This is a genomic window from Kosakonia arachidis (genome assembly GCF_900116535.1).
GTDB classification, from domain to species: domain Bacteria; phylum Pseudomonadota; class Gammaproteobacteria; order Enterobacterales; family Enterobacteriaceae; genus Kosakonia; species Kosakonia arachidis.
On record NZ_FPAU01000010.1, the window covers coordinates 1 to 92,353 of the forward strand.

Below are 92,353 nucleotides of genomic sequence, written 5' to 3' on the forward strand. Positions count from 1 at the left end.
AACCTGACCTGGTCGATGGATTTTGTCATGGATGCACTCGCCAGTGGCCGCCGGATTAAGTGCCTGACCTGGGTGGATGATTTCACGAAGGAGTGCCTGACGATCACCGCCGCATTCGGGATTTCAGGCGTTCAGGTCACGCGTATTCTGGACAGCATTGCCCTATTTCGTGGCTATCCGGCGAGGATAAGAACCGATCAGGACCCGGAATTTACCTGTCGCGCGCTTGATCAATGGGCCTTTGAGCATGGTGTCGAGTTGCGCTTAATCCAGCCGGGCAAGCCAACGCAGAACATATTTATTGAGAGTTTTAACGGTCGCTTTCGCGATGAATGTCTGAATGAGCACTGGTTCAGCGATATTGTTCACACCAGGAAAATCATTAATGACTGGCGGCAGGATTATAACGAGTGTCGTCCACATTCGGCACTGAATTATCAGACGCCATCAGAGTTTGCAGCACGGTGGCGAAATGGAAAATGTGAAGGTAAACAAACCGACATAACTAACTGACGGTTGTATCTAATACTGGGGGCAGGTCACCGACAGCGTGAACCAGTTAATCCAGCGGCCGACAGATGAACGGGCGCAACAGAGTGTTCTGGCTACGTCACTGACACGATCGCCCCGGTCCAACATCAGCAGAGCAGTGAGTCTGCGTGCATGATTTTTGTCACGCGTTTTATGGATAGTTTTCTGCATCAGGCGTCGTTCAGCGCGGGGGATAGGCGCTATGATCGGAATCGCTCAGTCCGGTTGGTGGTTTGTTCCTTTTTGGCGATTGATCAGATCGCACAATCCGGGCTGAGTTCCCCTAAAGTGATCTACTATTTGGAACGCTTATTTAGTTTTTAATTTACGTTAAATATTGGTAACTTTTTTCTATTTCTGATTTATTAAAAGCGGCGATTTTTTTATTTATATACAAATCAATAAACATAGCCTCTCCCATCATAAACAAAAATAACAAGGATAAATAAACAATAGGTATTAGGGTCATTAGACCTAGTGAGTTTTTATTGGCTGCTTTGGATAGCTCGTCTTTTTTCTTGGGGTCTAGCATATATCCGCAAATGAATTCTTTGGTTTCAGGTTTTATTGATGTGATTTTATCTAATGCGCTTTTATTGATGCAAGTATCTGGCGAGATACTCCAGGTCGGAGCGTTTGGCTGATTCCTTGCTTCTTCCTGCTTTATCCAAAATGAGTCTTTAGTTTCTTTATGTGTGTAATCAATCCACTGTATAGGGCCACGAATAACGATATCGGTAAAATGATAAAAACCAATTAGGAATGTGAATATTATGGTAGAGCCAAAGATAGTGAGAAATGCTTTATTAAATTTAGTGTGTGGTTTGGTGCTTAACTTGTATCTGCAAAAGCTAAGCCTGATTAAGGGTTTTGTAATTCCTATATTAGATACCAAAAAATCTTCTTCTGAGTGACTTTTATTTAACCATGACCAAAATGAGGATACTCCACCTGCAAGCCATTTAAATATTAGGCCTCCAATCGCGGTGGCTAAGAAAGCGTTTATTTTATCAAATTCCATCTGGGCATCCCTCTTTGTTAACTATCAGTGAGTATATGTATCAGAGACCAGACAATGAAGCACCGTTCTTTAAATATGAAATCACGGGCAATCTGACACCATGAACGCACAACTGACAGAAATCATGCGCCTTATCACCAGCCTGATCCGCACCGGCACTGTGACCGAAGTGGGCCGGGAAAACTGGCTGTGCCGGGTGAAGGTGGGCGAGCTTGAAACCAACTGGATTAACTGGCTGACGCTGCGTGCCGGTGGTGCCCGTACATGGTGGTGTCCGTCGCTGGATGAGCAGGTGGTGGTGCTGAGCATGGGCGGCAATCTGGAAACTGCTTTTGTGCTGCCCGCCATCTACTCCAATCAGTTTGCGCCGCCGTCGGATTCCATGGACGGCGGCGTGACGGAGTACGCGGACGGGGTCTGGTTTGATGAGTATGAACCCGCCACCGGGCGGTGGCATGTCCGGGGTATCAAATCCATGGTGATCGAGGCGGCGGACAATATCACCTTCAAAACTTCGGAGTTAATCGTGGAGGCCGACACTACGTGCATTAACAGCGAAGTGGTCATTAATGGCGGCGTTATCGATCCCGGTGCACCCGCTAATGGTTACGTATCTGTATTCGCGGGAAATAAGTGGGAGCCAAAAGAAGACCATCGCGGCAAAACGGTCTGGTCAACATCAGACCATACAGATTTAGAAATTGATTATATTGGCGTGATTAAGGATGGTTTTGTCACTGCGGCACCGGCTACACAATACGACAAATGGGATGGCAGCAAGTGGGTGACAGATACTGCTGCCAACATACGGCAGAGATTGCCGCTGCTGAACTCTACGCGCAGCGGCTCGTTGATGCGGCAATAAAGTCGATCAGTATCATTCAGCTAAAATTGCAGGTAGGCAGAACACTGACGGATGCGGAAACGACAGAACTGAATGCTGTGCTGGATTATATCGACGCTGTGAATGCTGTTGATACAACCACCGCACCAGACATTAACTGGCCTGATTTGGCGATGTAGGCCATTCGATACCGGTAGCTGTTGACGTATCACCCACCTCTGTCTGTGTGATGAGACTGGACTAAAACTATCAATGAACATATATGTTGAGACTGCGGCAAAAGTTCACAATGTAATCATAATATGGTTAAGTTGTTTGCAGCGTCGTATCAGGCTGAAACCAGAATGGATAAGAAGAAATGGATATATATCTGAACCAGTACAGGTTTACTAATTACTATCTTGCTATGGCACAGATAGAAGCAAATTCTTTGTGGAATGTAGCAACGCAGGTTGCCGGCGCACACTTTAAAGATGGGCTGACCCGTATCAGGTTCCTTGATGAAATCAAAGGATTCATGAATGTGCAGCGTAACGGTATCCGTCAGGCCAAGAATGATGATGTATGCAAAGAGTGCATTGCGAATTTAAAAGCCGAACGCGATAACCTTAAGGTTCAGGACAGAATGTTGCGCACGGGTGAGGCTTATCTGGCTGCTGCCGTAAAACTTTATGAAGAAAATGGGAAAATAGTAGGGTACGCAATTAGCGTCGTTGGAATTGTCCTTGGTGCCATTCAGATTGTGGGCGGTGCAACTATGGCGGTTGGTTCAGCTAGCACCGGGAATGTCCTCGGGGTAATTGCTGGAGCAACGCTGATCTTTCATGGAACCAGCAACCTAATGGAAAATGTTGATAAGCTAACGGGAGTGCCAAATCCAAGGAATATTGCTCAGGATGCGTATATGGGCGCTGCAGAGTTTCTGGGATTTGAGCGTAAGACAGGCATGTTAGCCTATCAAGGGATGAACATGGTTACGTCAATGTACGGAATATTTCGCCCAATGCTCAAGCCGGAAAGCTGGCGGCTGTACGACTGGTTATCTACTGACTTTTACCGCAAAGTTTCAACGATGACACGTCCGGCGCTGGCTATTGAAGTTGGAAAATCAGCCCATAAACTTTATACGATGGGCAAAACGTATAATACCGATGAAAAAGAGTTTGCTCGCTAGGCAGAAAGGAGGGTTATCCCTCCTTGCGTAAAAACTTCACCGCCTTCCATGAAACAGACAGCGGTGCCATTCCCAATATAAAAAGACATAAAACGAAAATTATTGCGAAATAAATCAAACCATTACCATAATCTCTTGTGAGAGTGGCATAGGTGGCAAAAAGCAGTAAACCAATGACAATGATCCAGGACGTGTAGAAACGTCTTTTTAGCTCAACTAAAAGTGAATGCAGAGTCCGATCTTTACGTTTCGGGTCTTCAAGTACGACACGCAAAGCTGTAATGTTTTTATCAGTAAACCCGTATGACCGAAGTTTCGTTTCCTGTTGTGCGTCTATCACTCTTCACTCCTGAACTTTGAATGCTCCTACCTGAATTATATAAAACAATAACAGTTATGGATGGTCAAAAACAGATTCACCAATCACTGAAGTCATGAACCACTCTATTGTGCCAGTAGTCAGACAAAGCCCGCCACGTGCGCTGCACGCCTAACAGCCAGAACATAAGCATACCCCTCAACCCGGAGAGATTGCTTTATGGCTCAGGACTACCACCACGGCGTGCGCGTTGTTGAAGTCAACGACGGCACCCGCCCCATTACCCCGGTGAGCACCGCCATCGTGGGCATGGTCTGTACCGACGATGATGCTGATGCGTCGATGTTTCCCCTCAATAAGCCGGTCCTGCTGACCGATGTGCTGACTGCCAGCGGTAAAGCTGGCGAGTCCGGCACGCTGGCCCGTTCGCTGGATGCGACTCCCTCCCTGCGCTGAATTGTTCCACTGTGGCGGCGCATCCGTGAGTGTACGGGTTGGGGCAGCAAACCGGTAACGGCACGCATCTCAGTCCCGCCCCGGCGTTTACGCATATCAGCCGCCTGGCGCGTTCGGCTGCGTCGCTGGCCACGGTAAAAATGCAGAACTCGTTAATGATGCGCTGGGGTAAGCATGAAACCGATTAAACGCCTGTACCTCTCCGGGGATGAGGTGCATCTGGCCGATGTGAATATGGTACTGGAGCTGAACGCCTGCGGGCGCGGTTTCATCACCGCTGAAACCGGGCAGGATTACACCGGCAAAATGGTGCGTCTCGATATTGGCTACAGCGACGCGCTGTATCGCTGGTTTACGGGGTATGTTGAGCGCTCGCAGCCTGCGGAAAACGGGTTTGTTCGCCTTTTTGTGCGCGAGCTGGCGGGCGTGTTTGAAAAACTGTGGCCATGCTCTTTCCAGCATCCCACCTTGCGGGAGGTCGCCGCCTGGCTGACGGAAAACAGCGGGCTGACCGTGGCCGTGCCGGAGGCCGGTTATACTGACAAACCGATCCCGCATTTCACCCATTCCGGGACGGGGTTCCAGCTGCTTAACAACCTCGGCAAAGCCTTTGGTGTGGTCGATTATGTCTGGTATCAGCTGCCGGACGGTTCCCTGTACGTGGGCGGCGCGGATATGTCGCTCTTTGCCGGGCGTCCGGTCGATATCCCGCATGAATTCAGCCAGGGCGCGGCAGGGGGCAACACCATGACACTGCCGGTGATCCAGACCATGCGCCCCGGCGTGGAGATGAACGGGGAGCGGGTGACAAAGGTTACTCTGACCAATGACACCATGGCGATCACCTGGACACCGCGCAACAAATCCACCGGCGCATCCCTGCAAAAAACACCGGCACAACGGCAGATTGAACGCCATTTCCCGGAGCTGGCCAGCGGCCTGCACCTGCCGAAGTTTGCCCGCGTGATGGCGGCAAGCGAACCGGCCAGCAGCGGGAATTTTGCCGATCCGTTCCGCCCCCGCTATGCGGTGGATGTGCAGCTGCTTGACGCGGACGGAAACCCGGACAGCAGCACGCCGGTTTATTCTGCGGTTCCGCTGCCGGTGCCGATGGCTGGTAATGATTCCGGCCTGTTTCAGTTTCCGCCCGAAGGGACACTGGTCGAAGTCGGATTTACAGGCGGCAGGCCGGATAAACCCTTTGTGCGCCAGACCATGCCGGAGGGCACCAGTCTGCCGGATGTGAAGCCGGGGGAGCAGCTGCAACAGCAACGCGCGGAAGTGTCGCAGCGCGTGACGCAGGGCGGTGACTGGGAGCGCCAGACCGATCAGACTATCCGTGAAACGTCCATGTCACGTAATGTCAGGGCGGATACGGAAACCCGCGAAATGGTGACGCGCGAAACCACGATCAAGGCCACGGATAAAACCACGGTGCTGGGAACGGCCACGCTGATGGCCGGGCATATCCAGCATGTGACAACCGGTGATTTTGCGATGGCCTGCGGGGGCAACGCTCTGGCCAGCGTGAAGGGTGACGCGCAGACGGATATCACCGGCAAACAGGCCACCACTGTGGCCGGGAATATCAGCGTTGAAACGCAAGGGGCACTGACCGAGAAAATTGCCGCGCTGCGTAAATCCGTGGCCGCTGGCGGGCAGCAGGTGATTGGCGCGACTGTCCATATCGGCAGCGAAAGCGTGAACACGCTGGCCATGATGCTGGACACCATTGATTTGCTGGCAGAACTGGCGCAGCAGTGCGCGAGCCACACCCACCCCGACACCGGCACGCCGACCAACGCCAGCGCCTTTACGCAAACGGCTGGCAGGGCAGGACAGACCCGCAGCAAGTACCAGGGCATCATCGCCTGATCCCCTCCCGACAGCCCGCGCCCTGCGGGTTTTTTTGTGCCTATCACCAGACGCGCTACGGCGCGTTCTGAGCGCGTCACGCCCCGCATCATCGCCCCGCATCCCATCAACACGATCGCACCCGTCCCGCTTCGCTGGCGCAGCCACGCGCCGACAAAATAAAGTCGTCGCAGACAAAAACGGCACTACACCGCACCCGCCTGCGGGTTTTGGATCGGGGAAATTTTTCAGTTTGATTTTTCTACAAACCAGCCCGCCAGACCGCGCCACTGCTGGCGAGTTGCGGGTAAACCCGAACTGAAAAGATTGAGAAGAATTTCAGTGATTTTCAGTTTCAAGGATCAAGAAAGGAACGGGTGAAAATTGTAATTTATAGATATAAAAGGATATTTTTAATTTTACGTGAGTTTGATACGATCAGAATTGCAGTGCGGGTGCAGCCAGCTTAAACCAGTAAAGCCAGTGCTGGCGAGGTCTGAGGAGATTTTTTGCATTTTTTTAAACTGAAAAGTACACCCCTAAATTTTGAAGTAGCCGTTGCTTTTTTTTTTATTGTTTTTATACACTGCATACTGTTATCAATACATTTATTTTTTGTTTTTTTATAACCTTAAACAAGGTCAAGGATTTAATATGAAGTTTGAAAGGTTTGATTTTTTTGAAAGTTATTCTTTTTTGGTTTCATTTTCAATTAAAGAAATTAAATGTATAGGTAAGCTAATTGTAGGAGTTAATGGTTTGCCACTGCTTCAAATTGAAAGCTCGCCGAATAATATAGAATATAGTGAGCGTGTTGATTTGGAAAGTGAAATTACATGTTGCGAAATTGGCGGTACAAATACATTTATACTTAATGAGTGTGAGTATGTTAGTGGAGTGATTTATCCTAAGTGGATTGCTAAAGGGAAGGTGTTTTTTAATTCTAACAAATTAGAGATTCACCTTACTGGAGTGTCTGAATGGTTAGAAAGGGAGCGTGGTTTTTATTACGAGGGTGAGAAACTAATTAGGGATGGTTATACAGAAAGATTCAAGGTTAACTTTTCGTATAAAGAGAAGAGATATATAATAGAGAATGTAAATGACTTAGACCTAAAAGCTAACACGCCCACGAATCACACAATAAATGTTGAACATTCAATCTTTATAACCAAAGAAGATGGTTTTTTTCTATTAGATGATATTAAGGAGATTGTTAGAGAGGTGAGAAGTCTTTTTTCTATTTTGCTCGGCGTTCCTCTGACAGTCAGATTTTTATATTTGGTGTCAAAGGAGTCAAATGCGAAATATAATTCAATATACATTCCTCAGTTTAATTTTTCTGAGCGCCCATTGAGTTATTCTCACGAAGCTTTCTGTTCTTTTAACTTCATTGTCAGTGAGGGGTTATTTCCTGTAATTATTAAAAACTTTTTTTCAAAAAAAACATTCAGAACAATTTGGAGTCGATTGATAACCATCCTTAATGGGAATAAAAGCTGGGAAATGGATATTCTCACTCATGTAGTAACTCTAGAAAAATATTGCTCTATGAAATCAAAAGGCAAAGGACATAAACTTAATATTGATGTGTTTAATAATTTTAGAAATACATTGATTAAATCAATAGATGGGTTCGTTTCTGATACGGAATTAAGTCCAGAAGATGTGGATTTAATTACTGGTATCAGAGGTGAAGTGAGTAGACTCAAGAATACTACACATGCGATCCTGAAGGATAAGTATGATTATGTAATGTCTGGTGTAACCAATGAAATCAAAGATGCGATTTCATTTAGTGATGATGATTTTGATATAATAAGGAATATAAGGAATAGTGTCGCTCATGGGAATGAATATAAAACCTTTGAGGCTGGAGATATTACAAGGGAAATGGATGTTAAATCCCGCCTTTTACTTCTCCTGATGTATTTAGCATTTAGGGATTTGGGATTTAATGACGAGCAATTTGCGCTGTGTGTTAGTCGAACGCATAGCCCGATATTAAGAAGAGCTTCTATAAATGAGAGGGCGATCGATTTTTTATCGAAAGAGGCCGAGTTTATAACTTTAAGTCAATCTTATAAAGAAGGGTATAAATCATATAAACCGATAGTGATTAAATATGATTCAATCAATAATAGTTATATTGTAGATGACGAAATCTCAACTTTAATAAAAAATAATTGGCCTAATAAATCACATCCAGATATTCGCGACTTCGTACGCTTGATGCTGCCAGTAGAAGCACAAATAAAATATTTAAATAAAGTGTATGTAAGTTATGGAGGGAAGGAGGTTCTTTATTTTGGTGCTATATTGGTAAGGTGATTTTTACTATTTCCCTACAGGTTTGCAGTGCCCATTTACAAATAAGTTTGTACTTGGGATATTTATAGCAGCATGATTCGTGCCGCCAAAGACTACGCATATGCTGCATAAACAGGTGAGTTATAAAGTTAACAACAACAGGTAACAAAAAAACTATTTACGTTGAAGTCGATGGGTTTAGCGAAGATTAGAAATCTTCGATGTTTCCAGGTTTCACATGAGGTCGTCTTCCAGCAAGCGCCTCAACACTTGCGAAGAGTGCGTCTTCCGCTCCACCTCTTTCTCTAATCGTATCTTCCTTTACGAATAGTTTTTCTTGATGCATCTGCAAAATCGCTTCGTCAACGAATGTGTAGAGGTCTTGGCCTGTGCGATGCAGTTCAGTGAGCAACGCTTTTAGAGCCAGTTCGGTTTGGTATTTTGTGGCCATCTGCATTTCATCCTTTAGCTGAGTGGACGTAAAGTGGACATGGACAACAAAAAGGGGCTACGTTTTCACGTAACCCCTTGTTTTATTTGGTGGGCTGGCGGAGTCTGAATTGGTTGTGTAATTAATTGAATTAATTTGAATAAATTCTGGTTCAACTTTTCGTGGGTGCCTATTTGGGTGCCTAAAAATTTTTTCACTCCCTTTGATAAGAAAAAGAAGATGAGGTAGAGACTGTGCATGGTGATATCAAGTTGAGTAGCCACTCTGAAAAACAGAATTGGCCTGCTCCCCATTGAGTAACACACCGCAATTTAATCAGTTGTGAGGACAACTGTGATTGCCGCTTCTCGCTCAGAGCGGAGCAGCCTATCCCAATTCTGGCCGCTATGTGCTGTGAGTTCAACCTATGGGTGCTAGTCACAGAAGCTTTGTGGAAAAATTGTAAGTACTAGATTGCATCTTGGTTTGTTAAGCTTTTCTGTATCAGACATCGTTCTTCAGCAGGGCATAATGTTAAGATGGGCATTACTCAATTAAAGTGTTATTTCATCTTGCAGAGTGAATTTTGAACATCTCGTTGTTATGTCGTAGTTGATTGAATCAAAAGTTTAACTTTAAATTGCTTCGACAACCGAAAATAAGTGTTTAAAAAGCGTTCAAATCCCAGTTCTGCTTGGATGGGATTGTCATGGAGATGTGAGAGATATGCAAAGTTCTGAGAAAGAAACTCGGATTGCTGTTATCGATAGTCAATTGTGCATTGCTGGGTGGGATGTACAAGATCCAACCAAAGTTGTGCAAGAATTTGATATCCTCACGAATCAATCAGAAGGTGTAGCTGAACCTCACCAGGAGTATGGTGGGCACCAGTACAGTGACTATGTTCTCTTAGGGAAAGATGGCAAACCACTTGCTGTAGTCGAAGCTAAGCGCACTAGTAAAGATGCAGCTCTGGGCCGTGAGCAAGCGAAGCAGTATTGCTACAACCTCCAGAAGCAATTGGGTGGTGAGCTACCCTTCTGCTTTTATACCAATGGGCACGAACTTTATTTCTGGGATCTAGAAAACGCACCGCCGCGTCAGGTCTTAGGTTTCCCCACGCGAGACGATTTGGAACGCTTTGCATACATCCGTCGCAATCGAAAGCCGTTGACGCAGGAATTCATTAACACCTCAATTGCTGGTCGCGACTACCAGATCCGTGCTATTCGTTCGGTGCTTGAAGGTATTGAACAAAAAAGGCGTGACTTTCTTCTGGTTATGGCCACTGGCACAGGCAAAACGCGCACTTGCATTGCCATGGTTGATGCTTTGATGCGTGCCGGACATGCTGAAAGGGTTCTATTTCTTGTGGATCGCATCGCTTTGCGCGAGCAAGCATTGGCAGCTTTCAAAGAGCACTTGCCGAATGAACCGCGCTGGCCAAATATGGGTGAAAAGCTGATTGCTACGGACCGTCGCATATACGTCGCGACCTACCCGACAATGCTCAACATCATCCGAGATGATGTGCAGCACCTGTCGCCGCACTTCTTCGATTTCATCGTCGTTGATGAGAGTCATCGCTCGATCTATAACACATTCGGCGAAGTACTCGATTATTTTAAAGCCATCACATTGGGGTTGACCGCCACGCCAACTGATATTATCGACCACAATACCTTCCAGTTATTTCACTGCGAAGATGGTCTTCCCACATTCGCTTATACCTATGAAGAGGCTGTAAACCACGTGCCGCCTTATCTCTGCAATTTTCAGGTTATGAAGATTCAGACCAAATTCCAGATAGAAGGCATCAGCAAACGCACGATTTCGTTGGAAGACCAGAAAAAGCTGATCCTGCAAGGCAAGGATGTTGAAGACATCAACTTTGAGGGGACCGAGCTTGAAAAGCAGGTGATTAACAAGGGGACCAATACCCTGATCGTCCGCGAGTTCATGGAAGAGGCAATTAAAGATGCCAACGGAGTTCTGCCCGGTAAAACCATCTTTTTTTGCGCCACTAAGGCCCATGCCCGGCGTATGGAAGATATTTTCGATAAGCTCTATCCGCAATACCACGGAGAACTGGCTAAGGTGCTGGTATCGGAAGACCCACGTGTCTATGGCAAGGGCGGCCTTCTCGATCAGTTCACTAACAATGATATGCCGCGCATTGCCATCAGCGTGGATATGCTAGACACTGGTATTGATGTACGTGAAATCGTCAACCTTGTGTTCGCCAAGCCAGTCTATTCCTACACCAAGTTTTGGCAGATGGTCGGGCGCGGCACGCGCCTGCTGGAAACCAGCAAACTCAAGCCTTGGTGCCTTGAAAAGGATATGTTCCTGATCCTCGACTGCTGGGACAATTTCGAATACTTCAAGCTCAACCCAAAAGGCAAAGAACTCAAACAGCAATTGCCATTGCCATTGCGTTTGTTCGGCCTGCGGCTTGACAAGATCGAGAAGGCTTATGATCGTGGTCATGCCGATATTGCCAGTCGTGAAATTGCCAAGGTTCGTGTGCAGATTGCAGCGTTGCCCAAAGAGTCGGTCGTAATCAAGGAGGCTGTCGCAGCTCTGGCGCGGCTGGAGGATGACAACTTCTGGATTAATCTCAGCCACGACCGACTGGAATTCTTACGTGCTGAAATCAAACCTCTGTTCCGTACTGTTTCTGAGGTCGACTTCAAGGCCATGCGCTTTGAGCGCGACCTACTCGAATTTTCGCTGGCTGTGCTCGATGAAAACAAAGAGCAAGCCGAAACGCTCAAAGAAGGCATCGTCGAGCAGATCAGTGAATTACCGCTGTCAGTTAGCTTCGTACAACAAGAAGAGGCCCTGATCCGCACGGCACAAACTAATCATTACTGGGCCAAAGCCGATGAGGATGCGTTCGATGTTATAGTCGCCAGGCTCGGCCCTTTGATGAAGTTCCGTGAAAAATCCAGAGGCGAGGAGCAAACTCAGCTTGATTTGGCCGATGAGCTTTATAAGAAAGAATGGGTGGAGTTCGGGCCGCAGCACGAAGCCGTCAGCATTACCCGTTACCGTGAAATGGTCGAAACTTTGATTGCCGAGCTGACCGAGCACAATCCGGTGCTACAGAAAATCAAGAACGGTGATGCGGTTAGTAGTCAGGAAGCCAATGAACTGGCTGAGCTGCTGCATGAAGAGCATCCGCACATTACTGAAGACCTGCTGCGTCAAGTCTATAAAAACCGCAAGGCACGTTTCGTTCAGTTCATCCGCCATATCCTCGGCATCGAAGTGCTCAAAAGCTTTCCTGATGAGGTTAGTGCAGCCTTCGACCAGTTTATCCGTGTCCACACTACGCTCAGCAGCCGACAGATGGAGTTCCTTGAACTATTGAAGAACTTCATTGTTGATCGCGAAAGGGTGGAGAAGAAAGACTTGATTAACGCCCCCTTCACGGTAATTCACCCTCAAGGTATTCGTGGCGTGTTCAGCCCATCTGAAATTAACGAGATTCTGCAACTGACCGAACGGTTGGTTGCCTAAAAACAGGCCATACCATGTTACAGAACAACCCCGAACTAAAATCTAAAATCGACCTGCTTTGGAACAAATTCTGGAGCGGTGGCATCAGCAATCCGCTTACTGCCATAGAGCAAATTACCTACCTGCTGTTTATGAAACGGCTTGATGAGTTGGATCAAAAGCGCCAGGCCGATGCTGAATGGACAAATGAAGAATACACCTCCAGGTTTGAAGGTACCTGGATTCCGCCTGAGGAGCGCAATTGGCCTGTGGCGGAACAGCGTCCCATTGACAAACGTACGCTGCGTTGGAGCGAATTCAAGCGTATGCAGGCAGAGGAGATGCTGCAGCACGTACAGGGCAAGGTATTTCCCTTCCTGAAAGATCTGAACGGTGCGGAGTCCAATTTCACTCACCACATGAAAAACGCCGTGTTCATCATACCTAAACCGGCGCTGTTGGTAGAGGCAGTGAAAACCATCGACGACATCTTTGCGGTGATGGAAAAGGACTCGCAAGAACATGGGCAGGCCTTCCAGGACATCCAGGGCGATGTTTATGAAATGCTGCTTTCGGAAATCGCTACCGCAGGTAAGAACGGTCAGTTTCGCACCCCTCGTCACATTATCAAGCTGATGGCCGAGCTGGTACAGCCGCAACTGGGCCACCGTATTGCTGACCCGGCCTGCGGGACTGGCGGATTTCTGTTGGGTGCCTATCAGTACATCGTTACTCAACTGGCTATCAACGCCGGTGCCAGGAACCTTGTACCCGATGAAGATGGTTTTATCCGCACCTCAGTTGCTGCAACATTTGATGAAAAGCGCCAATTCGTTCTGCAAGAAAGCCTGTACGGCTACGATATTGACGCAACTATGGTGCGCTTAGGGTTGATGAACCTGATGATGCACGGTATCGATGAGCCCAATATCGACTATCAGGACACTCTGAGCAAAAGCTACAACGAAGAGTCCGCCTACGACATCGTGTTAGCCAACCCGCCTTTTACCGGCAGCATCGACAAGGGCGATATCAACGAAGCCTTACAACTGGGCACTACTAAGACTGAGTTGCTGTTTGTCGAAAACATCTATCGCTTGCTAAAAAAAGGCGGTACCGCCTGTGTGATCGTGCCGCAGGGAGTGTTGTTCGGCTCCGGCAAAGCGTTCAGGGATTTGCGTCAAACCTTAGTGGAGCGTTGCGATCTCAAAGCCGTCATTACCCTGCCTGGCGGCGTGTTCAAACCCTACGCTGGAGTCAGCACCGCCATTTTACTGTTCACCAAGGTCTGGGGAACAAAAGACAAGATTACAAAACCAGCTACCGAAAATGTCTGGTTTTACGAAATGACCGCTGACGGCTATTCGTTGGACGATAAGCGAACTAAGCAGGAAGGTTATGGCGACCTGCAAGACATCATCACTAAGTTCCACACTCGCAATGTGGGGACCGACACAGACCGAACCGGCAGGTACTTCATGGTACCGCGCAGCGAGATTGTGGGCGAGAAAAACAACTTCGACCTCTCCATTTCGCGCTACAAGGAAGAGATATTTGAAGAGGTGAACTACGATGCGCCAAGTATGATTTTAGGTCGGCTAATTCAGGCGGAAGTAGGTGATGTGGATGAGGCGGAACTGGTCAAAGTGCAAAACGGTATTGTGCGCGAGTTGCTAACGTTAAAGGGGATGGTGGGATGATATTTAAGCCACTGGCCTCGATCGCAAAAATAGTTGCGGGTCAATCACCGGAGTCATCCACCTACAACTCTACTGGTGAGGGATTGCCATTTTTTCAAGGTAAGGCTGATTTTCAAGACATGCACCCTACAGTTCGTATGTGGTGTACAAGTGAGAAGCGAAAAGAGGCCGAATCCGGCGATATCCTCATTTCGGTTCGTGCGCCTGTTGGCGCGGTCAATATCTGCAATCAGAAATCAATAATCGGCCGCGGTCTTGCGGCAATCCGTCCTTTATCTGAACTTGATGGAAAATTTCTCTATTATTGGCTCAAGGCTAACGAGAAGAAAATTGATGCTCTCGGAACGGGATCAACTTTCAAGGCGATTACACAGGACACACTAAAGAAAATAGAGGTTCCTATTCTTCCGCTTGATGACCAAATACGCATTGCCCATCTGCTCGGCAAAGTGGAAGAACTGATCGTCCTGCGCAGACAGCACTTGCGCCAACTCGACGATCTGCTCAAAAGCGTGTTTTTGGAAATTTTCGGCGATCCGGTACGGAATGAGATGGGGTGGGATAAACCCGGACTGAAAACATTTGGGAAAATTTCTACGGGCAATACGCCACCCAGAAATGATCCTGCCAATTACGATGGCGATTTCATCGAGTGGATCAAGACGGACAACATTACGAGAGATGCTGTTTTCGTCACCTCAGCCACCGAGTATCTTTCTGAAGTTGGTGCGAGAAAAGCAAGAACGGTAACGAACGGAGCCTTGCTTGTTGCTTGTATAGCGGGCAGCATAGAGTCAATCGGGCGTGCAGCACTAACAGATAGGACAGTGTCATTCAATCAGCAGATCAATGCTATCCAGCCCGGAAAGGATGTGAACCCGCTGTATTTGTATGCATTGTTTAAGTTGTCTCAGGCCTACATACAGAGTCACGCCGCTAAGGGGATGAAGAAGATTCTAACAAAGGGGGATTTTGAAAAGATCACGATGATCAAACCGCCTGTTGAAACTCAAAACGAATTCGCTGCAATCGCCGAAAAGATCGAAGTTCTCAAATCCCACTACCAGCAAAGTCTTGCCGACTTGGAAAGCCTTTATGGTGTTCTGAGCCAACAGGCTTTTAAAGGCAACCTAGACCTCTCTCGGGTTTGCATGCCTGACTCACCTGCTCAATATGCCTCCTCCGTTTCCCAAGGAGACCAATCCGCTGTGCCTGAACTAGTTTTGCAAACTTTACCAGCCATTCAACTGCCTGAAACCGACGATTCGCTGGCTGCCTTGGAAAATGCTGAGGCTCGCAAGGCATTGATTACAGGATGGCTGGAAGCCTATCGTGCACAACTTGCTGAAACACCATTTTCGTTACAACAATTTATGGAACTGGCACAAAACCGACTGGCGGAGCTCCACCTGGACAACGACTTAGTGATGGGTGCTAGTGACTACGAATATATCAAGACATGGGTGTTCGAGGCCCTGGCTGCTGGCACATTGACACAGGTATTTGACGATGCTGGCAATTGCATCAAGCTCCAAGCCGCTATTGAGCAAAGTCCAGCATGAAACTACTACGCCTCAAGATCACCGACCCTGCAGGCTTCCGCAGCTTGCCCTGCGGTTTTGAGCACCATTTTCGCACCGAATGGAACTTGCAGGATGAACTCGCAAAAGCTGACCACTTTGCCCCCTTCGTCTGCGCCGGACCGAATGGCAGCGGCAAATCCAACTTGCTTGAAGCCCTAGCTGCAATCTTCTTTCAGCTAGAAATTCTGCGTGTGCGCCGGAGTTTTCTTCCTGAAGCATTGCAAGATGAGACTCTGGATCTTTCACCCATTTCCTTTGAGCTAGATTATTTGATTCGAGTCCTTCCTGAATACCGTAGCTCTAACAGTCCCGAATGGGCAAAAGTGCATATATGGAAAAATGCTGGTGAATCGGTGCGCTTTCTTTGGGAAAACCAAAGTGACTTTGGTACGGATATAAATGAACCATTCACTAGTAGCCATATAGACATGCTGTTACCCCAGTACGTGCTTGGTTACTCTTCAGGCGAGAACGAAATCCTTAGTCTTCCTTTTTTTAAGATGCGTTTTGTTCAGTTTGACGAGTACTACAACGCACTTACCCAGCAACTTCCATATCCTGGTCACCCAGAAACCAGACTTGCATATCTTGATAACGGATTCAGCCAAGCCATTCTGCTGTGCAACCTGCTATTTCTCGATGAGGATAATTTGCGTCCTTTCCGCGAGGACGTGGGGATTGATGCACTGCAGGAATTCCGCATTATCGTTCGTCGTAGTGTTGGACTGCGGCCAGAACAACTTGCTGCTTTTGCCAGTGAAGATGAAAATCAATACCAGTTACCTGAAGACATAGTCAATAGTAATCCTGCTCTACAGTTCCATATCGACGAACAGGGATCACTCCATTATCGCCTGAATATTCTCCATTTACTGGAAGGCGACGAAAGATCTTCATTAATGATTAATGCCTTACAGCGATGCGCTACCTTGAGTTACGTCGATGATGTTACCGATACGCTAATCTTAGATTACCGGATTAATGAGGCAACTAAGCAAGCCTTCCGCGAAAATTTCGACGGTTCACCATTGGCTCTATTCCAGGCGTTTCAGGTGTTGTTAGCTCTTAACCTATATGTTGTAAGTGATACGCTTAAGTCGGATTTATACACTTCAACCAGTCACTATGTTAGTGAAACAGTACCGACGCTAGCATCTGATGAGCGAATCATGCGCTTTAAACATTTCTATTTCAGGAAGATAGGGGTCGAGAAGCCGATGCTTCTCAAAGAACTATCGGATGGCGAACACCAGTTATTGCATAGCCTTGGTTTGTGTGTGCTATTCCGTGACACTAACTGCTTGCTTCTGCTCGATGAGCCTGAAACTCACTTTAACCCAAATTGGCGAGCCAGTTTTATAACCCGCTTGCGTCAGTGCTTACCAGATAAAAGGGATGTGGGACAAGAAATGTTGATCACCACTCACACTCCGTTTCTGATTTCAGATAGTAAACCGGACAAAGTTTTAGTATTCAGCAAAGACGAAACAAGTGGAGTTGTCAGCATTAGCCATCCGGACTACAACACGCTTGGCGCCTCTATCAACAAAATCACTATGAACACCTTTGGGAAACATGAAACTATTGGTGGTTATGCACAGTCCCTGCTAGAAGATTTACGACGACGCTTTGAGATAGGTGGAGAGGATAGGGAGGCTCTGATTACCGAAATTCACCAGCAATTAGGTGACTCGGTGGAAAAACTGTTATTGATCAATGCCATTCTTAATCAGAACGTACAAGACAGCGAGAGAGAGCAGAGCTAATGCTTTTTACTTACATCTATGTGCCGCATCAAATGGAGAGGATGCAGCGGTTTGTAAATTTCATTTTCTATCAAGTGTGGTGCAGAGCGAGAAAATTAGGTCCATATGACTTGACTCTATTTGATGCTAATCCGCCCCTCAAAGAGATAATGACATCTTTTGCCTATGGCGACACTCAGGCAGGAGATCGTTTTTCAAGTCAAGTTCAAGCTATTTATCAAAGTTTCGCCCTGCTCTCGCGAGATCAAATAGCTCAGTTTAAACGGTGGTACCAAGGCAATAATAATCTAGAGAAAATATGTGCCAATGTGCCTAATACACGCCTAGCTCGTTACGCTGATATCGCGGTGAACCATAGAAAACTGTCAGAACAACTTGGTACGTTTTTCAAAGGATTATATACGCAGTCATTGCTGGATCTTGCTGCTCTACGCGCCAAGATTGGTGACATTAACGATCACTACAAGAACTTTGTGCAAATAAATAAAACTGGAAAATGCCCGTTCTGTGGTATCAGCGACTTACTTGGCGAATACCATACTAAACGCGAAGCTTACGACCACTACTTGCCTAAGGCACTATATCCTTTTAATTCAATAAACTTTCGTAATCTTGTGCCAGCCTGTCATTATTGCAATAGCAGCTATAAGACAACTAATGACCCCGCTTACACACCAAAAGATCCTGTAAGGGCCGTTCATCGTCGTGCTGCTTTCTATCCTTACAAACTTGGGGCTCATTCAATTGAGCTACAAGTAACACTGCAATCTTCAGATATAGCCAACCTGACACCTGCTGATATCACCCTGCAATTCGGACCTGCTGCTGTTACCGAAGAAATTGATACATGGAAGGATGTTTATGGCATTGAGGAACGTTACAAAGCTAAATTTTGCGATGAAAGTGCTGGCAAGTATTGGCTGACACAAGTGCTTGACGAATGGAGAGAGGATGGGCGAGATCCTTATGATTTTCTGGCAACTTTGGCGCGGCAGACTCGGAGTCGACCATATGCCGATTGCAATTTTCTTAGAAAACCTTTCCTTGATGCATGTGAGGCTCGAGGTCTTTTTCAGAATTTGTAGAGCCCGTGGCTGATTGAAAAATGACTAGTTGATGAATCTGGTATCACTGATGGCGAAAGCACGCTACGCTCAATTATCTTAACCGTGCTTTCGTAGCTATTTTCATGCACTGACTTTCGCTCCGAGCAGCTGTTCAGAATGCTTCGCATTGTCGGGTTTGAATCTGTAGTCCCCCCGTAAAGCTGTAGGGGAGAGAGGGAAACCAATTAGTGCTAAACAGAATGTCGGATGCCCAGTCTGATGCAAGAATGACGTAACTGGTTAGCTTTGCCACCAATTAATGCGACTTTACTAATACATTGATGCTGTGTTGCGCAAGCAATTTTTCAGTTGGCCGCGCAGCCACTGTTTTCGTAATCCCAACAATAAACAAAATAAGCTTTGTGTTTGACCTATAGGGAATTCAAGTATAGATCAGAAAAAAGCCGCATTTGCGGCTTTCATTGAAAAGCGTCAATCAGTGAATGACAATATTATCTGCTCCAGATGATGAGCTCACTGTTGTTTCTTCAAAATTACCTTCAGGGTATTCAGTTTCATTGAGCGTTATAGTAATCGAATTGCCACATGCGTCTTTATCACATTGAGTTTCGATTTCTGTCCAATACTCGGTTTTCGTGCCCATTCCTTCTTCAAATTTTTCTTCTTGGGTTTCGTAATCATTTGAATCGACTTCGCCAGCGGCCTTGCACTTGCTGCAAGTATAAGTGATTTTGCTCATTTTTCTTACTTTAAGGCATGTTAATAGGAAGTAAGAGTATACTTTGACAAATTGAACACTTCCAGATGTCTTGATTGTTAAATGAATTGGACATAATGACTGAAGGGGCCAAATGATGGGGATTGACGTTACCAAGCTGATTGGCCAGAAGTTCTCCGAACGGCAGGCAGTCGCCGGACAGGTGATATCCTTGGAAACAACTAGCATTCAGTATAAACAAGCAAGATAGAGACGATGAACTTACCAATGACTGTTTTTAATATCTTTATCATTGTGGTGGTCACATTTATCGCTTTAGATCAGCGCGGAAAATTGATCAAAACGCGAAAAGAATTACAGCAATATGCTGACCGAATGGAGGCCGCTGAATTGGATTTGCATGCCATTCGAAGTGTAGCTGCAAATCTATTGCATAACACCGGGCAAGAGTTAAAAAAACTGGAAAAACCAGACCAGTATTTTCTTGAAAGGCTCGCCGATAACCTAATTGAAGTGCAACATATCGTTGAGACCCGAGGCCCAGCCACTATTGGCGGGCAACCCTACTGGTGCGTTGAGCCACAAGAAAATAGCTACAAGTACAGTGCGCAATATCCGATGTTTCCCGACTGAGACTGTTTTAATTATCATAGATTAATGCAGTAACGTAACTGGTACTGACTTGAAAAAGCGGAATTACTGGACAGTAATTGATGACCAGTCCAATGGAGACTGGCTATGTCCTCATCCATACCTGCTCTGAATGTCTCTTGTGTACCGGGGCGGACATCGCTGGGAGTTGTATGTGCTCCGCAAAGAGGTGTAGGTCAGTGAACAATTTCAAACTTGGCTGCCTGTGAAAAGAACATAAATTGACAGCCAGTTTTGTCTCATTTAGGTATTTAGGCTAGTCACTATCTCGAACTTTTTGATCACTAATTATCCGTTCAGCTTCGCGGTCATAGCCATCCACTAAAACTCTTAATGTACCGGCGAATCGCTGAAAGCCAGCGTTTTCCACTTCCTCAGCTTTTGCCCGGAACTGGTCCGCCAGTTCTCTCTCAGGTTTTCCAGTTGGGTCAACCCAATGTGCACCACGTGAATTGTAAGTTGCTATTCTATAGCCTTCGCGCATCCTTTCCGCATCACGATCATTCAGAGCAGTTGCGACTTCGCGATTTATCCACAAACCGTCTGGATCTGAGGGAGTAGAAACCAAAACTTCACCAACTTTGCTGAGTGCAACGTCCAAGTGACCTGATTCTGTAGCTACCTCCTTAACTTTCTGAAGCCATCCATTAAAATGTTCTCCACTAAACGTTCCATTAGGTTGGCTTCCTGGTGGTGTCTCCCAGTTATACAAAAGCCTCCAAGCATTGCTTGCGATGGCTTTTAATTCCTCTGTGGGTTCACTTGCCGTCTGCTCTTCTTTATCAGAACGGTAAATAAGTCGGATTACTTCGCAGAAAAATTCAGGATCACTAGCCATCCTGTTTTCAAGGAGCTTGGGCGCAGCGCCTTGATGACCATCGAGCAATGGAAGGTATGCCCACTCGACCTTAAATAGATCATCCTGATCCACTTTAGGTTCAGTCTGAAGAAATTGGATAAGGGCCGTTATATTATAACCATCCATATTGGAGCTAGATTCATTAGATGAAAGGGCTGCAAGTAAAGCACGGACACACTGATCAGTATCGATTGGCTGGTTCTCTTGATGCATCCTGTACAGGCAGTTGATTGCCGCATGTGGTCTGCCATGTTCAATCAGTTTATCGATGGCATTAGTAAGCTTGCCTTCATTCTGGTAAGGGTTTGCATCGGTACGGGTCCAATATTCGCTCTCGGAATCTTGAAGGTATTGAGCGACTCGGGCCCATGTTTCCTTGTTAAAAGGCAGATAGGCCAAGAACTGACCCAGCTGTCCTGGTGCCCAGTTAGATTTATCGAGATTGTCGCACCACTCCCAACCTTTGAGATATAAACGTTTCCAAATAAAAGCACTCACCAATGCCTTGCGCCTATTGTCTGTTGCATTCAGGAAATCGGGCAAAAGAATAGTTTCGAACACATCATCGTCGATAGTGCCGAGTACGCTTCCTATCTGATGGGTTGCGGAAACGTGTTCAGAAAACCGCATAACGCCTTCTGCACCATCTTGCTGAAGAATTTCCGAAATTGCTGATTCGCGTCTTGCTTCAAGTTTCTTTCTCTGTACTTCCCAATCATCATTTCCTTCGTAGAGATCAAAATCCCGATTTGAAAAAAGGTGCTGATATAAGTTGAATGGATTGGCAGGAGCCAGTTTTTCGGCAACGTTTTCTATACGCGTTAGCAACTCATCAGGCAAAGCCCAATTGGCATCAGAGAATCGCCGATGTTTGTTTGAGAATCGATTAAGATGCTCCCATATCAAAACTCGTTTTTCTTCATGAAGTTCAGTAATTGTTTTAGAGGAGAGAACCTCAAGAAGCTGTTCGAAAGCAGGAGAAGGTAAGCTATCAAAATGATCAATCAGTAAGGTAAGTCGCTCGGTATCTTCTCCGACGCTCGCGACGGCGAGCTCCGCATAAAAAGTTGTCTGCAGCCAGTAATCCTGATCAGTCACGCCTTTTTCCCAGTCATCGGGTATGATTCGGCGCCAAGAAGGTTTGTGTGACCCAGAAGATGTTTGATTGTGACCGGGGAGAAGCTGAACGAGCAAATTCCAAGCAATATTAGGCCATTCATTAAAAATGACTTTGACTGCAGCTTGTCGCTTTTCTATGGATGCCAGTGTTTGCGGCAACCACGGTAACAATATAGTGGCAAGCGAATTAGATGGCCGATTAGCCCACTTACCCCCTGGGTCGTGGCTGGCAAGTTCAGCCAGTACAACACATACACGTACCAAGTATTGCTCATCCCAGGCTAGTCCTTCCAAGGCCCATAGCAGTCCAGTCAGATAATTGCCACCAGTGATGCCATTTCCTTCCTGAGAAAATAACTCATCAAATGCACAGGGCGTATGATTCATTGCCTTCTCAACTGCATCAAGAAATTTTGCGGGGGCGGCTTCAGCCAGAGTTGGTAGTAAACCATTCAGGCTACCCCATAAAACCCAGTTTGCATCAGTTAACACCGTGTGTATTGCGACGTTAATGATAGCTTCGGCATTCCCTTGAGAACAGTTAACGCAAGCCTCTGGTTGGCTTCCGATTATGGCTAATCCTTCTGCTATGCCTTGTCGCAGCACGGGTGAAAAATTCAGCACCTTGCCATATATACTAGCGGCGTAACGCTCCCCCGCAGATAATTCGAAAGCGGGGTCCGGTTCTTTAAGTACAGAAATTGCGAGAGATTTAAACAATTCTAGATTCTGATCAAGAACACGGGACCCCAAAAGACTCCATAGCTCCGTTCGATTAGTTACTTTCCAGACGCCGTTTTTGAGAGACAAAGGGCTGTCTGGGCTATGTAAAATCTCTCGTGCCTTCCTTAGCCATTCGTCATAACTGATACCAAGTAATTGGGCTAGTACATTTCGGTCACATTCATTTTTTTCATTCCATCTCCCGATCAACACCGCAAGGGATAAATAGGTGGCATCTGGATGGTGAGTCCAGTCGGTTTTGACAATCTGTTGTACTACCTTTAACTTCTCAGGAATCTCAGCGATAACCCTTGGTTTGAAAACTTCTAAAATATCTTCTGGAAACTTACTTGGGGTGATAGTGCCAGCATCTTTGTTCCAGGTTTGTACGATATCGACTATCCGCGACCAGACCCATTGAGGATACTGTCGATGGAACTGTGCTATGTGGGAATGCAGCAGAGAAAGGACGACGCCAGTTTCATTACCCAAGTCGTACCCTAGTAAATGGAAATGGTTCAAAAAGTCATAAAGCTCATCGTTTGTTAAATCGCTCCCACTATTTGCCGCCTTCAGATGATACTGGATGACCTCCAGTTTCTCGGTACTTTTAGCTGGGCTGAACTTGGCCTGTCGCACGTTTATCAAAAATTCATCAACATTTTTTGTATGTCTCGCCTGGTTCAGTAACCATTGAACATTGTGTGTATCGGTCGAACTGAGCGGACCAGTAATTAGTGCAATAACATCCTTTTTCTTGGTGAACACGTCAGGATTATTGAAATCATTCCAGGCAGCCTGTATCACTTCCCCAAATATCGCATTACCTTGCGTAAATGACATGGAATGCTTTATTTGCCCCAGAAGTTTCCGCTTTTCATTGTCGGTGACATTTTCAACAACAACTATAAGGTCGTCGGTGTCAAAACCATCAATTTTACCTTGGAGTTTGATTTCAACAATTGGCCAACAAGGAAGGCATGGCGCATTACCGCCAGTTAACATTAGTGCGACAAAAGACGCCTGGACATGCGCTTCAAAATGAACACCGCCACCACCTGTAGAAAAAGGATTGCTCAGTTTTTTTTTATTTGCCATTAAAATCATATCCTTTAAAGACACGGTTATCCCTTACGCCTACATAGAGTGGCTACCTAAGGTAAATAGTGGCGATCGCAAAAATGAGTAATAAAGTTATATCCAGTATTTTATGTTGGCGCAAGATAGTTGCCGGGTATGTCAAACTTTCGCAAAACGAAGCCGGCTCATTGCTAGTATTCAGACATACAATAGTGCGATGAATCTACCCCTAAAGTTAGTAATATTCGTAGACCCCAGACGCAATGCCACGTAACCATTTAACCTATATTTTCTACTACATATCTTCAACCTTCTGTCTGCTCTGGTGCTGGGCATAAAGTGCCCATAAATAATGAATGGGACTAGAAGTATATTGAGTCTAACTTCCGCTTTTCGCTCATAGCTTCCTTTCTGGATCAACAAACTGTCGCGCCCATAAGGTGTGCAGGAACACGTATGGCGTATAACGTAGAGTGAAAAAGATGATCGATTAAACCGATCGATTGGTAAAAATTGATCTGCAAAATGAATTATCCGGCCCGGTAGTACCTGTGATAAATTCCCAAAAAATCATTTAACGTATTGTTTATTAATTTATTTCCTGTCTTCTGGCGGGCGACTTTCTTTTGTCCTGCAAGCATGGCATCGGAATGCAACAGCAGGTGTTGGAATGAAAAGATGTGCCCGATGTAACAAGAAAAGAGGCGTTCTGGACCGGATTTTCGGGCTGAATAAAGAATTCTGCGATGACTGTCTGATGGTGGTTAACCAGGAAATCAGAGAAAAACGAGTGGTGTCCACATCAGCACGAAAATCACCGGAACGCTCTTCCTGATAATGTTTCTTACCCGGCAGGTTATTGCCCCTGATGGGGTGACAGCTCTGAAGTTTCCCTCTGCTTACATTCCCTTTGTTCAATGAAAATCAACATCGATATCAGCGTCATTATTCCCGCCTTCAATGCGGCTGACAGCATCGGGGTTCTGGTCCATACACTGCTTGGCGAAACAGCGCTCAGTACTGAAATCATTGTTGTGGATGATGGCTCCTCCGACGCAACATGGACGGTACTCAGGGCCATTACAGATGAGCGGCTTATTCTCATTCGTCAGGAAAATCAGGGTGTGTATGCTGCCCGTAATGCTGCACTGGCGATTCACCGTGGCGAATGGGTGGTGTTCCTGGATGCGGATGACCGGGTTGCGGCAGATTTTCTGCAGGAACGGCTGCGCACAGCCCGCGAAGCACAGGCCGATGTCGTCCTTTTCAATGCCCGGCATACAGACAGCGCCGGACATCTGCGGCATCCCGTTCACCGCAGACAGCCTTACGGTCAGACGCTGACGGGTCAGCAGTGGATACGCCATTGCGTCAGGCAGAGGGAGTGGCCGCATTACCTGTGGCTGCAGATAATCCGTTCAGCGTATATCCGCGAGCATGACCTGCGATTCCAGGAAGGGAAAAGCCACAAGGACATTCTCTGGACGATACAGCTTGCCGCCGCAGATGGCCGGTTTTATTTCTCCGACAGGCAGGATTACCTGTGGGTGAATAACCCGGCGTCAATTACCCACCGCCCGGATTATTACGATATCCGCGCGTTCAGCTATAGCGACGTGATTGCAGATATTCTGGCACTCAGTACACAGACACAGTACCGGGCAGTCAGACGAGCACTGGTCAGGCATGCGCTGGTGGAAAGCCGTCACTTTCTGGGCCTGTACCGGCGCAGGGTGAATGACCGGCAGGCGGTCCGGGCGCGTTTTCGTGCGCGGATAGCCTTTCGCCATCTGGTACCCGGCGTGAGCAACCTGAGCGATGTCTTTTTCCTCCTGAAACTGGTTCGCAAAATTTATCTGCCTGGTGTCCGCAATACTCCCGCAGCCGTTTCGCAGGTGCGGCGTTAATCGATGGATATCGCAACGCTTCTGGCACGGTCGTGGCAAACTGCGACAACGGGTGATGACTCCATTCGCTCTGCCAGGGATATCGTCGAACGCTGGTATGACAAAGGCGGTGACCTCACCCGACGGACCCGACGTTTTATGCTGCGGGAATGCCTGTGGATAGCCGCACATTACCGGGACACCGAAGCGGTACTCACCCGGCAGTTTCGCCTGCTGGCCGTGTTACTGTATCTGGGCGGTTATTTTCCGAAAGGGAATACCGATGGTATGCTCCCGGAGAAATGTTTCATTTTACTGAACGCCCCGGAATTAAGCTCTCGCCTGACAGACGATACGGCCCCTGATGTTCTGGTGGCGTCCTGCCGCACTCTCTTCTACTGCAGACAGATATCTCCGCTAAGGTGTTACCGCCATACCCGCTGTCTGAGCGAACATCTGTATCAACTGATAGAGATCTGATAAAAGCACCAGTCGTTGTGCTGGTGCCTGAGGGGCTGATCGCTGACGGTGTCGGCGTCAACGATCAGGGCTAACGTCATTATTTCCCTCCGCTGGATCTGCCACTGGTGATGTCAGTAACGGTTTGATAGCCATTGAGTGTCATCAGCCCGGTAGCCTTTCGGGCGCGGAGCATATCGATGCTGCCGATAAACGGAGACTGCTCTTTCACGCTGAAGCCGTGACGGTCAGTACGCACCAGGTCGTACTTTTCCACGATAAAATTCACCGCGTCACACAGTGAGATTCCCGCATCAATGTGTTTCTGGATCACACTGTCGTTGCCAAACGGTGTGTCGTTGAGGGTAAGGCCGTAGTGTTGCTCCAGCAGATACTCTAGTAATTTTTGCCAGATTTCGACTGATGACAGACGTGACGATGCCGCCCTTTGAGGGGGCATGGATTGTATTTGCATGGTTTGCGCTCTTTGTTGGCTGGTTTGACGAAGGAAAAGCGTCCGGGGTTTATGCGGTTGTTGCAGATGTCGGATAAATTACGATGTACAGATAGCCACAGGAGCCGAGCGTATCGGCCTCACATATCAGCCCTTTTGCGTGGAGCGTGATGCAGCGCTGAATGTGGGGCGTGAGTTCGTTGCTGGTCAGCATAAGCTCCATCTGCTTCATCAGTACCGGAAATGCCTGGTCCAGATGGCGTAAATCTGCGTCATTAAATGTCCCGGCAATGCTGGCGCGGTCAGCAAGGTAATGCAGGCAGTTACCCTCCTGTACCAGCCGGGCACCCAAACACGGCGTGATGTTGCGTCTGAGGCCCCACCAGGGTTCCGCGATGTTATGGTTGATTACACGGGTTGCTTTCTTCATGTAAGTACTCCTTAACGGTGAGTCAGTTCAGGGTGACGCTACGCAGGATCACATACGGACCGTTGCGGTCCTGTCGGCGTTCAGCAAACACGGCCAGCACACCCCGGATATCCTGCACTTCCCTGCCGTGGTAATGGCAGATACTGCCGGACCATTTATATTTCCCGGTACAGAAGCGAAACAGCCGGGACTCAGAATGCTGGCGGTATATCGCCATTGCCTGACGTTTGCTGATGATTTTCATCGTTATTCCCTCCCTAAAGCCAGCCACGTTCGGCAAACGAGACAATATCCATGCCACCCACGACCAGGTGGTCCAGCAGGCAGATATCCACGAGTTTAAGTGTCTGCTTCAGATGGTCAGTGAGCAGTCGGTCAGCATGGCCGGGTTCCGCATAACCTGACGGATGATTGTGTGAAAGCACGATGGCAGCCGCATTGTGCTTCAGTGCTGCCTTTATCACTTCACGGGGATGTACCTGTGTATGGTTGATGGTGCCGGTAAAGAGCGTTTCATGAGCAATAAGACGATGCTGGTTATCGAGGAAGAGCGCCATGAAGACTTCGCGCTCCAGCGTGGCGAGCTGCAGACGAAGCCAGTCGCGGACCGCCTGGCTGGAGGTAAATGCAACGCCGGGCTCGCGTAACTGGCGTTCCAGTAAGGTCAGTGCACGTCTGATGGTGCGCTGTGTAGTGGGAGATATTTCCCCGCTGCCGGGAGGACACGTGGTGGTATTCATTTGCTTTTCCTGTCGGTTGACGCGTCGGGAGGGGATGTGTTGTACAGTTTCACAGCAACGACGAACCCGTCGTGCAGGGATTCGAACCATGCCCATATATGGAAGAGAGGGGTACCTGCCGGGAAATGCAGGAAGGGTTCGTCGGTCACAACCTCTCCGTCCTCATCCCTTACCGTTGTTTTCCCAAGTGCATCCCACAGGACATTAAGGCGAGACAGTTCATACGGCATGGCGGGACACTCAGTCGATAATGCGCATGATGGCGCTGCATTCTGCGTGGTTCAGCGCATAGTCACGCAGACGCCAGTAATGTTCCGTCATGGTGTCGCATTCCGTGCGGCATGCGTGATGACTGTAAGCGACAAGACAGACTGCAATCCCTGCAGCTTCCGCGCTCATGTCTGCGGCGTTGCCATTCATGGCGTTGAACAGCGACCAGAAGGCATCGTTGTCCGTTTCCGGAACCATGAAGGCCCCACCGTTGCTGAGAGTATAAAAATTCCAGATACCACCGCTGTAGTCAGCGCAGAACCGGTCCATCCACGCAAAGATCTGCGGTTCAAGGGTTATCCACTGCGGGATGTTGCCAAAGTGCTGCGGCCAGAATTCCACTCGTTGTTCGTCCGGTACGGGCGTGGCTGTCAGTGCCGGTTCAGAGCCATCTTCGCCAGCCTGCAGAGGTCGCTGATTGTCATCGTTAATATTAATAATGTCGGTCATGTTAATTTTCCTTATGCATGGAGATGTCGAATGGAGGTCTCGGGCCGGGGATTGATTTCGGTGGTGGGGCACGTGTGATTACCTGCCCAACAGATTCAGCATGTTCTCCGCCATCACCCAGAGCGCGCGGTTTAACTTAACGTCGCCATCAATCCCGTTTACTGCGCGGGTGTGGGTACGTTTACCCTGCGCGGTACGGCCACTTAGCCCGCCTTTCAGCAGGTTTTCCTGAATGCGCTGGTAAGTGGTCCACAGGTCATCGCTCTCGTCCTGCCAGCGGCGGGGTGCAAGGATTTGCGATTCAGTCACTGGCTGGAACTCTTCCCCAAAACGGTATGTCAGCGCCGCTGTAGCCAGTGGATGTTGTGCGGGTGACGGGAGTTGCAGGGCCTGCATGGCGTCACGTTTCTCTTCCACCCGGTCAAAGACGCTGAGAACCTCATAGGCCCCCTCAATCACCTTCCCGATAACATCGCCCCTGTGTGGCACGCGGATCTCGCCAAACGACTGTCCGCAGACGAGCGAATTGGTGCAGACACTCCGGAATATCCCCGGCAGCAACTGAAAACTCGATGCGCCATCGTGAGAATTCAGAATGATGATTTCCGGCACCTGCTGGCCGTTTATCTGACCGGCACGACGCAGGCGCAGCATATGCTTTGTATGTTCCCGTCGGCTCTGGTCGCGCACTCGTGACTGACAGGCAAAGAATGGCTGGAACCCTTCGCGTTTAAGGTTCTCCAGCAGGGTGATTGTGGGTATGTAGGTGTACTTTTCGCTTCTGGAGTCGTGCTTGTCTTCCCCGAAGACGCTGGGGACATGCTGCATCAGTTCTTCGCGGGTTAAGGGACGGTCACGGCGAACCTGGTTCACCCGACCAAAACGGCTGGCTAATCGCATGGTTGATTCCTCATCTGATTACTCTGATGGCATAAAAGCAAAAGCCCCTGCTCCGTGAGTAGGCAGGGGCAGATATGATGTTCTCAATGGGACGGACAGGGCGGGCGGGACTACAGCGTATCCAGAATCTTCAGTATCTGCGCCATCAGGGCGGTGATAAGTGCAGTGACCAGTAACGTGACCGCTTCCCGGGCTGTATCAATACTGCTCTCATCGTAGCCTGCCTGACGCAGGTGAATTTCAATATACTGCCGGGCCTGATGCCCGCCGCACCAGGTCAGAGCCTGGCTCAGGGCCGTCACCAGCATTTTCAGAAAGGTCATAGGGTTTGCTCCGGACTGCCAGGTGGCAGCCCTCTGGTGGAGTGAAGATTTATTTGAGGAAGCTGATACAGGAAGGTGGCTCAGTGGTAGGTGTAACGCCATCCCCCCTTATCCGTGGTGACGACGACTTCAGAAGCCACGCAGTTATTATAAAAACTCACTCTGACGGACTGCCCGTAGTGCAGGGTGGCAGGCAGAATGGTTTCCTTATTTTTTGAAGACAGGTACTTCTGGTTATCAATACGACAGTTACCCCGGTTCACGTCTATGTTTTCAACGTTGATACTGTCATCCAGGGAGGTGACTACAACAGTGACGTAGCGTGTTCCGGCAGGGTGGACCTGGTTACTGGTCTCCACTTTGATGGGCGGCGTTGGCTCTGCCAGCACCCGGGCTGACAGTACAAGCAGTGCGGGTACCAGTATGTGTTTAAATTTCATAATCTGTTCCTTTTAAAAATAACGTAATCAACAGGCGTTAAATTCAGATGCAGGCTAGAGTGCATCTTTACCCACGCAGCCGTGGGTCCCGAATACCGGCAATACCTTGGCCGCCCCGGCCAGCGTAAATGTGGCATCCTTAACACCATCTCCGGTTACTGAGACCTGTTTGCCATTACGTAACTGAGCCCAGGCCAGCGCCAGGTTATTACCGCCCACGCGACTGCCAGATTCGCTGATATCGATAAGTGCTCCACCGTCGATACTGACCTGAAGGCTTTTATCTTCATCCATACTGACCTGATGTCCGCTGGCGTCAGTAAATATGACCGTGGCCGGTTGCGAACCATAATCCTCACAGCTCAGAGACAGTTGTGACTGACCTTTCCCTTTGATGACAAACTCTGATACTCCCTGTCCCCAACCCCGGGTCCAGGTATCCTGACTACCAGATGCCTGCGCCATAACCGGCAGCAGACTGCCAGCCAGTACCAGGATGCTGAGTGATACATTTTTCAAGATGAACTCCTTCTGTTAGTAAAACTGCGGTGCTGACGAATGAACATGCGGGTTCATTCCCGGATGAGCCTGCTGATGTACTGAAAATGCGGCAGGGCCTGAATAAATCGCGGGTCTTCAAAAATCCGCCGGATATGACTGCTTCTGGTGAAGCCCCCGATGGTCATGACCACATCGGTGATAGCTGAAAGGGTAAATACCTGAATCCGCTCGCCAGTTACTGCCGTCAGGTACCACTCGCCTTCCAGACAGATAAGCCGGTAAGGGGCAACGGCGGACTGATGGTGTCCGTGGTGCAGAAAATGAATGCGGCGATTGCTGATGATGGCCTGGATAATGACCTGAAAACCGCCAAACAACGCCGGAGCCTGACGGGGTGGCGCATTCCAGATAATGCAGGGGGAGTCCTGACCGTTGTCGAGCAGGACAGACAACAACTTAGGGTCAAGTGCCGGAAAGTAATGTGCCACCCTGGTTATCTGGGCAAAACGGATAATGTCGCTGTTGGTACGAAAGGGGCCCCGAGCATCCCGGAGACTGACGTGACCGTCGATATATTCCGTGTCGATATAACGCAGTCGTTCACGCAGGTCACGCTGAACGGTACGCTCAGAGACGCCAAACTCCTGAGCAAGTTGCCTGACACTGAGCGTTTCTCCCATAAAGAGGCGGCTGACCAGTATGGCGAGACGGCTTGCCAGGCGGTCATAGCGTTGTTCCTGTTCAGACATGAGGGATGCTTCCTGCGCAAATAGCAGCCTGTCGGGGCTGAAGGTTAAAGTAAAAAAGTTGTTAGCGGGAAAGGTGCTGCTGCCTCAGCCAGGACACAATGATGCAGGCGGGTATCGTGACCCGATAAGCCGGACCAGTGATACCGGAAATCATCCACGCTGAACTCAGTGCGATGGCAAGAGGACCAGCCAGAACGGAAAGAGCACGTGAAGCGACCACAACAGTTCCCCTGGTGGCAATACCGCCCAGGGAGGTGATGACACTGGCAGACAACATCGTTGCCAGCTCGAGCGCAGCCAGTGAGGAAGTCCGGATGGCAGACTGAACGGCGATAAGAATGAGTTGCGGCGTGGGGTTTGTCAGATCCAGATGCATATTGCGGGAAAAAGCAGCCAGCTCTTCCGGTGCCATCTGATCCAGGCTCTTTTCCAGTACCTTCATCAGCAGAGCAAGCTCAATAGTTTCGGTAGTACTTTTCTGGTTGTAATTCACATCAAGCTTGTCACAGACATCAACGAGAATTTCCCTATAGGCCACGCCTTGCCCCAGCCGGACCAGACTCGCTAGGGTATTCGCGCCGTAACGCTGAAGCTCAGCGGCTATCAGTTGCCAGTAGCGGCGATGGTCTGGTGCCAGCAGATGAAACTCCGGGGTTCCGGTAAGACTCTCTGTCCAGCGAGTGTCACCGTCGCGTGGGTCGGTGGTCAGGATGGAAACCAGCAATTGCAGTTCTTCATTGCTGCACTGGCCCAGCAGATTCAAATCAGGGTCATTACGGTAGACAGCCATTATCCGTCCTCAGTCAGTGTGATGTGAGGTCACACTGTAAAAGGGGCTGTTGCACGGATGTGTCATCGAAAATGGTTAATATATGCTTTATAGAAATATATACGGACAGGGTGTGTCTGGAAATATAGGGGAGGAGCCAAACAGCCATAATGATTTTTATCGTATCTGAGTATTATCAATACAATGATAATGGCTAGTGAATTTGGTTTTTTTCTTTTTTGTACTGCTTCATGGTAATTATATATTTCTCAAATATTAATGAACTTCCATTTAGTTCTTTTGCTGTGTGTTGTTTCGTGGTGTTTGGTAATCCATGTCTTCCACTTTGATGGCTAACGCCAATTTTAATTTTAGTACTATAGTTTATTTGTGGAGGAGTGGTTGAAATATAAAAGAGAGATCTTGCTGAGTAAGGCTTCAGGCAGGTGCCCGTTTGGAACGGAATAGGAAAGGTGGCAAAGCGCATGATGATGCCACCTCTCGAATATGTTAAATCTGACCTCTTTGCGTTAACAATAGGTCGGTTTTGTCCATTTTTCAGTTGAAAGAAAGCCGGATTTAGCTGACTTTAGCTGTCCTTGGTAAGGTGCTAGATGCTAGTACGCAACTTAGCATTAGAAGTGATGAGGCATGATTAAAACCCCATGTTTGTCCAGTGGCGGCACTGTGAAAAATGTGTTGTAAAATAAAATGCATGCTTCCTGATTGTGCAGGCCTATTTGGAAATAACGGGATACATACCGTTCCAGAATGTTTTGATAATAATCATAGTTTAATGCTTCTTTATTCCTTGCCCGTTCCATTACGTCTTCGTGCAGACTGGAAAATACCTCAAGTAAGTTATCTGCATCCCCATTTAAAATGGCATGAAAAGCAGCGACAGCAAATAACTCATTTGCAGGACCAGCAGACAGCCAGTGACTGCTTTCAATAGAATTAATGGACTCCCTCAAACGCCAGAGTCCCAGGCGCATTGTCTCCTCTTTTAAAAGTTTCAGTAATGGTGGACGAGCATAAATGTCCGTACCAAACAGCCTGCGTGGTACACTCAGATCCGCAAAGGTCACATGTTTGACAGAGGCTAGCGCTTCCTGTATTTCATCCTGACCATATTGCATCGTGAGCGCCTTTAATAACGTCGATTTTATAGGCAGGGGAGAGCCTGCCGCTTTTATGCCGCTGAATGTTCCTGGAGTTTTGCTCACGGGAATAGTGTCCTTCATCATCCTGTTAATCAACGCAGGGGCAATAATGATGTTATCCACTGTATTAGCTCCCCCTTTGGAATTAGGGTATATGTGACATAACTCCAACTCCAGCCAGGGTATCAGGCGTTTTAAAGCCCGCCCCTGTGAATCAGTAACCCTTTGCCCATTTAGAGTATTGTAAGCTTTCTGATGGCCTGCTTTGCGCTGGTACAACCGGATGAGAGCAACAATGTCATCAGGGCTGGTGATACTCCCCAACCCGAGGGGATTATTCTTTAGCTTGGACTCCACGTTGATCCAGTAAGAATGTTTTACCAGACTGACAATGGCATCGTCATCTATGAGCCTTCTGTCTTTATTACGATGTTCAATACAGCAATACCGTCGATTGCGAGTACCAGACAGACTAATACCACAGGGCGGGTACTGACACGTCAGACCCCACCTTTGGGCTCTTTTAGCTGCATTAGATAGCTTACCCTGATAATGTTTTGGGCATAAGCGCAGGTTACGCTCATCAGGTAATTCACCAATTGAGAGAGTACAGTTATTTCTTTTACAAATAGCCATAATAAGACTCTTATCACAGGTAATCTTGTTTTATGATGAATAAAGAGCTGCTCACTAATCATGATCATAATAGGTAGTATTTATCTTAATCTATTGTTAGTAATTAAGATGTGCATATCTCAAATGAAGCTGAAATACACTAGTGATTTAATAATTAATTTATTATTAGTGCTCTTATTTACCACTTGTTATTGCTAAGCGGACAGCAGATAACGCTGTATTTATGGATGTGCGGCAATAGTAGTTGATGATGCCAGATTGCGTTTCAGCAACCACTCATCCAGTTCAGACTCAAGCCAGCCGACAGATTGCATGCCCAGGCGACGTTGTTTAGGGAATGTGGCATCGTAGCGCGGTGACTTCGGGTTTATCCAGTCGTAAATGGTCGAACGGGCAATCCCCAGTTTGTTAACCACCTCGCGAATACGAAGTATTTTTACAGTTTGCGTTGTCATATCCGTTGTATCCTGTTAGTTCAGTGTGGATGTGGGGAAGATTACACAGTGAAAAACAGAAAAAACATACGCCAAGTAAAGTAAAAAAAAACAGCGACAAAATTTAACGGTAACTATATGAATAATATGGGAATAGATGCATTTTTTACTATGGCGAAACATGAGGCGGAGAGACTTCTTTTCCAGTGCAGTGATGATAAAAGCAGCGGTGGCTATCAACATTTGCGCAATAAACTGGAAAAAGCGGCGGTCAGAAAAGTTAGGGTGCTTGCCCGGGGAGAGTTAAAATTAGGTGAAGTCGTAAATGAATGGGATTTCGTTGAGTCTGAGGCTAATTTTTCCGCTCTATTTAAAGGGGATTACAACCCGTATCTGTATGCTTCTTTTTTTCTCTACCATTGGGGAATATACATTTATTCAACAGGGGAATACTTGAGTAGTTTGCGATTTATGATTCAGGCATCAATATATGCCGGATATTGGAAAGGGGCAAGAGAACGTGATGAGTGGCTGCAGGCACAGGAGGTTGCCAAACAAGCTAAAATAGATAATGGTAAAAAAGTAGGAGAGGGGAGAGCAGCCTACTTCCAGCCCGTAAGAGAGGAGCTTATCCGCTTGTTAATGGCAGAATGTCCATCTGAAGGGTGGAGATTCAAAACAAAAGCTGCAGAAGCTATTTCAGGTAAGTTGCAAATTTTCATTGACACGCACGAGTTAGAATTAAAAGCGGATAATCTGGAGAGCACAATTCTGAGATGGTCATCAAAATATCCTGATATTGAGGCGGCTTTTGCTAAGGTAGTACGGAAGAATGATTAATTTAGATTTACATTTACGTTAGCAATGGTACGAATCTTTATGAAATGCCTAAGATGTAATCTTACTCTGATATTGCTAATAATGACTATAGTGGGGCAGTAAAATGACGCACCAGAATTTCAGGTTTTGAAACCCAACCTTTTGCTGTTTAGTGTGATTGGCCATGTTGATACCACTTTTCCTAGGTATATCACCTGGGATGCGTTGCTCACACACGATCATGTGTCTGAGTCGCGAGTAAGGTGATGGAGTCAAGAAAGACGGCTGGACATGGCAACGCCCCCCCATGTGTGTCAAACCGCACGCAAACGCGAAGGTTCAAATGTGAAAACTGGGACGGGGGCCAGGGATGTGGAAAAATGGCGACTGCCATCCCTTAAGGAGTAAACTGAGAGCGAACTAGGAACATTGCGATTCGAGGGCGTGATCATTGTATTTTGCTTGTCAACTTTTTACGTTAATAATTTTTTGTCCAAAATCAGTTGTTTAATATATCTCTTCAGTTAACCGCTTGAGAATGGATTGATGTCATCCAATTCTTTCAGATTGACGACTGCAGAGATGGAACCCGAAATTTCGCTATTTAATAACGATGAGTTATTGATTCTCATGCAGAAAAAGTTACGCCTGAAGCAGGCAGATGATTATGACTATCGTGTTGCAACTCTGTACGCTGTTAAAGCTGTTATTGCCTATATGGACGGTATGGAGCAATGCCAGCGTATTGGCAACGAACAGGGTGACATCGATGAGTGGGATGACATTGTTTTGCATGGAGCTGCAAATGCAACGATCCATTGTCAAGTGAAGCGTCAAATGGGTAATTTTTCAAACGATGAACCAATTCGTGGTTTGAAAACGACTGGCGAAAATAAGGGAGAATTAAAGAATCTTACGGCCCTCGACTCCGCGTTCGAAAAGTTGTCTAAACATTTCGCGAAGCCTGTTTCTGAGCGTGACGGTTCGAAGAAATTCCGCTTGGCAATTCCGAATGCAAATATTCAGATCAAGAAAAATCTAACAATAGTGCAACTTCGTGCCGTCTGCACAGAGTGGAGCAAGGCTGGGGCTAACGTAGAGGGATTTTCAAAGGCGGGGAACCCAACCGAAACAGTTCGAAATTGGTTATCTTCTTGGTGTGATTTCTCAACTAACGAGGCAATGTTTGAATGTTTGCGCGCTTTGGAAATATGCGAGCATGGGGATGAGGATCGCATTGATGGGGATTGCTGCAGTAGTCTCATGGATTGGTATTCATCTACTGATGCTGTGAGGCGTGAAGTTCGGGATTTTCTGGTAATGAATGCTTCCTCTGAGCAATCAATCACTCCCCGCATGATTGCTTGTAAGATTGAGCAGTACGTCCGGCAGCATAAACGCGCTTGGGCGCGCTATAACATGGTAAATCCACTTGAGTGGGAGGTTTCTGGCACGTTATCTGGACACGGTACTGATATCGAGTTTCCGGAAAGAGTGGTTGATCGGTTATGGGAGCCCTCAGAAGACCGTAGCTATGAGCTACAATTCGGACACAAATGTAATGGTGAGCCTAGTTGTTCCTTGCAGTTGTCGCTTATGAGGCTCGCATTACATGTTGCTCCGGGCGTTTCTGTATCTGCCTCTGGTGTTGATGGTTGGCATGCAATGGTAGCCCAAACTGTGCGTAAGACGCTTGGGCATTCTGAGGACGAGCTCTCTGCACTGAGATGGACTAACTGGGGGTCAACCCCTACTCCTGCTGACCATAGAAAACTACGGATGACCTCGCTTGTGGATGGAGAAGCCTCGCAGTTGAGCATGCGAATGACCGCTTTGACTTGGAAAAATGTGAAGAATCGGGTGAGTGTAAAAATTTCCCAAGGCCAATCAAGCGAAGTTCGTGATGCTATAGAAGCCCTCTGGCTCGAATGGCAAGATGAAATAAATGCTGACATTATGCTTCAGCAAGAACTTCTAACAGATATGCTCTATGCCAAGAGTGAAGGCAGTCTCATTATTGGCGTGCTACGTTCGGGACTTCGTACTGTTTTCTTGATTGCAGACGCCCTCGTCATGCTTCTACATCTTGCGATTGCATCAGACGCGACGGATCGAAACTGGCGAAATTTTGGCAATGGCTTGTCTGTAAGGGCGGTAGCGCTACTATATTGGGCCGGTTCAAATCAGCAAGCCGAGGACTTACGGAGATTTTTCGACGATGATGACAGATCTCAGAGAGCTGAGTTCCTAGGTAAAGAGACAGCTCGCGTTCTGGTGTTGCCGCAAGCTCGTTCGTCGGTATCTGCTATCTACGGTAAGACGCTGGCTGATGGTCGTGATGGGGGAGACAGCATCGCAGAGCCGCGCACGCCAACTATGATTGTAACGCATTCACAGGAGTATAAAGATGCTCTTGGACAGAAGACCATTGCGAGCTTAAAAGATTTTCTTGCTAAAGCGCTGCAAGGGCGCGAAGCACAACGCGCACTGCATATTGACATGCTTACGATGGAGAATCCTAATGCAGATTGAACATTGGATTGCTAGCTGGCGGGATTTCGCCAATCCCCGATTTAAATTTTGCGAGCCAACGAAACAGTCTATCGATTTGGAAAAACTTGCGGGCGAAGAATTTTTAGCCCGTGTCTTGTTGGTCCGTCGTACTGGCATGGAACAAGGAGGCTTTCGCACCATTCTGGTAGCCCATGCGGAAACACTGCATGCCTCTGGCTCTGCGCTACGTTGGGCGGCAGATGTACGCGATGTTTTAGCTGAGCCCGCCACCGCAGATATCTATCTCTTTTTAGAGATCGCATCGGCATCTTTAGATGATTGTCTTAGGCTCGAGGCCGACGATCAATATTGCAGAAAGTATGTCAAGAGACCGAACGAAAGCGGAGAGGTGTTTTTGAAGCGTACTTTCCTTGCTGCACCAGTCGACCCTAGGAGAGTGGGTGATATGGCGGACCCACTGTCAGCCTCACTTTTGCAAGCAGCCAAGCTACACAGTTGGTTTTCGCCCGAGGACCAGGCGCATTGGCGTCAGGCTTTAATGTCTGGTGTCACAGGCCAGGAACTTGCTGCACAAATCCTTGAGAATGTTTCCGGGGAAGGCGAATGACGCTTTTGAAGAATATTACACTTAGCAACATCAGAAGATTCGCAGCGGACGTTAAGGTCCCCATATCTTCACAAGCGACGATATTTTTAGCGCCGAATGGTACTGGAAAGACAGCGTTGTTTGAGGCGATTGAATTAGCATTGACTGGCACTGTAGCCCGTCTTAATGAGGATATGTTTGCACTTGTGCGGGAAGGTGCGCAGCGAGCAGAAGTTCACCTGGATTTCGGCGATTTTGAACACAGAGCTATCGTTACCACAGATGCGACGCCAGTATATTGGAGTGGGCGCTCTCAATTGCATGGGAACGTAAATCAGGAAGACCTTGGGTACTTACTACGACTGACTCATTTGCTCGATCAACGCGATAAGCACTGGTTCATCCAAGAAGAATCATCAAGCGCTGGTGATCAGCTGACTAGGCTGCCGATCGGAAAGGATGCCCAATATGCTAGTGCTTTAATAACAGGCCTTAAGCAGGCCGTGACTAAAGTACGGACGGAGCAGGAACGGAACACTCTCGATGCTCAGAACAAAGTTCAGATTTGGAATAACCTCTTGCAACAGCGTAACGAGGCGAAAGAGCGGATCAGTGGAGAATTGCCCACATTCGAGCAAATTGCTATCGCACTGCAATTATATTCTTCAGACCAGATAAGCGCAGATAATCTGGATAGTCTAGAAGCTGCTCAGGCTGTTTGCACGAGTAACATTCAGACAGAATTGCAGGGGCTGAGAGAAAAGTATGTTGCGCTGCAACAGATGAATGAGGTCTGTAGTGCATTTACATTAGCGGTGGATGCCTCAAACCGCCTGGTAGAATTGAAGTCTACGCGTCAACAAGCCCATGAAGAAGCGCAGCGAATGCGTGATGCGTCTGCGGTTAGAGTTACACAAGCTGCTGCTGCGCACATTGAAGCGGATCTTGACCTGAGGCGCGTCAGGGACGAGCTTATTAAGGTAGAGGAGTGGGAACGGCTGCATCAAACTCTTAAAATCGAAAACGAAGCATTGGAAAGAGAGCGGCAAGCATACGTTCAGTGCGTCTCAGTCCGCGCATCGACTGCTAGTACACTGAAAGAGGCGGAAGATGTTGAAGACGCCTATATACAGTGGACTGCCACACGAGCCGATTGGCAAACTAAGGCAGCCGAGCTCGAAGTGGCTTCTCGCATGTGGTTTGAATGGAGTGCCGATGCCGAGCAAATTCGAGTCATAGACGAGCACGTTAAAAGCTTTAACCAATCAATAGAAGATCAACTGCGATTGCTTGGCGAAAAAGTGGCTGAGCATGAAATAGCTATTAAGCGTGCGACTGAAGCAAGAGGGCGTCTGCACACCTTGCAACAATCCAGCGATAGTATCAGGGCCGCAGTGGCAGCAATCGCCGCAGATCTATCGGACACTCGAGGAGACTGTCCTGTTTGTGGGATCGAGCACGGAGTGACTGAGCTTAGGCTCCGAATTGACAACCAATTGCAGGCGGTCGACCCAGTTTTGCGTAGCCTTGCAGAATATGAGCGCGAATGTCGGAATGCGGTTGCGCAGTCTGTGCGGAATAAGGATGAAGCCACACAATTGTACGATCAAAGCGTCGCCTTACGCGATCGCGCGATCAGTGAGCGAGATTCTCTTCTGGGGCGAGTCGATTTAGTGCGCAAGCTTCAAATCTTCGAGGAAGCGAATCTTGAGATCGCAAGCGAACGGCTGGCTGCACGGCGTAAGGAACTCGACTTGGCTAAGGTAGCACTTGATGAGTTTTCACAGCAGCTAGCTCCACGGCACTCAGTTGAGGCGATTACGCAATATCGCCAACACGCTCATCGTGCGGTTGAAAGCGAAAACCAAGCAGCGCAAGCCTTACGCCGTCGCGAAACGACAGTTTCAATGCTCCAGCAACAGTGTGAGGAGTTCTCATCGCTAATAACACCGCCTCGCTCCCTAAAATTGATTAAAGAAGATTTGGCTCGGTTGGGGGAGCTCGCAGATACTAAGCTATTTGAACGGCGACAAGCCGAAGCACTCGCCGATGCTGGGGAAGCGAATCTGCGCCAATCTAAATCGCTTTTTGATGGCACGCATGCAGAGTGGCAATCCTACTTTGACCGGGTGGTTGAATGCCGCGAACGTTGGACATTGCAACATCTTACCGGTGAACCTGATCAGTCTATTTTGACTGCAACTTTGGCTGATTGTGAGTCGGCAACGTCGCGATTGGTCGATTCACTCGCCGAGCTTGGTGAGATTAGACAGGATATCGCGCGATTGCGCGGTGCAGTTGACTATCGGAAGTCGCAGGAGATCATCGACACTCAGCGGGGAGAACGTAGTGAGTTGGATCACGGTATCTATCTCATACAAAATCTTGACGCAGCATCAAATGAATTGAAGCGTGTTGATGAAAGAAGATTGACGCTTGATACATTCTCAACAGCTTTAACGAATGAAGTTGAGCAGATCCATACTCGGTTGCTCGATATCGAACCATTATGGCAATCGCTCCTTAGTCGAATTGTTCGCGAGCCAAGATTTAGTCAGACTGGCCTTCAATACCTTCGCCGCCGTAATAAAGCTCATGCTCATGTACAGGTGCCTGTTGGGGAGCGTGAGGCACCGGCTTACAAAGTGGCCAGCGAAGCGCAGAAAGCGGACTTACAGCTTTCATTCCTATTGTCAATGGCACAGGTTCATCGTTGGTCGCCTTGGAAAGCTTTACTGCTGGATGATCCAACGCAGCATCATGACTTGGTACATGCCTCAGCCGTGTTTGATGTGCTTCGCGACTACATTGTTGACTATGGGTTTCAAACGATTGTAACGACCCATGACCCTGTGCAAGCCCGATTCTTTGCTCGCAAGCTTGCAAATGATGGCGTTCAAGCACAAATAGTAACACTGGCTCCGGTTGCCGGAGGTATTGGAGTGCATTCACTCGTTTAAATTGTATTAGCTCAGACTTGAGCTGACAGTTTTCACCGGCAGCACACAATCAAATCTGACAGTCTCGGACGTTGACTTAGCCGGATTGGAGGGGACTTCTAAAGTTACTGGCATGGATTTCTGGGATACTTACGCCATCACTTGGACGCTTGTGCTCTTCAAAATAGATAGTTAATAATAAATAAGTTGTTAATTTTTATCATAATAACATAGGGGGCACCTTGAGAGATAAACCTTCAGATTTAGAGAGACTTATTCATGAATCTCTGGAGCAGCTAGGTTGGGCGGCTGACGCTACAGCTATCGCTGAACGAGTAAATAGACTTAATATAGGCCTTCCGTTAGAAGACGAGTTTTCTATTATCTGTGGCTGGCTCGGTCAATGTAACTTAGTTCATAAATTAGATCAGCAGCAGTATCCGACTAGTTCTAACGAGACTTTTCAGGTTCCTGATTTACTAGCAAACTTTAACGTGCGTGGTGCAAGTAATACTACTGTTTTAATTGAAGTTAAGTCTTGCATGGGAAATGTTTTGTCTTTTCGGCCTGATTACGTATCTAGATTAAGGGCTTATGGGAAAATGTTAGGACTACCCGTTTTAATTGCTTGGAGAAGATATGGAATTTGGAGTTTGGTAGATTTAGACGTATTTACGAAGGCCAAGAAGAATTTCAATCTTAATTTCAATGATGCAATGCGAAATAGCTTGATGAGTAAAGTTCTCGGCGATTTCTCTTACACTCCACAAGTTAATTCGGGTGTCCATATTAGCTTTAAGAAAGAAAAGCTTATTGAAGTCTTAAAAACAGATGAAGGGATACAAGAAAACTGGCATATGGTCATAGATGACGTGTATTTCACTAACGGGGACAATGAGCAGTTAAGATATCTGTCGCCAATTGCTCAGCAACTATTCCATTCTTGGGATCTTACTACAACAGAATCACACTCTGATTCTCACGTGATTATGCATAATATAATTGATGAAGAATCGGGAATGTTTGCGCATATGGCTTTAACTAGATTGCTTTCTTTTCACGGTCGAGAAGATGAGGTTCATTGGAGACATCATTTGCAACATGATGCAACAATCTCAAGTATCTCAGATTTCAGAAGGGGGATTGAAGAGAACCTGAAAGCAGGTATTATTAAATACATTTTTGACATTGAACCAGTAAATACACCGGCTTTTATCAATGAAATATAATACGTATATGTTGTCGATTGGCTTTCCACTTTTGGCACGGAGCGGAAGTGCCTGCAACAGAGGGGCTGGTGTGAGCGAAGAAAAGACATTCAGAATGTGTTTGTATACAAAAGATGGAGGCGTCGCCTGACATCAGGGCGTAGTTGTCAATCGGGAGCAGGCCAATGTTAATTGACATAATTCATCGTTAATTTAACTCCTGTAAGATTGAACGATACTATGAAAACCCTCATCAATACTTATTGATATGCTACAACGTAAATGGCATACATCACCCAACAAGTTGGCATTAAAATTATTATCTTTTATCTTTTATCTTTTATCTTTTATCTTTTATCTTTTATCTTTTATCTTTTATCTTTTATCTTTTCCAAGTATTCTAGGGATGATTTTAACAAAATTTCTAGTCAGTTCAGAATCAGATTTCGCTCTTTCAAGTTCGACCGTTGTTTGCCCTTTTTCAAGGACAAAGTTGCGCTCTGTTTTTGACAATGCTTCAATTGAAACTTTCAAACCTTCTTGGTTGTTTGTTATATATGAAAACTCAACTGCTGCTAACTTTGATTCAATATTCGTTAATTCGTTTTGAAAGTACTTTATTTCAGCGAGACCATTCCTATAAAGGCGCAAGAAGAAATACGAGAAAATTTCAATGAAAATGACTAAGAATATTCTTGGAATTATTGGGAGAATTAGATTTTTAATAAATTTCGCGTTTGCTTCATTTCCTTCCGATGCTAATTGCTTTAATAATTGTGACGCATCAACCATTGAAACTGTAGACCACAATAAATAGAGCCCCCCTGCAGTGATGGACATTCCAATGAGAAGGTTTATATTTGAGCGAAGCCGTAAATCTGTTATCTCACGACTCAATCTAATAACAATATTTTTTGAGGCATCAGTCAATCTATCAAAGCCGAGTTTTTCCTTGATACTATCTTTTAGTTCAATTGCTTCATCTCTAAAAATAGTTTTTATAGAGTCTTCACTAATTTGTGCTACAGCATTACTTATAACTACTTTTTTTTCTTCTTCACTGAGTCCTTTCTCTGATTCAAATGATTCAATTTTGTTTTTCAGGCTTGTGACTTGCGCCTCAGTCCATTCTCTTTGACTTGATAATTCCTTTAAAAACTTATCTAAGGCTAAGGTGTTTGCAACCTTTCTTTCAGGTTCTTCTTTAGCCCCTGATTGAAGATATAAGAATGAAAAAACAACAACTGAAATAAATAATAAGACTAGAGGTGCAGCATTTTTATTTAGATTGAATAGGAAACTAAAATACTCTAGAAATGTGTACGAAAAAAAACTAAGTAAAGAAAACAAACCACTTACGACAGCAACCAATATCAAAATCTTTTTAGTTACTATTCTTCTTGCAGAGAAAACCAGTGCGGATAAAAATTCAGACATGAGTTACCTTTGATTTATGATTTCTATTGATAAACACGCGAAATTTACTTTCAACCTAAAAATACCAACACCTGAGTAACGTTTCTTTTTATGTGTGTACGATGAATCTAATCCTTTCCCTAAGATAGTTCAATGTTTTTTAGGTGTGTGTACTTTAAAAATAACGCTAGTTGCTCAAAATACGTTCAGTGGAAACGGTTCCGATTCGGAAATGTTTTCCGCAAAACTAACTTTAGAAAAATAAATGTAACAAGTGTTTCAAACGGTAATGGCAATGTCCGCTCCTGGCACGAAACTGCTGTGGGTAGGGCCATGGGGCAGCTTTGAGCAAGGTACGGAAGTTCGCAACGCCAACAACTGCATGACTAATAATAAGCTGTCTTAATCAACAAGGATCAGGTCAAAGAGATATGTCATTTATTTAATTCCTTCAGAACCTTACATTTAGCGGTAGTCCCATATATGTTATTTGTATATGCTGTAGTCTCTTGAACAATGAAGTCATTTGCATCTTTGTATAATTTATCGTTAACAGAATAATAATCAGGATTATCGGAAGAATTTAAGTGCTTTCCCGCTACTAGAACAAAAGTAACATCACCGTTATTGTAAACTTCTGAAACTATATCCCCTGAATCATCTCCATAAGTGATAAGGCATGTTGCATAACCTTTACTCTCAAGTTTCTGATCACAACCAATTAACCCCATAGATGCAACAACAAATACTGAAAGTGCTGGAATTTTCATTTAAATTACTCTCCAGAAATAAAACATTTCTATAGCATAGTTATAGAAAGTAAGGGATTGCTTTTACGGAAGGTTACCTATGATAAATACTATAGAGTTACTCCGCTAAAGGTAAAGGCCTAGTCAGCAGGGCTTCCTTATATTGCTATATAGCTGGCGGGTAAGAACACTAATGCTCCTGTGTGACAGGAAACGATTTTCTGATTGATAGCGGCGCAACGACACCTTTTCAATATGGTGAATTACGTGTTCAATAATCAATACGTGCTGAAAATAGCTACTTCCGCTTCACGCCCTGAGACATTCGACAAGCTTTCTACGGCATTAGTAAGGGCGATTTTCGCGCTTCCAGTGCCAGCAAATATTTCGCTTCGTCATAACGGGTTCTGGTCTTCCAGCAGCGGTAAATAATCCTTATCCATTTGAATGCCAGAGCCCGGATTGCAGACTGATGAGATTTTCCTTTTTCTCGCATCCCCTGATAATACAGCTTGGCCCAGTATGATGAGTTAACCGTCTTGGCAGCCCATTCGATAAAGGTTTGCCTGACGAACCTGGCACACTGCCATCGCCAGTGAACCCAGGATTTTTGACCGCTTCGCTCGGTTACTGGCGCGATGCCAACATAGTTTTGAATTTCTTCGGCGCTGTTAAAGCGGTCGCGGTTATCACCGAGTGCGGCAAGCATACGCGGTCCCATACACGGCCCCATGCCTGGAAGTGATTTGAACAGTTCAGCATCTGGCAATGGGTCAAATAGCGTTTCAATGCGTTCGTCATAGGTTTTGATGATTTCACTCACGACTTTAATTTGTGTCGCCAGTGCTGTTGCCATCAAAGCATTAGCTTCTATAACACTCGGGTCTGCAGTCAATGGGATCGCGTTATTAATACTTGCAACACGTTGCTCGGTGAGGGCTGTTGCGCGGCCACCTTTGGCATTCAGAAAGTGGCGAACGGTGTCGCGTCTGGCTCGTTTCAGTTTTTGCAGACTGGGCCACCGTATAATCAGTTCACACAACAGCAAACTACCCCGATGTGAGAACCATTCAAGGGGTTGAGGATAATACTGCTTAAGCGTGTTAATGAGCCGATTAACAAAGCGGCGTTTGTCTTCTACCAGCAGTCTACGCTGCTCCACTAGTTGTAGAAGTAAACGGATATCAGCATTGTCGGGTTCGATGGCTTTTATCTTTTGGGGATAGCGAAGCATCAGATCTAACGCTAACTCGGCATCCTGCGGATCATCCTTCGCACCACTTGGCCAGAAGGTCTGCCGATAGCGGGCCAATGATAACGCGTGTACAGGAAAGACAGTAACAAAGGGGTACTTCTGGAGAGCATACACTACCGGTCCTTTCTTGAGTTCAAGGGCGATAGCGATCCTGCCTTTGACCTTCTGGTGCAACTCATTGAGCCAGGTATCAAGCGCTTCCGGGGTATGTTTAATCACATGGAATGTGCGCTCACCGTTTTTAAACTGAACGCAGACATCGTGCTTTCTATCCGCCCAGTCCAGACCAACATGAGCAGCAAACTGATCTATAGCAGTCATCACCAACTCCTTTTAACCGGGGATTGGTATGCATTCCACGCTCTTCGAAAGAAATATAGCCAGCAGTTTATCTGCATGCCCTGAGTATTCGTTAGCGAACGTGGAGCACTTACTGGCTCGAAAGCAAAGCGGCAATCATCAAATCACATGATTCTGGCACAATATTCGTAACCAGTAAGCGCATACCCTGAATCACTTAAAAGTGTAACCCTCAGGGTTCGAATGACTATATCTGGCACAGAGCTGCCTGTCAGATTAGGTTTGGCTCTGTGCTATAGCTGTGTCAGGTCAAATCTAATCTAATACATTTAAATTGAATGTAGACGTCGTGTTTTTTATCTGACCAGCTCAATCCAAAACCTTGAGCTGGTCTTAATTCACTTGAGTCATCCGACCAACCGCATTCCTTTTATCCCGCCCTCAATCATGCTTCCATTATCTGATGTTTTCACAAAGTCAGCCCACCATTGCATCATTGGGCGACGTTGTTCGAGATAGTCGCTTCGGTTGTATGCGCGACGGACCTCATTTTTATCGACATGGGCTAGTGCTGCCTCAATAACATCAGGCGGAAAGCCTTGTTCATTAAGAGCTGTACTGGCGATAGATCGCAGACCGTGTGAAACGAGCACCCCACCAAAACCTGCGCGTTTTAGCGATGCGTTTACAGTCTGACTGTTCATCGGCTGGTTTGGTTTGATCCGGCTGGGAAAGATAAATTCTCGATTTCCACTTAACGGCTTCATCATCTCCAGTATCGCAATTGCTTCATCTGACAGTGGAACAGTGTGGTCGCGGTTCATTTTCATGCGTGATGCAGGAATCTTCCATTCTCGCGCCTCCATGTCTATCTCTTCCCAACGAGCCTCAGCCGCTTCAGCAGGGCGGGTGATGGTAAGAAGTTGCCACATGAACAGGCATCGTGTTGAAAGGCTAATGCTGGCCGTACGCATCGTCTGCATCAGTTGAGGTAGCTGATCCGGCCGAATACTGGGCATATTTTTCTTCTGTGGTTTCTCAAATGCCTTGCCAATGTTGACACTGGGCACCGCATCAATCAGGCCTGTGTTCTGGGCATAGATCATGACCTCATTAATGCGCTGGCACAGGCGACGAACGGTTTCCAGTGCTCCTCTGGCCTGAACCGGTTGGACGGCTTTAACCAGTGTATGAGCTTTAATATCTGTAACGCTGACGTCGCCAATCGCGGGAAAGACATCTCTCTCAAGAGAGCGCCAGATATCTTCAGCATAGTCCTCTGTCACACTGGCTTTCTTCACATTCCACCAACGTTCTGCCACGAGCTGGAAAGTATTGGTTTTGGCTTCCAGCGAACTGCGAAGTTGTTCTTGCTGATGCACCTGTGGATCGATTTGTTTCGCGAGGAGAGAGCGAGACTCTGTACGGTAGTTTCTGGCATCGGCAAGGGTAACTGACGGGTAGGGGCCGATGCTCTTCTTCGCGCGCTTCTTGGTGACAGGGCGAATGTAGCGAAACTGCCAAATTTTACTTCCGCTGGATTTGATGAGTAGCTCAAGGCCATCACCATCATAGAGAACGTAGTCCGTTTCTTTAGGTTTGGCGGATTCGATTTCTTTAACGGATAGAGGTTTGGTTTGTCTTGCCATTGCCGGGTTTCCATAGTTTTAGGCACCTCAAAAACAATAAAGCTTTACGAGGTGCCTAACAAGGTGCCTAAAAGGTTCGGATTTAATTAGTTCTCTTCGGACTTCGCGGGACAAATTGAGGGCACAAAAAAAGCCCGCAGGGCTTGCGCCGTGCGGGCTCTTAGGACTTCATCGGATGACTCTGGTAATCACCGATGGAGAATTTTGGTGGAGCTGGCGGGAGTTGAACCCGCGTCCGAAATTCCTACATCCTCGGTACTACATGCTTAGTCCAGTCTTTACATTCGCTTGCCAGCTGCGGACGGACACGCCACTAACAAACTAGCCTGATTAGATTTAACGCTTCAACCCCAGGCAGGGCATCCACGCGATCTCTTTTGGGTTTGACCTCTCTTGATCCCCGTCCTAAGAGCGGAGGCTAGGGAGAGAGGGCTCGAAGCAGGTTATTAAGCTGCTAAAGCGTAGTTTTCGTCGTTTGCGACTATTTTTTGCGGCTTTTTACGAGGCCAACCGCCCCTCGGCATGCACCTTGGGTTTCGCAAATCCCGTCGAATCCAGAATCAGCCCCAAAAGTGTTCACTGAGTATAACAGATTTATGACGCGGCATACCAGTCCATATCGCGGCAAACGGCCTGATAATGCGAGGTGATGATATTTTCAGCGGCCATTTTTCTGTCGAAGCATTATTCACGAATAAAATCCGTGAACAAAATTTTAGTGAAGCGAAGAAGGGAAGTCGGAAAGCGCGTTGCCCTCTCCAGGTGTGAGAGGGCGGAGTGGGTTAGCGCCCGGCGTTTTTCATTATGCGGGCTTTATCCAGTTGCCATTCGCGCTCTTTCAGATCGGAGCGTTTATCGTGCTGTTTTTTACCCTTCGCTACGCCAATTTTCACTTTGCACCAGGCGTTTTTCCAGTACAGCGACAGCGCGACGACAGTGTAGCCTTCGCGGTTGATGCGGCCGTAGAGGGAATCCAGCTCGCGCTGATTCAGCAATAATTTACGGGTACGCGTGGGGTCGCAAACATAGTGACTGGAGGCAACGGTTAATGGCGTAAAGTTCGCGCCAAACAGAAACGCCTCGCCGTCTTTCAGAATAACGTAGCTGTCGCCAATGTTCGCTTTACCTGCGCGTAAGGATTTTACTTCCCAGCCTTGCAGTGACAGCCCGGCCTCAAATTCTTCTTCGATAAAGTATTCATGGCGGGCGCGCTTATTCAGCGCAATGGTGGCTGAACCTGGTTTATGTGCTTTTTTCTTCGTCATAATGTCGTGAAGCCATCCGGTAATCTGATATCTGAAACTGACCTCATTGCGTCCTGTGAGGTTTAACGCGTTATCTTAGCATGAGTTCCGGCGTAGCGTTTTCCTTTCATCCGGCGGAAATGGTATTATTTGACGATTGTGTGAACGCGGAAAACCTTATGCCTCAGATTAACCGTACTGCGCTGGTGCCTTATAGCGCGGAACAAATGTATCAGTTAGTGAACGATGTTAAGTCCTATCCTCAGTTTTTGCCTGGCTGCACCGGTAGCCGGGTGCTGGAAGCCGGGCCGACGCAGATGACAGCGGCGGTGGATGTTTCCAAAGCCGGGATCAGCAAAACGTTTACCACGCGCAATACGCTGGCTGCTAACCAAAGCATTTTGATGCATCTGGTCGATGGACCTTTTAAATCATTGATGGGCGGCTGGAAATTTACGCCGCTTAGCGCCGATGCCTGTCGCATTGAGTTTCAGCTTGATTTTGAATTTACCAACAAGCTGATTGAGCTGGCATTTGGCCACATTTTTAAAGAGCTGGCAGTCAATATGGTGCAGGCGTTTACACTTCGTGCGAAAGAGGTTTACCGTGTCGGGTAAAATCGCCGTTGAAGTGGCTTATGCACTGCCGGAAAAGCAGTATCTGCAACGGGTGACGCTGGAAGAGGGCGCGACCGTTGAGCAGGCGATTCGCCGGTCGGGTCTGCTGGAGTTACGCAGCGATATTGATTTGAGCGTCAACAAAGTTGGGATCTACAGCCGCCCGGTGAAGTTGCACGATGTCGTGCATGAAGGCGACCGGGTGGAGATTTACCGCCCGCTGATTGCCGATCCGAAAGAACTGCGTCGCCAGCGTGCGGAAAAAGCAGCGAAGAAATCGTAATGCCCTAACGATAAAAACAACAAAAGGTGCTCATGGAGCACCTTTTTGCATTTTGTATTTCTGTGATCTTATGCTTTGGTCAGCGCAGGCTTGTTATCGATATTGGTCAACACACCGCTACCATTAAAGGTCAGCGTCAGCGTTTGCTGCGTAACATCTTCGTGACCCGGCTGCTGACGGAACACATAGAACCAGGTGTTAGTGCCAAACGGATCTTTCATCATTGGCGTACCCAGTGCATAAGCAACCTGCTGTTGCGTCATACCCACGCGGATTTTAGAAACATCGTTTGCTGTCAGGTAGTTCCCCTGATTGATATCAGGGCGGTAAACCACGCGTTCTAAGGTAGAGCAACCTGCGGTCAACATCAGGAGAACCGCTGCGGCAGCAGTCAGCATTTTACAGCGCATAGTGATTTGATTCCTTTTCGGGCCCGAACAATACGTGGCTCATATGTAATATGCCGATGATAATAGACCTTTAGCCAGTTTAAAACCTCTGCGGCTGGTCTGTTGTCGATTTTATCGAGAACTGAGACCGTCATATTACAGAAAAGTTTACGCTGCCAGCAGCTCTTTGGCATTCGCCAGCGCATTGCGCGTCACCTCGCTGCCGCCGAGCAGGCGCGCCAGCTCCTGTAAACGCGCACGTTTATCCAGCGGCTGCATGTGGGTTTCAGTCATCGCGCCATCGGTCTCTTTGCTGACAAAGAAGTGATGATGACCGCAACCGGCGACCTGCGGCAGGTGTGTGACGCACATAACCTGAGTGGATTCGCCCAACTGACGCAGCAGCTTGCCGACCACCGCCGCCGTTGGACCGCTAATGCCGACATCAACTTCATCAAAAATCAGCGCCGGCGTTTCCATCTTCCGCGCGGTGATCACCTGAATCGCCAGCGCAATGCGTGACAGCTCGCCGCCGGAGGCAACTTTAGCGATCGGTTGCAGCGGCTGGCCGGGGTTAGTGGTGACGCGAAATTCAATACGATCTGCGCCTTCTGCCGTCAGCGAACGTTCGTCAAAATCGACATCAATAACGAACACGCCGTGCGGCATAGAAAGTGCATGTATGCTCTCGGTGATCAGTTCGCTCAGTTCCTGCGCATATTTCACGCGCTGGGTATGCAGCGCCTGCGCACTGGAGAGCGCCAGTCGATGGTGCTGCGTTACTGCCAGCACCAGCGTCTCCTGTGAGTCGGCCTGATCGTCCAGTAACCGCTGTTCATCCAGCAGAGACTGATGGAACTGCGGCAGCTCTTCGGGAGAGATATGGTGCTTGCGCGCCAGAGAAATCTGCCGGGAGATACGCTGTTCAAGTTCATACAGACGATTGGGGTCGAGATCTAAGCGGTCGCAGTAGTGGCGCAGCTCGTCGCTGGCTTCACTGATTTGAATGGCTGCTTCTTCCAACATATCCAGCACGCCAGAAAGGCGCGGATCCATACCTGCCAGCTCCGTTAAAAGCTGGCGGGCGGTATAAAGCTGACTTTGCAGGTTGACCTCTTCGCCATCGGCCAGCACGTTTAGCGCATGCTGACTGGTGGAAAGCAACTGGCCACTATTGGCGAGACGTTTGTACTCTTCGTCGATCTGCTCAAATTCGCCCGGCTGCGGGTGAAATTCATTCAGCTCTTTCAATTGATAGTGCAGCAACTCGGCGCGGGCGGCGCGTTCCTGACTCTGTTGCTGATGCTGAGCCAGTTCACGGCAGCTCTGGTGCCAGGCGCGGTAGTGTTCGGCCATTTGCTGAGTGAGCGCATACTCACCGGCATAGCCATCAAGCAGGTTTTTCTGGTGTTCTGATTTGGTTAACAGCTGGTGTGCGTGTTGACCGTGAATCTGTATCAGCAGTTGGCCAAGTTCGCGGAGTTGAGAAAGCGGCACTGCCGTTCCGTTGATAAAACCACGGGAGCGACCGTCACTGCTGATGACGCGGCGTAGTAAACACTCACGTCCATCTTCCAGTTGATTCTCTTCCAGCCAGCGCTGTGCGGCGGGCGTGTCTTTCAGCACAAAGCGCGCGCACAGGTCGGCACGCGGCGCGCCTGCACGCACCATGTCGGCTTCAGCACGGCCGCCGAGGCACAGCCCGAGTGCGTCAATGGCAATCGATTTACCCGCCCCGGTTTCGCCGGTAATAGCCGTCATCCCGCTGTGAAAATCGATCTCAAGCTCACGAACGATAGCAAAATTACTGATGGTCAGTTGTGCCAACATGGTTGCTTTCCTGTATGAAAAACCAGAACTGTGTTTTCATACAGTATAAACTGGTTTTATATACAGTAAAGCCCTTGCGGCGAATTTCAGAACAATTTTTTCGACCAGCCAAGTTTTGAGCTTAATGTATTGAAATAACTGTAGTCTTTAGGGTGAACCAGATTCAGATAATAGTCGCTACGGCGGATCAGAACATCTTCGCCATCCTGGATCGGCAACGCAATTTGGCTGTCACAACTGATCTCCAGGTCGCTGCGCCGGTTGGAAAAGCGCAAGCGGATGGTACTGCTGCTGTTTATCACCAGTGGGCGGGCCGACAAGGTATGCGGGAACATGGGGACCAGCGTAATTGCATCCAGCGATGGCGTCAGAATGGGCCCGCCGGCAGAGAGCGAATAAGCGGTCGAGCCGGTGGGTGTGGAGATGATCAGCCCATCAGAACGCTGAGAGAACGCGAAGACTTCATCAATGTACACTTCGAATTCAATCATATGTGCCACTTTCCCCGGATGCAGTACCACTTCGTTGATAGCGGTGCTGATCCGTTTTTGGCACTCTGGTAAGGAACTCTGCTGGCAGACCTGAACTTCCAGCAAAAAGCGTTTTTCGGCGATATAATGTCCTTCCAGTACATCGGCCAACTGCTGTTGGGCATTGTCCGGATCGAGATCGGTAAGAAAGCCGAGATTGCCGCGGTTGATGCCGATCACTTGAATATCATAGCGCGCCAGCGTACGCGCTGCGCCCAGCATATTGCCGTCGCCGCCGACCACCACCGCCAGGTCGGCCTGCTGACCAATGTCCGCCAGTGTGCCGGTTCTCACATTCGTGAGCTGCAATTCCTGGGCAATCTGTTGTTCGACAATGACGTCATAACCTTTCTCGTGAAGCCAGCGGTAGAGCATTTCATGTGTGGTCAGCGCGGTAGGGTGCCGTGGATGCCCGACAATACCAATACACTTGAAATGGAGGGTCATGTTCTGGTGGTCCTTGTGGCGAATGAATGATGACAATCTGTCACGTTCCCTTGAATCCCGGAAACGGATCCCCATAATAAGCCAGGTTAGCGAGATGAATGCAAAAAAACGCGGAGAAATTCATGAGTAGTAAAGAACAGAAAACGCCTGACGGGCAAGCCCCGGAAGAAATTATCATGGAACAGCACGACGAAGTTGAGGCAGTTGTTGAGTCTGACGATTCTGCTGAGCAGGTGGATCCGCGCGATGAGAAAATTGCGAACCTTGAAGCGCAGTTAGCCGAAGCGGAAAACCGCGAGCGTGAAACTGTCCTGCGCGTGAAAGCGGAAATGGAAAACCTGCGTCGCCGTACCGAACAGGACGTTGAAAAAGCGCATAAGTTCGCGCTGGAAAAATTCATCAACGAACTACTGCCGGTGATGGATAGCCTGGATCGCGCACTCGAAGTTGCAGACAAAAACAACGCCGAAATGGCACCGATGGTTGAAGGTATCGAACTGACGCTGAAATCCATGTTGGATGTGGTGAAGAAATTCGGCGTTGAAGTGGTTGCTGATACCGATGTTCCGCTGGATCCGAACGTCCATCAGGCGATTGCGATGGTGGAATCTGATGAAATTGCGGCCGGTAAAGTTCTGGGCGTGATGCAGAAAGGTTACACCCTCAATGGCCGTACCATTCGCGCAGCGATGGTCACTGTCGCCAAAGCGAAGGCTTAAGTGTGTTGTTAGAACCCTCTCCGTCCGGAGAGGGTTCTTTGTTTATTCGGTCACGCTTTCCCGCAGCGCTGTTACCGGGATCACTCTGACCTGCTTAATCATATTGTCCTGCACATCAAGGATATCGATGTCGTACTGCTCAATGCGTACGCGTGTGCCGATAGCCGGGATCTCTTCCAGTGCCTCCAGCAACATACCGTTAATAGTGCGGGCTTCTTCTTCCGGCAATCGCCAGTTAAATGCTTTGTTCAGCTCGCGCACGCTGGCGCTGCCGTCAATGATCACCGAACCGTCGTTTTGCGGCGTGGCTTCATCGGCCAGCGCCGGGGACATGGAGGTCGTGAAATCGCCGACGATTTCTTCAAGAATGTCCTCGACCGTCACCAGTCCCTGAATATCGCCATACTCGTCAACGACCAGCCCGACTTTCTTTTTATTACGCTGAAATTTGACCAACTGTGTGCTGAGTGGCGTGCCTTCGGGCACATAGTAAATTTCGTCGGCGGCGCGCAGCATCACCTCTTTGGTGAACTCATTCTTTTCGGTCATCAAGCGGTAGGCTTCACGTACGCGCAGCATGCTGATGGCGTCATCCAGTGAATCGCGATACAGCACAATACGCCCGTGCGGTGAGTGCGTCAGCTGGCGAACGATGGCTTTCCAGTCATCATTGATATCAATCCCGACTATCTCATTACGTGGCACCATAATGTCGTCGACGCTCACTTTTTCCAGATCCAGAATCGACAGCAGCATATCCTGATTACGGCGTGAGATTTTCGCCCGGGATTCGTTAACGATGGTACGCAGTTCATCTTTGCTGAGTGCGCCGCTGACCACGACATCGGCTTTGATGCCCACCATGCGCATCAGCACACGGGTGACGCCGTTAAGCAACCACACCAGTGGCATCATAATCACTTGCAAGGGTGCCAGCAGGAAGCTGCTGGGGAAGGCGACTTTTTCCGGGTAGAGCGCGGCGATGGTTTTGGGCAGCACTTCGGCGAATACCAGCACGACAAATGTCAACACGCCGGTGGCAATCGCCACACCGGCATTGCCGTACAGGCGCATGCCGACGATCGTCCCTATCGCCGAAGCCAGAATATTAACGAGGTTGTTGCCAATCAGCACCAGGCTAATCAGGCGATCGGGCTTGCGCAGGAGTTTTTCGACACGTCTGGCCGCGCGGTTACCCTGCTTCGCCAGGTGGCGTAAACGATAGCGGTTCAGCGTCATCATTCCGGTTTCAGAGCCGGAGAAATAGGCCGAGACCACGACCATGATGACCAGGGTAATGATCAGTGTCGTGGTGGAGATGTGTTCCAGGGGGAACTCCTTTGTGTTTTAGCTCGCAAACTGTTGCAGGACGCGGCTGCCAAAGTAGGCCAGCGTTAAAATACCCGCACCCGCGACGTTAAACCAGACGACCCGGCGACCGCGCCAGCCTTCATGGTAATGGCCCCACAGCAGTACGATATAGACAAACCAGGCGATAATAGAGAGCACTGCTTTGTCGATATTTTCCATGCTGAACAGGTTCTTTATATAGAACAGGCCGGTGCAAAGCGTCAGCGTCAGCAGCACCACGCCCACCTGGGTGATGTGAAACATTTTCCGTTCGATCACCATCAGCGGTGGCATTTCACTGCTGAACGCCAGCCGTTTGTTTTTCAGTTGATAGTCAATCCAGGCCAGTTGCAGAGCGTACATTGCCGCAATAATCAGTGTGGCATAAGAGAAGAGCGACAGGCCAATATGCACCAGCATGCCAGGTGTCGCTTCCAGGTGAATGATGTACTCATTCGGCACGAAAATGGCAAAGGCGAGGTTGATCAGCGCGAAGGTATAGACAATGGGCAGCAGTAGCCAGCCGCGGTTTTTCGAGGCGACAATGGTCATCACCGTACAGATCATCAGACTGACCAGCGAACCGACATTCAGCAGGCTGAGGTTTTGCCCGCCGTCGTCCGGGAACAGGCGCTCTTTCAGCCCAAAACCGTGAAAGATAAGCGCGATCACCGCCGAAAGAATAGCCATTCTGCGCCATCCGCTGTTTTTTTGCAGCAGGCCGGGGACGATCAGCGCGATGCTGATTGAGTAGGCAACAAGAGCGATCAGAGCAAAAACGGGCATAGGGTGTCGGCAGTTGACTGAAGAAGAAAGAAAAGCAGTATAACGTCACGTGACGTTGGCTCCAACAGTTGCATCACATACAGGAGTAATGTCTTCATGTTATACTTCGGCAAATTTCTGTAATGCGTCGCTCTGGCGGCCAACCGTATCACCTCAGGCGAGAGACAATGTTTGATAATTTAACCGATCGTTTGTCGCGCACACTGCGCAATATCAGTGGCCGTGGACGCCTCACTGAAGACAACATCAAAGATACCCTGCGCGAAGTGCGCATGGCATTGCTGGAAGCGGACGTTGCGCTGCCGGTAGTGCGTGATTTTATCAACCGTGTAAAAGAGAAAGCGGTTGGTCATGAAGTCAATAAGAGCCTGACGCCGGGTCAGGAGTTCGTCAAAATCGTGCGTAATGAACTGGTTGCGGCGATGGGCGAAGAAAACCAGAGCCTGAACCTCGCCGCGCAACCGCCGGCGGTGGTGCTGATGGCGGGTTTACAGGGGGCCGGTAAAACAACCAGCGTCGGTAAGCTTGGTAAATTCCTGCGCGAAAAGCACAAGAAAAAAGTCATGGTCGTTTCGGCGGACGTTTATCGCCCGGCGGCGATCAAACAGCTGGAAACCCTGGCGCAGCAGGTCGAGGTGGATTTCTTCCCCTCTGACGCCGCGCAAAAGCCGGTCGATATCGTTAACGCGGCGCTGAAAGAAGCGAAGCTGAAGTTTTACGACGTGTTGCTGGTGGATACCGCCGGTCGTCTGCACGTTGATGAAGCGATGATGGACGAAATCAAACAGGTTCATGCCGCGATTAACCCGGTGGAAACGCTGTTTGTTGTCGATGCCATGACCGGTCAGGATGCGGCGAACACGGCGAAAGCCTTTAATGAAGCGCTGCCGCTTACCGGTGTCGTGCTGACCAAAGTGGACGGCGACGCCCGCGGCGGTGCGGCGCTGTCGATTCGTCATATCACCGGCAAACCGATCAAGTTCCTTGGCGTCGGCGAGAAAACCGAAGCGCTGGAGCCGTTCCATCCGGATCGTATCGCCTCGCGTATTCTTGGTATGGGCGATGTGTTGTCGCTTATCGAAGATATCGAGAGCAAGGTTGACCGCGCACAGGCTGAGAAGCTGGCGAATAAACTGAAAAAAGGCGACGGTTTCGATCTGACCGATTTCCTTGAGCAGTTGCGCCAGATGAAAAACATGGGCGGCATGGCAAGCCTGATGGGCAAGCTGCCGGGCATGGGTCAGATCCCGGATAACGTGAAAGCGCAGATGGATGACAAAGTGCTGGTGCGTATGGAGGCGATTATCAACTCGATGACGCTGAAAGAGCGCGCCAACCCGGACATTATCAAAGGTTCCCGTAAACGCCGCATTGCCGCCGGTTGCGGTATGCAGGTGCAGGATGTAAACCGTCTGCTCAAACAGTTCGACGACATGCAACGCATGATGAAGAAGATGAAGAAGGGCGGGATGGCGAAGATGATGCGCGGCATGAAGGGTATGATGCCGCCTGGTTTCCCTGGGCGCTAATAAACGGCCTGGCTTTTTTGCCATTTTGATGCCGGGGTGTGCTCAAAATGCTCACGTACTGCGTGTACGCTCCGTTGACTATGCGCACGTCGGCACCAAACTGACGACAATGCCGACGGCCTCACACCTCACAGATTCGCACGTGTCGATTGCTTTTTAGCAAAAAATGAGTAAAATTTTCGGGCTTTTAATATGACACCGGGCTCCGTTCCTCGATGGGGCCTGGTGTTTTATTCACACAAGAGGATGTTATGGTAACTATTCGTTTAGCACGTCACGGCGCTAAAAAGCGTCCGTTCTACCAGGTTGTTGTTACTGACAGCCGCAATGCACGCAACGGCCGCTTCATTGAGCGCGTTGGTTTCTTCAACCCGATTGCTTCCGATAAAGAAGAAATCACCCGCCTGGATCTGGATCGTATTCAGCACTGGGTTGGCCAGGGCGCTACTGTTTCCGATCGCGTTTCCGCGCTGATCAAAGAAGCACAGAAAGCAGCTTAATCTGTCACGGTGGTCATGATGAGCAAGCAACAAGCCGCAGTGGTCCCTGTCGAGCCAATTGTTGTCGGCAAGCTGGGATCTTCTTACGGAATTCGTGGTTGGCTCAGAGTGTTTTCTTCCACTGAAGACGCCGAAAGCATTTTTGACTATCAGCCCTGGTTTATCCAGAAGGCGGGTCAGTGGCAGAGCATTGAGCTGGAAAGCTGGCGCTACCACAATCAGGACATCGTCATCAAACTGAAAGGTATTGATGACAGAGATGCAGCGAATCTGATGACGAATTGCGAAATCGTCGTGGATTCCTCGCAGTTGCCGGAACTGGAAGAGGGTGACTACTACTGGAAAGACCTGATGGGTTGCCAGGTAGTGACTACTGAAGGTTACAGCCTTGGTAAAGTCGTCGATATGATGGAAACCGGGTCTAATGACGTTCTCGTCATCAAGGCAAACCTGAAAGATGCATTTGGTATCAAGGAGCGGTTGGTTCCGTTCCTCAATGGGCAGGTTATCAAGAAAGTCGATCTCGCTACTCAAACCATTGAAGTAGATTGGGATCCTGGTTTTTAAACCTCCGGATATACGGTAAAAGACGGCGCTATGTGGATTGGCATAATTAGCCTGTTTCCTGAAATGTTCCGCGCGATTACCGACTACGGGGTAACTGGCCGGGCAGTAAAAAATGGCCTGCTGAGCATCCAGAGCTGGAGTCCGCGTGATTTCGCTCATGACCGGCACCGTACCGTGGACGATCGTCCTTACGGCGGCGGACCGGGGATGTTAATGATGGTGAACCCGTTGCGGGACGCCATTCATACAGCAAAAGCCGCGGCGGGCGAAGGCGCCAAAGTGATTTATCTGTCGCCTCAGGGACGCAAGCTTGATCAAGCAGGCGTTAGCGAGTTGGCTACCAATCAGAAGTTGATTCTGGTGTGTGGTCGCTACGAAGGGATAGATGAGCGCGTAATTCAAACCGAGATTGACGAAGAATGGTCTATCGGCGATTACGTTCTCAGCGGTGGTGAGTTACCAGCAATGACGCTGATTGACTCGGTTTCCCGGTTTATTCCGGGGGTACTGGGGCACGAAGCATCGGCAACGGAAGATTCCTTTGCTGACGGGTTGCTGGATTGTCCTCACTACACCCGACCTGAAGTGTTAGAAGGAATGGAAGTACCGGCGGTTTTACTGTCGGGAAACCATGCTGAGATACGTCGCTGGCGTTTGAAGCAGTCGCTGGGCCGAACCTGGCTTAGAAGACCTGAACTTCTGGAAAACCTGGCTCTGACTGAAGAGCAAGCAAGGTTGCTGGCGGAGTTCCGACGAGAACACGCGCAACAGCAACACAAACATGATGGGCAGGTGTAATACACCCCCGAATATCAGTTTACCCAGGATAAGAGATTAAATTATGAGCAACATTATTAAGCAACTTGAACAAGAGCAGATGAAGCAGGACGTACCTTCCTTCCGTCCGGGTGATACCGTGGAAGTGAAAGTATGGGTTGTTGAAGGTTCCAAAAAACGTCTGCAGGCATTCGAGGGCGTGGTTATCGCTATTCGTAACCGCGGTCTGCACTCTGCATTCACTGTTCGTAAAATTTCCAACGGCGAAGGCGTTGAGCGTGTCTTCCAGACTCACTCTCCGGTAGTTGACAGCATTGCTGTTAAACGTCGTGGTGCTGTACGTAAAGCTAAACTGTACTACCTGCGTGAGCGTACCGGTAAGTCTGCTCGTATTAAAGAGCGTCTTAACTGATAAAACGCACGCGCTACATCCAAAGCGTGTTATAGAACAAGGGGTTAGCGTAATGCTAACCCCTTTTTTATTGGCGATGGCGGCAGAATGGCGGCAGCGAATCGCCACGGCGACAGGCGAAAAAAAAGCCTGCTGGCGCAGGCTGAGGGAAAGCAATTATCGTGTTGAATGGGGAGAGGCTTCTGTCGCCGGTGGCCGGACAATGTAACGCGCCAGCGACTCGTGGGTGACAAATGTGCAGCCACACTGGATGTTCTGACACTGATGGTAGCGCTCTTTGGTTTCGGAACTCAGGTAGCGGCTTGAGCGCGCATGCGCCGCTTGCTGGCATACCGGGCAATGCATCATGGTGGGTTCTCCCTCGTTAACATGCTGCAATAATAAACCATTAACTTGCAAATGCAAGTTAATGGTTGCATTTGACGTTTCAGACGCTGGATTCCTCCATTTCATACTCCACGTTTCGGATGTCGGCTTCCAGATCCAGTTTTGTAATAAAGCCTTTTTGATCAATGCCATGAGTTAATTTCTTGATCACCCAGGGCGTTTTATTGATCACATCCTTAAAGCCTGATAACCGGATGGGCGTTTCCGGCGCGATGTCGGCCCGTCCTTGTGCGAGAGTCAGGCTAAATATTGCGGCATTTCTCTGACGTTGTAGCCATTCCGCTTCTGCTGCGCGGATGGCTTCATCTTTGGAGGCGAACATGTTTTGCAGGATGCTGACATTCTCTATTGAACCGGCGAGGTAATCCGTTGACGCTTGCTGTGTGCCGGCACTTTTGCGCGTCAGTTTTACCTGTTTAACCTGCTTCTGAGGCGTTTTAGTATCCTGCCAGCGCGCAATGATACTGCCGTACGTCGTACGATCGGTTAAATCAAACGTGTGAGAATCGCCATCGCTACGGCTGATAGTCACGGTGGATACGGCCTTACCGCCCCGTACGCATTTACCCGGCACAAGAAAAATCAGTACGCCCGATTTTACGGCGATTTCAGCGCCGTTGCGGATAGCCAGCCGAGTGAGAAACGCGATGTCGCTCTCTTTGGACTGGTCGATATGTGCAATCTTAATACCGGCCAGTTCCGGCGAGACGCTGGCGCTCAGCGAATTGCGCCAGGCAATATCTTTCACGATCTCACCAAGCGTTGTGTCATGCCATGACCGCTCTTTTGGGGTGTTCATATCATTGCGAAAATCGACGCTGCGCCCGGTAATCACTAGCTGATCCGGTGTGCCCCGGTGTGTGACCTGGTCGATAAAGAAACTTCCCATGTTGGTGAGCACCGAGCCTTGTCGACCAATCGAGACGTTAACCAGCGCGTTCCGTTCTGGCATTTCGATTTTGCCGTCGCTGTCATCCAGCGTCAGTATCAGCGTGTCGGCTTCAAAACCGCGGTTATCCGTGACCGTGAGCGCGACTAATCGCGGAGCGAGCCTGGCGGTAATGTCTTTTTTTTCGTCTTTGCTGTTGCCGTTTTTTACCGCAGAGGCGCTGCTGTTGCCACTGGCGGGTTTTTGGTTCAGCTCCAGCTTAAACGCCGGGGCGTCTCCCCGCGTCAGATCGTTATCGAGAGCGTCAATCATCCGAGACTCCCCAGCATTTTGGTGGCATCGTTGAGCAGTTTGCTGCCTTTCGTATACATATCTTCTGCTATGGAGAGCAGCGACTCGTCGACCCGGGTCAAATTCAGTGTGAAACTGATCTTACGCGGCGAGCCGTCGCTATAAAATTCGGAGCCGTTCTCTTTGACGCCGCTTATAACATACACACCGTAAATCATTCCCGTGCCGTCGATAAGCGGCCATTTTCCGCCCTGTTCAGCCATCAGGCGCAAGGCTGCCAGCGACAGCACGCCGCCAGTCAGCTCCGGGTAGAGCGCGCCGGTTATTTCGAGGGTATCTTCGCCTGGACCGATATACTGATACGCCGCGCGTTTACCAACACGCGCGTTGCTGCTCCAGGTAAATGTAGAGGTGCGGCTCAGGTTCTGGAATGGCAGCGTTTGCCGCATAAAGACAAAAAGTCCCAGCGCCAGCATCATAATTAAAACCCTCCTGATGGATTGAATTGCGAAAGGGTACTGTTGCGTTTATTTGCCGCGTCCTGACGGAACAGATCCTGCAGGTAGCGCTCGTTGTTGCTACCGGGGGCGATATCGCCTTGTAACGTGACGTTATATTCCGTTTTGCTCTGGTCGACATACGAATTACCGCCAGCGGGTTTGGCTGCCTGGTAATTGTTAAAACCCGGCATTGTGCTGGTTGGCTGAATGTAGCTCTGGCTAGCGCTGGCGTCTGTCGGTGGTTTCGGTACCTCAAGCACCGGTTTTTTGTCGATAATCCCGAGCTTTTCCAGTACCCAGCTCAGGCTGCTGCCCAATATTTTTACGCCCTCAATCACCAGCGCGATGGAGCCAGAGAGCATCTGGCCGAAATAGAAACCCGCTTTTGCGCACTGGTTCAGCGTTTCCTGGCTGGCCTGCACCGGCGTAATCAGATCGCTGAACAGCTGTTTGATGTTCTGCAAGCCGTTGCCGATGAGATCAAACAGCGGTTGTAGCGGCGCAAATAGCCCGGCAAGCGGGGCGAACGCGGCGCTAATCCCGGCCATTACGCCACCAAAGAAGGCGCTAATCGGTTCCCAGTAGGTGTAGATGGCCAGCGCGGCGGCGGCAACAAGGGTAATTACGCCGACAATCGGTAGCGTGAGCGAACCAAGCACCGCCATAATCCCGCCGCAGACGGTAGTAAAGACGCTGCCAAAAGTCGTCGCGATGGTGATCAGCGTACTGATGCCCGTAAAGACCGGCGCGATAACACCCGCCACCGTGCCAATCGCCCCGGCGACGCCGACCACGGCAGTGGCAATCAGACCGAAGGTTTGCACCAGGCCCTGGTTGTTCTGCACCCACTGTTGCAGTTGCCCCAGATACTGGGTGGCGGTTTGTACCAGTTGGCGCAGGGAGGATTCTTGCGTACTGAAAATATCCACGCTTAGCGACTGATAAACACTTTGCAGCGCCTGTAAATCGGTACCGAGATTGCCAACCTGTGCACTTAGCGCACTTGGCGTACTTACCGCACTTGGCGCACTTACCGCACTTGGCGTACTTACCGAACTTGGCGTACTTAGCGCACTTTGCGCACTTTGCGCACTTAGCGCACCTGGCGCACCTGGCGCACTTGACGTACTTAGCGCACTTACCGAACTTGGCGTACTTAGTGCACCTGGCGCACTTACCGCACTTGGCGTACTTACCGTATTTGCCGCGATACTCACTTCGCTGCCAGGTTGTACCGGTGCGTTGTTTTTCAGCGATTGTTCATAGCCTGGCTGCAGCAGTTTTTTGCCAATGTTGAAGCCAGAAGTGGCGACGGACATCCCGATGTTGCCCACCGCAGAGATTTTCCCGGCAATGCCCTGAATCGTTTGCTGGCCCGCCTGGATTTTTTCCGCGCGTTTTTGCCGGTTCTCCTGCTTCAGCGCCTGCTGTTGTGTGATGAGCTGTGCGCGATGATCGTTGATCTGGCTTTGCAGTTGCAGTTTCGCCGCGGTCGGCGCGTTTGGTTCAACACCTGCGCGCAGCAGCGTTAACCGGTGGTCGATCACCGCTCCGCGCGTCGTTTCGTGCTGTTGCTGAAGCGTGGTTACACGCTCCTGCGTGAAGTTAAGAATGCTGGCGTGGCTGCGCGTCGGCGGACCTTGCTCCGTCAGCTTTTGCGCGCGCAACTGCACGGTTTGCAGGCGCAGGCTGAGTGTCGAAAGGGATTTTTCGGCCTGCGTTAAACCCTCAACCTGGGCGAGCTGGTTGTACAGCCCGCTCAGATTTTTCTCCGTCTCTTTGATCCCGGCAGCAAGCGAAGCATTCGCCGTTTGCAGGTTTTTAAACGGGCGCGTCGCCTGGTCAACAGCCGTGAGCAGTGCGTCAATATTTGTGCTGTTACTCATGTGTATTTCCGCTTCGCTGAAGCGCTTTTTCGCGCCATGTGATGAGCTCGCTCAGACTCAGGGGATAGAGTTCTGACGGCGGCCAGTGAAAAATCACTGCGATATCCGCCATCAAATCGTCAACTGACAGGTTGGCCGGAAAATTTACTGTGCCGAAACCGGCGACAAAAAACCGACCACCTTGCCAGCCAGCGCGACCATATCCACCAGATCCAACGCGGCGACTTCCTGTTCGGTCAGGGAAGGCGAGGTGATGCGCGGCAGTACTTTAATCAGCGCATCCACTTCAGCATTCGCCACTGCCGCCAGGCTCAGACCGCGCAGAGTGCCGGCATTCGGTTTCATCAGGGTAACGGTGTTGATAAGCTGTTCGCCGCGTTTGATTGGCGTTTCCAGGGTAACGACGTTATCAGTTTCGTTGCTCATAAAATCCTCAAGATTGCGTTAGCGAAGGGAAATTCCGGCCAGCCAGGCTGACCGGGTAGGTCTTACAGGCCGATATTGCGGCGGTGCTGTTCGAGACGATCGACGCCGTTCACTTTTTCGATCATGTTAATGGTGTCGATTTCCACCAGTTCCTTGCCATCCATCGTCAGTTTGAAATAGGTACAAACGACGGAGATTTTGGACTCGGTATCTTCGCCCGGCTTGTTCTCGCCGGTGTCGATCTCTTTCTGACGACCGCGCATCACTACTTCAACGGCGACTGTTTCACCGGTGTCATCACGCTGGTAGGAACCCGCAAAGCGGATCGGCACTGCATCGGCGCTGGTTGCGCCATACAGTTCCCAGATAGCCTCATCCGGGAAGCCGCCCAGCGACCACTCCATTGCCATGGCGTCGTCATCAAGACCCATATCAATCGGCGCGATACCGTTCATGCCTGCGCCACGGTAGTTCTCCAGCTTGCGGGTCAGTTTCGGCAGCGTGATGGATTTTGCGATCCCCTGATAGCTGTAGCCATTGAGGAACACGTTCATATATTTCAGTTTTCGCGGCATTGCCATTTATCAGGCTCCTTAATTGCTGTTGACCGAGGAGACCAGATTCGCCAGATATTTATCAGTGATGCGCTGGCGTAAGGTCAGGTTTTCCAGTGGCGGTACCGGCGTATAGTCGTAATCGATATACAGTTTCCCGGCTTTCAGGGTCTCGGCGTCATTGGCGCTCTCGTCGAACCAGCAGGTGGCGTCAACGATGTAACCGTTGCTTTTCAGTTCACGAAACTTGGCGTTGATACCGTCGATGATGTCGCGAATAAGCGTCGCGGTGATCGGCTTGTCGACTGCCCACATATGCGCATCCGCCATGGTGTCGGCGATAACCTGCGCGGTGCGTGTATAGTTTTCAAACAGGAAAAGCGGATCATCGGAGCAGGTACGGTTACCCCAGAAGCGGAAGCCGTCTTTGCGAATCAGCGTGGTCACACCCGCTTCGTTCAGCAGGTCGGCATCGGTGCCGGACTCCTGCAAATCCCAGAAGACCGGGGTGCTGATGCCGGTGACGCCATTCACGCCAACGTTGGACAGTGTTTTGTGCCAGCCGACGGACTGGTCGATATACGCACGCAGGCCAAGTGCGCGGGCGGTCGCGTAGGCGGTTGCCGTCGCGTTCGCCACCGTATCCCAGGCGAGAAAATCCGGCCAGATCACCATCAGTTCGCGCTGGCTGAAGTTCTCGCGATACTTAATCGCATCGGAAATCGTTTTGCAGCCCCAGGCGCTGACATAACCGAAGGCGCGCAGTTTCTGGCAGACGGGGGCCAGCGCGGTAGCGACTTCCAGCGTGTCATAACCGGGAACGCCCAGAATACGCGGTTTTACGCCGGTGACGGCTTCGGCGGTCAGCAGCGCTTTCAGGCCAGTATATTTGCCGTTTTCGTCGGTGGTGCCGATGATATTGGAAATCGTCTGCGCCTGCGCATCATCACCGCTGCCTTCAGCGACGCGCACAACGACGATAACCGGTTTCGCCTGGTCGGCAATGGCTTGCAGAGAAGACGCCAGTGTACCTTTGGTGCCCGCTTTGGCGATGGCACTTTGCACGCTGGTAACAAGCACTGGTTCATTCAGTGGAAAGGTTGCCGCATCGGCATCGCTGGCAGTACATACCATACCGACAATGGCGGTTGAGACAGTGGAAATGACGCGCGTGCCGTCGTTGATTTCGACGACCTGAACGCCATGATGATAATCACTCATCCGTTTAACTCCGTGGTGTTGGGGTGAGTGCTATTCTCCAGGCCGCAGTGGCTCAGCGCTATTTGTTGGGGTTGGGGCGGGGATGAAACAACAGGAGGGCGGCAAAAAAAACGGGCCGTAGCCCGTTGATTTATGCTGGCTCGGTGGGCCAGGTGATGTTGGGCGCACTAGAGAGGTCAATGGCGTTTATCGCGTCGATATAATCCAGCACCTGATCGAGCCGGTTTTTTTCCGCGTCATTCAGCGTTCTGCCCGCCTGCAACTTAAGCTGTATAACGCTGATTGATGACATCGCCGTATCGATATGTTGCTGACGAAGCGCCTGCGCATCCTGAACTGCGGCTACGTGTTGTGCTTCGGCATTCGTAATCCATGCACTTCCATTCCAGCTGTCATAGGGCGTCGCGGGCTCAGTAGCAACAACTCCCTCTTTAAGCGGGCCGATATAATCGACTATTGAGGCGCTAAGATCGGCCGTGGAATAGACGGTTTTCCCGCGATGATCTTCTTTCTGCTCCCACGCACTCCCCGTAAAAACAGCCACACATCCCTCAGCAACGGCACCGGGAGCAATATCTGTTGAACCGGCGGGAAGACCTACGCCAATCGCTAAAAACTCTTCGCTGGACCCGGTAAATTCGCCGGTTTGCGTAGAAAAGCTGTAAGCGGTGATGTGTCCTGCTGTGGTAGCGATTTTTGCGTTATCCAATACTGCTGATGTCATTATGCAGCCCTCACAATGTAGTTAAATGTTACGTTACGCGGTCTGTTTTCAACAGCAGTAGGCACTGTCAGTGACGCATCAAATAAGAGGCCATAGTTTGTTACCGGCACTGAGGACTGAACTACAGGGGTATTTACATTGTTATTCCCTGAGTTAGTGATAGAGAATGAACCGCTTGCGCCAGTTGGTGTCACCACAGAACCTGAGGCGCCAACTGTATAAGCGACTAGACCAGCCCTGATATTACGGATTGCGTCACCTTGAGTGCTCATCACTGCCCGCCCCGTATCAACACCCCTTCCATCATCCCATCCACGGATAAACTCACCTCGCAGATCCGGCAGAGTCAGCCCGGGATACGCCACCGCCAGCTTCGGGTATTGCGCTGCGTTGAACGCCGCACCGTTGCATTTCAGCCAGCCTGTCGGCGGTGTCGCCGATGACCAGGGAATGGGCACGCCAACCGGCAGTGCTGAACCGTCACCCAGGTTTAACGTTGATATTGCCGTTTTAACAAATTCCGTGGTGGCCAGTTGAGTATCATTTGCCGTTTGTCCCGCTGTGGGCGCTTTGGGTGTTCCGGTCAGCGTGGGACTGGCAATCGGCGCGTACTGAGTATGCGGATTGCTGGCTGCAATATGCTGGCTCAACAGGTTATCAGCATAGGCCTTTACTTCGATAACCTTGTCATCGACATACTTGCGCGTCGCCAGCACTACTGACGGATCAATTTTGAGTGTGATGGCTGCGGTAGAGGACACAATCAGCGCCATACGAATCGTCTGCGTGCGTCCGCTACCTTCGCCTAACAGCGGTTTGTAGGTTTCCGGGCAATTGGCGACGGCGATCAGGACGCCATCGCTATCAAAGAGACCCAGCTCGCGAATCCAGTATCCTCCTTCGTTTTCCGGGATCACCTGCTCGGCGATAATTTGATTGGTATCCGCTGCATCGACTGTCAGTGTGTTTACTGCGCCGATGCGTTTTTGGTTAACCAACTGGGTTTGTGCCGGGTCGGGCGTAGGCAGGCTACCGTTGCCATCGCCAACAGCCATTTGCGTAATATGGATTTGGGTGCCCAGCGCAGTTGCGTTCGCCAGCTTCGCCGCGCCCAGGTTGGTCAGAATGGCAAAATATTTTACAGTCATGCGTTCACTCTCAGGTTATCGATTGAGTAAACGGTATTGTCCGGGGCACATTGGGGCGGGGCCTATCAGTTAAGGTTGGTTACCAGGTGATACAACCCTGAGGGGAATGGCCTGCTGACGGCTGTGTCTTATCAGGCCTGTGGGGTGATCCTGGTCGGGTAAACGCCGCTACCCAAGAAAAAACGGGCCGCAGCCCGTGGAAAGTTAACGAGGTGATTAAAAACCGATCGCTAGAATGTCTATACCATTGGATGCACCGGTGTAAGAACGGATAGTGACGTTCTGTAAGGATTTTGCCACAACAAAAATGGGCTGCGTGATATCGGTGAAGGGTGCTGAGCTTTCGGTATAGGTGACTTGTGTATTCAGGCAGGCGTTCGGAAAGGCCATTGGCCATGTGAAGACAGAGTTCTCGCCGTTGGTCGCGCTGGTTCCTACCTTCATCCACTGAATAATTAGCGCCTGTTTACCACCATTCAAAATACCGGGGATCTGAAAATAACCGGCGGTGGCCAGCAAGCCACTTGCGGTTCCTGCCTGCACCAGGGAACTCAGCCCTAGATTGGTCTGCACACTGCTGACAAGCCCAGCATTCGCCATCTCTTTCAATGCATTAGCAATAAGAGGGTATTGCGCATGCGGATTGCCCGCTGCGACGTGTTGACTCATCAGGTTATCTGCATATGTACGCACTTCAATCGCTTTGTCATCAACATACTGCCGCGTCGCCAGCACCACCGACGGGTCGATTTTCAACGTGACGGCAGCCGTTGATGAGACGGTGAGCACCATGCGAATCGTCTGCGTGCGTCCGCTCCCCTCCTGCATTTGCGGTTTGTACGTTTCCGGGCAGTTAGCGACCGCAATCAGTACACCCGCATCATCATAGAGGCCAATTTCGCGGATCCAGAAACCGCCTTCCGTTTCCGGGATAACCTGCTCGGCAATTATCTGGCTGCTGTTATTAGGATCTACCGACAGTCGATTCAGCGGTGCAATACGCTGCTGGTTGAGCAGTTTTGTTTGCGATGGGTCTGGCATCGGTAGTACGCCGTTGGCATCGCCAACCGCCATCTGCGTGAGATTAAGTTTTGTGCCGAGCGAGGTGGCGTTTGCCAGCCTTGCAGCGCCCTGATTGGTCAGAATGGCAAAATATTTGGCAGTCATGCGTTAACTCTCAGGTTGTTTGGTGAAGAATGAACGGTGACGCTATTTTCCGTTCAGCCACAGACGAACACCATTGAGCGGCGTTGGTTACTTACTGACACAACAAGCGTGATGAAAAAAAACGGGCCGCAGCCCGTTTCAGTAATGTGGTGGGTTATGAGATATAGACATCATCAATAAGATGAATAGCAGAAGCGGGGTAATACTCGCCACCAACCACAATCTCTTCCGGCATGTAAGGATAAACCGTCAGTTCTTCACCGAGGTAATAACCGACGCCAACATAAAACTCGCCGCTGGTGCTGAGGCTAATGTTCAATTCCGAAAGATGGCGGCTCGCTGGTTTGGCATCGTTGATCAGCCGCTCCAGCTCCTGGTACATCTGCTCGGTAATACCATTCTCTTGCACGCCAATGACCAGCCGGAACGTGCCGGGTTCAGCATTCTCCTGCCACCATTCGCGCAGCTCAATCAAGTAGCCGAGCGGTTCAACAACGCGTCGTAATGAGCTAATGGTTCCCTTGTGTTGATGAACAAAAAAAGCGGAGGCGATAATTTTACGTTTGGTCGCCTCGGGCCAGTTGTAATCCCAGCGATCGACAGAGAGCGCCCACGCCAGGTAAGGCAACAGATCTGCCGGGCATGTTAGTGGATCCCATAACGTGCGCAGCGGCACCGGTACGCGTTCGATTTGAGCCGCTGCCTCTGCCGTTGCCACCTCCAGAACCGAGGAGCCAACGGGCAACAGGCGGTCATCACTCATCGGTGCCTCCTGTATTAATGCTCCAGGCGGTGCAGTACGAGGCCTGGTTTTTCTCCAGTACCAGATCGCTTTGCGGCGCGCTCAGCTCTACGCGTTGCACACCTTCAACGTGCAACGCAGCGTAAATGGCCGACTGGCGGATATCGCGACCCAGCCGGCGCTGTGTGGTGATATAGGCTTTAAGTTGCTGTTCGGCGGCCTGACGAATTGGTTCCGATTCTGGTCCCGGGTAAAAATAGAGCGTGGCGTCAATCTGGTACGGCACAATTTCCGCGCTTTGTACCGTCACACGGTCGCCAATCGGGCGGACATCTTCTGCGTTCAGCGCGTTTTCAACGATGGCGACCAGCTCGTCGCTGGCTCTGCCATCGCCTTCGCGTGAGAGCACAGAGATGGTGATATACGCCGGATTTGGGCTGATCACGGAGATATCGGCAACCCGGCCATCTGCGCTGCGACCATGGTATTCATAAGCGCCTTCCGGCCCGGCCACGCTTAAGCCTTCAAAGGCCTGCTGCGCACGCAGTCGCAGGTCTTTATCAGACTCCATCACTGCGGTAGTCGGCGGGATGGTGCTGTTATCGGCAGGCGTGATCACCAGTCGCGAGGTATTGCTGTTAGCGGCAATCACATCAAGATCATTACCTGCTGCGTACGCCAGCATCACCGCGCGGGCGGCTTCATTGACGCGCTGGCGCCACAGTACTTCGCGATAAGCGTTCTCTTCAAGAAACTTAGTTAGCGGCTCAGATTCCAGCGCCAGCGTACGGGCGATGGCCTCCTGCTCGTCGGCAGGAAACAGGGAAATAAGCGTTGCCTTGCGTTCGGTAAGAAGACTCTCGTAATCAAGTTCCTCAACCACATTGGGCGCGGGCAACTGGCTCAGATCGATAATCGGCATGGTTTTAACTCACTGGAAGGGTTAACGAAAGGGATTCGCCGGTACTGGCGAGCTGTCCGGTCAGATTGACAATCATCTTGCCGTCGAACTGCCGTTCGGTTGTTACTGCGCTCAGCGTGATACGCGGTTCCCATTTCAACAGTGCCATATAGCAGGCGGCCTGAATCTGCAGCGCCAGCGCCGGGGTTTGTGGCTGGTCGATCATCTCAAACAGCAGCGAGCCGTAATCGCGGCGCATGACCCGTGAGCCAACAGGTGTGCGCAGAATATCGCTGATGCTCTGGCGGATATGTTCGGTGTCGGTCAGACGCTGGCCGGTGATGCGGTCAAAGCCGATGTATTGCACTGTCATAGAGGCGCTCCTGTTGTACCGCCGCTGTCGCCGGGGTGTTGATGGGTATGCAGTACTTTGCCGTTGGAGGACAACGAACCGCCGCTGTGCGAAATATTGCCGCTCATCGTGCCGCCTTTTTGCACCTCCAGCGTGCTGGTGATGAGTTTGTTGGTACAGACCACTTCCGGGGTATCAAGCGTGATGCGGGTGGAGGCAACAACCTTCACTTCCGGCACAGTGACGGTGACGGATTGGGAGGCGGTGATGTCGGCGGTTTTAATGCCGCTGACTTTCAACGCGCTGTTTTGTGGTTCGTATTCGAACACCGCGCCATCGGGGAAGGCGACATGCCAGGCATCCGCCGAAACGGAAGGCGCCGGGTTGTCGTCAGAAAAAATACCCGGTAGCACAAAGGCGGTGTCGAGTTCGCCGCCGACCGCCAGCAGTAAAACCTGCTCGCCGACCGAGGGCGCCCACCACGTGCGTGAATGTCCGGCGCGGTGGGTTAACCACTGCAACCACTGAGTGACGATGCCGCCTGTCTGCACTCGACAACGCCCTGAACTCAGGTCGATGTCGACGATAATCCCGGTACGGATCATATTGCGCAGCGCGCGGGCCATTTCCTGGAGCGAGAGTTGTGTGTTCATAGCGGAAATGATGCTATGTGGCCCCGGCTTTGAAAAACGGACAAGGCTGTCCGGCCTTTGGCACAACGCGGAGCACATTTGTGGGCGTTATGAAGCCCAGCGGCTCACCAGTTCACCGTTGATATAGAGCTCAACCGGGCGGGTAACCAGTGCTGGCGGCAGCGGCTCTGGCAGCGTCTCAGCGTGCAGCACGCCATCAATTTCCGTCACCCTGGTACGCTCTGTCAGTTGCAGGATAATCGTCACATCCTGCGTACCGTCGCTGTTGGTCGTCAGCGACCAGCTAAAGCAGCCGCGCTGTCCCGCCTCGACGGTGAGAATGTCTGGCTGGTTGTCGCGCAGCCAGGCCATGATCGGCACAAAAATCGTATCGATATCGCCGAAGAAAGCGCTGATGGCGATGTTGAGGTTGAACTGTTTTTCAAACGACAGCGAAGGGGCAAAGGTGGCGGTATTGCTGCCTTTGTCCACCCACAGCCGCAGCGTATCGGGGTTGGTGTGCAGCGCCGGGACAGCATCAGTCAGGGCGTTGCGCAGCGTGTTGGGTTTTAGCATTTATCTCATCCTGGCAGTGTTTAACGGTTTCAACTTGCAGTGCGCAATTCTCAAGTGCGCGTTCAAGCTGACGGATATCGGCGCTTAAATCGCCGTTAGTTTGCGGATCGCTGCCTGGCATCGGACACAGGCTGACCTGCGGGCAACGGTTGTAAACAGTGACCGGCAGAGGGGCAGGCGGGGCGCTGGTGCACCCGGCGCACAGCATCAGGTAGCTGAGTGTTATACCAGCGGCGAAAGGCGTCATTTTCATGGAGTAACCTTGTGATGGTTTGTTCGCGGCGTACGGCCTGTTCGCTGGCGGCATTGAGTTGCTGACGCAGCGCCACCTGCGCCTGCTCGTTACTGACCGCCAGCGCATCCGCAGCGGCGCGCTGCGTTTTCAGTTGCGCGATGGTGTTGTTCTGCTCGCGCGTAAGCTGAGTAGATTGCGAAAGCGCGCTGCGCAGCGCGTGGTTTTGCTGCACCAGCCATATTGCGCCCAGCACGGCGAGTAGCAGGGCAATCAGTCGGACGGTCATTTCACCCCCTTCAGGCACCAGGTGTGCTCGCGGTTGCGGCGGTTTTCCAGGCCGCGATTACGATCGCCGTTGATAAACACCCAGCGCGGCAGCTGATCGCAGGCCTGTTGCCACTGTTTGTGGTTGATAAACCACACCAGCGTCGAACTGCAGGCGGCAGTGGTGCCGACGTTAAAGGCGAAACTGACCACCGCGTCATAGACCTGGGGCGGCATGACAACCGGAGCGCAGGTTGCCAGCCGTTGCTCTACATGCAGTACATCGGCAACCAGATTCACCGCCGCTTCTTTTTCGCTGATATCCCGCGTTGGCACGACGCCAGCGGTGTGGCCAATACCGGATGTCCAGACGCCAGCGCTACACTGGTATGGACGCAGACGACAGCCTTCCAGATCGGCAATCAGCGCCAGCCCCTGCTGTGAGGTATGCAGTAAACGAAAATCCGGCACCAGTACCGCCAGTGTCAGCACCGCTGCAGCGCTACAACGCTTAACGGGTAAGCCCATTCATCACCTCCTGGCTCATGGCGCAGGATTTCAGGAACAGATAGCTTTTGCGGCGGTAATACCAGTTCACGGCGACAGTGACGGCAACACCCAGCGCGCCGAACCAGGCTGCGAAATCCTGCGGCGTCATCGCACCGAAAAAGGTCAGCGCGACGCTTATCCAGTACGCCAGCGACGAGGTGACTTTTTCGATCGTCAGGCCCATAGATTCACCGTTTCTGTCTGCGTCGGCGCCTGCACTTCCGGCAGGTTTACCGGAGTACCGTAAGGCAAAATCACGCCCAGATCGGCAAGGCCGGGATTGGCCGTCAGCACCGTTTCGACCACACCCTGGGTGTAGCCGTAATAGCGCAGGCAAAGGAGATCGAGCGTATCGCCCTGTTGTGTGATTACATTCATCGTTTTCGCGTCTCTTACCGTCGGGAAGGATTTTTCCCACCGTTAAGTCTCCAGACCGGAGCAGGCGGACGCTATCTGTCGCCGCTGGCTGTGCGCTGGCACAACAGGGCGAAAGCAGTGTGAAGTTGGGAGGGACGGCCTGAAACGGTGCAGGTATGATCTGGCGCGCAGGCCGCCGTAACCGGCGCGTTCCGGCCCTATTCTGCCTGGTAAAAGATGTCTCTGTCTGGCGCAGCTGCGCTTTCGCTTTCCGCCATGTCGGCAATTAGCCACAGCGCCATTTCCAGTTCTTCTTTTTTGCAATGGTGGAGCAGAGACAACTCGGCAATAAATCTCACGCACGCCCATTTCCGCTGAGCGCGTTCATTCCGTTCAGACACCATGAATCCCCTCATGAGTTCTTTACTGTATGTATGTACAGTATCATAGGCCGTTTATTGATGGGAAGCGAAAATTATTACACCGCATCACTATGTGGCTGAAAAAGAAAACCATTATTCTGCTTCACCCACGCTTTTGGCTCGGAGTTTCCTATCCATAACGGGTTATCAGGCGGTGGAACGCTACAGCGGTCGGCATGCCAGCGCGTACAGTTATTGACAGAACTCCAAGAGGGCGCAGACGCGCCCTGAAGGTCAACCCCCGTTTGCTTCGGCACAATTTTCCATTTTTTCAGCCGCGTCAGCACCGGCGAGCCGGCACCGACCTGTGTGTCATACACCCCGCGAATACGTAACGTGGTTTCACCGTACTGGTTAAATTCTCCATCGGGTGCATACAGCGTGCGCACCTGCAAATCATCGCGACGGACAAACGGCCCGCCCTGAGCATTGACGTAGCCAGCCCAGTCCCCGGCATCGGCGGCATCGTGCACCAGCGCGAATTCCACGCTTAAGCCGCGTGCTGTTTCGCCATCGGCCATTTTTCTCAGCTCGCGATACACCGTGACTGGCGCGCCGCCAACAAACTGAAACTGGCGGATACGCCAGCGCGCAGCCCAGGCGGAAACAGCGCAGGCCGTCTCCTGCAATGACGAGCCGCTTTCGTTATCGCGCTCGCCTTCCAGCGCATAACCGTCGATATTTTTGGCGATATATTTCGCCACATACCCGGTGGCGCTGCCTTTTTGCGCATCGATCGCCTCGGCGTGAAAACGCGCACGCTTCGCCTTATCGCTCCGCAGCTCATGCTGGTCCTCTTCGCGGACATAGGTGCCCAGAATCTCACGCACGCGGCTGACATCCTGCGGCTGCATAAATAGCAGCAGATGCCAGTGTGGTGTGCCATCGTGATGTGGTTCAGCCACGCGAATACCGAAAATGCGCAGTCCGTTACGATGCAGACTGGCGCGGATCCGTGCCCACAGCCGGGTGAAATAGCCCTGTGTTTGCGCCGGGCTGGCGCCGTTCCACTTATGATTACGGTAACCGGCACGGGTGGTAGCGTGCCAGGCTGATGGCGCTGTCAGGGTATAAAACTCGCCGACATAACCCAGCGACTGACAAATCGTTTCAAAGCCGCGAATGCGCGTCATCAGCTCACAGCGGCGAATTGCCGGGTTGGCGACCGAGCTGTCATGCTTATCGATCAGGCTGATGCGGTTCCCTTCCTCATCTTCCAGCTCCATGCTGTTGAGAAATTCGCGGTTACGGCGTCTCTGCTCGCGCCAGGCACTGACGCAATCGTCGCTGGCATAGGGCCGTTTTTTCTTGCTGACATTGCCGAGCGCAATCTGTAAATGTTCGCGCCACTGGGCGGCGATGCGACGCAGATGGCCGCGCCACCAGACTTCGCTAAACAGGCGGATCACCGCCGGGGCAATCTCATCAGCGCAAGCAACTTTACGGGTGACACGCTGCCAGTGCGGCGGCGTGACGTTAAATTGCAGTGCAATCATTCCGGCGTGCAGATACCAGCGATGCAGGGTTTTCAATTCTGCAGCCTCCGCGCTGTCGATGTTTGCCAGTTCGCCGCGAATAAAATGCGCGATGTCGGTCGCCAGCCGGTCAATCGCGCTTTTCGCCAGATCCGGCAGTTGGTTGTAGCGGGACAATAGTGTTATCAGACGGCTCGCCAGATCCTGCTGGATGGCGGTATCAAAATGGCCATTGAACACCGCTCTGGAGAGGCGCGGGCTAAGTGGTTTGTGTTGGTAGCGCTGCGCCACCGCGTTTAGCCGTGGGATAGCGCGGTGAAAGAAGTGGCAGAGAAAGGCGTTAGCCCGTGCCGTACCTTGCACTTGTTCTAGCGCATCGATACGGCGGGTGACCGGAAAGCGAATGCACTCCGGTTGTAGCGCCAGCGCGTGGCGCGCCTGCTGCACCGCCGCAAAATGCCGGTTGCGGCGGTATAATTCCGCGTGGGTGAGATACGGGCTGGCGATCGCTGAACGCGGCGCGTTCCACGGATAAGCCCACGAGACCACCAATTAGCGCCTCCGGTAATGTTTATCTTTCAGCTCGGCGAGCTGCTGGCAACTGACGCAGCAGGTCACCCCGGGTAACGCCATTCGCCGGGCCTGGGGAATCGGCATGTCACAGCATTCGCAGGTGAGGCGTGAGGGCAACAACAGGCGGTTACGCGTCTGGCGGATATAGCGCTCGCGATCGTCCAGTTCACGTTGCTGAACGAGATCCATTTCATCGGCCATCAGTGCAGCTCCTGTGCCTGGTTATCGATATGGCTCGCTTCCTGGCGCAACAGCTCGGCGGCGTCGCACCACTCAAGACGCTGGGTAGCGATAAGCGCTGCCAGCGCGCCCAGCCGCACGGAGATAATGTTGGCGCAGCGCAAACGTTCGTTGTTGCGGGCTTCTGCCAGCAGCAGCGCGATCTCTTCATGGCTGCGTCCTTGATGGGGGGGAGTATTTTTACGCATGGTGTTTCTCCTGAAATTCGGGCAAAGGGATGCCCGACGGGTTGACGTCATTGGTACGAAAAAAAGGGTTACAGCGGCATGGTTAGCCGTTTCGGAAACAGGCTTACCACCACGCGGAAATGGTTCATGGCGGCAATCAGCGCCCGCTTCTCCTCGAGCGTAAGCACATCCGGATGAAGCGCCTGACGCGCCGCCGGCACTCTGGCGAGAAAGAAGATCGCCGCCAGCGCCCGGCTGTTCTCTTCAAAATGTTCATCCCGCTTGTCGCGCAGCTCGTCGATAAAGCGCGCCACCTCGCACCAGCTATCACCCCAGAAGCGGCCGCGGATTTCCGCGATATGGTTCAGCCCGCTCAGGCGTTCTCCTGCGTTGAGCGGAAGCATTGCAGTGGGTGAAGTGATCGCCATGTTGCCTCCTGTTTGCTGTTGAGTTTGCAAAAGCAAATTCAGCTAAACGAGGTGCCGGAACGACGGTCGAGATAACGACAGTCGATCGCCTGCTGGGTTAATTTGTCGCGCCAGGCCTGCACGTTGATCAGTGTACGGCTGCGTTTACTGGCATTTTCCGCATTCGAATAGTCGCGGGTCGGGGCTTTCAGCAGGATGCCTTCATCGAGCCATTGCCAGACCAGACGTTCGCTGATACCGCGCATGGCAGCGAAATCCCGCACTGTCATGGCATCGGACATAGCCGAGCGGATCAGGGTTTGCAACGTCGGGAGAAGGGCGGATACCAGCTCATCCATCTGCCCATGGGTGAAATTCCTGGATTGCATTTGAGAGCCAGATAACGGATGCGACGGCGTTGATTTTGCATCTGACATATCGCATTATCTCCTGTTGTTTGAAATGTACTGCACTGCTGTGCATTTTGGTCGATGTACAGCAATATAAATCGCAAATGCGATCATGTAAATCGCTTTTTTGATGTTGGTGAGCATGAGTGATAACAAAATGAGTGTTCAGGATGTGATCGAGCGTATTGCTGCGTCCTATTCTGTCTCCAGCCAGAAGGCGCTCGCCGAAGCACTGGATGTCCCGGCGAATAACATCAGTAGCTGGATCCAGCGCGACAGTGTGCCCTATAAGGCGGTGGTCAAATGCGCGCTGGATACCGGCGCAGATTTGCACTGGTTGGTAAACGGTGAGTTTGCAAATGCAAAATTAGCTGATAAACCGCAGCCGAAAGGCAAGGCGCTGTACGATGAAATTTTATCGACTGGCGGGCGTCCGGTGCTGCGCCGTATCCTCGATGCGTATGGTTTTCAGATGCAAAAAGATCTCGGCGACCTGCTCGATATCTCCTCCGGTACCATCAGCACCTGGGTGCGACGTGAGTTTTTCCCCGGCGACGTGGTGGTGACCTGCGCGCTGGATACCGGCGTCTCGTTGAACTGGCTGGCGACCGGGAAAGGAGAAATGTATCCGGCACCGGCACCAGCGGTGGAAAGTGAGGCCGTGTTGAGCATCCCGAAATTCCGTCTGGAATCCGGTGAGCTGAAAGAAGCGGGAAACTGGGCGCTGGATTGCAGCCTTGCGCCGTCATCGACGGAAGGGCTGAATTTTATTGAGGGGCTGAATGCGGCATGGCTGGTGGATACCTCGGCGCAGAAAATTGGCAATGGGCGCTGGTTTATCAGTATCGACGATGCGCTGGATGTGTTTGATGTAGTGCGTCTGCCGGGGGGCAAAGTACGCCTGACGAATAACGCAGTCGATTTCGAGTGTGGTGTGACAGAGATTGCGCCGTTCGGCGTGGTGGTTTTTACGCTGGAAAAACATGTGTAAGCGGCAATGACGGTCAGCAAACAGAAAAACGGTAAGTGGCTGTGCGAACTATACCCGCAGGGACGGGAAGGGCGGCGCATTCGTCGGCAGTTTAATACTAAAGGCGAGGCCGAAGCATTTGAATCCTGGACGAAACAGGAGGCGCAGGAGAAGCCGTGGCTGGGCGAGAAAGAGGATCGCCGGCGTTTAAGCGAGCTGATTGCGCTGTGGTTTAAGCTGCATGGCCAGTCGCTGGCGGCGGGCAAGTCGCGGATGGCGAAGCTGGATATTGTCTGTCGCGGGTTGGGCGATCCGGTCGCCTCGCGACTGACCGCCAAAGCGTGGGCGCACTATCGCGACCAGCGTCTGAGCGGAGAAATCGACAACGGTTACACGCCGGACAAAGCAAAGTGGAAGGTGAAACCGGTAACGGTCAATCGCGAGCAGCAATATCTGAGTGCGGTGTTTAACGAACTGCGGCGTCTGGGGGAATGGTCGCTGCCGAACCCGATTGAAAACGTGCGCATTTTTCGCGAAAAAGAGCGGGAAATGACGTGGCTGACGCAGCCGCAAATTATCACCCTGCTGGCGGCCTGTGAATGTTACGGTCATGCTGATTTAACGCGGGTGGTGAAAATTTGCCTGGCGACCGGCGCACGCTGGCGCGAGGCGGAAAACCTCAATCGCGCGCAGCTTGCGGCGAATAAGATCACCTTTATCAAAACCAAAGGTGGGCGCAACCGGACGGTGCCGATACCGCCGTGGCTTTTTGACGAGCTGTCGCCACTGCAAGGGCAGATGTTCCAGCCGTGCTATGGGGAATTCAGCAAAATGCTGGCCACTACCGATATCGCGCTGGCTGAAGGGCAGAAAACCCACGTACTGCGCCACACTTTCGCCGCGCACTTCATGACCAATGGCGGCAATATTCTCGTACTGCAACGTATACTTGGCCATGCCAATATCCGTGAAACCATGCGCTACGCCCACTTTGCGCCCGATCATCTTGAAGAGGCGGTGATGCTCAACCCGCTGTCGCAACTTCATGGCGGCAAAATGGCGGCGGAGGTTGCATAACGCTGCAATTCTCTGCATAAGAAAGGATTTTATAGCCTGATAAAAAAGGGTAAATCGTTGAATGCTGCGAATAGCAGCAAAAGCGTCTTAACTAACTTTTCTGCTGCATTTACCTTTTCTTTTTCGAAATAATTTAACCTACTGTTGATGATTAATTTACAATGCGGCCTCGATCGGGAGGAGATGCGGTGAAGAACGTTTTTCATCAATGGGCAGCAAAACGCTCAGCCACATGGCTGGCGCTGTCTGCGATCCTGCTGATCGTCATCGCCCCGCTGATTTCCATCTCCCTGCAACGAGATCCCATGAGTGCCATGCCCGGTATGCATCATGAGATGCCGATGCATCACGAGATGTCATCTCAGCCGGAAACGCACCTGCAAACTTCACTGCCTGTTGATCACGCTGAAGCCTGTGGTTACTGCGTCTTGTTAGCGCATGTGCCTGGTCTGATCCTGCTGGTTGCGCTGTTGTTGATGGGGCGCGCATTGCGCATTCGCCTGATACCTGCTCGCCCACTGGTCAGACTGTGGCACTTCTTCCCCTGGCTTTGCCCTGACACCCGCGCGCCGCCGCTTTTCTGCTTTTCCTGACACCTTTATAAAAGGCCGTTCGCCTCTGCATAACGGCACACTTTGACTATTCCTGAGGAAAAGTATGACATCCTGCACCCCACGTGCGGCGTGGCTGAATTTGCTGCGACGCCTGCACTTTTATATTGGCCTGTTTGTCGGGCCTTTTATCTTCATCGCGGCCCTGAGCGGCACGCTGTACGTAGCGACGCCACAACTGGAGAATGTTCTCTACAGCGATGCGTTGTACGGTGCCTCCTCCGGTGCGCGCCAGCCGCTTGCCGAGCAGATTACTGTTGCTGAGCAGGTGACCGGCGGCGATCTGCGTTTGCATGCTGTGCGGCCAGGCCTTGCGGACAACGCCACTACGCGTGTGATGTTTGCCGAGCCGCAACTTGGCGTGTCGGAAAACCGCGCCATTTTTATCGATCCGGTGACATTACAGGTAAAGGGGGATATGACGGTGTACGGTACCAGTGGGATTTTGCCCCTGCGCCAGTGGATCGACTATTTTCACCGCTCACTGCTGCTGGGCAATGCGGGCCGCTTCTACAGCGAGCTTGCCGCTTCATGGATGTGGGTGGCTGCGCTGGGGGGGATTGCACTGTGGTTTTTCACACGCCCGAAACGGCGGATAAATAATGCAGTTCAAAATCATCGCCGCCTGCATGTGGTGCTTGGCTGGAGCCTGCTGGCCGGTATGCTGCTGTTTTCTGCCACCGGTCTGACGTGGTCGCAGTGGGCGGGCGGCAATGTCGATAGCCTGCGTGCGGCTTTCGGCTGGATGACGCCGCAGGTTAACACGCAGCTTGATGGCGCAGCGATGGCGACCGATCCCCATGCGGAACATCATCTGCATCCTACGGGCATGCATATGCCGGAAATGGCGCTGAACCTGGCGCAATTTGATGATGTGTTGCAGGTAGCCCGGCGGGCCGGAATTGCTGCCAGCAAACTGGAAATCCGTCCGCCGCGCAGTATGGATAAAGCGTGGACGGTGACAGAAATCGATCGCAGCTGGCCAACGCAGGTCGATGCGGTAGCGATAAATGGCAGTACTCTGGCGGTGGTTGATCACACGCGGTTTGCCGACTTCCCGCTGATGGCAAAACTGACGCGCTGGGGCGTCGATTTTCATATGGGTGTGTTGTTCGGCCTTGCAAACCAGTTATTACTGATCCTTTTTGGTGCTGCGCTGTGCGTGATGATCGTGGTTGGCTACCGCTTGTGGTGGATTCGCCGACCGACAGGTGCTGCGGTTAATCCTGCGGCAACCTTGCTTTCCTGCTGGCTAAGTTTGAGTCGCGCAGGGCGTTTTAGCACGCTGGTCATCGCACTGCTGCTGGGGCTCATGTTACCGGTGATGGGCGGCAGCCTGCTGCTGTTTATACTGATTGATGCCTTGCGCTGGAAACGTGCTGTGCAGCGTTCGGCCCGTCTACAAGCATAATCAAAAGGCACCATGTGTAAATTTATAATTACACATGGTGCCGTGATTATGGGTTATAAATTGAAGGTGTAAATAAAATGGTACGTTTTGTGGATTGAAATCTTTACCGTATGTGGTATGGTTACGCCATCCTCTGCGGAGGAACCCCTATCGCAAAATGAGTTATACAGGATCGCCATCATGCAAAAAGACGCGCTGAACAACGTACATATCACTGACGAACAGGTTTTGATCAACCCGGAACAATTGAAAGCAGCTTTTCCGCTGACGATTGAGCAGGAAGCGCAAATCGCGCAGTCCCGCCAGACCATTTCCAATATCATTGCCGGAAAAGATCCGCGCCTGCTGGTGGTGTGCGGCCCTTGCTCGATTCACGATCCTGAAGCCGCAATTGAATATGCTCGTCGATTTAAGGCCCTTTCCGCAGAGGTCAGCGATAGCCTCTATCTGGTGATGCGTGTCTATTTTGAAAAACCCCGTACCACCGTTGGCTGGAAGGGGCTGATTAACGATCCGCACATGGATGGCTCGTTTGATGTGGAAGCCGGCCTGAAGATTGCGCGTCGTCTGCTGGTGGAACTGGTAAGTATGGGCTTGCCGCTGGCGACTGAAGCGCTGGATCCAAACAGTCCGCAGTTCCTCGGTGACTTGTTTAGCTGGTCGGCAATTGGTGCGCGCACTACCGAATCCCAGACACACCGCGAAATGGCGTCCGGCCTGTCGATGCCGGTCGGTTTCAAAAACGGCACCGACGGTAGCCTGGCGACGGCAATTAATGCCATGCGCGCAGCGTCAATGCCGCACCGCTTTGTCGGTATCAACCAGGCTGGACAGGTTTGCCTGCTGCAAACACAGGGTAATCCGCATGGGCATGTGATCCTGCGCGGCGGCAAAGCACCGAACTACAGCCCGGCGGATGTTGCGCAGTGTGAAAAAGAGATGGAACAGGCGGGACTGCAACCGTCGCTGATGGTAGATTGCAGCCATGGTAATTCCAACAAAGATTACCGTCGCCAGCCTGCCGTTGCCGAATCTGTGGTGGCACAGATCAAAGATGGCAACCGCTCGATTACCGGTCTGATGATTGAAAGTAACATTCATGAAGGCAATCAATCCTCAGAGCAGCCGCGCAGCGCCATGAAGTACGGTGTTTCTGTGACGGATGCCTGCATTAGCTGGGAATCGACCGAAGCGCTGCTGCGTGAGATCGATAAAGATCTGCGCAATAGTCTGGCGGCGCGTTTCGCTTAAGAGGTTGTTATGGTTGCTGAATTGACCGCGCTGCGCGATCAAATTGATGAAGTGGATAAGGCATTGCTGGGGCTGCTGGCGCGCCGTCTGGAGCTGGTGGCCGAAGTTGGTGAAGTAAAAAGCAAGTATGGTTTGCCGATCTATGTGCCGGAACGTGAAGCCTCAATGCTGGCTTCACGGCGCAAAGAGGCCGAACTGCTTGGCGTTCCGCCGGATCTGATTGAAGATGTGTTGCGCCGCGTGATGCGTGAATCCTACTCCAGCGAAAATGACAAAGGTTTTAAAACTTTATGTCCTGAAATGCGGCCTGTGGTCATTGTCGGCGGTGCGGGTCAGATGGGACAACTGTTTGCCAAAATGTTAACGCTGTCGGGTTATCAGGTTCGCATTCTGGAGAAAGAGGACTGGGCGCAGGCCGACGAGTTGCTGGCTGATGCCGGCATGGTGATTGTCAGTGTGCCTATCCACGTGACCGAACAAGTGATAGGTCAACTGCCGCCACTGCCGGAAGACTGTATTCTGGTCGATCTGGCATCGGTGAAAAGCGGCCCGTTGCAGGCGATGTTGTCGGCGCATAAAGGCCCGGTGCTTGGTCTGCATCCCATGTTTGGCCCGGACAGCGGTAGTCTTGCCAAGCAAGTGGTGGTCTGGTGTGACGGACGTCAGCCAGAGGCTTACCAGTGGTTTCTTGAACAGATTCAGGTCTGGGGCGCGCGTTTGCATCGTATTAGCGCTGTCGAACACGACCAGAATATGGCGTTTATTCAGGCGCTGCGCCACTTCGCGACATTTGCTTACGGGCTGCATCTGGCCGAAGAGAATGTTCAGCTTGAGCAATTGCTTGCGCTTTCATCGCCGATTTATCGTCTGGAACTGGCAATGGTGGGGCGCCTGTTTGCGCAGGATCCGCAGCTTTACGCAGACATTATTATGTCGTCGTCAAGCAATCTGGCGCTGATCAAGCGTTACTACCAGCGCTTTGGCGAAGCCATCGGGCTGCTGGAACAGGGTGACAAGCAGGCCTTTATCGACAGCTTCCGCAAAGTGGAACACTGGTTTGGTGATTACGCTCAGCGTTTTCAGAACGAAAGCCGTGTATTGCTGCGTCAGGCGAACGATAGCCGCCAGTAAAAGAAAAGCCGTTTATACTGAAAAGCCAGTGGTCACCGCTGGCTTTTTTCATTTAAGGGACGCGCAATGGCGGAGTTACAGAAGCTGTTTGATTACACCGGCCATCTGCCGGAATGCCCAACCTGGAGCGAAGCAGAACAAGCGCTTTACTGGGCGGATATTCTGGAAGGTGAAATTCATCGTTACCACCTGGCATCTGGCGAACACCGGGTGCTCTCCTTCCCGGAAGAGGTTGGCTGTTTTGCGCTGCGCGAGAAAGGCGGCTTTATCGTGGCAATGCGTAACGCTATCTGGCTGACGGATCCGCACGGTCTGTTGCGTCAAAAAGTGTGCGATAACCCATCGAATCCGCAATTGGCGCGCTTTAATGATGGCGGTACAGATCACCGGGGACGCTTTTACGCCGGGACGTTCTGGGGGCCGGGCGATTACAACGGCGCTTTGCTATTACGGGTGGATAACGATCTGACACCGAAAGTGGTGCAGTGCGATATTCACGGGGCGAATGGTCTGGCATTCAGCCCGGATCAGCAATGGATGTTTACCTCCGACACGCCCAACGGTGTGATTTATCGTACGCCGATGGATGGGCTCGGTGAGCCGGGGCGTCGGGAGGTTTTCCGCCGGTTTATTGCCGGGGAAGGTATACCGGATGGTGCGGCGGTGGATGTTGAAGGTTGCTACTGGAGTGCGATGTTTGATGGCTGGCGTGTTGCACGCTTCTCACCGCAGGGCGAACAGCTTGCGGAGTACCGTTTACCGGTACGTTGCCCGACGATGGTCTGCTTTGGCGGCGATGACATGAAAACGCTGTTTATCACAACTACGCGGGAAAATATGCAGGAGGAAGAGTTGGCGAGTCATCCGCTTTCTGGCGCGATCTTCACCCTGCCGGTGAACGTGGCAGGGATGAATAAATCGCTGTTCAAAGAGAACTAAACTGGATCAACCGGTACCACGTTTTCGCTGGGATAGCAGCCAAGCACTTTCAGCGAACGGGTGATATCGCCCAGTTCGCGCAGCGCTTTTTGCATTTCTGCTGAGTGTAGATTGGCCTGCACATCAAGGTAGAACATCTCTTCCCACGGATTGCCATGGATCGGACGTGACTCCAATTTGGTCATGATCAGATTATGATTGCGCAGCACCAGCAGTGCTTCAACCAGCGCACCGGCCTGTTGGCCTGTAGCCATGAGTAGTGTGGTTTTTGCCGGAACCTGCTCTGATACATCAATGGCTTTACGCGCCAGTACGATAAAGCGGGTGATATTCTGCGTCTGGTTCGCCAGGTTACGTTCCAGCACCTGTAAACCGTACAGCACGCTGCCTGCTTCGCTGCCCAGCGCAGCAACATGCGGTGAGTTCGCCTGCGCCACTTTCTCCATTGCCGCCGAGGTGCTTTCGCAATATTCGATTTTCCACTGCGGGTAGCGGCTCAGGAATTGGCTGCATTGCTGGAAAGGTTGTGGGTGGCTGTAAACTGTCTGGATCTGCTCCAGATCCGTTGAGCCGGAAACCAGTACACAGTGATCGATCGGCACTGTCAGCTCACCAACAATCGACAAGCTGGTATGCTGAAGTAAATCGTACACGTCGTTGATAGCGCCGGAACTGGTATTTTCCAGCGGCACCACGGCGTAATCCGCCAGGCCGGTTTCGACCTGGTTAAAAATATCGTGAAACTTAAGGCAACCGCTCTCAATAAATTGCTCAAAATGGCGAGCGGCGTACTGACGCGCTGCGAGGTGCGAATAAGAGCCTTTTGGCCCCAGAAAAGCAATGCGCGCTGAGTGCGGATCGATCTTGTTGAGTTGCTGCTGGAGCAGGGCTTGCTGAGTCAGGACGGAATCTTCAATGATCAGTTGGAACAGACGGGTGATGTAATGGGCATCGAGGTTATGCGCTTTGCCCAGTAGAATCAGGTGCTCCAGTAAATCCCGCTCGCGGTCGATATCGCGCACCGGGCGGTGTGAGTCGAGCTTGGCTTTGCCGACCTCAACGGAGAGCTGGCGGCGCTCTGCCAGCAGGGTCAGCAACTGCTCATCCAGTGCACTGATCTTTACGCGTAAATCCAGTAAGGGGTTTTCAGCCGTCATGTTGTTGCCTTTTATTATTAAAAAAAAAGCCTCCCGGTGTGGGAGGCCTTATTGTTCGTCTTCGCATTCTTTATCACAAAACGAATCGCCTCCCTAATTGGGGAAGGTAAAAAAGAATGCGAAGAAGAACGGCACAAGCTTCATGTAAATTTCCTTTGAGCGACCAAAGTACAGTAACCGCACTGTTTTCGCTCTGTCAATAAAAAACGCGCCCGTAGGCGCGTTGGAGATGAACTCAATATAGAGACTACTCTTCTTCTTCTTCCTCAACGAAGCTTGTGTCTTTCACCGATGTTGCGGCGCGACGTGCTTCACCTTTGTGCTGCACTTTATTGAGCTGCCGTTCCAGCTTGTTAATCAATTCGTTGATAGCAGTGTACATATCTTCATGCCGTGCGCTGGCCACCAGATGTCCATTCGGTGTGTTGATCGTGGCATCAGCGATAAAGCCCTGCGGCTCTTTGGAGAGAATGATATGTGGATTAATCAGATGTGTTTGCCATTTATCCAGTTTGGCGAGACGGTCTGCGACATGCTGGCGGATTGCCGGAGTAATTTCCATTTGTTTACTGGTAATGTTCATTGTCATAAATTTTACCTCTTGTCTTTCCGTCTGGGTGATTTCAGCATACCGCGCCTAATGTCAAAAAGCGTGATTTAAATCACATTATTTTGTCGGTTTTTGTCAAAGGAAAGGTTTTGTGAGGCAGGGCAGGAAGAGGGGAAAATTACCTTGTGGAACTCTTCATTAACGGTCATAGTTGATAGGATGCATTGCGGCTAAACCGCTTCAGCTATTGATGAAATGAATAAAAAACGGCAGCCCAGTGGCTGCCGTTTTGTGTTTTAGAGACTTAGGTATTACTGCTGTTGGCCGCGATAATTTTCGCCACCTTGTCTGCCTGCGCGTTCATTTGCATCTCGCGGTAGGCTTTCTCCATTTTCGGCAGCGCATCACGCGTTGCTTGCGTATCCGGATAATCACGCAGCATGCCTTCTACGCGGTTGACAACAGCCACCCAGGCACCGCGATCGGTGTAGTAATTCACCACCGACAGCTCATATTTCGACAGACGATCTTTCAGGAACACCAGGCGCTTGGTGGCGTCGGTAGTGTACTGGCTGTGCGGATAGCCACGTACCAGTTTACTGAAGTCGTTGAACGCCTCACGCGCATGAGCCGGGTCACGATCGCTGCGATCTACCCCAAAGAACCCTTGCAGAGCACTGTCATCCAGAGCCATATTGGTTAGCCCGCGCATATACATCACATAATCAATGTTCGGATGAGTTGGGTTCAGACGAATAAAACGGTCAATTGCGGCTTGCGCCAGCGGTAAATCAGCGTTTTTGTAGTAGGCATAAATCAGATCCAACTGCACTTGTTGTGAGTACGGACCAAACGGATAACGATTATCCAGTGCTTCTAGTTGCGTTATTGCCGCCTTCCAGTTACCGTCTTGCAGTTTTTGCTGGGCAGTCGCGTAGATTTCATTTGGTGGATTATCAGGCACCTCTTCCTTTGAACCGGAGCAACCCGCCAAAGCCAGACTCAACGTGGCGGCTGCCACCAGATATTTCAAGCGCGTCATGACGTTTAGACTTTCCTCAGAATGTGTATGCGGGAGATTCTTTATTCCTGCTCCCGACTAAGACCAGCTACAATAGCACACTATATTATACGGCGAAGCCGTAAAACCCAACGTTAACGAAGAAGCTGTATATGGCACAACGAGTACAACTCACCGCAACGGTGTCCGAAAACCAACTCGGTCAACGATTAGATCAGGCTTTGGCCGAATTGTTCCCGGATTATTCACGTTCGCGAATAAAAGAATGGATTCTCGACCAGCACGTGCAGGTCAACGACAGTATTTGCGACAAGCCAAAAGAGAAAGTGTTGGGTGGAGAACGCATCACTATTGATGTGGAAATTGAAGAAGAAGCGCGCTTCGAACCGCAGGACATCCCACTGAACATCGTCTACGAAGATGATGACATTATCGTGATCAATAAACCGCGCGACCTCGTCGTTCATCCCGGCGCAGGTAACCCGGACGGTACGGTGTTGAATGCATTGCTACACTATTATCCGCCAATTGTCGATGTTCCGCGCGCGGGGATCGTGCACCGTCTGGACAAAGACACCACCGGCCTGATGGTGGTGGCGAAAACAATCCCGGCGCAAACGCGCCTGGTCGAGTCGTTGCAGCTGCGCGAAATTACGCGTGAATATGAAGCGGTGGCGATTGGGCATATGACGTCAGGTGGTACGGTTGAAGAACCCATTAGCCGGCACCCGACCAAGCGTACCCATATGTCAGTGCACCCGATGGGTAAACCGGCGGTAACGCACTATCGCATCATGGAGCACTTCCGTGTGCACACGCGTCTGCGTCTGCGTCTGGAAACCGGCCGCACCCACCAGATCCGCGTGCATATGGCGCATATCACTCATCCGCTGGTTGGCGATCAGCTTTATGGTGGCCGTCCGCGTCCACCGAAAGGCGCTTCCGACGAATTTATCGATGTGCTGCGCAAGTTTGATCGTCAGGCTCTGCACGCTACAATGCTGCGTCTTTACCACCCCATTAGCGGCATTGAGATGGAGTGGCACGCGCCTATTCCGCAGGACATGGTGGATTTGATTGCGGCTATGCGCGCGGATTTTGAAACCCATAAGGACGATGTCGCCTGGTTATGACCAAACTGATCCTCCCTGATTGGCCGCAGCCGAAAGGCGTGGCGTCATGCAGTTCAACCCGTATCGGTGGTGTGAGCTTACCGCCTTATCACTCGCTAAACCTCGGTGCCCACTGTGGCGACGATGCTGAGCATGTGGAAGAGAATCGCAAACGTGTGTTTGCCGAGGGAGGATTGCCTTCCAGGCCGGTGTGGCTTGAGCAGGTACATGGTACTGACGTGCTGCTGCTTGATGGTGGGTCTTATACCTCTAAACGAGCTGATGCGTCATACAGCAACACGCCCGGTACGGTTTGCGCGGTGATGACCGCCGACTGCTTGCCGGTGCTGTTTTGTAATCGTGATGGAACCGAAGTCGCTGCTGCTCATGCTGGTTGGCGAGGGTTGTGTGCGGGTGTGCTGGAAAAGACGGTTGCCTGTTTTACCGACAAGCCGGAAAACCTGCTCGCCTGGTTAGGGCCGGCGATCGGGCCGCAGGCATTTGAAGTTGGCGCAGAAGTGCGTGAGGCGTTTATGGCGCATGATGTTGAGGCCGATCGGGCTTTTCGTCCGCACGGTGAGAAATATTTTGCTGATATCTACCAGCTTGCGCGCCAGCGTCTGACCTCGGTGGGTGTTCAGCAGATATTCGGCGGCGAGCATTGCACCTTCAGTCAAAAGGATGATTTTTTCTCATACCGCCGGGACAAGATAACCGGCCGTATGGCAAGTTTTATTTGGCTGATATAACCTAAAGAATCAAGACGATCCAGTTCGTATATGCTTTCTTTTGCATAATTCAGGTCATTAACCTTGAATAATTGAGGGATGACCTCATTTAATCTCCAGTAGCAATTTTGACCTGTTATGGGAGGAGTTATGCGTCTGGATCGTCTTACCAATAAATTCCAGCTTGCTCTTGCCGATGCCCAGTCGCTCGCGCTGGGGCACGACAACCAATTTATCGAACCTCTTCATTTAATGAGCGCCCTGCTGAAGCAGGAAGGCGGTTCGGTTTTCCCTTTATTAACCTCTGCTGGCGTTAACGCTGGCGAGTTACGTACAGCCGTTGAACAGGCATTAAGCCGTTTACCGCAGGTGGAAGGTACTGGCGGCGACGTGCAGCCTTCTCAGGATTTAGTGCGTGTCCTCAATCTTTGCGACAAGCTGGCGCAAAAACGGGGTGACAACTTTATTTCGTCAGAACTTTTTGTTCTGGCGGTACTGGAGTCTCGCGGTACGCTGACCGATTTACTGAAATCAGCGGGCGCAACTACGGCGAATGTGACTCAGGCTATTGCACAAATGCGTGGGGGTGAAAACGTGAACGATCAAGGGGCTGAAGACCAGCGGCAGGCCTTGAAGAAATTCACCGTCGATCTGACCGAGCGTGCCGAGCAAGGCAAACTCGATCCGGTTATCGGCCGTGACGAAGAGATCCGCCGTACCATTCAGGTACTGCAACGCCGGACTAAAAATAACCCGGTGTTAATTGGTGAACCGGGGGTAGGTAAAACCGCTATCGTTGAAGGACTGGCGCAGCGCATTGTTAATGGTGAAGTGCCGGAAGGGCTTAAAGGTCGGCGTGTTCTGGCGCTGGACATGGGCTCGCTGGTGGCCGGGGCGAAATACCGCGGTGAGTTTGAAGAGCGTCTGAAAGGTGTGCTTAACGATCTCTCGAAGCAGGAAGGCAATGTCATTCTGTTCATCGACGAGCTGCATACCATGGTTGGTGCCGGGAAAGCTGATGGCGCGATGGATGCGGGTAATATGCTGAAGCCAGCGCTGGCGCGTGGCGAACTGCACTGTGTCGGTGCCACCACGCTGGATGAGTATCGTCAATATATAGAGAAAGACGCTGCGCTGGAGCGTCGTTTCCAGAAAGTGCTGGTTGCTGAACCGACAGTGGAAGACACCATTGCCATTCTGCGTGGCCTGAAAGAACGTTATGAGCTGCACCACCATGTGCAGATTACCGACCCGGCGATTGTCGCGGCGGCAACGCTGTCGCATCGCTATATTTCCGACCGCCAGTTGCCAGATAAAGCTATCGACCTGATCGATGAAGCTGCATCCAGCATTCGTATGCAGATTGATTCTAAACCGGAAGAGCTTGACCGGCTCGATCGTCGCATTATCCAGCTCAAACTGGAACAGCGCGCGCTGATGAAAGAGTCTGACGAAGCGAGTAAAAAACGCCTCGAAATGCTTAACGAAGAGCTGGAAGATAAAGAGCGCCAGTATTCGACATTAGAAGAAGAGTGGAAAGCCGAGAAAGCGTCTCTTTCCGGCACCCAGACCATTAAGGCTGAACTGGAACAGGCGAAAATCGCGATGGAGCAGGCGCGGCGTAATGGCGATCTTGGACGGATGTCGGAGTTGCAGTACGGGAAAATCCCTGAACTGGAAAAACAGCTGGAAGCGGCAACCCAGGCTGAAGGCAAAACTATGCGTCTGTTGCGTAACCGCGTGACAGATATTGAGATCGCCGAAGTGCTGGCGCGCTGGACCGGTATTCCGGTGGCGCGGATGATGGAAGGTGAACGTGAGAAACTGCTGCGTATGGAGCATGACCTGCATCATCGCGTGATTGGTCAGGATGAAGCAGTAGAAGCAGTATCGAACGCCATTCGCCGTAGCCGTGCTGGTCTGTCAGATCCGAATCGCCCGATCGGTTCGTTCCTGTTTCTTGGGCCAACCGGTGTAGGGAAAACCGAGCTGTGCAAAGCGCTGGCGAACTTTATGTTTGATAGCGACGATGCAATGGTGCGTATCGATATGTCTGAGTTTATGGAAAAACACTCCGTTTCTCGTCTGGTGGGGGCACCTCCGGGATATGTCGGTTATGAGGAAGGTGGCTATTTAACGGAAGCAGTTCGTCGTCGCCCCTACTCCGTCATCCTTTTGGATGAAGTGGAAAAAGCACATCCGGATGTATTCAACATCCTGTTGCAGGTGCTAGACGATGGTCGTCTTACGGATGGGCAGGGCAGAACGGTGGATTTCCGCAATACTGTCGTGATCATGACTTCCAACCTCGGTTCCGATTTGATCCAGGAACGTTTTGGCGAGCTGGATTATGGGCATATGAAGGAACTGGTCTTGGGGGTGGTGAGCCAGAACTTCCGTCCGGAGTTTATCAACCGTATCGATGAAGTGGTGGTCTTCCATCCGCTGGGTGAAAAACATATTGCTTCTATTGCGCAGATCCAGTTGCAGCGTCTGTACAAACGTATGGAAGAACGTGGCTATGCGGTGACTATCTCTGATGACGCCCTGAAACTGTTGAGCGCAAATGGTTACGATCCGGTGTATGGCGCGCGTCCGTTGAAACGCGCAATCCAACAGCAAATCGAAAACCCGCTGGCGCAGCAGATATTGTCTGGGGAGCTGATTCCAGGCAAAACGGTACAGCTTGTCGTAAAAGACGATCGTATTGTGGCAGTGCAGTAAGTCACAAAATAAAGAAAACGGGCCCTCAGGGGCTCGTTTTTGTATAAAAAACAGGCAAAAATTACCATTCAGAAGTTATTTTGCCTGGAAAGTAATCAAACGATAACTTTTTTTAATTTTATGCTTGTCAGCCAGAATTAACTCCCTATAATGCGCCTCCACTGACACGGCACAACGGCAAACACACCGGCCTGTCAGGTGAAGAAATCTGAAAATAATCAGTTGACTTCACAGCGGGAAAGCGTAATATGCACACCCCGCGCCGCAGCGAAAATACAGCGGCACTGCTCTTTAACAATTTATCAGACAATCTGTGTGGGCACTCAGGTGACATGGATTCTTGATGTCTTCGGACAAAAAATGAATACCAAGTCTCACGGGTGAACACGTAATTCATTACGAAGTTTAATTCGATGAGCATCAAACTTTAAATTGAAGAGTTTGATCA

At 50.4% G+C, this 92,353-nt stretch carries 97 protein-coding genes, 1 other RNA gene, 3 pseudogenes and 1 other annotated feature; of the genes and pseudogenes, 39 read left to right on the forward strand and 62 right to left on the reverse strand.

What is annotated here, in order from left to right; genetic code table 11:
* Positions 1 to 513, forward strand: a 513-nt coding sequence (locus tag BM427_RS22715; protein WP_139234451.1) for an integrase core domain-containing protein, incomplete at its 5' end; no start/stop codon positions are given.
* Positions 514 to 543: 30 nt separating this feature from the next.
* Here BM427_RS22715 and BM427_RS22720 read toward each other — a convergent pair.
* Together BM427_RS22720 and BM427_RS22725 are read right to left on the reverse strand one after the other, a co-directional pair.
* Positions 544 to 744: pseudogene (locus BM427_RS22720) on the reverse strand (helix-turn-helix domain-containing protein); the annotation flags it as partial.
* A gap of 112 nt (positions 745 to 856) precedes the next feature.
* On the reverse strand, positions 857 to 1,552 hold the full coding sequence (locus BM427_RS22725; RefSeq protein WP_090126284.1) for a DUF6216 family protein: 696 nt from the start codon (positions 1,550 to 1,552) through the stop codon (positions 857 to 859).
* 100 nt (positions 1,553 to 1,652) lie between these two features.
* On the opposite strand from BM427_RS22725, the pseudogene BM427_RS26165 reads away from it, so the two are divergent.
* The 3 genes and pseudogenes from BM427_RS26165 to BM427_RS22735 all read left to right on the forward strand — a co-directional run.
* A pseudogene (locus BM427_RS26165) lies at positions 1,653 to 2,165 on the forward strand (phage baseplate assembly protein V); the annotation flags it as partial.
* A 152-nt stretch (positions 2,166 to 2,317) separates the two neighbouring features.
* On the forward strand, positions 2,318 to 2,575 hold the full coding sequence (locus tag BM427_RS26170) for a tail fiber assembly protein (RefSeq protein WP_425280052.1): 258 nt from the start codon (positions 2,318 to 2,320) through the stop codon (positions 2,573 to 2,575).
* Positions 2,576 to 2,754: 179 nt separating this feature from the next.
* Positions 2,755 to 3,570 carry a DUF4225 domain-containing protein gene (locus BM427_RS22735; protein WP_090126288.1) on the forward strand — a complete coding sequence of 272 codons (816 nt, stop codon included), beginning with the start codon at positions 2,755 to 2,757 and terminating at the stop codon, positions 3,568 to 3,570.
* Between the two features lie 13 nt (positions 3,571 to 3,583).
* On the opposite strand, the gene BM427_RS22740 is transcribed toward BM427_RS22735, so the two are convergent.
* A complete protein-coding gene (locus BM427_RS22740) occupies positions 3,584 to 3,910 on the reverse strand; it encodes a hypothetical protein (RefSeq protein WP_090126291.1) in 327 nt (108 codons plus the stop codon).
* Positions 3,911 to 4,108: 198 nt separating this feature from the next.
* Here BM427_RS22740 and BM427_RS22745 point away from each other — a divergent pair.
* The 4 genes and pseudogenes from BM427_RS22745 to BM427_RS22755 all read left to right on the forward strand — a co-directional run.
* A pseudogene (locus BM427_RS22745) lies at positions 4,109 to 4,327 on the forward strand (phage tail protein); the annotation flags it as partial.
* Positions 4,328 to 4,374: 47 nt separating this feature from the next.
* Positions 4,375 to 4,533 carry a hypothetical protein gene (locus tag BM427_RS25775; RefSeq protein ID WP_167518565.1) on the forward strand — a complete coding sequence of 53 codons (159 nt, stop codon included), beginning with the start codon at positions 4,375 to 4,377 and terminating at the stop codon, positions 4,531 to 4,533.
* Positions 4,520 to 6,220 carry a hypothetical protein gene (locus tag BM427_RS22750; RefSeq protein WP_090126294.1) on the forward strand — a complete coding sequence of 567 codons (1,701 nt, stop codon included), beginning with the start codon at positions 4,520 to 4,522 and terminating at the stop codon, positions 6,218 to 6,220. The genes BM427_RS25775 and BM427_RS22750 overlap by 14 nt, the downstream gene beginning before the upstream one ends.
* A gap of 633 nt (positions 6,221 to 6,853) precedes the next feature.
* Positions 6,854 to 8,530 (forward strand): HEPN domain-containing protein, encoded by a 1,677-nt coding sequence (locus tag BM427_RS22755; RefSeq protein WP_090126297.1) that lies wholly within the window; start codon positions 6,854 to 6,856, stop codon positions 8,528 to 8,530.
* Positions 8,531 to 8,717: 187 nt separating this feature from the next.
* Here BM427_RS22755 and BM427_RS22760 read toward each other — a convergent pair whose 3' ends face one another.
* A complete protein-coding gene (locus BM427_RS22760; RefSeq protein WP_139234452.1) occupies positions 8,718 to 8,960 on the reverse strand; it encodes a hypothetical protein in 243 nt (80 codons plus the stop codon).
* A gap of 705 nt (positions 8,961 to 9,665) precedes the next feature.
* Between BM427_RS22760 and BM427_RS22770 the strand changes: the two genes are divergently transcribed.
* Genes BM427_RS22770 through BM427_RS22790 form a run of 5 tightly spaced genes read left to right on the forward strand, consistent with a single transcriptional unit; the run spans position 9,666 to position 18,577 of the window.
* Complete coding sequence (locus BM427_RS22770) at positions 9,666 to 12,464, forward strand: type I restriction endonuclease subunit R (RefSeq protein WP_090126309.1); 2,799 nt, start codon at positions 9,666 to 9,668, stop codon at positions 12,462 to 12,464.
* 14 nt (positions 12,465 to 12,478) lie between these two features.
* On the forward strand, positions 12,479 to 14,143 hold the full coding sequence (locus BM427_RS22775) for a type I restriction-modification system subunit M (RefSeq protein WP_090126312.1): 1,665 nt from the start codon (positions 12,479 to 12,481) through the stop codon (positions 14,141 to 14,143).
* On the forward strand, positions 14,140 to 15,705 hold the full coding sequence (locus BM427_RS22780) for a restriction endonuclease subunit S (protein ID WP_090126315.1): 1,566 nt from the start codon (positions 14,140 to 14,142) through the stop codon (positions 15,703 to 15,705). The genes BM427_RS22775 and BM427_RS22780 overlap by 4 nt, the downstream gene beginning before the upstream one ends.
* Entirely contained in the window at positions 15,702 to 17,492 is a 1,791-nt protein-coding gene (locus tag BM427_RS22785) for a restriction system-associated AAA family ATPase (RefSeq protein WP_090126318.1), read from the forward strand. The genes BM427_RS22780 and BM427_RS22785 overlap by 4 nt, the downstream gene beginning before the upstream one ends.
* Positions 17,492 to 18,577 carry an HNH endonuclease gene (locus BM427_RS22790; protein ID WP_090126320.1) on the forward strand — a complete coding sequence of 362 codons (1,086 nt, stop codon included), beginning with the start codon at positions 17,492 to 17,494 and terminating at the stop codon, positions 18,575 to 18,577. The genes BM427_RS22785 and BM427_RS22790 overlap by 1 nt, the downstream gene beginning before the upstream one ends.
* A 457-nt stretch (positions 18,578 to 19,034) precedes the next feature.
* Here BM427_RS22790 and BM427_RS22795 read toward each other — a convergent pair whose 3' ends face one another.
* Entirely contained in the window at positions 19,035 to 19,298 is a 264-nt protein-coding gene (locus tag BM427_RS22795) for a hypothetical protein (protein WP_090126324.1), read from the reverse strand.
* 234 nt (positions 19,299 to 19,532) lie between these two features.
* Between BM427_RS22795 and BM427_RS22800 the strand changes: the two genes are divergently transcribed.
* Entirely contained in the window at positions 19,533 to 19,910 is a 378-nt protein-coding gene (locus BM427_RS22800) for a hypothetical protein (RefSeq protein WP_139234453.1), read from the forward strand.
* Between the two features lie 274 nt (positions 19,911 to 20,184).
* Here the strand turns inward: BM427_RS22800 and BM427_RS22805 are convergent, their stop codons facing one another.
* Positions 20,185 to 23,751 (reverse strand): hypothetical protein, encoded by a 3,567-nt coding sequence (locus BM427_RS22805; RefSeq protein ID WP_254779592.1) that lies wholly within the window; start codon positions 23,749 to 23,751, stop codon positions 20,185 to 20,187.
* 875 nt (positions 23,752 to 24,626) lie between these two features.
* On the opposite strand from BM427_RS22805, the gene BM427_RS22815 reads away from it, so the two are divergent.
* Together BM427_RS22815 and BM427_RS22820 are read left to right on the forward strand one after the other, a co-directional pair.
* Positions 24,627 to 25,616, forward strand: coding sequence for a glycosyltransferase (locus BM427_RS22815; RefSeq protein WP_090126335.1), 990 nt, complete (start codon positions 24,627 to 24,629; stop codon positions 25,614 to 25,616).
* A 3-nt stretch (positions 25,617 to 25,619) separates the two neighbouring features.
* Positions 25,620 to 26,075, forward strand: a complete 456-nt coding sequence (locus tag BM427_RS22820; RefSeq protein WP_244316556.1) for a hypothetical protein — start codon at positions 25,620 to 25,622, stop codon at positions 26,073 to 26,075.
* A 79-nt stretch (positions 26,076 to 26,154) separates the two neighbouring features.
* On the opposite strand, the gene BM427_RS22825 is transcribed toward BM427_RS22820, so the two are convergent.
* From BM427_RS22825 to BM427_RS22890, 14 genes are all read right to left on the reverse strand, one after another.
* The gene (locus BM427_RS22825) at positions 26,155 to 26,529 is read right to left on the reverse strand and encodes a TA system toxin CbtA family protein (protein WP_090126338.1); all 375 of its coding nucleotides are present in this window, start codon (positions 26,527 to 26,529) and stop codon (positions 26,155 to 26,157) included.
* 49 nt (positions 26,530 to 26,578) lie between these two features.
* Entirely contained in the window at positions 26,579 to 26,938 is a 360-nt protein-coding gene (locus BM427_RS22830) for a type IV toxin-antitoxin system YeeU family antitoxin (protein WP_090126341.1), read from the reverse strand.
* Between the two features lie 22 nt (positions 26,939 to 26,960).
* The gene (locus tag BM427_RS22835) at positions 26,961 to 27,182 is read right to left on the reverse strand and encodes a DUF987 domain-containing protein (RefSeq protein ID WP_004114632.1); all 222 of its coding nucleotides are present in this window, start codon (positions 27,180 to 27,182) and stop codon (positions 26,961 to 26,963) included.
* Between the two features lie 13 nt (positions 27,183 to 27,195).
* On the reverse strand, positions 27,196 to 27,678 hold the full coding sequence (radC, locus tag BM427_RS22840; RefSeq protein WP_090126344.1) for a RadC family protein: 483 nt from the start codon (positions 27,676 to 27,678) through the stop codon (positions 27,196 to 27,198).
* A 240-nt stretch (positions 27,679 to 27,918) separates the two neighbouring features.
* Positions 27,919 to 28,398 (reverse strand): antirestriction protein, encoded by a 480-nt coding sequence (locus tag BM427_RS22850; protein ID WP_090126350.1) that lies wholly within the window; start codon positions 28,396 to 28,398, stop codon positions 27,919 to 27,921.
* Between the two features lie 78 nt (positions 28,399 to 28,476).
* Entirely contained in the window at positions 28,477 to 29,298 is an 822-nt protein-coding gene (locus BM427_RS22855) for a DUF932 domain-containing protein (protein ID WP_090126353.1), read from the reverse strand.
* Positions 29,299 to 29,408: 110 nt separating this feature from the next.
* Complete coding sequence (locus BM427_RS22860) at positions 29,409 to 29,621, reverse strand: hypothetical protein (protein WP_090126356.1); 213 nt, start codon at positions 29,619 to 29,621, stop codon at positions 29,409 to 29,411.
* 80 nt (positions 29,622 to 29,701) lie between these two features.
* Positions 29,702 to 30,061, reverse strand: coding sequence for a hypothetical protein (locus BM427_RS22865; RefSeq protein WP_090126359.1), 360 nt, complete (start codon positions 30,059 to 30,061; stop codon positions 29,702 to 29,704).
* 54 nt (positions 30,062 to 30,115) lie between these two features.
* Complete coding sequence (locus tag BM427_RS22870) at positions 30,116 to 30,526, reverse strand: YfjT/YkfB family phage-associated protein (RefSeq protein WP_090126529.1); 411 nt, start codon at positions 30,524 to 30,526, stop codon at positions 30,116 to 30,118.
* Between the two features lie 107 nt (positions 30,527 to 30,633).
* Positions 30,634 to 31,311 carry a helix-turn-helix transcriptional regulator gene (locus BM427_RS22875; protein WP_038418587.1) on the reverse strand — a complete coding sequence of 226 codons (678 nt, stop codon included), beginning with the start codon at positions 31,309 to 31,311 and terminating at the stop codon, positions 30,634 to 30,636.
* Between the two features lie 61 nt (positions 31,312 to 31,372).
* Positions 31,373 to 32,101 carry a DUF3944 domain-containing protein gene (locus BM427_RS22880; protein ID WP_090126362.1) on the reverse strand — a complete coding sequence of 243 codons (729 nt, stop codon included), beginning with the start codon at positions 32,099 to 32,101 and terminating at the stop codon, positions 31,373 to 31,375.
* 193 nt (positions 32,102 to 32,294) lie between these two features.
* Positions 32,295 to 32,567, reverse strand: coding sequence for a hypothetical protein (locus BM427_RS25575; RefSeq protein WP_139234454.1), 273 nt, complete (start codon positions 32,565 to 32,567; stop codon positions 32,295 to 32,297).
* A 148-nt stretch (positions 32,568 to 32,715) separates the two neighbouring features.
* Complete coding sequence (locus BM427_RS22885; protein ID WP_244316557.1) at positions 32,716 to 33,879, reverse strand: hypothetical protein; 1,164 nt, start codon at positions 33,877 to 33,879, stop codon at positions 32,716 to 32,718.
* A gap of 221 nt (positions 33,880 to 34,100) precedes the next feature.
* On the reverse strand, positions 34,101 to 34,334 hold the full coding sequence (locus BM427_RS22890) for a helix-turn-helix transcriptional regulator (RefSeq protein WP_090126365.1): 234 nt from the start codon (positions 34,332 to 34,334) through the stop codon (positions 34,101 to 34,103).
* A 117-nt stretch (positions 34,335 to 34,451) separates the two neighbouring features.
* On the opposite strand from BM427_RS22890, the gene BM427_RS22895 reads away from it, so the two are divergent.
* The 5 genes from BM427_RS22895 (at position 34,452) to BM427_RS22915 (ending at position 42,400) form a co-directional block, all read left to right on the forward strand.
* Positions 34,452 to 35,153 (forward strand): hypothetical protein, encoded by a 702-nt coding sequence (locus BM427_RS22895; protein ID WP_090126368.1) that lies wholly within the window; start codon positions 34,452 to 34,454, stop codon positions 35,151 to 35,153.
* Positions 35,154 to 35,714: 561 nt separating this feature from the next.
* The gene (locus tag BM427_RS22900; RefSeq protein ID WP_139234455.1) at positions 35,715 to 37,664 is read left to right on the forward strand and encodes an ABC-three component system protein; all 1,950 of its coding nucleotides are present in this window, start codon (positions 35,715 to 35,717) and stop codon (positions 37,662 to 37,664) included.
* On the forward strand, positions 37,654 to 38,253 hold the full coding sequence (locus tag BM427_RS22905; protein ID WP_090126374.1) for an ABC-three component system middle component 1: 600 nt from the start codon (positions 37,654 to 37,656) through the stop codon (positions 38,251 to 38,253). The genes BM427_RS22900 and BM427_RS22905 overlap by 11 nt, the downstream gene beginning before the upstream one ends.
* On the forward strand, positions 38,250 to 41,192 hold the full coding sequence (locus BM427_RS22910; RefSeq protein WP_090126377.1) for an AAA family ATPase: 2,943 nt from the start codon (positions 38,250 to 38,252) through the stop codon (positions 41,190 to 41,192). Before BM427_RS22905 ends, BM427_RS22910 begins: the two co-directional genes overlap by 4 nt.
* A gap of 221 nt (positions 41,193 to 41,413) precedes the next feature.
* Positions 41,414 to 42,400, forward strand: coding sequence for a hypothetical protein (locus tag BM427_RS22915; protein ID WP_090126380.1), 987 nt, complete (start codon positions 41,414 to 41,416; stop codon positions 42,398 to 42,400).
* Positions 42,401 to 42,754: 354 nt separating this feature from the next.
* On the opposite strand, the gene BM427_RS22920 is transcribed toward BM427_RS22915, so the two are convergent.
* From BM427_RS22920 to smpB, 6 genes are all read right to left on the reverse strand, one after another.
* A complete protein-coding gene (locus tag BM427_RS22920; RefSeq protein WP_090126383.1) occupies positions 42,755 to 43,816 on the reverse strand; it encodes a hypothetical protein in 1,062 nt (353 codons plus the stop codon).
* Positions 43,817 to 44,229: 413 nt separating this feature from the next.
* Entirely contained in the window at positions 44,230 to 44,565 is a 336-nt protein-coding gene (locus BM427_RS22925) for a hypothetical protein (RefSeq protein WP_090126386.1), read from the reverse strand.
* A 316-nt stretch (positions 44,566 to 44,881) separates the two neighbouring features.
* The gene (locus BM427_RS22930; RefSeq protein WP_090126389.1) at positions 44,882 to 46,120 is read right to left on the reverse strand and encodes an IS110 family RNA-guided transposase; all 1,239 of its coding nucleotides are present in this window, start codon (positions 46,118 to 46,120) and stop codon (positions 44,882 to 44,884) included.
* A 386-nt stretch (positions 46,121 to 46,506) separates the two neighbouring features.
* The gene (locus tag BM427_RS22935; protein ID WP_090126392.1) at positions 46,507 to 47,748 is read right to left on the reverse strand and encodes an integrase; all 1,242 of its coding nucleotides are present in this window, start codon (positions 47,746 to 47,748) and stop codon (positions 46,507 to 46,509) included.
* A 205-nt stretch (positions 47,749 to 47,953) separates the two neighbouring features.
* Positions 47,954 to 48,316, reverse strand: a transfer-messenger RNA (tmRNA) gene (gene ssrA, locus BM427_RS22940).
* A gap of 214 nt (positions 48,317 to 48,530) precedes the next feature.
* Positions 48,531 to 49,013 carry an SsrA-binding protein SmpB gene (gene smpB, locus BM427_RS22945; RefSeq protein ID WP_007370697.1) on the reverse strand — a complete coding sequence of 161 codons (483 nt, stop codon included), beginning with the start codon at positions 49,011 to 49,013 and terminating at the stop codon, positions 48,531 to 48,533.
* Between the two features lie 158 nt (positions 49,014 to 49,171).
* Between smpB and BM427_RS22950 the strand changes: the two genes are divergently transcribed.
* Positions 49,172 to 49,609, forward strand: coding sequence for a type II toxin-antitoxin system RatA family toxin (locus BM427_RS22950; RefSeq protein WP_208809136.1), 438 nt, complete (start codon positions 49,172 to 49,174; stop codon positions 49,607 to 49,609).
* Positions 49,599 to 49,892: an RnfH family protein gene (locus BM427_RS22955; protein ID WP_090126395.1), complete on the forward strand. Its 294-nt coding sequence runs from the start codon at positions 49,599 to 49,601 to the stop codon at positions 49,890 to 49,892. The genes BM427_RS22950 and BM427_RS22955 overlap by 11 nt, the downstream gene beginning before the upstream one ends.
* Positions 49,893 to 49,960: 68 nt before the next feature.
* Here the strand turns inward: BM427_RS22955 and bamE are convergent, their stop codons facing one another.
* The 3 genes from bamE to nadK form a co-directional block, all read right to left on the reverse strand.
* Positions 49,961 to 50,302, reverse strand: a complete 342-nt coding sequence (bamE, locus tag BM427_RS22960; protein ID WP_090126397.1) for an outer membrane protein assembly factor BamE — start codon at positions 50,300 to 50,302, stop codon at positions 49,961 to 49,963.
* 147 nt (positions 50,303 to 50,449) lie between these two features.
* Positions 50,450 to 52,111, reverse strand: coding sequence for a DNA repair protein RecN (gene recN, locus BM427_RS22965; protein WP_090126400.1), 1,662 nt, complete (start codon positions 52,109 to 52,111; stop codon positions 50,450 to 50,452).
* A gap of 86 nt (positions 52,112 to 52,197) precedes the next feature.
* On the reverse strand, positions 52,198 to 53,088 hold the full coding sequence (gene nadK / locus BM427_RS22970; protein ID WP_074773957.1) for an NAD(+) kinase: 891 nt from the start codon (positions 53,086 to 53,088) through the stop codon (positions 52,198 to 52,200).
* 122 nt (positions 53,089 to 53,210) lie between these two features.
* Between nadK and grpE the strand changes: the two genes are divergently transcribed.
* On the forward strand, positions 53,211 to 53,807 hold the full coding sequence (gene grpE / locus BM427_RS22975; RefSeq protein ID WP_139234457.1) for a nucleotide exchange factor GrpE: 597 nt from the start codon (positions 53,211 to 53,213) through the stop codon (positions 53,805 to 53,807).
* A gap of 42 nt (positions 53,808 to 53,849) precedes the next feature.
* Here the strand turns inward: grpE and BM427_RS22980 are convergent, their stop codons facing one another.
* Positions 53,850 to 55,136, reverse strand: coding sequence for an HlyC/CorC family transporter (locus tag BM427_RS22980; protein ID WP_090126406.1), 1,287 nt, complete (start codon positions 55,134 to 55,136; stop codon positions 53,850 to 53,852).
* A gap of 18 nt (positions 55,137 to 55,154) precedes the next feature.
* Positions 55,155 to 55,943, reverse strand: coding sequence for a cytochrome C assembly family protein (locus BM427_RS22985; RefSeq protein WP_090126409.1), 789 nt, complete (start codon positions 55,941 to 55,943; stop codon positions 55,155 to 55,157).
* 167 nt (positions 55,944 to 56,110) lie between these two features.
* Between BM427_RS22985 and ffh the strand changes: the two genes are divergently transcribed.
* From ffh to rplS, 5 genes are all read left to right on the forward strand, one after another.
* Positions 56,111 to 57,472, forward strand: a complete 1,362-nt coding sequence (ffh, locus tag BM427_RS22990) for a signal recognition particle protein (RefSeq protein ID WP_090126412.1) — start codon at positions 56,111 to 56,113, stop codon at positions 57,470 to 57,472.
* Positions 57,473 to 57,723: 251 nt separating this feature from the next.
* Positions 57,724 to 57,972: a 30S ribosomal protein S16 gene (rpsP, locus tag BM427_RS22995; RefSeq protein ID WP_090126415.1), complete on the forward strand. Its 249-nt coding sequence runs from the start codon at positions 57,724 to 57,726 to the stop codon at positions 57,970 to 57,972.
* An 18-nt stretch (positions 57,973 to 57,990) separates the two neighbouring features.
* Positions 57,991 to 58,539: a ribosome maturation factor RimM gene (gene rimM, locus BM427_RS23000; RefSeq protein WP_090126418.1), complete on the forward strand. Its 549-nt coding sequence runs from the start codon at positions 57,991 to 57,993 to the stop codon at positions 58,537 to 58,539.
* Positions 58,540 to 58,569: 30 nt separating this feature from the next.
* Positions 58,570 to 59,337, forward strand: coding sequence for a tRNA (guanosine(37)-N1)-methyltransferase TrmD (gene trmD, locus BM427_RS23005; RefSeq protein ID WP_090126421.1), 768 nt, complete (start codon positions 58,570 to 58,572; stop codon positions 59,335 to 59,337).
* A gap of 43 nt (positions 59,338 to 59,380) precedes the next feature.
* Positions 59,381 to 59,728 (forward strand): 50S ribosomal protein L19, encoded by a 348-nt coding sequence (gene rplS, locus BM427_RS23010; RefSeq protein WP_002914145.1) that lies wholly within the window; start codon positions 59,381 to 59,383, stop codon positions 59,726 to 59,728.
* 156 nt (positions 59,729 to 59,884) lie between these two features.
* Here the strand turns inward: rplS and BM427_RS23015 are convergent, their stop codons facing one another.
* The 27 genes from BM427_RS23015 to BM427_RS23140 all read right to left on the reverse strand — a co-directional run bounded on the left by BM427_RS23015 (position 59,885) and on the right by BM427_RS23140 (position 77,250).
* Entirely contained in the window at positions 59,885 to 60,076 is a 192-nt protein-coding gene (locus BM427_RS23015) for an ogr/Delta-like zinc finger family protein (protein ID WP_090126423.1), read from the reverse strand.
* 79 nt (positions 60,077 to 60,155) lie between these two features.
* Positions 60,156 to 61,316, reverse strand: coding sequence for a contractile injection system protein, VgrG/Pvc8 family (locus BM427_RS23020; protein ID WP_090126426.1), 1,161 nt, complete (start codon positions 61,314 to 61,316; stop codon positions 60,156 to 60,158).
* Positions 61,313 to 61,774 carry a phage tail protein gene (locus tag BM427_RS23025; RefSeq protein ID WP_090126429.1) on the reverse strand — a complete coding sequence of 154 codons (462 nt, stop codon included), beginning with the start codon at positions 61,772 to 61,774 and terminating at the stop codon, positions 61,313 to 61,315. The genes BM427_RS23020 and BM427_RS23025 overlap by 4 nt, the downstream gene beginning before the upstream one ends.
* Before the next feature lie 2 nt (positions 61,775 to 61,776).
* Positions 61,777 to 63,681, reverse strand: coding sequence for a phage tail tape measure protein (locus BM427_RS23030; RefSeq protein ID WP_090126432.1), 1,905 nt, complete (start codon positions 63,679 to 63,681; stop codon positions 61,777 to 61,779).
* A complete protein-coding gene (locus BM427_RS23035; protein ID WP_061493592.1) occupies positions 63,674 to 63,793 on the reverse strand; it encodes a GpE family phage tail protein in 120 nt (39 codons plus the stop codon). Before BM427_RS23035 ends, BM427_RS23030 begins: the two co-directional genes overlap by 8 nt.
* A 32-nt stretch (positions 63,794 to 63,825) precedes the next feature.
* Positions 63,826 to 64,107 (reverse strand): phage tail assembly protein, encoded by a 282-nt coding sequence (locus BM427_RS23040; RefSeq protein ID WP_090126435.1) that lies wholly within the window; start codon positions 64,105 to 64,107, stop codon positions 63,826 to 63,828.
* A 62-nt stretch (positions 64,108 to 64,169) separates the two neighbouring features.
* Positions 64,170 to 64,688 carry a phage major tail tube protein gene (locus tag BM427_RS23045; protein WP_007370716.1) on the reverse strand — a complete coding sequence of 173 codons (519 nt, stop codon included), beginning with the start codon at positions 64,686 to 64,688 and terminating at the stop codon, positions 64,170 to 64,172.
* A gap of 12 nt (positions 64,689 to 64,700) precedes the next feature.
* A complete protein-coding gene (locus BM427_RS23050) occupies positions 64,701 to 65,882 on the reverse strand; it encodes a phage tail sheath protein (RefSeq protein ID WP_074773984.1) in 1,182 nt (393 codons plus the stop codon).
* Between the two features lie 130 nt (positions 65,883 to 66,012).
* A complete protein-coding gene (locus BM427_RS23055) occupies positions 66,013 to 66,606 on the reverse strand; it encodes a tail fiber assembly protein (protein WP_090126439.1) in 594 nt (197 codons plus the stop codon).
* Entirely contained in the window at positions 66,606 to 67,754 is a 1,149-nt protein-coding gene (locus BM427_RS23060; protein ID WP_090126442.1) for a phage tail protein, read from the reverse strand. The genes BM427_RS23055 and BM427_RS23060 overlap by 1 nt, the downstream gene beginning before the upstream one ends.
* Before the next feature lie 216 nt (positions 67,755 to 67,970).
* Positions 67,971 to 68,921 carry a phage tail protein gene (locus tag BM427_RS23065; RefSeq protein ID WP_090126445.1) on the reverse strand — a complete coding sequence of 317 codons (951 nt, stop codon included), beginning with the start codon at positions 68,919 to 68,921 and terminating at the stop codon, positions 67,971 to 67,973.
* A 154-nt stretch (positions 68,922 to 69,075) separates the two neighbouring features.
* A complete protein-coding gene (locus BM427_RS23070; RefSeq protein WP_090126448.1) occupies positions 69,076 to 69,684 on the reverse strand; it encodes a phage tail protein I in 609 nt (202 codons plus the stop codon).
* Positions 69,677 to 70,585: a baseplate assembly protein gene (locus BM427_RS23075; RefSeq protein WP_090126451.1), complete on the reverse strand. Its 909-nt coding sequence runs from the start codon at positions 70,583 to 70,585 to the stop codon at positions 69,677 to 69,679. The genes BM427_RS23070 and BM427_RS23075 overlap by 8 nt, the downstream gene beginning before the upstream one ends.
* A gap of 4 nt (positions 70,586 to 70,589) precedes the next feature.
* Complete coding sequence (locus tag BM427_RS23080; protein WP_090126454.1) at positions 70,590 to 70,937, reverse strand: GPW/gp25 family protein; 348 nt, start codon at positions 70,935 to 70,937, stop codon at positions 70,590 to 70,592.
* Positions 70,934 to 71,569, reverse strand: coding sequence for a phage baseplate assembly protein V (locus BM427_RS23085; RefSeq protein ID WP_090126457.1), 636 nt, complete (start codon positions 71,567 to 71,569; stop codon positions 70,934 to 70,936). The genes BM427_RS23080 and BM427_RS23085 overlap by 4 nt, the downstream gene beginning before the upstream one ends.
* 87 nt (positions 71,570 to 71,656) lie before the next feature.
* Positions 71,657 to 72,124, reverse strand: coding sequence for a phage tail protein (locus tag BM427_RS23090; protein WP_090126460.1), 468 nt, complete (start codon positions 72,122 to 72,124; stop codon positions 71,657 to 71,659).
* Entirely contained in the window at positions 72,087 to 72,332 is a 246-nt protein-coding gene (lysC, locus tag BM427_RS25840; RefSeq protein WP_244153174.1) for an Rz1-like lysis system protein LysC, read from the reverse strand. Before lysC ends, BM427_RS23090 begins: the two co-directional genes overlap by 38 nt.
* Positions 72,220 to 72,645 carry an Rz-like lysis system protein LysB gene (lysB, locus tag BM427_RS26175; protein ID WP_090126462.1) on the reverse strand — a complete coding sequence of 142 codons (426 nt, stop codon included), beginning with the start codon at positions 72,643 to 72,645 and terminating at the stop codon, positions 72,220 to 72,222. The genes lysC and lysB overlap by 113 nt, the downstream gene beginning before the upstream one ends.
* Entirely contained in the window at positions 72,642 to 73,151 is a 510-nt protein-coding gene (locus BM427_RS23100; RefSeq protein WP_090126465.1) for a lysozyme, read from the reverse strand. Before BM427_RS23100 ends, lysB begins: the two co-directional genes overlap by 4 nt.
* Positions 73,135 to 73,356: an HP1 family phage holin gene (locus BM427_RS23105; RefSeq protein WP_035888412.1), complete on the reverse strand. Its 222-nt coding sequence runs from the start codon at positions 73,354 to 73,356 to the stop codon at positions 73,135 to 73,137. Before BM427_RS23105 ends, BM427_RS23100 begins: the two co-directional genes overlap by 17 nt.
* Positions 73,347 to 73,550, reverse strand: a complete 204-nt coding sequence (locus BM427_RS23110; RefSeq protein WP_090126467.1) for a tail protein X — start codon at positions 73,548 to 73,550, stop codon at positions 73,347 to 73,349. The genes BM427_RS23105 and BM427_RS23110 overlap by 10 nt, the downstream gene beginning before the upstream one ends.
* A 197-nt stretch (positions 73,551 to 73,747) precedes the next feature.
* Complete coding sequence (locus tag BM427_RS23115; RefSeq protein ID WP_341874195.1) at positions 73,748 to 73,888, reverse strand: hypothetical protein; 141 nt, start codon at positions 73,886 to 73,888, stop codon at positions 73,748 to 73,750.
* Between the two features lie 119 nt (positions 73,889 to 74,007).
* Positions 74,008 to 75,978 (reverse strand): replication endonuclease, encoded by a 1,971-nt coding sequence (locus BM427_RS23120; protein WP_090126473.1) that lies wholly within the window; start codon positions 75,976 to 75,978, stop codon positions 74,008 to 74,010.
* On the reverse strand, positions 75,979 to 76,200 hold the full coding sequence (locus tag BM427_RS23125; protein WP_090126475.1) for a TraR/DksA C4-type zinc finger protein: 222 nt from the start codon (positions 76,198 to 76,200) through the stop codon (positions 75,979 to 75,981).
* Complete coding sequence (locus BM427_RS23130; RefSeq protein WP_090126478.1) at positions 76,200 to 76,427, reverse strand: DUF2732 family protein; 228 nt, start codon at positions 76,425 to 76,427, stop codon at positions 76,200 to 76,202. The genes BM427_RS23125 and BM427_RS23130 overlap by 1 nt, the downstream gene beginning before the upstream one ends.
* Before the next feature lie 68 nt (positions 76,428 to 76,495).
* Positions 76,496 to 76,834 (reverse strand): DUF5347 family protein, encoded by a 339-nt coding sequence (locus tag BM427_RS23135; protein WP_090126481.1) that lies wholly within the window; start codon positions 76,832 to 76,834, stop codon positions 76,496 to 76,498.
* Between the two features lie 38 nt (positions 76,835 to 76,872).
* Positions 76,873 to 77,250 (reverse strand): Cro/Cl family transcriptional regulator, encoded by a 378-nt coding sequence (locus BM427_RS23140; protein ID WP_090126484.1) that lies wholly within the window; start codon positions 77,248 to 77,250, stop codon positions 76,873 to 76,875.
* Between the two features lie 115 nt (positions 77,251 to 77,365).
* Between BM427_RS23140 and BM427_RS23145 the strand changes: the two genes are divergently transcribed.
* The 7 genes from BM427_RS23145 (at position 77,366) to BM427_RS23175 (ending at position 84,613) form a co-directional block, all read left to right on the forward strand.
* On the forward strand, positions 77,366 to 78,214 hold the full coding sequence (locus BM427_RS23145; RefSeq protein ID WP_090126538.1) for a phage repressor protein CI: 849 nt from the start codon (positions 77,366 to 77,368) through the stop codon (positions 78,212 to 78,214).
* 6 nt (positions 78,215 to 78,220) lie between these two features.
* Positions 78,221 to 79,270: a phage integrase gene (locus tag BM427_RS23150; protein ID WP_090126488.1), complete on the forward strand. Its 1,050-nt coding sequence runs from the start codon at positions 78,221 to 78,223 to the stop codon at positions 79,268 to 79,270.
* A gap of 161 nt (positions 79,271 to 79,431) precedes the next feature.
* Positions 79,432 to 79,863, forward strand: coding sequence for a DUF2946 domain-containing protein (locus BM427_RS23155; RefSeq protein ID WP_090126491.1), 432 nt, complete (start codon positions 79,432 to 79,434; stop codon positions 79,861 to 79,863).
* 64 nt (positions 79,864 to 79,927) lie between these two features.
* The gene (locus tag BM427_RS23160) at positions 79,928 to 81,292 is read left to right on the forward strand and encodes a PepSY-associated TM helix domain-containing protein (protein ID WP_090126494.1); all 1,365 of its coding nucleotides are present in this window, start codon (positions 79,928 to 79,930) and stop codon (positions 81,290 to 81,292) included.
* A gap of 180 nt (positions 81,293 to 81,472) precedes the next feature.
* Positions 81,473 to 82,543, forward strand: coding sequence for a 3-deoxy-7-phosphoheptulonate synthase AroF (gene aroF / locus BM427_RS23165; RefSeq protein ID WP_090126497.1), 1,071 nt, complete (start codon positions 81,473 to 81,475; stop codon positions 82,541 to 82,543).
* 9 nt (positions 82,544 to 82,552) lie between these two features.
* On the forward strand, positions 82,553 to 83,674 hold the full coding sequence (tyrA, locus tag BM427_RS23170) for a bifunctional chorismate mutase/prephenate dehydrogenase (protein WP_090126500.1): 1,122 nt from the start codon (positions 82,553 to 82,555) through the stop codon (positions 83,672 to 83,674).
* A gap of 66 nt (positions 83,675 to 83,740) precedes the next feature.
* Positions 83,741 to 84,613: an SMP-30/gluconolactonase/LRE family protein gene (locus tag BM427_RS23175; protein WP_090126503.1), complete on the forward strand. Its 873-nt coding sequence runs from the start codon at positions 83,741 to 83,743 to the stop codon at positions 84,611 to 84,613.
* Here the strand turns inward: BM427_RS23175 and pheA are convergent.
* The 4 genes from pheA to bamD all read right to left on the reverse strand — a co-directional run bounded on the left by pheA (position 84,610) and on the right by bamD (position 87,362).
* On the reverse strand, positions 84,610 to 85,770 hold the full coding sequence (gene pheA / locus BM427_RS23180; protein ID WP_090126506.1) for a bifunctional chorismate mutase/prephenate dehydratase: 1,161 nt from the start codon (positions 85,768 to 85,770) through the stop codon (positions 84,610 to 84,612). The two genes, BM427_RS23175 and pheA, sit on opposite strands and share 4 nt — an antisense overlap.
* A gap of 19 nt (positions 85,771 to 85,789) precedes the next feature.
* Positions 85,790 to 85,915: a sequence feature (Phe leader region), on the reverse strand.
* Entirely contained in the window at positions 85,864 to 85,914 is a 51-nt protein-coding gene (gene pheL, locus BM427_RS25845) for a pheA operon leader peptide PheL (RefSeq protein ID WP_189660115.1), read from the reverse strand. Its footprint overlaps the feature before it by 51 nt.
* Positions 85,916 to 86,017: 102 nt before the next feature.
* Positions 86,018 to 86,359 (reverse strand): ribosome-associated translation inhibitor RaiA, encoded by a 342-nt coding sequence (gene raiA / locus BM427_RS23185; RefSeq protein WP_090126509.1) that lies wholly within the window; start codon positions 86,357 to 86,359, stop codon positions 86,018 to 86,020.
* Between the two features lie 265 nt (positions 86,360 to 86,624).
* Complete coding sequence (gene bamD / locus BM427_RS23190) at positions 86,625 to 87,362, reverse strand: outer membrane protein assembly factor BamD (RefSeq protein WP_090126512.1); 738 nt, start codon at positions 87,360 to 87,362, stop codon at positions 86,625 to 86,627.
* Positions 87,363 to 87,493: 131 nt separating this feature from the next.
* Here bamD and rluD point away from each other — a divergent pair, with 131 nt between their 5' ends.
* From rluD to clpB, 3 genes are all read left to right on the forward strand, one after another.
* Positions 87,494 to 88,474, forward strand: a complete 981-nt coding sequence (gene rluD, locus BM427_RS23195; RefSeq protein ID WP_090126515.1) for a 23S rRNA pseudouridine(1911/1915/1917) synthase RluD — start codon at positions 87,494 to 87,496, stop codon at positions 88,472 to 88,474.
* Positions 88,471 to 89,202 carry a purine nucleoside phosphorylase YfiH gene (yfiH, locus tag BM427_RS23200; protein ID WP_090126518.1) on the forward strand — a complete coding sequence of 244 codons (732 nt, stop codon included), beginning with the start codon at positions 88,471 to 88,473 and terminating at the stop codon, positions 89,200 to 89,202. The genes rluD and yfiH overlap by 4 nt, the downstream gene beginning before the upstream one ends.
* A 129-nt stretch (positions 89,203 to 89,331) precedes the next feature.
* Positions 89,332 to 91,905 (forward strand): ATP-dependent chaperone ClpB, encoded by a 2,574-nt coding sequence (clpB, locus tag BM427_RS23205; RefSeq protein WP_090126522.1) that lies wholly within the window; start codon positions 89,332 to 89,334, stop codon positions 91,903 to 91,905.
* Positions 91,906 to 92,353 lie beyond the last annotated feature (448 nt).

Excerpts from the sequence above, each read along its gene's own strand:
- BM427_RS22905 (WP_090126374.1), top strand. The coding sequence starts at position 37,654 with ATGCAGATTGAACATTGGATTGCTAGCTGGCGGGATTTCGCCAATCCC.
- raiA (WP_090126509.1), bottom strand. The coding sequence starts at position 86,359 with ATGACAATGAACATTACCAGTAAACAAATGGAAATTACTCCGGCAATC.
- BM427_RS22935 (WP_090126392.1), bottom strand. The coding sequence starts at position 47,748 with ATGGCAAGACAAACCAAACCTCTATCCGTTAAAGAAATCGAATCCGCC.
- BM427_RS23040 (WP_090126435.1), bottom strand. The coding sequence starts at position 64,107 with ATGAGCAACGAAACTGATAACGTCGTTACCCTGGAAACGCCAATCAAA.
- BM427_RS22800 (WP_139234453.1), top strand. The coding sequence starts at position 19,533 with ATGAACTTACCAATGACTGTTTTTAATATCTTTATCATTGTGGTGGTC.
- BM427_RS23135 (WP_090126481.1), bottom strand. The coding sequence starts at position 76,834 with ATGGCGATCACTTCACCCACTGCAATGCTTCCGCTCAACGCAGGAGAA.
- BM427_RS23070 (WP_090126448.1), bottom strand. The coding sequence starts at position 69,684 with ATGAGTGATGACCGCCTGTTGCCCGTTGGCTCCTCGGTTCTGGAGGTG.
- BM427_RS23175 (WP_090126503.1), top strand. The coding sequence starts at position 83,741 with ATGGCGGAGTTACAGAAGCTGTTTGATTACACCGGCCATCTGCCGGAA.
- rpsP (WP_090126415.1), top strand. The coding sequence starts at position 57,724 with ATGGTAACTATTCGTTTAGCACGTCACGGCGCTAAAAAGCGTCCGTTC.
- BM427_RS22815 (WP_090126335.1), top strand. The coding sequence starts at position 24,627 with ATGAAAATCAACATCGATATCAGCGTCATTATTCCCGCCTTCAATGCG.
- BM427_RS23140 (WP_090126484.1), bottom strand. The coding sequence starts at position 77,250 with ATGTCAGATGCAAAATCAACGCCGTCGCATCCGTTATCTGGCTCTCAA.
- BM427_RS22855 (WP_090126353.1), bottom strand. The coding sequence starts at position 29,298 with ATGCGATTAGCCAGCCGTTTTGGTCGGGTGAACCAGGTTCGCCGTGAC.
- BM427_RS23130 (WP_090126478.1), bottom strand. The coding sequence starts at position 76,427 with ATGCGTAAAAATACTCCCCCCCATCAAGGACGCAGCCATGAAGAGATC.
- BM427_RS23110 (WP_090126467.1), bottom strand. The coding sequence starts at position 73,550 with ATGAATGTAATCACACAACAGGGCGATACGCTCGATCTCCTTTGCCTG.
- BM427_RS23105 (WP_035888412.1), bottom strand. The coding sequence starts at position 73,356 with ATGGGCCTGACGATCGAAAAAGTCACCTCGTCGCTGGCGTACTGGATA.
- BM427_RS22865 (WP_090126359.1), bottom strand. The coding sequence starts at position 30,061 with ATGAAATTTAAACACATACTGGTACCCGCACTGCTTGTACTGTCAGCC.
- bamE (WP_090126397.1), bottom strand. The coding sequence starts at position 50,302 with ATGCGCTGTAAAATGCTGACTGCTGCCGCAGCGGTTCTCCTGATGTTG.
- BM427_RS23090 (WP_090126460.1), bottom strand. The coding sequence starts at position 72,124 with ATGCTAAAACCCAACACGCTGCGCAACGCCCTGACTGATGCTGTCCCG.
- BM427_RS23080 (WP_090126454.1), bottom strand. The coding sequence starts at position 70,937 with ATGACAGTGCAATACATCGGCTTTGACCGCATCACCGGCCAGCGTCTG.
- pheA (WP_090126506.1), bottom strand. The coding sequence starts at position 85,770 with ATGACGGCTGAAAACCCCTTACTGGATTTACGCGTAAAGATCAGTGCA.
- bamD (WP_090126512.1), bottom strand. The coding sequence starts at position 87,362 with ATGACGCGCTTGAAATATCTGGTGGCAGCCGCCACGTTGAGTCTGGCT.
- BM427_RS23045 (WP_007370716.1), bottom strand. The coding sequence starts at position 64,688 with ATGGCAATGCCGCGAAAACTGAAATATATGAACGTGTTCCTCAATGGC.
- BM427_RS23145 (WP_090126538.1), top strand. The coding sequence starts at position 77,366 with ATGAGTGATAACAAAATGAGTGTTCAGGATGTGATCGAGCGTATTGCT.
- BM427_RS22835 (WP_004114632.1), bottom strand. The coding sequence starts at position 27,182 with ATGAAAATCATCAGCAAACGTCAGGCAATGGCGATATACCGCCAGCAT.
- BM427_RS25575 (WP_139234454.1), bottom strand. The coding sequence starts at position 32,567 with ATGCGCTTTGCCACCTTTCCTATTCCGTTCCAAACGGGCACCTGCCTG.
- BM427_RS22925 (WP_090126386.1), bottom strand. The coding sequence starts at position 44,565 with ATGAAAATTCCAGCACTTTCAGTATTTGTTGTTGCATCTATGGGGTTA.
- lysC (WP_244153174.1), bottom strand. The coding sequence starts at position 72,332 with ATGCTGTGCGCCGGGTGCACCAGCGCCCCGCCTGCCCCTCTGCCGGTC.
- BM427_RS22895 (WP_090126368.1), top strand. The coding sequence starts at position 34,452 with ATGAATAATATGGGAATAGATGCATTTTTTACTATGGCGAAACATGAG.
- BM427_RS22770 (WP_090126309.1), top strand. The coding sequence starts at position 9,666 with ATGCAAAGTTCTGAGAAAGAAACTCGGATTGCTGTTATCGATAGTCAA.
- aroF (WP_090126497.1), top strand. The coding sequence starts at position 81,473 with ATGCAAAAAGACGCGCTGAACAACGTACATATCACTGACGAACAGGTT.
- rluD (WP_090126515.1), top strand. The coding sequence starts at position 87,494 with ATGGCACAACGAGTACAACTCACCGCAACGGTGTCCGAAAACCAACTC.
- clpB (WP_090126522.1), top strand. The coding sequence starts at position 89,332 with ATGCGTCTGGATCGTCTTACCAATAAATTCCAGCTTGCTCTTGCCGAT.
- lysB (WP_090126462.1), bottom strand. The coding sequence starts at position 72,645 with ATGACCGTCCGACTGATTGCCCTGCTACTCGCCGTGCTGGGCGCAATA.
- BM427_RS22735 (WP_090126288.1), top strand. The coding sequence starts at position 2,755 with ATGGATATATATCTGAACCAGTACAGGTTTACTAATTACTATCTTGCT.
- BM427_RS22755 (WP_090126297.1), top strand. The coding sequence starts at position 6,854 with ATGAAGTTTGAAAGGTTTGATTTTTTTGAAAGTTATTCTTTTTTGGTT.
- BM427_RS22930 (WP_090126389.1), bottom strand. The coding sequence starts at position 46,120 with ATGACTGCTATAGATCAGTTTGCTGCTCATGTTGGTCTGGACTGGGCG.
- BM427_RS22985 (WP_090126409.1), bottom strand. The coding sequence starts at position 55,943 with ATGCCCGTTTTTGCTCTGATCGCTCTTGTTGCCTACTCAATCAGCATC.
- BM427_RS22850 (WP_090126350.1), bottom strand. The coding sequence starts at position 28,398 with ATGACCGACATTATTAATATTAACGATGACAATCAGCGACCTCTGCAG.
- BM427_RS23155 (WP_090126491.1), top strand. The coding sequence starts at position 79,432 with ATGCGGCCTCGATCGGGAGGAGATGCGGTGAAGAACGTTTTTCATCAA.
- trmD (WP_090126421.1), top strand. The coding sequence starts at position 58,570 with ATGTGGATTGGCATAATTAGCCTGTTTCCTGAAATGTTCCGCGCGATT.
- BM427_RS23055 (WP_090126439.1), bottom strand. The coding sequence starts at position 66,606 with ATGACATCAGCAGTATTGGATAACGCAAAAATCGCTACCACAGCAGGA.
- BM427_RS22870 (WP_090126529.1), bottom strand. The coding sequence starts at position 30,526 with ATGGCGCAGGCATCTGGTAGTCAGGATACCTGGACCCGGGGTTGGGGA.
- ffh (WP_090126412.1), top strand. The coding sequence starts at position 56,111 with ATGTTTGATAATTTAACCGATCGTTTGTCGCGCACACTGCGCAATATC.
- BM427_RS22830 (WP_090126341.1), bottom strand. The coding sequence starts at position 26,938 with ATGAAGAAAGCAACCCGTGTAATCAACCATAACATCGCGGAACCCTGG.
- BM427_RS23085 (WP_090126457.1), bottom strand. The coding sequence starts at position 71,569 with ATGAACACACAACTCTCGCTCCAGGAAATGGCCCGCGCGCTGCGCAAT.
- BM427_RS22790 (WP_090126320.1), top strand. The coding sequence starts at position 17,492 with ATGCTTTTTACTTACATCTATGTGCCGCATCAAATGGAGAGGATGCAG.
- grpE (WP_139234457.1), top strand. The coding sequence starts at position 53,211 with ATGAGTAGTAAAGAACAGAAAACGCCTGACGGGCAAGCCCCGGAAGAA.
- BM427_RS22860 (WP_090126356.1), bottom strand. The coding sequence starts at position 29,621 with ATGACCTTTCTGAAAATGCTGGTGACGGCCCTGAGCCAGGCTCTGACC.
- BM427_RS23020 (WP_090126426.1), bottom strand. The coding sequence starts at position 61,316 with ATGATTGACGCTCTCGATAACGATCTGACGCGGGGAGACGCCCCGGCG.
- BM427_RS22820 (WP_244316556.1), top strand. The coding sequence starts at position 25,620 with ATGGATATCGCAACGCTTCTGGCACGGTCGTGGCAAACTGCGACAACG.
- BM427_RS22775 (WP_090126312.1), top strand. The coding sequence starts at position 12,479 with ATGTTACAGAACAACCCCGAACTAAAATCTAAAATCGACCTGCTTTGG.
- BM427_RS23030 (WP_090126432.1), bottom strand. The coding sequence starts at position 63,681 with ATGAGTAACAGCACAAATATTGACGCACTGCTCACGGCTGTTGACCAG.
- BM427_RS22900 (WP_139234455.1), top strand. The coding sequence starts at position 35,715 with ATGGAACCCGAAATTTCGCTATTTAATAACGATGAGTTATTGATTCTC.
- rimM (WP_090126418.1), top strand. The coding sequence starts at position 57,991 with ATGAGCAAGCAACAAGCCGCAGTGGTCCCTGTCGAGCCAATTGTTGTC.
- BM427_RS22750 (WP_090126294.1), top strand. The coding sequence starts at position 4,520 with ATGAAACCGATTAAACGCCTGTACCTCTCCGGGGATGAGGTGCATCTG.
- BM427_RS23075 (WP_090126451.1), bottom strand. The coding sequence starts at position 70,585 with ATGCCGATTATCGATCTGAGCCAGTTGCCCGCGCCCAATGTGGTTGAG.
- rplS (WP_002914145.1), top strand. The coding sequence starts at position 59,381 with ATGAGCAACATTATTAAGCAACTTGAACAAGAGCAGATGAAGCAGGAC.
- BM427_RS23015 (WP_090126423.1), bottom strand. The coding sequence starts at position 60,076 with ATGATGCATTGCCCGGTATGCCAGCAAGCGGCGCATGCGCGCTCAAGC.
- BM427_RS22780 (WP_090126315.1), top strand. The coding sequence starts at position 14,140 with ATGATATTTAAGCCACTGGCCTCGATCGCAAAAATAGTTGCGGGTCAA.
- recN (WP_090126400.1), bottom strand. The coding sequence starts at position 52,111 with ATGTTGGCACAACTGACCATCAGTAATTTTGCTATCGTTCGTGAGCTT.
- yfiH (WP_090126518.1), top strand. The coding sequence starts at position 88,471 with ATGACCAAACTGATCCTCCCTGATTGGCCGCAGCCGAAAGGCGTGGCG.
- BM427_RS22950 (WP_208809136.1), top strand. The coding sequence starts at position 49,172 with ATGCCTCAGATTAACCGTACTGCGCTGGTGCCTTATAGCGCGGAACAA.
- BM427_RS22795 (WP_090126324.1), bottom strand. The coding sequence starts at position 19,298 with ATGAGCAAAATCACTTATACTTGCAGCAAGTGCAAGGCCGCTGGCGAA.
- BM427_RS22890 (WP_090126365.1), bottom strand. The coding sequence starts at position 34,334 with ATGACAACGCAAACTGTAAAAATACTTCGTATTCGCGAGGTGGTTAAC.
- BM427_RS22825 (WP_090126338.1), bottom strand. The coding sequence starts at position 26,529 with ATGCAAATACAATCCATGCCCCCTCAAAGGGCGGCATCGTCACGTCTG.
- BM427_RS23065 (WP_090126445.1), bottom strand. The coding sequence starts at position 68,921 with ATGACTGCCAAATATTTTGCCATTCTGACCAATCAGGGCGCTGCAAGG.
- tyrA (WP_090126500.1), top strand. The coding sequence starts at position 82,553 with ATGGTTGCTGAATTGACCGCGCTGCGCGATCAAATTGATGAAGTGGAT.
- BM427_RS22725 (WP_090126284.1), bottom strand. The coding sequence starts at position 1,552 with ATGGAATTTGATAAAATAAACGCTTTCTTAGCCACCGCGATTGGAGGC.
- BM427_RS22760 (WP_139234452.1), bottom strand. The coding sequence starts at position 8,960 with ATGGCCACAAAATACCAAACCGAACTGGCTCTAAAAGCGTTGCTCACT.
- BM427_RS22920 (WP_090126383.1), bottom strand. The coding sequence starts at position 43,816 with ATGTCTGAATTTTTATCCGCACTGGTTTTCTCTGCAAGAAGAATAGTA.
- BM427_RS23125 (WP_090126475.1), bottom strand. The coding sequence starts at position 76,200 with ATGGCCGATGAAATGGATCTCGTTCAGCAACGTGAACTGGACGATCGC.
- BM427_RS23100 (WP_090126465.1), bottom strand. The coding sequence starts at position 73,151 with ATGGGCTTACCCGTTAAGCGTTGTAGCGCTGCAGCGGTGCTGACACTG.
- radC (WP_090126344.1), bottom strand. The coding sequence starts at position 27,678 with ATGAATACCACCACGTGTCCTCCCGGCAGCGGGGAAATATCTCCCACT.
- BM427_RS23160 (WP_090126494.1), top strand. The coding sequence starts at position 79,928 with ATGACATCCTGCACCCCACGTGCGGCGTGGCTGAATTTGCTGCGACGC.
- BM427_RS22875 (WP_038418587.1), bottom strand. The coding sequence starts at position 31,311 with ATGTCTGAACAGGAACAACGCTATGACCGCCTGGCAAGCCGTCTCGCC.
- BM427_RS23025 (WP_090126429.1), bottom strand. The coding sequence starts at position 61,774 with ATGATGCTGGCGCTGGGACTTTTTGTCTTTATGCGGCAAACGCTGCCA.
- BM427_RS26170 (WP_425280052.1), top strand. The coding sequence starts at position 2,318 with ATGGGATGGCAGCAAGTGGGTGACAGATACTGCTGCCAACATACGGCA.
- BM427_RS23035 (WP_061493592.1), bottom strand. The coding sequence starts at position 63,793 with ATGGCGGATATCGCAGTGATTTTTCACTGGCCGCCGTCAGAACTCTAT.
- BM427_RS22885 (WP_244316557.1), bottom strand. The coding sequence starts at position 33,879 with ATGGCTATTTGTAAAAGAAATAACTGTACTCTCTCAATTGGTGAATTA.
- BM427_RS23050 (WP_074773984.1), bottom strand. The coding sequence starts at position 65,882 with ATGAGTGATTATCATCATGGCGTTCAGGTCGTCGAAATCAACGACGGC.
- BM427_RS23060 (WP_090126442.1), bottom strand. The coding sequence starts at position 67,754 with ATGACTGTAAAATATTTTGCCATTCTGACCAACCTGGGCGCGGCGAAG.
- nadK (WP_074773957.1), bottom strand. The coding sequence starts at position 53,088 with ATGACCCTCCATTTCAAGTGTATTGGTATTGTCGGGCATCCACGGCAC.
- BM427_RS22910 (WP_090126377.1), top strand. The coding sequence starts at position 38,250 with ATGACGCTTTTGAAGAATATTACACTTAGCAACATCAGAAGATTCGCA.
- BM427_RS22785 (WP_090126318.1), top strand. The coding sequence starts at position 15,702 with ATGAAACTACTACGCCTCAAGATCACCGACCCTGCAGGCTTCCGCAGC.
- BM427_RS22880 (WP_090126362.1), bottom strand. The coding sequence starts at position 32,101 with ATGGCTGTCTACCGTAATGACCCTGATTTGAATCTGCTGGGCCAGTGC.
- smpB (WP_007370697.1), bottom strand. The coding sequence starts at position 49,013 with ATGACGAAGAAAAAAGCACATAAACCAGGTTCAGCCACCATTGCGCTG.
- BM427_RS23150 (WP_090126488.1), top strand. The coding sequence starts at position 78,221 with ATGACGGTCAGCAAACAGAAAAACGGTAAGTGGCTGTGCGAACTATAC.